The organism is Sphingomonas faeni (assembly GCF_023195535.1).
Classification (GTDB): domain Bacteria; phylum Pseudomonadota; class Alphaproteobacteria; order Sphingomonadales; family Sphingomonadaceae; genus Sphingomonas; species Sphingomonas faeni_B.
On sequence record NZ_JALPNF010000002.1, the window covers coordinates 1 to 113298 of the forward strand.

The 113298-nt window shown below is 65.9% G+C and carries 103 protein-coding genes and 5 tRNA genes (1 of these 108 only partly in view); 52 read left to right on the forward strand and 56 right to left on the reverse strand.

The features are described from left to right. Nucleotides 1-211: 211 nt before the first annotated feature. From SPHN_RS04410 to SPHN_RS04425, 4 genes are all read right to left on the reverse strand, one after another. Nucleotides 212-601, reverse strand: coding sequence for a reverse transcriptase-like protein (locus SPHN_RS04410; protein WP_248522365.1), 390 nt, complete (start codon nucleotides 599-601; stop codon nucleotides 212-214). Continuing rightward, the gene (locus tag SPHN_RS04415; RefSeq protein ID WP_248521517.1) at nucleotides 601-1719 is read right to left on the reverse strand and encodes a YihY/virulence factor BrkB family protein; all 1119 of its coding nucleotides are present in this window, start codon (nucleotides 1717-1719) and stop codon (nucleotides 601-603) included. Before SPHN_RS04415 ends, SPHN_RS04410 begins: the two co-directional genes overlap by 1 nt. A 111-nt stretch (nucleotides 1720-1830) precedes the next feature. Beyond that, nucleotides 1831-4326: an ABC transporter permease gene (locus tag SPHN_RS04420; protein WP_248521519.1), complete on the reverse strand. Its 2496-nt coding sequence runs from the start codon at nucleotides 4324-4326 to the stop codon at nucleotides 1831-1833. Further along, a complete protein-coding gene (locus SPHN_RS04425) occupies nucleotides 4323-5021 on the reverse strand; it encodes an ABC transporter ATP-binding protein (RefSeq protein ID WP_248521521.1) in 699 nt (232 codons plus the stop codon). The genes SPHN_RS04420 and SPHN_RS04425 overlap by 4 nt, the downstream gene beginning before the upstream one ends. A gap of 25 nt (nucleotides 5022-5046) precedes the next feature. On the opposite strand from SPHN_RS04425, the gene SPHN_RS04430 reads away from it, so the two are divergent. Both SPHN_RS04430 and SPHN_RS04435 read left to right on the forward strand, forming a co-directional pair. Continuing rightward, nucleotides 5047-5760, forward strand: a complete 714-nt coding sequence (locus SPHN_RS04430; RefSeq protein ID WP_248521523.1) for an arylesterase — start codon at nucleotides 5047-5049, stop codon at nucleotides 5758-5760. A 175-nt stretch (nucleotides 5761-5935) separates the two neighbouring features. Then, on the forward strand, nucleotides 5936-6670 hold the full coding sequence (locus tag SPHN_RS04435) for a Crp/Fnr family transcriptional regulator (protein ID WP_248521525.1): 735 nt from the start codon (nucleotides 5936-5938) through the stop codon (nucleotides 6668-6670). Between the two features lie 149 nt (nucleotides 6671-6819). On the opposite strand, the gene SPHN_RS04440 is transcribed toward SPHN_RS04435, so the two are convergent. From SPHN_RS04440 to SPHN_RS04450, 3 genes are all read right to left on the reverse strand, one after another. Next, on the reverse strand, nucleotides 6820-7155 hold the full coding sequence (locus SPHN_RS04440; RefSeq protein WP_128454646.1) for a hypothetical protein: 336 nt from the start codon (nucleotides 7153-7155) through the stop codon (nucleotides 6820-6822). Nucleotides 7156-7246: 91 nt separating this feature from the next. Continuing rightward, nucleotides 7247-8062 carry a transglutaminase-like domain-containing protein gene (locus SPHN_RS04445; protein WP_248521526.1) on the reverse strand — a complete coding sequence of 272 codons (816 nt, stop codon included), beginning with the start codon at nucleotides 8060-8062 and terminating at the stop codon, nucleotides 7247-7249. A gap of 25 nt (nucleotides 8063-8087) precedes the next feature. Further along, on the reverse strand, nucleotides 8088-9005 hold the full coding sequence (locus SPHN_RS04450) for a transglutaminase family protein (protein WP_248521527.1): 918 nt from the start codon (nucleotides 9003-9005) through the stop codon (nucleotides 8088-8090). Nucleotides 9006-9021: 16 nt separating this feature from the next. Between SPHN_RS04450 and SPHN_RS04455 the strand changes: the two genes are divergently transcribed. Together SPHN_RS04455 and SPHN_RS04460 are read left to right on the forward strand one after the other, a co-directional pair. Next, nucleotides 9022-9831 (forward strand): N-formylglutamate amidohydrolase, encoded by an 810-nt coding sequence (locus SPHN_RS04455; protein WP_248521528.1) that lies wholly within the window; start codon nucleotides 9022-9024, stop codon nucleotides 9829-9831. Nucleotides 9832-10137: 306 nt separating this feature from the next. Beyond that, on the forward strand, nucleotides 10138-12306 hold the full coding sequence (locus SPHN_RS04460) for a TonB-dependent receptor (protein ID WP_248521529.1): 2169 nt from the start codon (nucleotides 10138-10140) through the stop codon (nucleotides 12304-12306). A 31-nt stretch (nucleotides 12307-12337) separates the two neighbouring features. On the opposite strand, the gene SPHN_RS04465 is transcribed toward SPHN_RS04460, so the two are convergent. Both SPHN_RS04465 and SPHN_RS04470 read right to left on the reverse strand, forming a co-directional pair. Further along, on the reverse strand, nucleotides 12338-12865 hold the full coding sequence (locus SPHN_RS04465; RefSeq protein ID WP_248521530.1) for a gamma carbonic anhydrase family protein: 528 nt from the start codon (nucleotides 12863-12865) through the stop codon (nucleotides 12338-12340). Further along, the gene (locus SPHN_RS04470; protein ID WP_248521531.1) at nucleotides 12865-14985 is read right to left on the reverse strand and encodes a malate synthase G; all 2121 of its coding nucleotides are present in this window, start codon (nucleotides 14983-14985) and stop codon (nucleotides 12865-12867) included. The genes SPHN_RS04465 and SPHN_RS04470 overlap by 1 nt, the downstream gene beginning before the upstream one ends. A gap of 93 nt (nucleotides 14986-15078) precedes the next feature. Here SPHN_RS04470 and SPHN_RS04475 point away from each other — a divergent pair, with 93 nt between their 5' ends. Beyond that, on the forward strand, nucleotides 15079-15954 hold the full coding sequence (locus tag SPHN_RS04475) for a LysR family transcriptional regulator (RefSeq protein ID WP_248521532.1): 876 nt from the start codon (nucleotides 15079-15081) through the stop codon (nucleotides 15952-15954). Here the strand turns inward: SPHN_RS04475 and SPHN_RS04480 are convergent. Next, a complete protein-coding gene (locus tag SPHN_RS04480; protein ID WP_248521533.1) occupies nucleotides 15909-16397 on the reverse strand; it encodes a MarR family winged helix-turn-helix transcriptional regulator in 489 nt (162 codons plus the stop codon). The two genes, SPHN_RS04475 and SPHN_RS04480, sit on opposite strands and share 46 nt — an antisense overlap. 78 nt (nucleotides 16398-16475) lie before the next feature. Between SPHN_RS04480 and hppD the strand changes: the two genes are divergently transcribed. The 5 genes from hppD to SPHN_RS04505 all read left to right on the forward strand — a co-directional run bounded on the left by hppD (nucleotide 16476) and on the right by SPHN_RS04505 (nucleotide 21214). Beyond that, nucleotides 16476-17564: a 4-hydroxyphenylpyruvate dioxygenase gene (gene hppD / locus SPHN_RS04485; RefSeq protein ID WP_432715050.1), complete on the forward strand. Its 1089-nt coding sequence runs from the start codon at nucleotides 16476-16478 to the stop codon at nucleotides 17562-17564. A 265-nt stretch (nucleotides 17565-17829) separates the two neighbouring features. Beyond that, a complete protein-coding gene (gene hmgA / locus SPHN_RS04490) occupies nucleotides 17830-19167 on the forward strand; it encodes a homogentisate 1,2-dioxygenase (RefSeq protein ID WP_248521535.1) in 1338 nt (445 codons plus the stop codon). Continuing rightward, entirely contained in the window at nucleotides 19164-19808 is a 645-nt protein-coding gene (gene maiA / locus SPHN_RS04495; RefSeq protein WP_248521536.1) for a maleylacetoacetate isomerase, read from the forward strand. Before hmgA ends, maiA begins: the two co-directional genes overlap by 4 nt. After that, nucleotides 19805-20170, forward strand: a complete 366-nt coding sequence (locus SPHN_RS04500; RefSeq protein WP_248521537.1) for a Rieske (2Fe-2S) protein — start codon at nucleotides 19805-19807, stop codon at nucleotides 20168-20170. Before maiA ends, SPHN_RS04500 begins: the two co-directional genes overlap by 4 nt. Nucleotides 20171-20224: 54 nt before the next feature. After that, the gene (locus SPHN_RS04505) at nucleotides 20225-21214 is read left to right on the forward strand and encodes a rhodanese-related sulfurtransferase (protein ID WP_248521538.1); all 990 of its coding nucleotides are present in this window, start codon (nucleotides 20225-20227) and stop codon (nucleotides 21212-21214) included. Nucleotides 21215-21290: 76 nt separating this feature from the next. On the opposite strand, the gene SPHN_RS04510 is transcribed toward SPHN_RS04505, so the two are convergent. The 4 genes from SPHN_RS04510 to SPHN_RS04525 are packed head-to-tail and all read right to left on the reverse strand — an operon-like array spanning nucleotide 21291 to nucleotide 24194. Next, nucleotides 21291-21824, reverse strand: a complete 534-nt coding sequence (locus SPHN_RS04510; protein ID WP_248521539.1) for an ankyrin repeat domain-containing protein — start codon at nucleotides 21822-21824, stop codon at nucleotides 21291-21293. Next, nucleotides 21817-22986: a glutathionylspermidine synthase family protein gene (locus SPHN_RS04515; RefSeq protein ID WP_248521540.1), complete on the reverse strand. Its 1170-nt coding sequence runs from the start codon at nucleotides 22984-22986 to the stop codon at nucleotides 21817-21819. Before SPHN_RS04515 ends, SPHN_RS04510 begins: the two co-directional genes overlap by 8 nt. Continuing rightward, the gene (locus tag SPHN_RS04520) at nucleotides 22986-23735 is read right to left on the reverse strand and encodes a PspA/IM30 family protein (protein WP_248521541.1); all 750 of its coding nucleotides are present in this window, start codon (nucleotides 23733-23735) and stop codon (nucleotides 22986-22988) included. Before SPHN_RS04520 ends, SPHN_RS04515 begins: the two co-directional genes overlap by 1 nt. A 24-nt stretch (nucleotides 23736-23759) precedes the next feature. Then, nucleotides 23760-24194 carry a YjfI family protein gene (locus SPHN_RS04525; protein ID WP_248521543.1) on the reverse strand — a complete coding sequence of 145 codons (435 nt, stop codon included), beginning with the start codon at nucleotides 24192-24194 and terminating at the stop codon, nucleotides 23760-23762. Between the two features lie 244 nt (nucleotides 24195-24438). On the opposite strand from SPHN_RS04525, the gene SPHN_RS04530 reads away from it, so the two are divergent. The 3 genes from SPHN_RS04530 to SPHN_RS04540 are packed head-to-tail and all read left to right on the forward strand — an operon-like array spanning nucleotide 24439 to nucleotide 26106. Continuing rightward, complete coding sequence (locus SPHN_RS04530; protein ID WP_248521545.1) at nucleotides 24439-25080, forward strand: DUF2491 family protein; 642 nt, start codon at nucleotides 24439-24441, stop codon at nucleotides 25078-25080. A 32-nt stretch (nucleotides 25081-25112) separates the two neighbouring features. Next, nucleotides 25113-25526 (forward strand): DUF350 domain-containing protein, encoded by a 414-nt coding sequence (locus SPHN_RS04535; protein WP_128452645.1) that lies wholly within the window; start codon nucleotides 25113-25115, stop codon nucleotides 25524-25526. A 10-nt stretch (nucleotides 25527-25536) separates the two neighbouring features. Continuing rightward, on the forward strand, nucleotides 25537-26106 hold the full coding sequence (locus SPHN_RS04540) for a DUF1190 domain-containing protein (protein ID WP_248521547.1): 570 nt from the start codon (nucleotides 25537-25539) through the stop codon (nucleotides 26104-26106). Nucleotides 26107-26248: 142 nt separating this feature from the next. On the opposite strand, the gene SPHN_RS04545 is transcribed toward SPHN_RS04540, so the two are convergent. The 3 genes from SPHN_RS04545 to SPHN_RS04555 all read right to left on the reverse strand — a co-directional run bounded on the left by SPHN_RS04545 (nucleotide 26249) and on the right by SPHN_RS04555 (nucleotide 29651). Then, complete coding sequence (locus SPHN_RS04545; RefSeq protein ID WP_248521549.1) at nucleotides 26249-27736, reverse strand: MFS transporter; 1488 nt, start codon at nucleotides 27734-27736, stop codon at nucleotides 26249-26251. Then, nucleotides 27737-28816, reverse strand: a complete 1080-nt coding sequence (locus tag SPHN_RS04550) for a LacI family DNA-binding transcriptional regulator (protein WP_432715051.1) — start codon at nucleotides 28814-28816, stop codon at nucleotides 27737-27739. A 208-nt stretch (nucleotides 28817-29024) separates the two neighbouring features. Then, nucleotides 29025-29651: a glutathione S-transferase family protein gene (locus SPHN_RS04555; protein WP_248521550.1), complete on the reverse strand. Its 627-nt coding sequence runs from the start codon at nucleotides 29649-29651 to the stop codon at nucleotides 29025-29027. A gap of 102 nt (nucleotides 29652-29753) precedes the next feature. On the opposite strand from SPHN_RS04555, the gene SPHN_RS04560 reads away from it, so the two are divergent. Next, nucleotides 29754-31169, forward strand: a complete 1416-nt coding sequence (locus SPHN_RS04560; RefSeq protein WP_248521553.1) for a dihydrolipoyl dehydrogenase — start codon at nucleotides 29754-29756, stop codon at nucleotides 31167-31169. Between the two features lie 150 nt (nucleotides 31170-31319). Here SPHN_RS04560 and SPHN_RS04565 read toward each other — a convergent pair whose 3' ends face one another. Next, a complete protein-coding gene (locus SPHN_RS04565) occupies nucleotides 31320-31520 on the reverse strand; it encodes a hypothetical protein (RefSeq protein WP_248521554.1) in 201 nt (66 codons plus the stop codon). 99 nt (nucleotides 31521-31619) lie between these two features. Between SPHN_RS04565 and paoA the strand changes: the two genes are divergently transcribed. The 4 genes from paoA to SPHN_RS04585 all read left to right on the forward strand — a co-directional run bounded on the left by paoA (nucleotide 31620) and on the right by SPHN_RS04585 (nucleotide 36472). Continuing rightward, entirely contained in the window at nucleotides 31620-32276 is a 657-nt protein-coding gene (gene paoA / locus SPHN_RS04570; RefSeq protein ID WP_248521556.1) for an aldehyde dehydrogenase iron-sulfur subunit PaoA, read from the forward strand. Beyond that, on the forward strand, nucleotides 32273-33232 hold the full coding sequence (locus tag SPHN_RS04575) for an FAD binding domain-containing protein (RefSeq protein WP_248521558.1): 960 nt from the start codon (nucleotides 32273-32275) through the stop codon (nucleotides 33230-33232). Before paoA ends, SPHN_RS04575 begins: the two co-directional genes overlap by 4 nt. Next, the gene (gene paoC / locus SPHN_RS04580; protein WP_248521560.1) at nucleotides 33229-35421 is read left to right on the forward strand and encodes an aldehyde oxidoreductase molybdenum-binding subunit PaoC; all 2193 of its coding nucleotides are present in this window, start codon (nucleotides 33229-33231) and stop codon (nucleotides 35419-35421) included. The genes SPHN_RS04575 and paoC overlap by 4 nt, the downstream gene beginning before the upstream one ends. Nucleotides 35422-35512: 91 nt before the next feature. Beyond that, entirely contained in the window at nucleotides 35513-36472 is a 960-nt protein-coding gene (locus SPHN_RS04585) for an NAD(P)H-dependent flavin oxidoreductase (RefSeq protein WP_248521562.1), read from the forward strand. Between the two features lie 106 nt (nucleotides 36473-36578). Here the strand turns inward: SPHN_RS04585 and SPHN_RS04590 are convergent, their stop codons facing one another. Both SPHN_RS04590 and SPHN_RS04595 read right to left on the reverse strand, forming a co-directional pair. Further along, entirely contained in the window at nucleotides 36579-37034 is a 456-nt protein-coding gene (locus SPHN_RS04590; RefSeq protein WP_248521564.1) for a DUF1465 family protein, read from the reverse strand. 115 nt (nucleotides 37035-37149) lie between these two features. Then, nucleotides 37150-37347, reverse strand: a complete 198-nt coding sequence (locus tag SPHN_RS04595) for a YdcH family protein (protein WP_248521566.1) — start codon at nucleotides 37345-37347, stop codon at nucleotides 37150-37152. 315 nt (nucleotides 37348-37662) lie between these two features. Between SPHN_RS04595 and SPHN_RS04600 the strand changes: the two genes are divergently transcribed. Beyond that, a complete protein-coding gene (locus SPHN_RS04600; RefSeq protein WP_248521567.1) occupies nucleotides 37663-37818 on the forward strand; it encodes a YdcH family protein in 156 nt (51 codons plus the stop codon). 132 nt (nucleotides 37819-37950) lie between these two features. Here the strand turns inward: SPHN_RS04600 and SPHN_RS04605 are convergent, their stop codons facing one another. Together SPHN_RS04605 and dksA are read right to left on the reverse strand one after the other, a co-directional pair. Beyond that, the gene (locus SPHN_RS04605; protein WP_248521568.1) at nucleotides 37951-38328 is read right to left on the reverse strand and encodes a PilZ domain-containing protein; all 378 of its coding nucleotides are present in this window, start codon (nucleotides 38326-38328) and stop codon (nucleotides 37951-37953) included. Nucleotides 38329-38490: 162 nt separating this feature from the next. Then, the gene (gene dksA, locus SPHN_RS04610) at nucleotides 38491-38955 is read right to left on the reverse strand and encodes an RNA polymerase-binding protein DksA (protein WP_248521569.1); all 465 of its coding nucleotides are present in this window, start codon (nucleotides 38953-38955) and stop codon (nucleotides 38491-38493) included. 419 nt (nucleotides 38956-39374) lie between these two features. On the opposite strand from dksA, the gene SPHN_RS04615 reads away from it, so the two are divergent. After that, on the forward strand, nucleotides 39375-40331 hold the full coding sequence (locus SPHN_RS04615) for a hypothetical protein (RefSeq protein WP_248521571.1): 957 nt from the start codon (nucleotides 39375-39377) through the stop codon (nucleotides 40329-40331). Between the two features lie 71 nt (nucleotides 40332-40402). Here SPHN_RS04615 and SPHN_RS04620 read toward each other — a convergent pair whose 3' ends face one another. Further along, entirely contained in the window at nucleotides 40403-40843 is a 441-nt protein-coding gene (locus SPHN_RS04620; RefSeq protein WP_248521573.1) for a host attachment family protein, read from the reverse strand. A 284-nt stretch (nucleotides 40844-41127) separates the two neighbouring features. Between SPHN_RS04620 and serS the strand changes: the two genes are divergently transcribed. The 5 genes from serS to SPHN_RS04645 all read left to right on the forward strand — a co-directional run bounded on the left by serS (nucleotide 41128) and on the right by SPHN_RS04645 (nucleotide 46143). Continuing rightward, complete coding sequence (serS, locus tag SPHN_RS04625; protein WP_248521575.1) at nucleotides 41128-42405, forward strand: serine--tRNA ligase; 1278 nt, start codon at nucleotides 41128-41130, stop codon at nucleotides 42403-42405. After that, nucleotides 42405-43169 (forward strand): 5'/3'-nucleotidase SurE, encoded by a 765-nt coding sequence (gene surE / locus SPHN_RS04630; RefSeq protein WP_248521577.1) that lies wholly within the window; start codon nucleotides 42405-42407, stop codon nucleotides 43167-43169. The genes serS and surE overlap by 1 nt, the downstream gene beginning before the upstream one ends. Next, entirely contained in the window at nucleotides 43169-44323 is a 1155-nt protein-coding gene (locus SPHN_RS04635) for a M23 family metallopeptidase (protein ID WP_248521578.1), read from the forward strand. Before surE ends, SPHN_RS04635 begins: the two co-directional genes overlap by 1 nt. A 162-nt stretch (nucleotides 44324-44485) precedes the next feature. Then, on the forward strand, nucleotides 44486-45709 hold the full coding sequence (gene tyrS / locus SPHN_RS04640; protein ID WP_248521580.1) for a tyrosine--tRNA ligase: 1224 nt from the start codon (nucleotides 44486-44488) through the stop codon (nucleotides 45707-45709). 116 nt (nucleotides 45710-45825) lie between these two features. Continuing rightward, a complete protein-coding gene (locus tag SPHN_RS04645; protein ID WP_248521582.1) occupies nucleotides 45826-46143 on the forward strand; it encodes a PilZ domain-containing protein in 318 nt (105 codons plus the stop codon). Between the two features lie 2 nt (nucleotides 46144-46145). Here SPHN_RS04645 and recG read toward each other — a convergent pair whose 3' ends face one another. Beyond that, nucleotides 46146-48197 carry an ATP-dependent DNA helicase RecG gene (recG, locus tag SPHN_RS04650; protein WP_248521583.1) on the reverse strand — a complete coding sequence of 684 codons (2052 nt, stop codon included), beginning with the start codon at nucleotides 48195-48197 and terminating at the stop codon, nucleotides 46146-46148. Between the two features lie 72 nt (nucleotides 48198-48269). Between recG and SPHN_RS04655 the strand changes: the two genes are divergently transcribed. Together SPHN_RS04655 and mfd are read left to right on the forward strand one after the other, a co-directional pair. After that, entirely contained in the window at nucleotides 48270-48536 is a 267-nt protein-coding gene (locus SPHN_RS04655; RefSeq protein ID WP_132897932.1) for a succinate dehydrogenase assembly factor 2, read from the forward strand. A 126-nt stretch (nucleotides 48537-48662) separates the two neighbouring features. After that, complete coding sequence (gene mfd, locus SPHN_RS04660; protein ID WP_248521587.1) at nucleotides 48663-52133, forward strand: transcription-repair coupling factor; 3471 nt, start codon at nucleotides 48663-48665, stop codon at nucleotides 52131-52133. A gap of 168 nt (nucleotides 52134-52301) precedes the next feature. Here the strand turns inward: mfd and SPHN_RS04665 are convergent, their stop codons facing one another. From SPHN_RS04665 to SPHN_RS04680, 4 genes are all read right to left on the reverse strand, one after another. After that, nucleotides 52302-52922 carry a CC0125/CC1285 family lipoprotein gene (locus SPHN_RS04665; protein WP_248521589.1) on the reverse strand — a complete coding sequence of 207 codons (621 nt, stop codon included), beginning with the start codon at nucleotides 52920-52922 and terminating at the stop codon, nucleotides 52302-52304. Nucleotides 52923-53044: 122 nt separating this feature from the next. After that, nucleotides 53045-53461 (reverse strand): secondary thiamine-phosphate synthase enzyme YjbQ, encoded by a 417-nt coding sequence (locus SPHN_RS04670; RefSeq protein ID WP_248521591.1) that lies wholly within the window; start codon nucleotides 53459-53461, stop codon nucleotides 53045-53047. Nucleotides 53462-53573: 112 nt separating this feature from the next. Then, complete coding sequence (locus tag SPHN_RS04675) at nucleotides 53574-54431, reverse strand: serine hydrolase (RefSeq protein ID WP_248521593.1); 858 nt, start codon at nucleotides 54429-54431, stop codon at nucleotides 53574-53576. Nucleotides 54432-54623: 192 nt separating this feature from the next. Continuing rightward, on the reverse strand, nucleotides 54624-56081 hold the full coding sequence (locus tag SPHN_RS04680; RefSeq protein ID WP_248521595.1) for an amidohydrolase: 1458 nt from the start codon (nucleotides 56079-56081) through the stop codon (nucleotides 54624-54626). 841 nt (nucleotides 56082-56922) lie between these two features. Here SPHN_RS04680 and SPHN_RS04685 point away from each other — a divergent pair. Further along, nucleotides 56923-59973, forward strand: a complete 3051-nt coding sequence (locus SPHN_RS04685) for a TonB-dependent receptor domain-containing protein (protein WP_248521597.1) — start codon at nucleotides 56923-56925, stop codon at nucleotides 59971-59973. A 165-nt stretch (nucleotides 59974-60138) separates the two neighbouring features. Here the strand turns inward: SPHN_RS04685 and asd are convergent, their stop codons facing one another. From asd to SPHN_RS04705, 3 genes are all read right to left on the reverse strand, one after another. Next, nucleotides 60139-60990, reverse strand: coding sequence for an archaetidylserine decarboxylase (gene asd, locus SPHN_RS04690; RefSeq protein WP_248521598.1), 852 nt, complete (start codon nucleotides 60988-60990; stop codon nucleotides 60139-60141). A 499-nt stretch (nucleotides 60991-61489) separates the two neighbouring features. Then, a tRNA-Gln gene (locus tag SPHN_RS04700) sits at nucleotides 61490-61564 on the reverse strand. A 52-nt stretch (nucleotides 61565-61616) separates the two neighbouring features. Further along, complete coding sequence (locus SPHN_RS04705) at nucleotides 61617-62726, reverse strand: branched-chain amino acid aminotransferase (RefSeq protein ID WP_248521599.1); 1110 nt, start codon at nucleotides 62724-62726, stop codon at nucleotides 61617-61619. Nucleotides 62727-62767: 41 nt separating this feature from the next. On the opposite strand from SPHN_RS04705, the gene SPHN_RS04710 reads away from it, so the two are divergent. Then, nucleotides 62768-63274 (forward strand): MarR family transcriptional regulator, encoded by a 507-nt coding sequence (locus SPHN_RS04710; RefSeq protein WP_248521600.1) that lies wholly within the window; start codon nucleotides 62768-62770, stop codon nucleotides 63272-63274. A gap of 346 nt (nucleotides 63275-63620) precedes the next feature. Here SPHN_RS04710 and SPHN_RS04715 read toward each other — a convergent pair whose 3' ends face one another. The 5 genes from SPHN_RS04715 to SPHN_RS04735 form a co-directional block, all read right to left on the reverse strand. Beyond that, nucleotides 63621-64445: a pyrroline-5-carboxylate reductase family protein gene (locus SPHN_RS04715; protein ID WP_248521601.1), complete on the reverse strand. Its 825-nt coding sequence runs from the start codon at nucleotides 64443-64445 to the stop codon at nucleotides 63621-63623. After that, a complete protein-coding gene (locus tag SPHN_RS04720) occupies nucleotides 64442-64948 on the reverse strand; it encodes a YbjN domain-containing protein (RefSeq protein ID WP_432715052.1) in 507 nt (168 codons plus the stop codon). Before SPHN_RS04720 ends, SPHN_RS04715 begins: the two co-directional genes overlap by 4 nt. A 97-nt stretch (nucleotides 64949-65045) precedes the next feature. Next, the gene (locus SPHN_RS04725) at nucleotides 65046-65345 is read right to left on the reverse strand and encodes an accessory factor UbiK family protein (protein ID WP_248521603.1); all 300 of its coding nucleotides are present in this window, start codon (nucleotides 65343-65345) and stop codon (nucleotides 65046-65048) included. A gap of 51 nt (nucleotides 65346-65396) precedes the next feature. Next, the gene (locus SPHN_RS04730; protein ID WP_248521604.1) at nucleotides 65397-65954 is read right to left on the reverse strand and encodes a TspO/MBR family protein; all 558 of its coding nucleotides are present in this window, start codon (nucleotides 65952-65954) and stop codon (nucleotides 65397-65399) included. Nucleotides 65955-66168: 214 nt separating this feature from the next. Then, nucleotides 66169-66957, reverse strand: a complete 789-nt coding sequence (locus SPHN_RS04735) for a TlyA family RNA methyltransferase (RefSeq protein ID WP_248521605.1) — start codon at nucleotides 66955-66957, stop codon at nucleotides 66169-66171. Nucleotides 66958-67174: 217 nt separating this feature from the next. On the opposite strand from SPHN_RS04735, the gene SPHN_RS04740 reads away from it, so the two are divergent. After that, a complete protein-coding gene (locus SPHN_RS04740; RefSeq protein WP_248521607.1) occupies nucleotides 67175-67846 on the forward strand; it encodes an RBBP9/YdeN family alpha/beta hydrolase in 672 nt (223 codons plus the stop codon). A gap of 313 nt (nucleotides 67847-68159) precedes the next feature. On the opposite strand, the gene dxs is transcribed toward SPHN_RS04740, so the two are convergent. Beyond that, complete coding sequence (gene dxs / locus SPHN_RS04745) at nucleotides 68160-70088, reverse strand: 1-deoxy-D-xylulose-5-phosphate synthase (protein WP_248521609.1); 1929 nt, start codon at nucleotides 70086-70088, stop codon at nucleotides 68160-68162. 92 nt (nucleotides 70089-70180) lie between these two features. Between dxs and SPHN_RS04750 the strand changes: the two genes are divergently transcribed. Continuing rightward, nucleotides 70181-70714: a GNAT family N-acetyltransferase gene (locus SPHN_RS04750; RefSeq protein ID WP_248521611.1), complete on the forward strand. Its 534-nt coding sequence runs from the start codon at nucleotides 70181-70183 to the stop codon at nucleotides 70712-70714. Nucleotides 70715-70861: 147 nt separating this feature from the next. Here the strand turns inward: SPHN_RS04750 and SPHN_RS04755 are convergent, their stop codons facing one another. Both SPHN_RS04755 and SPHN_RS04760 read right to left on the reverse strand, forming a co-directional pair. Continuing rightward, nucleotides 70862-71329, reverse strand: coding sequence for a Fur family transcriptional regulator (locus tag SPHN_RS04755; RefSeq protein ID WP_248521613.1), 468 nt, complete (start codon nucleotides 71327-71329; stop codon nucleotides 70862-70864). Between the two features lie 41 nt (nucleotides 71330-71370). Further along, complete coding sequence (locus tag SPHN_RS04760; protein ID WP_248521615.1) at nucleotides 71371-71754, reverse strand: MerC domain-containing protein; 384 nt, start codon at nucleotides 71752-71754, stop codon at nucleotides 71371-71373. 286 nt (nucleotides 71755-72040) lie between these two features. Here SPHN_RS04760 and SPHN_RS04765 point away from each other — a divergent pair, with 286 nt between their 5' ends. The 3 genes from SPHN_RS04765 to rpsI all read left to right on the forward strand — a co-directional run bounded on the left by SPHN_RS04765 (nucleotide 72041) and on the right by rpsI (nucleotide 74269). Next, entirely contained in the window at nucleotides 72041-73108 is a 1068-nt protein-coding gene (locus SPHN_RS04765; RefSeq protein WP_248521617.1) for a COX15/CtaA family protein, read from the forward strand. 124 nt (nucleotides 73109-73232) lie between these two features. Beyond that, nucleotides 73233-73712, forward strand: coding sequence for a 50S ribosomal protein L13 (gene rplM / locus SPHN_RS04770; protein WP_082441436.1), 480 nt, complete (start codon nucleotides 73233-73235; stop codon nucleotides 73710-73712). Then, nucleotides 73712-74269: a 30S ribosomal protein S9 gene (gene rpsI, locus SPHN_RS04775; protein ID WP_082443995.1), complete on the forward strand. Its 558-nt coding sequence runs from the start codon at nucleotides 73712-73714 to the stop codon at nucleotides 74267-74269. Before rplM ends, rpsI begins: the two co-directional genes overlap by 1 nt. 272 nt (nucleotides 74270-74541) lie before the next feature. Here the strand turns inward: rpsI and SPHN_RS04780 are convergent, their stop codons facing one another. Both SPHN_RS04780 and SPHN_RS04785 read right to left on the reverse strand, forming a co-directional pair. After that, nucleotides 74542-75525, reverse strand: a complete 984-nt coding sequence (locus SPHN_RS04780) for a WalW protein (RefSeq protein WP_248521619.1) — start codon at nucleotides 75523-75525, stop codon at nucleotides 74542-74544. Then, complete coding sequence (locus tag SPHN_RS04785) at nucleotides 75522-77432, reverse strand: histidine kinase dimerization/phospho-acceptor domain-containing protein (RefSeq protein WP_248521621.1); 1911 nt, start codon at nucleotides 77430-77432, stop codon at nucleotides 75522-75524. Before SPHN_RS04785 ends, SPHN_RS04780 begins: the two co-directional genes overlap by 4 nt. A gap of 197 nt (nucleotides 77433-77629) precedes the next feature. Here SPHN_RS04785 and SPHN_RS04790 point away from each other — a divergent pair, with 197 nt between their 5' ends. Further along, nucleotides 77630-78097: an Lrp/AsnC family transcriptional regulator gene (locus SPHN_RS04790; protein ID WP_128453226.1), complete on the forward strand. Its 468-nt coding sequence runs from the start codon at nucleotides 77630-77632 to the stop codon at nucleotides 78095-78097. Between the two features lie 110 nt (nucleotides 78098-78207). Here SPHN_RS04790 and SPHN_RS04795 read toward each other — a convergent pair whose 3' ends face one another. Further along, nucleotides 78208-79503 carry a hypothetical protein gene (locus tag SPHN_RS04795; RefSeq protein WP_248521623.1) on the reverse strand — a complete coding sequence of 432 codons (1296 nt, stop codon included), beginning with the start codon at nucleotides 79501-79503 and terminating at the stop codon, nucleotides 78208-78210. 164 nt (nucleotides 79504-79667) lie between these two features. On the opposite strand from SPHN_RS04795, the gene yaaA reads away from it, so the two are divergent. The 5 genes from yaaA (at nucleotide 79668) to SPHN_RS04820 (ending at nucleotide 84888) form a co-directional block, all read left to right on the forward strand. Continuing rightward, the gene (yaaA, locus tag SPHN_RS04800) at nucleotides 79668-80417 is read left to right on the forward strand and encodes a peroxide stress protein YaaA (RefSeq protein WP_248521625.1); all 750 of its coding nucleotides are present in this window, start codon (nucleotides 79668-79670) and stop codon (nucleotides 80415-80417) included. Continuing rightward, a complete protein-coding gene (locus SPHN_RS04805) occupies nucleotides 80414-81100 on the forward strand; it encodes an SDR family NAD(P)-dependent oxidoreductase (RefSeq protein ID WP_248521626.1) in 687 nt (228 codons plus the stop codon). Before yaaA ends, SPHN_RS04805 begins: the two co-directional genes overlap by 4 nt. Before the next feature lie 287 nt (nucleotides 81101-81387). Next, nucleotides 81388-81666, forward strand: coding sequence for a hypothetical protein (locus tag SPHN_RS04810; protein WP_248521628.1), 279 nt, complete (start codon nucleotides 81388-81390; stop codon nucleotides 81664-81666). Nucleotides 81667-81775: 109 nt separating this feature from the next. After that, the gene (gene gyrA / locus SPHN_RS04815) at nucleotides 81776-84541 is read left to right on the forward strand and encodes a DNA gyrase subunit A (protein ID WP_248521631.1); all 2766 of its coding nucleotides are present in this window, start codon (nucleotides 81776-81778) and stop codon (nucleotides 84539-84541) included. Then, a complete protein-coding gene (locus tag SPHN_RS04820) occupies nucleotides 84538-84888 on the forward strand; it encodes a DUF952 domain-containing protein (RefSeq protein WP_248521633.1) in 351 nt (116 codons plus the stop codon). The genes gyrA and SPHN_RS04820 overlap by 4 nt, the downstream gene beginning before the upstream one ends. A 267-nt stretch (nucleotides 84889-85155) precedes the next feature. Here the strand turns inward: SPHN_RS04820 and SPHN_RS04825 are convergent, their stop codons facing one another. Further along, entirely contained in the window at nucleotides 85156-86106 is a 951-nt protein-coding gene (locus SPHN_RS04825; RefSeq protein ID WP_248521635.1) for an alpha/beta fold hydrolase, read from the reverse strand. A gap of 116 nt (nucleotides 86107-86222) precedes the next feature. Here SPHN_RS04825 and SPHN_RS04830 point away from each other — a divergent pair, with 116 nt between their 5' ends. Further along, a complete protein-coding gene (locus SPHN_RS04830) occupies nucleotides 86223-87152 on the forward strand; it encodes an alpha/beta hydrolase (protein ID WP_248521637.1) in 930 nt (309 codons plus the stop codon). Nucleotides 87153-87159: 7 nt separating this feature from the next. Here the strand turns inward: SPHN_RS04830 and SPHN_RS04835 are convergent. Continuing rightward, nucleotides 87160-87236, reverse strand: a tRNA-Arg gene (locus tag SPHN_RS04835). 50 nt (nucleotides 87237-87286) lie between these two features. Continuing rightward, a tRNA-Arg gene (locus SPHN_RS04840) sits at nucleotides 87287-87363 on the reverse strand. Between the two features lie 94 nt (nucleotides 87364-87457). Here SPHN_RS04840 and SPHN_RS04845 point away from each other — a divergent pair. Continuing rightward, the gene (locus tag SPHN_RS04845; protein ID WP_248521639.1) at nucleotides 87458-87967 is read left to right on the forward strand and encodes a hypothetical protein; all 510 of its coding nucleotides are present in this window, start codon (nucleotides 87458-87460) and stop codon (nucleotides 87965-87967) included. Between the two features lie 141 nt (nucleotides 87968-88108). Here the strand turns inward: SPHN_RS04845 and SPHN_RS04850 are convergent, their stop codons facing one another. From SPHN_RS04850 to hemB, 3 genes are read right to left on the reverse strand one after another with little or no spacing between them, the layout of a single operon-like run. Next, on the reverse strand, nucleotides 88109-90331 hold the full coding sequence (locus SPHN_RS04850; RefSeq protein ID WP_248521641.1) for a spermidine synthase: 2223 nt from the start codon (nucleotides 90329-90331) through the stop codon (nucleotides 88109-88111). Continuing rightward, complete coding sequence (locus tag SPHN_RS04855) at nucleotides 90324-90863, reverse strand: GNAT family N-acetyltransferase (RefSeq protein ID WP_248521642.1); 540 nt, start codon at nucleotides 90861-90863, stop codon at nucleotides 90324-90326. Before SPHN_RS04855 ends, SPHN_RS04850 begins: the two co-directional genes overlap by 8 nt. Then, on the reverse strand, nucleotides 90863-91852 hold the full coding sequence (gene hemB, locus SPHN_RS04860) for a porphobilinogen synthase (RefSeq protein WP_248521644.1): 990 nt from the start codon (nucleotides 91850-91852) through the stop codon (nucleotides 90863-90865). Before hemB ends, SPHN_RS04855 begins: the two co-directional genes overlap by 1 nt. A 90-nt stretch (nucleotides 91853-91942) precedes the next feature. Between hemB and SPHN_RS04865 the strand changes: the two genes are divergently transcribed. Beyond that, nucleotides 91943-92827: a diacylglycerol/lipid kinase family protein gene (locus tag SPHN_RS04865; protein ID WP_248521646.1), complete on the forward strand. Its 885-nt coding sequence runs from the start codon at nucleotides 91943-91945 to the stop codon at nucleotides 92825-92827. A 19-nt stretch (nucleotides 92828-92846) separates the two neighbouring features. Here the strand turns inward: SPHN_RS04865 and SPHN_RS04870 are convergent, their stop codons facing one another. Then, nucleotides 92847-94037 carry a sensor histidine kinase gene (locus SPHN_RS04870; protein ID WP_248521648.1) on the reverse strand — a complete coding sequence of 397 codons (1191 nt, stop codon included), beginning with the start codon at nucleotides 94035-94037 and terminating at the stop codon, nucleotides 92847-92849. 5 nt (nucleotides 94038-94042) lie between these two features. Continuing rightward, on the reverse strand, nucleotides 94043-95722 hold the full coding sequence (gene ettA, locus SPHN_RS04875; RefSeq protein WP_055880597.1) for an energy-dependent translational throttle protein EttA: 1680 nt from the start codon (nucleotides 95720-95722) through the stop codon (nucleotides 94043-94045). A 103-nt stretch (nucleotides 95723-95825) separates the two neighbouring features. Between ettA and SPHN_RS04880 the strand changes: the two genes are divergently transcribed. The 4 genes from SPHN_RS04880 to SPHN_RS04895 all read left to right on the forward strand — a co-directional run bounded on the left by SPHN_RS04880 (nucleotide 95826) and on the right by SPHN_RS04895 (nucleotide 98407). Then, a complete protein-coding gene (locus tag SPHN_RS04880; RefSeq protein ID WP_248521650.1) occupies nucleotides 95826-97229 on the forward strand; it encodes a M20/M25/M40 family metallo-hydrolase in 1404 nt (467 codons plus the stop codon). A gap of 154 nt (nucleotides 97230-97383) precedes the next feature. Next, nucleotides 97384-97650 carry a hypothetical protein gene (locus SPHN_RS04885; protein ID WP_031393308.1) on the forward strand — a complete coding sequence of 89 codons (267 nt, stop codon included), beginning with the start codon at nucleotides 97384-97386 and terminating at the stop codon, nucleotides 97648-97650. Between the two features lie 135 nt (nucleotides 97651-97785). Continuing rightward, nucleotides 97786-97861, forward strand: a tRNA-Ile gene (locus SPHN_RS04890). 288 nt (nucleotides 97862-98149) lie between these two features. Beyond that, nucleotides 98150-98407, forward strand: a complete 258-nt coding sequence (locus SPHN_RS04895) for a hypothetical protein (RefSeq protein WP_248521651.1) — start codon at nucleotides 98150-98152, stop codon at nucleotides 98405-98407. A 142-nt stretch (nucleotides 98408-98549) separates the two neighbouring features. Here SPHN_RS04895 and SPHN_RS04900 read toward each other — a convergent pair whose 3' ends face one another. The 3 genes from SPHN_RS04900 to SPHN_RS04910 all read right to left on the reverse strand — a co-directional run bounded on the left by SPHN_RS04900 (nucleotide 98550) and on the right by SPHN_RS04910 (nucleotide 103741). Then, the gene (locus SPHN_RS04900) at nucleotides 98550-99695 is read right to left on the reverse strand and encodes a CaiB/BaiF CoA transferase family protein (protein WP_248521652.1); all 1146 of its coding nucleotides are present in this window, start codon (nucleotides 99693-99695) and stop codon (nucleotides 98550-98552) included. Between the two features lie 114 nt (nucleotides 99696-99809). Continuing rightward, on the reverse strand, nucleotides 99810-101585 hold the full coding sequence (locus tag SPHN_RS04905) for a DUF885 domain-containing protein (RefSeq protein ID WP_248521653.1): 1776 nt from the start codon (nucleotides 101583-101585) through the stop codon (nucleotides 99810-99812). A gap of 17 nt (nucleotides 101586-101602) precedes the next feature. Next, nucleotides 101603-103741, reverse strand: coding sequence for a prolyl oligopeptidase family serine peptidase (locus tag SPHN_RS04910; RefSeq protein WP_248521654.1), 2139 nt, complete (start codon nucleotides 103739-103741; stop codon nucleotides 101603-101605). A gap of 181 nt (nucleotides 103742-103922) precedes the next feature. Between SPHN_RS04910 and SPHN_RS04915 the strand changes: the two genes are divergently transcribed. After that, nucleotides 103923-105110 carry an alpha-hydroxy-acid oxidizing protein gene (locus tag SPHN_RS04915; protein WP_248521657.1) on the forward strand — a complete coding sequence of 396 codons (1188 nt, stop codon included), beginning with the start codon at nucleotides 103923-103925 and terminating at the stop codon, nucleotides 105108-105110. A 27-nt stretch (nucleotides 105111-105137) separates the two neighbouring features. Here SPHN_RS04915 and SPHN_RS04920 read toward each other — a convergent pair whose 3' ends face one another. Together SPHN_RS04920 and SPHN_RS04925 are read right to left on the reverse strand one after the other, a co-directional pair. Then, nucleotides 105138-105560: a YybH family protein gene (locus SPHN_RS04920; RefSeq protein WP_248521659.1), complete on the reverse strand. Its 423-nt coding sequence runs from the start codon at nucleotides 105558-105560 to the stop codon at nucleotides 105138-105140. 7 nt (nucleotides 105561-105567) lie between these two features. Beyond that, entirely contained in the window at nucleotides 105568-107241 is a 1674-nt protein-coding gene (locus SPHN_RS04925; protein ID WP_349238464.1) for a putative bifunctional diguanylate cyclase/phosphodiesterase, read from the reverse strand. 136 nt (nucleotides 107242-107377) lie between these two features. Between SPHN_RS04925 and moaA the strand changes: the two genes are divergently transcribed. From moaA to SPHN_RS04940, 3 genes are all read left to right on the forward strand, one after another. After that, the gene (moaA, locus tag SPHN_RS04930) at nucleotides 107378-108391 is read left to right on the forward strand and encodes a GTP 3',8-cyclase MoaA (protein WP_248521661.1); all 1014 of its coding nucleotides are present in this window, start codon (nucleotides 107378-107380) and stop codon (nucleotides 108389-108391) included. Next, nucleotides 108388-109167 carry an NAD kinase gene (locus SPHN_RS04935; RefSeq protein WP_248521663.1) on the forward strand — a complete coding sequence of 260 codons (780 nt, stop codon included), beginning with the start codon at nucleotides 108388-108390 and terminating at the stop codon, nucleotides 109165-109167. Before moaA ends, SPHN_RS04935 begins: the two co-directional genes overlap by 4 nt. Before the next feature lie 88 nt (nucleotides 109168-109255). Then, a tRNA-Asn gene (locus SPHN_RS04940) sits at nucleotides 109256-109330 on the forward strand. A 235-nt stretch (nucleotides 109331-109565) separates the two neighbouring features. Here SPHN_RS04940 and SPHN_RS04945 read toward each other — a convergent pair. Then, on the reverse strand, nucleotides 109566-111527 hold the full coding sequence (locus SPHN_RS04945) for an NPCBM/NEW2 domain-containing protein (protein WP_432715053.1): 1962 nt from the start codon (nucleotides 111525-111527) through the stop codon (nucleotides 109566-109568). A gap of 507 nt (nucleotides 111528-112034) precedes the next feature. Between SPHN_RS04945 and SPHN_RS04950 the strand changes: the two genes are divergently transcribed. Then, nucleotides 112035-113298: the 5' portion of a sialate O-acetylesterase gene (locus SPHN_RS04950; protein ID WP_248521672.1), read on the forward strand. It continues 713 nt past the right edge of the window; 1264 of the gene's 1977 nt are visible here — the first part of the coding sequence; the start codon lies at nucleotides 112035-112037; its stop codon lies beyond the right edge, outside the window.

Here is a 113298-nt window from a genome sequence, read left to right on the forward strand (position 1 = left end):
TGTCAAAGAGCCGACAAAAATACCGACACTCGCATAACCTCCCTTGCGGAAGATTTGGAGCATCTGGTTTTTTGCGACCGCTGCGTCCAGACCGTGTGGCCGTTCGCTGCGGTGACACCCCTCTAGGGCCACCTCACAAACCCGTCAAATGCTTTTTTACAGTTTGAGGTCAGTTTTTCGGTTTCCAGACCAAAAGCGCCCTCCCGGCCTCCTAGCGTGGGTGGAGGCGCGTAAGCGCAATCCCGGCAAGGTTTTGCGCTCGGCCGATATGACGAATGCGAATGGAGTCGAAGCCGTGGGCAAGTTCTGCGAACCTCGCGCGATGGGCTTCGAGTGCCGCGGTGCGGCAGCGCGCCGTGCCGTTGGCCTGGGTTACGACGAGGGTCGAATCGCCCAGCAGGACAATGTCGCGTTCGCCGTTCTGCCGGGCGACTTCGAGGGCATGAATGGCTGCGAGCCACTCTGCATCGCTGTTCGTGCCGTGGCCGTAGTTGTGCTGGTAATATGGTACGCCCTTATGGACGACGGCACACTCGATCGCGCCCGGGTTCGGGCGACAGCCACCGTCGAAGAACAGCTTGGTGCGTCCGCGGTGCGGCATCACGGTTTGGCCGATGGCCGCTTGCGCGATGCCAGCGCCGCACTCGTCACGAGCAGACCGATGCCCGTGACCGTTGCCCCACGGCGTACGGCACGTAATCCGCCAAGTGCCAACAGCGACGCGGGGAGGCTTCCATCGGCGCCAGCTATATGCGCGAGTGCCAACCGCCCTGCCCCGCCGGATGATGGTGGAGGTGGCGGTGCAATTGGTGGGCCTTCGATGGCGACGGTATCTGCGACGGTGGCACCGCGATCGCCCAACGGTTGCGCTGCGCCGGTCGTCGTATCGTGCTTCGTCTGGTGCTCGAGTTCGGAATTGAGTTCGGCACCGAGCAGGAACACATAGGCCGACAACCAGAGCCACGTCAGCAACACGATGACGGCGCTGAGTGATCCATAGGTTGCGCCGTAATTGCCGAAGCGCGACACATATACGCCGAAGCCGATCGTCGCGGCCAGCCAGATCAGCGTCGCCGCGAGCGATCCCGGGGTAAGCCACGTCCATTTCGCCTTGTGGCGGTTGGGGCCGAACCGGTACAGGCACGCCGCCGCGGTCACGCCGAGGGCTGCGAGCACCGCATAGCTGACGAGCCGGATCGCGACGAGCAGGACGTGAGGCGCGTTCGGGATCAAGCCGTCGAGCAACGCGAACGCCGCCGTAGACAGCGCCGCGACCAAGGCCAGCACCACCGCGCCGCCGGTGATCGCGAAGGCGAGCAGGTTCAGCGTGATGAATCCGCGGGTTTCGCGTTGTTCATACGCGATATTCAGCGCGGTGACGATCGACGAGGCGCCCTTCGTGCCACCATATAGCGCGATGCCGAGCGCGATAACGAGACCGAAGCCCTTCTTGCCTTCGGACGTGCCGACCACGGTGGTGAGCTGATCGCCGATTACGCGTGCGGCATCGTCGGGCAGGACGTGGAACAGCGCGCGGATGTTGGCGACGACGGTCTCGGTATCGGCGACGAGACCGTAGATCAGCACGATCGACGCCAGCAAAGGCACGATCGCGGCGAACCCGTAAAACGCTGTACCTGCCGCGATGAGGCCGATATTGTCCTCGCCCGCCTCGGTCCAGGTCCGCTTCAGGACCTTCCACCATTCGCGGGCCGACATCGACCACGGGCTGGTGGCCTCATGCTCGGCTCGTAACTCACCTTTGCTCAGCGTCTTGCCCCTCGGTCCCGGTATCCTCCGACCTAACGCGGTGCGCGCGCAAACGTGCCGTCAGAGTTGCCGTAAGGCCTGTGCCGGGCGTGCGCCGAGGATCGGCCACGCGCCGATCAGCCCAATCGCCATCGTCAGCCCCGCCCCGCCAACCAGCGTCGCCGCGACCGCCGCATAATCCGGCAGCCACTGGAAGCTGAACAGCTGCGTGACGACATACCACGCCCCGCCGAGCCCGAGCGCGAGCGCCAAGAGCGATAGCACAATGCTCAGGAACGCGTATTCGAGCGCCTGGACCGCGAGCACCTGGCGTCGCGTCGCGCCGAGCGTGCGCAGGATCACGCCGTCATAGGTACGCGCCTCGCGTGCGGCGGCGATCGCACCGATCAGCACGGCGATACCGGCGAGAATCGCGACCGACGCCGCCGCCGTGATCGCGGTCGCCATCTGCGAGACGATCGCGCGGACCTGCCCCAACACGCCGCGCACCTCGATCACCGACACCGACGGGAAGCGGGGCAACAACGCGCGCATCACCATCGATTCCTCGCCCGGCGCGAGATCGATCGTTGCCGCCAGGTTATGCGGCGCATCCTCGATCGCATTGGGCGAGAACACCATGACGAAGTTGAAGCCGAGCGTATCCCAGCTGATCCGCCGGAACGACGCGATCCGCGCGGTCCGCTCGACGCCGAGCAGGGTATAGGTGAGCGGATCGCCGATCTTGAGATCGAGCACCTTTGCCAGCCGCTCGTCGATCGAGACCAACGGTGGGCCGCGATAATCCCGCGGCCACCAGCCGCCGGCGGTCAGTTCGCTCCCCTCGGGCAAGGTGGCGAAATAAGTCAGGCCGCGTTCGCCGCGAAGTGCCCAGGCCCCCTCGGGCAGCGTCTTAAGGTCGGCGACGCGGGTCGTCCCGTAGCCGGTGATCGTGCCACGCATCGCCGGGACGGTGCGGATCACCGGGTGGATCGCGATGCCTTCGACGGTGCGGCGAAAATCGGCTTCGCGATCGGGCGGGACGTCGAGCGCGAACAAGGACGGCGCGCGCTGCGGCACGGTCCGTTCGATATTGGCGTAGATGCTGGTGCGGATCGCCGCCAGCAAGACGAACAGCGTCAGTCCCAGGCCGAGCGCGACGACCAGCGTGCCGGTCCTAGCGCCGGGGCGATGAAGGCCTGCGATCGCCAACCGGAGCAGCGGGCGGCGCGACCGGGGCAACAGCGCGGCACACCGTCGGACGGCCCATCCGAACACGGCCAGGAGTGCCAGCACGCCGGCCACCGCCGCGAGGAACCCGGCGCTCAGCGCGGGCTGTTCGGCGGTGAGCAGCGCGAGCGCGACGATCGCAACGCCGGCGCCGACCACCCATGGCAGGGTCTTGCGAAGCGGCACGCGCCGTTCGCCCGGCACGCCGCGCAACAGTCCGGCGGCGGGAATGCGGCCGGCCTCGATCAGCGGGGGTGCGGTAAAGGCCAAGGCGATCAGCATGCCGTACGCGGCGGCAAGCGCCAACGGCGCGACCTGGAGCGTGAAGCGCGGCGCGACCGGCAGCACGTCCCCCGCCAGCCAGACGATCAGCGGCACGGTGAGGACGCCCGCTATCAGCCCGGCAGCAATCCCGATCGCCGCGACGACCGCCACCTGCAGCACGTAGATCCGCGAGATGATCCCCGACGTCGCGCCGAGTACTTTCAACGCGGCGATGCTCCCGCGGCGTGCGGCGAGATAGGAGGACACGCCGTTGCCGACGCCGATCCCGGCAATGACCAGCGCCGACAGCCCGACCAGCAGCAGGAACTGCCCCATGCGGTCGACGAAGCGCTCGGCACCGGGTGCGGCACGATCGCGCGTCTTGGTTTCCCAACCGGCGGTCGCGAACACCGCCTTGAAGCGGTCGACGGCGACTTTCGGCGAGACACCTTCGGGGAGGCGGACGCGATATTTGCTTTCGTACAGGCTGCCCGGCTGGACCAGCCCGGTCCGCGCGATGCCAGCTAGCGAGACGATCGCGACCGGCCCGAGCGTGAAGCCTTCGCCCAGCCGGTCCGGCTCGCCGGTAACGATGCCGCCGACCGTGAAGGTCGCGGTGCCGAGCTTCAATTGCGCGCGCCGCGCGATCCCGAGACGATCGGCCAGCGCCGGCACGATCAGGACGGTGTTCGCATCGAGCACCTTTGCCGCATCGCCGCGCAAGGCCAGCGTACCGTACAGCGGATAGGCGCGATCGACGCCCTTGAGTTCGATCGGGACGCTGTTGGTGCCGCGCACCGCCATCGCCTGCATGCGCACGGTTTCGGAGACTGTCCCGAGCCGCGCCATCGCACCGCGTTCGGCGGGGGTCGCGGCACGCTGCGAGGCGGCGAATTCGACGTCGCCGCCGAGGATCGCGCTACCGCGAGACGCCAGTTCGGTGTCGATCGCGCGCGTCAGGCTGCCGATCGCGGCCAGCGCACCGACGCCGAGGAACAGGCACGCCAGCAACAGCCGCAGCCCGCGAAACCGCAGGTCGAGTTCGCGCCGCGCAAGCCGCCACGCCAGCCGCCAGTCGTTCACCGTAACCGGTCCGCGACGATTTGGCCGTCGCCAAGTTCGACGATCCTGTCGCAACGTGCCGCGAGGATGGGGTCGTGCGTGATGACGATCAACGTCGCGCCGGTGGCGACGCGGCGGTCGAACAGCAGGTCCATGATCGCGGCGCCGGTCGTAGCATCGAGGTTGCCGGTCGGTTCGTCGGCGAAGACGATGTCCGGCCTGGGCCCGAGCGCACGGGCGATCGCCACGCGCTGTTGCTCGCCGCCCGACAATTGCGTCGGATAATGGCCGATCCGATGTGAAAGGCCGACCGCGCCCAGTTCGGCCTCGGCGCGCGCGAACGCGTCGGACATCCCCGCCAGCTCCATCGGCACCGCGACATTCTCGAGCGCGGTCATCGTCGGCAAAAGGTGGAAGGCCTGGAGGACGATCCCGATCCGCCCCCGCCGCGCCCTGGACAAAGCGTCCTCGTCGAGCGTGCCGAAATCGAGTCCGGCGACTTCTACACGCCCGCCGCTCGCCTGTTCGAGCCCGGACAGGATCGCCATCAGCGACGACTTGCCCGACCCTGACGGCCCGAGCAGCGCGACGCTGGTGCCGCGGGCGATATCGAGATCGATGCCCTTGAGGATCGTCGTCGCGGCGGTGGCGGCGCCGAGTGTCAGCGTGACATCGCGCGCCGAGATCACCATATCGGCGGAAGCAGGTTCGGACATGGAGACCAATATCTTGGAGAAACAGATGCGACGCTGGCCTCTTTATGGGGGCGGACTGGCGCTTCTCCAAGCTGCGCTGTTGAGCGCGTGCGACCGAGCGGCCGAGGCCCCTGCCCCGGCTCCCACCTCGAACGCGGTGTCACCGGTCGTGGAAGCGCCCGCCCCGAGCGGACCCGAGCGGCTGATCCTGGCTTTCGGCGATAGTCTGTACGCGGGCTATGGGCTCGACCGCGGCCAGAGCCTGCCGGACGCGGTGCAGGCGCGACTGCGGCGAGACGGCATCAACGCGACGATCGTCAACGCCGGCGTATCCGGCGACACGAGCGCGGCGGGGCGGCAACGGTTCGCGTTCGCGCTCGACAACATGGCGCGCAAGCCGGATCTGGTCCTGATCGGACTCGGTGGCAACGACGTGTTGCGGCAGATTTCGCCGGCTGAAACGCGCACGAACATGACCGCGATGCTCGACGAGGCGAAGCGCCGCGGCATCCCGGTCGTGCTGACGGGCATGATGGCACCGCCTAATCTCGGACCGGACTTTTCGTCACAGTTCAACACGATATGGCCCGATCTTGCAAAGCGCTATGATGCGACCCTGTACCCGTTCATTCTCGACGGTGTGATCGGCAATGCGCAGTTGATGCAGGCCGATCATGTCCATCCCAATCGAACCGGCGTGAATAAGATCGCGACCCGCGTCGCACCGGTCGTCGAGAGCGCGCTGAAAAAGGCCGAATGATCGGAAACACTTGGCGCACGGCTCTGGGTTCGAACCGCAGGCAACCGGCGGGCCCATCGTTGGCTCGTCCCGTTTCGCCGCATCCGGTGGCTCGCATTCCCCCTTTCGCGCGCCGCGCGGTTGGTGCAACGCCGACATGAGGGATACCGAGGGCTAGGACACACAGGGCGATGCAATGCAATTAAGCGGTTTGATCGCACGGCTTGGTCGACATCTCGACCTGACCGATGCGGAGCGCGAGGCGATCACGCGAGCCGAGCGCGGCGAGCGGCGGTTGAAGGCCGGCGACATCCTGATGGCGGAAGGCGGCGAGAGCCATGCGCTGTACGTCGTGCGCCAGGGGTGGCTGCATTCCTCGACCAAGTTGATCACCGGCGGCCGGCAGATCCTGCGGTTTCATTATGCCGGCGACCTGATCGGCACGTCGAGCATGGCCTGGTCGCAGGCGGCGGCAACGCTGACCGCGATCTCGGACTGCTGGGTCGTCGAACTGCCGAAGACCGAACTCGGGCTGCTGTTCCGCGCGCAACCGCGGATCGCCGGGCTGCTCTACGCCATCGCTGCCGCCGAGAATGTCGCGATGAGCGACCGGCTGACGACGATCGGGCGGATGGGCGCGAGCGAGCGGCTGTCGACGTTGCTGCTCGACATCATGGCGCGGCTGCGCGTGACGGCGGGGGGTATCGTCGACTCGTTCGACCTGCCGCTGACGCAGACCGACATCGGCGATGCGCTCGGGCTTACCAAGGTGCACGTCAACCGGACGATCAGGGCGCTGGAAAAGTCCGGCGTGATCGAGCGGACCGGGCGGCGGGTGCGGATCGTTGACGAGGCGGGGTTGGTCGCCGCGACCGGCTTTACCGATCGGTATGGCGAGATCGAGACAGCGTGGTTGCCGCCGGCGGCGTGAGAACGGTCGTTTCTTGATCCTCCCCCGCCAGGAGGAGGTGGCTGGCTCTTGCCAGTCGGAGGGGGAGGCAGGCGAAACTGCCGTTCCGTGTCCTCCCCCTCCGTCACCTTCGGCGACACCTCCCCTGGCGGGGGAGGATGGTATCAAGCTCAGGTGCGGTCGACTACGAACAAGGTTACGCGGTCGTACTTGATGTCGCCGGGGTTGAAGATCGCGTCGGGGACGAACGGGCGATCGATCACCTCGATGTCCTTCAGACCAGCGAGCTTGAACGTGCCGAGCTTGATCTCCTTGGGCGGCTGACCGTCGCGCTCCAGCGTGATCGCGTCGACGAACACGTCGTCATGCTTGGTGTAGAGGATGTGCGGCGCCAGCGTGCAGACCATCCGATTATAGGTCGCGGTGATGCACTGGCGCAGCGCGATCGCCTGCAGCAGCAGCGCATTTGCGTTGGACGGGGCGGACTGGTCTGGGGTCGAGGTCATGTTGTGCATCGCAGCATAAGTTGAGGGTGAGCGGTGCCGTTAGGCCGAACGCGACACGCGCGACAAGGCTTAACTTGACCCCGTAGCCGGTTTACCTGACGGCTTCGACCTCGTCGGTATGAACGTCGAAGCCGACCAGACGCGCCGGACCGAAGCTGGTGGTGAGCGCGGTATCGGTCGCGTCGCGTCCGCGCGCCATCAGAATCCGGCCGATCCGCGGGCGATTGTGGCGCGCATCGAGCGTGTGCCACGTGCCGCTGAGATACACGTCGAACCACGCGGAAAAATCCATCGGTGCGTCGACCGGCGGGATGCCGATATCGCCGAGATAGCCGGTGCAGTAGCGCGCCGGGATGTTCATGCAGCGGCACAGCGTGATGGCGAGGTGCGCAAAGTCGCGGCACACGCCCTGGCGCTCCTGATAGACGTCCCACGCGGTCTTGGTCGACCGCGCGAAATGATAGCCGAACTCGACATGCTCGTGCGCGAAGTCGACGATCGCCTGGACGCGCTGCCAGCCGGCGGGGACGTGGCCGAACAGTGACCACGCGGTTTCGGAAAGGCGGTCGGTCTCGCAATAGCGGCTGCCGAGCAGGTAGATTAGGATCTCGTCGGGCAGATCCTCGACCGCATGCTGGACCGCGTTGGGGAAGACGGGGTCCGGCAGGCCGCTGTCCTCGATCGTGAAGTCGCACGACAGCGTCAGGCCACCCTTGGGAACGGTGAACCGCGAGCAGACATTGCCGAACGCATCGAGATAATCATAGGTCGGCACATCGGGATCGGCGGCGAGCCGATGCGGCGTCACCAGATCCTTGTTGCGCGACGGATGCAGGCTGAGCATCGCCATCATCGGCGTTGCGACGTCGGTTTCGAAACGAATGTCATAGCCGGCTCGGATCAGCATCGATGTCCCCCTTAGATGCCTGGTGTCACGCAGTTCGCGATGATTGATGGTCGTTGGCAGTGCCCTCGGCATCCTCGTCGACGGTGATGTCGACCGACACGCTCATGTCGAGGAAGCTGCCGGGAAAGCCGCTCCAGGTGCCGGAGACCGGCACCGCCTGGTAGATATCGCGCGCGACGGCGACGCGGACGAGGCCGCGATTGCCGACGATGCCGTTGGTCGGATCGAACTCGACCCAGCCCGAGCCGGGCAGATACACGCGCACCCAGGCATGCGTGTTGCCGCCGCCGGTCCGATGCTCCCGACGAGTAGGATTGTAGACATAGCCCGAGACGAACCGTGCCGCGAAACCGAGCGCGCGGACCGCCTCGATCATCAGCATTGCATAGTCGCGGCAGGTGCCCTTGCGCTTAGCGAGCGTCTCGATCGGCGTCTGCGTACCCTTTTCGGGACGCTGGACATAGGTGAACTCGCGCTTGATCGCGGCGGTCATCTCCGACAGCATCGCCAGCGTATCGGTCTTCGCGCCGACCCCGACGAAGCGGCGCGCCCAACTGTCGATCTCGCGCTGCGGATCATGATGCTGGCGCTCGATCGAGCGCAGCAGGTCGGGCATTTCCTCCGACGAGTAGGTGAAAGGATATTGCCGCGCATACCGCTCGATATCGACCCGCTGCAATTCCCCCGGCGTGTGATCGAGGTGGACGGTGCTGTCGATCACGAGGTCCTTCGCCCGCTTGGCGAAGGTGGCGATCGCTACCGAATTGCCGAACACGTCGTGCAGCCAACGCACGTCGGAAGGTTCGGGGCTGATCGTCAGCGTGGCGTCGATCAGGCGCTGGTCGTAGCTTTCGCGCGGCCGGACCATGATCCGATGCTCGCCGAACGCAACCGGTTGGCGATACGAGTATTTGGTTACATGAGAGAGCGTTAGAGATGGCATCGAGGATCCACGTCGCATGAACAGCACTGCCAGCCAAACGCTGCTTGGGACCGAAGATGCCGCACCGGTCACGGTGGTCAACCCCAAAGGCGCGTCATCGTTCCTGCTGATCGGCGATCATGCCGGAAATGCGGTGCCGAAGCGGTTGAAGTCGCTGGGATTGAGCGACGCCGACCTGTCGCGGCACATCGGCTGGGACATCGGCATCGGCGAACTGGGCGCGATGCTGGCGGAGCGGCTCGACGCGGTGTTCGTCCGCCAGACCTATTCGCGGCTGGTGATCGACTGCAACCGGAGCCCAAGCCAGCCGGATCTGATCGCCGAGGTCACCGACGGGACCGTGGTGCCGGGCAATGCCGGGCTCGGGGAGGCCGATCGTGCGGCGCGGTTCGCGGAGATTCATACCCCGTATCAAGGGACCATCGCTGCGGAGATCGCGCGGCGCGATGCGGCGGGGATGACGACGGTGCTGGTCGCGCTGCACAGCTTCACGCCTGCGATGAAAGGCGCGTTGCGCGATCAGGCGCGGCCTTGGCACATCGGCATTCTGCACGACGGCGGCGATACCGCGTTCGCCGATGCGCTACTCGACGTCTTGCGCGACGAGGCCGACCTGGTTGTCGGCGACAACGAACCCTACCGCATGGACCTGATCGACTACACCATCCCGCGCCATGCGTATCCGCAGCAGCGGCCCTATGCGGAGATCGAGGTTCGACAGGACCTGCTTGCCGACCGTGCCGGCTGCGCGGCGTGGGCGGACCGCCTTGCGCGAATATTGCCGGCGGCGGCGGCAGAGACCAGCGCGAGCCGTCGCAATACCTGAAGGCGCGACTAGGGTTCGACGGACAAACCCGCGACGATCGATAGATCAAGCCCCCTCGTACCTGACGAAGGTCAGGACCCAGAGCCAGGCAGCGCTCCGCCCGTAACTCTGGGTCCTGACTTTCGTCAGGATGACGGTCGCAACCGTGGCCATCGGAGCCGACGCCCCGCCCATCCATGTTGCATTGCGGTCACACTGCCTGCGCCATCGTCGCACATGGCAAGATTGTCACTTGATATGATGTATCATCAAATCTACCCGACGAGTCGTACAGGGACGACACCCCGACGACGATAGGGAAATTTCATGAAGACGATGCTGTTCGGCGCCACCGCCCTGGCTGCCCTCCTCGCCTCTCAGGCTCACGCCCAGACGAATGCTGCCGATCCTGCAAAACCCACTCCTGCACCTGCGCCAGTATCGGTCGGCTCGACCAACCAGCGCGACATCATCGTGACCGCACCGCTCCAGACCAGCGAGCGCGACGTGTTGCAGGGTACCACCGTCCTCACCGGCCAGGAACTCACGCGCCAGCTGCGCCCGTCGATCGGCGAGACGCTTGCGCGCCAGCCCGGCGTGTCGGCGTCGTCGTTCGGGCCGAGCGCCTCGCGTCCGATCCTTCGCGGCTTCCAGGGTGATCGCATCCGCGTGCTGACCGACGGGATCGGCTCGATCGACGTGTCTAACACCTCAGTCGACCACGCGGTCATCATCGATCCGCTGCTCGCCGAGCGCATCGAGATCCTCCGCGGACCCAGCGCGCTTCTATATGGCACGTCGGCGGTCGGCGGCGTCGTCAACGTCATCGACACGCGCATCCCGCGGTCGGTGCCCGAGAACGGCTACCGGTTGAACGGGATCGCCAATTATGGCTCGGCAGCGAACGAACGCTCGGGCGGCATGGCCGGCGACGTTGCGGTCGGCCAGCACCTCGTGCTGCATGCGGACGGCTCGTATCTGAAGTCGGGCGACCTGCGGACCGGCGGCTACATCCTGTCGCGCGACGCCCGCGCACAGGCGCTGGCGACCGCCGCACAGCCTATCGATCCGAACGAGGCCGATCCGATCGACTATGCCGCATCGGCGCAGTTGAAGGGCAAGCTCCCTAACACCCAGTCGGAGACCTGGACGGCGGGTGCCGGCGCGTCGATCATCACCGACAATGGCAGCCTCGGCGTGTCGTACAGCCATTACGACAGCCTGTACGGCGTGCCGATCCGCTACGCCACGCAAGCCGGTCAGGAGCAGGAAGCACCGCGTCTCAACGTGGTCCAGAACCGCGTCGACCTGCGCGGCGAGATCGATACCGGCGGCGACGTGCTGAGCAAGATCCGCGTCCGCGTCGGCCAGGCGAGCTATCGCCACTTCGAGCTGGAGGAAGACAATTCGGTCGGCACCGCCTTCTACAACAAGGGCCTCGAAGGGCGGTTAGAGGTCGTCCAGGCGAACCGCGGCGGCTGGCAGGGCGCATCGGGCGTGCAGTTCTACAACCGGATCTTCAACGTGGCTGGCGACGAGGCCTTCCTGCCGAAGAACGAAACCAACCAGACCGGCCTCTTCACGCTCCAGCAATACGAGTCGGGCAAGTTCCGCGCCGAGGGTGGCGTGCGCTACGAGATCACCGATCTCGCCGCCCGGACGCCCGAGGACGATCTGCGCTTCTTCCGCGGCAGCCAGAGCTATCATTCGGTGTCGGGGTCGCTCGGTGCGTCCTACGCACTGACCGACAGCATCCGTGTCGGGTTGAACGGCTCGCGGACCGAGCGTGCGCCGTCGGCCGAGGAATTGTTCGCGAACGGCGCGCATGCCGGCACGCAGGCGTATGAACTCGGCAATCAGGACTTCAAGCTGGAGAAGTCCTGGGGGCTCGAGGGCACGCTGCACGCGCATGGCGACGGCTTCAGCTTCGACGCGTCGGCCTATTACAACTGGTTCTCCAACTACATCTCGGAAAACCAGGTCGCGTCGTCGGTCTGCCAGGCGGCCGCCGATCCCTCGGGTCGCACCGTCGACCTGCCCTGCTTCCAGTATCAGCAAGCCGATGCCCGCTATTACGGGTTTGAGGCGGACGCATCGGTGAAGGTCGCGCAGATCGGCGGCTATGCGGTCAATGCCGACGTGCTGGGTGATTACGTCCACGCGAACATCGTCGACCAGGGCCCGGTCCCGCGCATCCCGCCGATGCGCGTGCTCGGCGGGATCGAGGCGCAGGGCGACCGGCTGAACGGCCGCGTTGAGGTCGAGCACGTATTCGACCAGAACCGCATCGCCGCGTTCGAGACGAAGACAAACGACTATACGATGGTCAACGCGTCGATCGGGTTCAGCCCGTTCGGCAAGGATTCGAAGACGACGCTGTTACTGAGCGCGAACAACCTGTTCGACGTGAATGCGCGGCGCGCGACCAGCTTCCTCAAGGACTTCGCCCCGCTCGCCGGCCGCGACTTCCGCGCGACGCTGCGCTTCGGGCTTTGAGGTGACGGGCGCCGGCGCGATGCGCTGGCCCCTAGTCGTCGATCCGTTCGAGCCCGTTTGCGTAGACGCGCTGCTTGGCCGCGTAGGCTGCAGCCGACATCTTCAGGCCGGCGATCGCTTCCGCGGACAACGCCCGTACCGCTTTCGCCGGTGAACCGACGATCAGGCTGCCGGCCGGAAACACCTTGCCCTCGGTCACCAGAGCATTCGCGCCGATCAGGCAATCGTCACCGATCACAGCGTTGTTGAGGACCGTCGCCCCCATCCCGACCAGCACGTTGCTGCCGATCGTGCAGCCATGGAGGATCGCGTGGTGGCCGATCGTGCAGCCCTCCCCGACGGTCAACGGCGCGCCGGGATCGGAATGCAGCATCGCACCCTCCTGGATATTGGTCCGCGCACCGACGAGGATCGGCGTGTTGTCCGCGCGGATCACCGCCCCGAACCAGACGCCGGCCCCCTCCCCCAGTCGTGCGTCACCGATCACGTCGGCGGACGGCGCTACCCAGACATCGTTGGCTAGCGTTGGTCGTTTACCCTCGATCGCGTAGAGCGGCATCAGGCGGCGTCCCTCTCCTTTGCCCGCGCGCGGAAAGCGTGGAGCAGCGGTTCGGTATAGCCGCTCGGCTGAGCGAGGCCATCGAACACGAGCGCGCGGGCGGCCTGGAATGCGAGGCTCTCGTCCTCATGCCCCGCCATCGGCCGATACAGCGGATCGCCCGCATTCTGCGCATCGACCTTGGCCGCCATCCGCCGCAGCGCCGCGTCCGCATCGTTGGGCGTGGCGATGCCGTGGAGCAGCCAGTTCGCCATGTGCTGCGAACTGATCCGCAGCGTCGCGCGGTCCTCCATCAGGCCGATGTCGTGGATGTCGGGCACCTTCGAACAGCCGACGCCCTGGTCTACCCAGCGCACGACATAGCCGAGAATCCCCTGCGCGTTGTTCTCCAGCTCCTCGCGAACCGCGTCCGGCTGCCAGTTGTGCCCGGTCGCGACCGGGATCGTCAGCAGCACATCGAGCGACACGATCGGCTCGGCCTTACGCTCCGCCTGTCGCGCGAACACGTCGACGCGGTGGTAGTGCGTCGCGTGCAGCGTCGCGGCGGTCGGCGACGGCACCCACGCCGTGTTCGCCCCGGTCATCGGATGCGCGATCTTCTGCTCGAGCATGTCCGCCATCCGGTCCGGCGCGGCCCACATGCCCTTGCCGATCTGCGCCTTGCCGCTCAGCCCGCAGGCGAGCCCGATCTGCACGTTGCGATCCTCATATGCCTTGATCCACGACGAGGCCTTCATGTCGCCCTTGCGGATCATCGGGCCGGCGCGCATCGAGGTGTGCATCTCGTCGCCGGTGCGGTCGAGGAAGCCGGTGTTGATGAATACGACCCGGTCCTTCACCGCGGCAATGCAGGCGGCGAGATTGGCGGAGGTGCGGCGTTCCTCGTCCATCACGCCGACCTTGATCGTGTGGCGCGCGAGGCCGAGCAGGTCCTCGATCGCGTCGAACAGCCCGTTGGTGAAGGCGGCTTCGTCGGGGCCGTGCATCTTCGGCTTGACGATGTAGATCGAGCCCGCGCGACTGTTGCGGATAGGGCCGGTGCCGTTCAGGTCGTGCAAGCCGATCAGCGAGGTGACGATACCGTCGAGGATGCCCTCCGGCGCTTGGCTGCCGTCGGCGAGCAGGATCGCGGGCGTTGTCATCAGGTGACCGACGTTGCGGACGAACATCAGGCTGCGGCCGGGGAGCGTGAACCCGCTGCCATCGGGGGCGGTATACTGCCGGTCGGATTCGAGCGAGCGCGTGACCGTGCGGCCACCCTTGTCGAAGCTGGCGGTCAGGTCGCCCTTCATCAGGCCGAGCCAGTTGGTGTACGCAGCGACCTTGTCGTCGGCATCGACCGCGGCGATCGAGTCCTCCAGATCGGCGATCGTGCTGAGCGCGGATTCGAGCACGACGTCGGCGAGGTTCGCGGGGTCGTCGCGGCCGATCGGATGCTGAGAATCGATCACCAGTTCGATGTGCAGGCCGTTGTGACGCAACAGGATATTATCGCCAGCATGTCCGACAAGCTGGCTAGGATCGGCAAGCTCGGGCGTACCACCGGTCCAGACGCTCCACGATCCGTTAGCCAAAGGCACGGCATCGTCGAGGAACGCCTTCGCCCAGTCAATCACCTGCGCACCTCGGGCGGCGTCATACCCCCTGCCCGACGCTGCGGCCGGAATCGCATCGGTGCCGTAGAGCGCGTCGTACAGGCTCCCCCACCGAGCGTTCGCGGCGTTCAGCAGGAAGCGGGCGTTGAGGATCGGCACCACCAACTGCGCACCGGCGAGCGAGGCGACCTCCGGGTCGACATTGGTCGGGGCGACCGCGAACGGCGCTGGTTCGTCGACCAGATAGCCGATCTGGCGTAGGAACGCCTGATACTCGGGCTGGTCGATCGGTTTACCGGCACGGGCTTCGTGCCACGCATCGATCTTTGCCTGGAGGTCGTCGCGAACCGCCAGCAGTGCGGCATTCTCAGGCGCGAACCTGGCATAGATATCGGACACCCCTTGCCAGAACGCCGCAGCATCGAGCCCCGTACCCGGCAGCGCCTGCGTCTCGATGAAGTCCGCCAGCGATGCGGCGACCTTTAGACCCGCCCGATTCCGATAGGTGTCGATCATCTCGGCCATGCTGCTCTCCTATGCTCTGGCAGCACGATAGACGGCCGCCACCTTCGCCACTAGACACCATAAACCGAAAGCTGTTGATCGCCTGGAGAACGAATGGATCCCGACATCGTCCTCTTCGCCGAAGTCGTCCGCACCACCAGCCTGAGTGCGGCGGGGCGGTCGCTGGGCATCTCGCCGGCGATGGTGTCGAAACGGATCGCGCGACTGGAGGCACGGCTCGGCGTGCGGTTGCTCAACCGGACGACGCGGCGGCTAGAGCTGACCGCTCGCGGCGCGGCGTATCACCGAGACATGGTGGAGATCCTCGCCGCGATCCGCGATGCCGAGGCGCGCGTGTCCGACCGCGCCGAGACGCCCGCCGGACCGCTCCGGGTCAGCGCTCCCACCTCCTTCGGCCGGCTGCACATCGCGCCGCACCTGAAGCCGTTCCTCGATGCGCACCCTGCGATCGAACTCGACCTCGATCTGTCGGATGGTTTCTCGGATGTGATCGGCGACCGGCTCGACCTCGCGATCCGGATCGCGCCTGCCGTGCCGCCGAGCCTGACCGGCTATCGTCTCGCCGACAGCCGCCGCGTTCTCTGCGCAGCGCCGAGCTACATCGCGCCAAACGACGCGGCCAACCTCACGAAACACCGTCTCCTCGCGGCGAAAGGCCAGATGCCGTGGCGACTGGCCGGGCCGAACGGCGACGTCACGATCGACCGCCCGAGCTACGTCGCGACCAATTCCAGTGAGGTCGTCCGCGAACTGACGCTGGCGGGTGTCGGCATGGCACTGCGCTCGCTTTGGGATGTGAGCGCGGACCTGGCGAGCGGTCGGCTCGTACGGGTCTTGCCGGAGTTGGCCGGGTCTGCGGACGTCGGCATTTATGCGGTGCACGCACGCGGGCCGGTGTCGTCCGGCACCGCCGCGTTGCTCGATTACCTGCGCGGCCTCTGGTCGCCGACACCGCCGTGGGACTCCTGAACGAGGTCGATCGTCACCGCGTCGATCCGTCGCAGCATCGCCACGAACTGCTCGACTTCCTTGGCTGAGAACCCGGCGAAGATCCGCCGCTCCAGATCGAGCGCTTTCGGCGCTACCGATGCGTAGAGCGTGTGGCCGTCTTCGGTCAGCTTCAACAGATGCGAGCGGCGATCCTCGGGGTTGGCATGCCGCTGCATCAACCCGCGCTCGACCAGAGCGATCGCCGCGCGGCTGACGGTCACCTTGTCCATGCGCGTCTGCTGGCCGATCTGCTGCTGTGTGATCCCGCCCGCTTCGGCCACCACTGTGACCAGCCGCCACTCGGGGATCGTCAGTCCGAACAACGCCTCGTAGGTGTCGGCCACCGCCTCGCTGACGAGGTTGGAGGTGATTGACAGACGATACGGTATAAAATCGTCCAGGACGAGTGCGCGGTCAGTCATGGCGAGATCGTAACGATTGACACCAGTTGTTCAAGGCGCCAGATTGGTAACAACAGATACCAATTTGAGGATCGAGTCATGGACCATATGCCCCAGTCTGATCATATGGACGTAAACCCGATGGGTCTCGACGGGTTCGAGTTCGCCGAGTTCACTTCGCCCGATCCCGACCGGATGGCCGCGCAGTTCGAGCAGTTCGGCTTCGTCGCCGCCTCGACCCACCCGACCAAGGCCGTCACGCGCTACAAGCAGGGCCGCATCAACCTGCTGCTCAACCGCGAGGAAAGCGGCCATGCGGCGGAGTTCCGTGCGGCGCATGGTCCGTCGGCGAGCGGCATGGCGTTCCGCGTTCACGACGCCAAGGAAGCGTTCGACGCGGCCCTCGCACGTGGCGCCAAAGCGGCGGATGCCAGCATGGGCGCGCTCGGCGAGGGCAGCTATGTGCTCGAAGGGATCGGCGGATCGCTGCTGTATCTGGTCGACAAGCACGGCGCGGCCGGCAGCCTGTACGACGACTGGAACCAGGTCCCGGGTGCGGCCGAGGCCGAAGCCGAGAACAATGTCGGGCTCGATCTGCTCGATCACCTCACGCACAATGTGAAGCGTGGGCAGATGCGGACCTGGGCCGAGTTCTACGGCCAGATCTTCGGCTTCGAGGAGCAGAAGTATTTCGACATCAAGGGCAAGGCGACCGGGCTGTTCAGCCAGGCGATGATCGCCCCCGACCGCGCGATCCGCATCCCGCTCAACGAGAGCCAGGACGACAAGAGCCAGATCGAGGAATTCATCAAGGATTACAACGGCGAGGGCATCCAGCATCTCGCGCTGACGACCGACGATATCTTCGAGACGGTCGAGAAGCTGCGCGCGCGCGGCGTCAAGCTGCAGGACACCATCGAGACCTATTACGAGCTGGTCGACAAGCGCGTGCCGAACCACGGCCACGACCTCGAACGCCTGCGCCGCAACCGCATCCTGATCGACGGCAATGTCGGCGAGGAGGGGTTGCTGCTGCAGATCTTTACCGAGAACATGTTCGGGCCGATCTTCTTCGAGATCATCCAGCGCAAGGGGAATGAGGGCTTCGGCAACGGCAATTTCCAGGCGTTGTATGAGTCGATCGAGCTCGACCAGATCCGCCGCGGCGTGATCACTGTCGACGCTTGAGCCAAACTGAAAAGGCGGCTGTCGAAAGCGAGTTTATCCGTCATGCCGGGCGTGGTCCGGCATCCACGGTTTCGCATAACCTGAAGCAGTTGGTTTGCGGCACGGTGGACCCCGGAACAGGTCCGGGGTGACGAAGTATTTGCGGCATCGTCGTTCACCATACGGCAGATGGTCGATGGAATTACCTCATCCTTTTGGGTGAGAATCAGAGTTTGAACGGCCGGCGGTTCGGGCGTTGATCGGAACAGGTGACGGAGAGGAAGCCATGACAATTCACCAGCCAATCGACGCCGCAGGCGAAACCGCCGGCCAGACCGAAGACCGTGCGGCGTACCAGCCCGGTTTCGGCAACCACGTATCGACCGAGGCAATCCCCGGCGCGTTGCCGATCGGGCGCAATTCGCCGCAGCGCCCCGCGTTCGGGCTCTATACCGAGCAGCTGTCCGGCACCGCGTTTACCGCGCCGCGTCACGAGAACCGCCGTAGCTGGCTCTACCGGATGCGCCCGACCGCCGAGCATCCGCCGTTCGAGCGCTACACCGGCGCCGAGCGGTTCGCGCCCGGCACCACCGACGCGCCGCTCGCGCCCAACCGCCTGCGCTGGGATCCGATCGCGTCCCCCGCGCCGAATACCGACCTGATCGACGGCATGACGACGATGCTCGCCAACCGTGATCCCGCCGACCTCGAAGGCGTCGCGCTCCACGTCTATGCCGCAAACACCGACATGACCGACCGCATGTTTATGGATGCGGACGGCGAACTGCTGTTCGTGCCGCAGTCCGGACGGCTGCGGTTGCTGACCGAACTTGGCCGGATCGATATCGCGCCCGGCCAGATCGCGCTTGTGCCCCGCGGCGTCCGCTTCCGCGCCGAACTCCCCGATGGCGAAGCACGCGGCTATGTCGCGGAGAACCACGGCGCGCTGTTTCGGCTGCCCGATCTCGGCCCGATCGGCGCCAATGGTCTTGCCAACCCGCGCGATTTCGAGACGCCGGTCGCGTGGTTCGAGGACCGCGATGAACCGGTCGAGGTTGTCCAAAAGTTCATGGGATCGCTGTGGACTACGACGCTTGATCACTCGCCGCTCGACGTCGTGGCGTGGCACGGCAACCTCGCCCCGTGGCGGTATGACTTGTCGCGGTTCAACACGATCAACACGGTCAGTTTCGATCATCCCGATCCGTCGATCTTCACGCTGCTGACCTCGCCGAGCGACGTGCCCGGCCGCGCGAACGCCGATTTCGTGATCTTCCCGCCGCGCTGGATGGTCGCCGAGGGGACGTTCCGCCCGCCGTGGTTCCACCGCAACGTCATGTCCGAGGCGATGGGGCTGATCACCGGCGCCTACGATGCGAAGGCCGAGGGGTTCGCGCCGGGCGGGATCTCGTTGCACAATCTCATGTCCGGCCACGGCCCTGATTTGGCGAGCTGGCAAGGTGCGAGCGCAGCTGATCTGAAGCCGCACAAGATCGACGGGACGATGGCGTTCATGCTGGAGAGCTGCTGGCCGTACAAGCCGACCGCCTATGCGCTAGAGCATTCGCAGCTCGATTACGATGCGGTCTGGTCGGACTTCCCGAAGGCGGTCCTGCCGAAGTGAGCCTTACGCTGCACGGCTATTGGCGCTCGACCGCCGCTTACCGCGTCCGCATCGCGCTGGCGCTGAAGGGTGTGGCTTACGAACAGGTCACGCACGACCTTCGCACCGGCGCGCAACGCGAGGCCGAGTATCGGACGCTCAATCCTCAAGGGCTCGTTCCGGCGCTGAAGACGGACGATGCAGTCCTGACGCAGAGCCCAGCGATCCTCGAATGGATTGACGAGGTGTATCCTGATCCGCCGCTGCTCCCCGTCGGTGCAAACGACCGGGCGATCGTCCGCGCGATGGCGGCGACGATCGCGTGCGATATCCATCCAGTGAACAATCTTCGTATCCTGAATGCCTTGCGGACCGAGTTCGGGGCCGAGGAGGCGGCGGTGAACCGCTGGATCGCACGCTGGATCGGCGACGGGTTCGCTGCGCTGGAGACGCTGATCGGACGGTATGGCGACGGCTTTGCGTTCGGTGCGACGCCGACGATCGCCGACTGTCATCTGGTGCCGCAGGTCTATTCGGCCGAGCGATTCGCGGTCGATCTCTCGCCCTATCCGCACCTCAAGGGCGCTGCTGACAAGGCCCGCGCCCTCCCCGCTTTCGCCGCCGCGCATTCAGACCGGCAGCCGGACGCCGACCGCGCGTGAGCGACGGCGAACGGCTGACCGCAACACCGGGCGGGATCAAACTCGCACCATTCGATGCGATCGCCGAGGGCAAGACGCGAAATTTCGTGCTCCAGATGCGTGCCGGGCGTTTCCACGGCTTCGTCGTGCGCAAGGAGGGTGCGGTGTTCGGCTATGTCGATCGCTGCCCGCACATGGGCCTGCCACTCGCGCAGGTGCTCGACGATTATCTCACGCCGCGCGGCGACCTGATCGCGTGCAGCTGGCACTCAGCGCTGTTCGAGATCGAGAGCGGCGCCTGCGTCGGTGGACCTTGCGGAGGAACGCGGCTGACGCCTTGGCCGGTCGCGGTCGTCGATGGGATGATCGTCACCGCAGGCTGACGCGGGGGGCGACTTACGCTAAGGGACTGCGCCTCACCCCAGCATGATAGACCGATGACCGAAATTCTCCCCATCCGCGTCGTGGCGCTGTACCGCTTCACGCCGTTCGCCGACATCACCGCGATCCAGCCGCCGCTTGCGCTCGTGTGCTGTTCCAACGGGGTGAAGGGGACTCTGCTGCTCGCCGCCGAGGGGATCAACGGGACGATCGCCGGCTCCGAAGAGAGCATCGACGCGGTGCTCACGCATATTCGCGCGCTGCCGGGGTGTGCCGATCTCGACGTTAAGGAGTCGCGCGCCGAGACGATGCCGTTCCACCGGATGAAGGTGCGGCTGAAGCGCGAGATCGTGACGATGGGCGAGCCTGCGATCGATCCGCTGGAAGGCGTCGGTCATTATGTCGAGCCGGCGGACTGGAACGCGCTGATCGCCGAGCCGGGGACGATCGTGATCGATACGCGCAACGATTACGAGGTCGCGGTCGGCACGTTCGCGGGCGCGGTCGATCCGCAGACGCGGACGTTCCGGGACTTTCCGGCGTGGTTTCGCGAGCATCGTGACGAACTGGTCGGGGACGGCCCGCCGCCGAAGATTGCGATGTTCTGCACCGGGGGGATACGGTGCGAGAAGTCGACCGCGTTCCTGAAGGCCGAGGGGCTGGACGAGGTGTATCACCTCAAGGGCGGCATTTTGAAGTATCTGGAGACCGTGCCCGCGGCGGAGAGCCTATGGGAGGGAGAATGTTTCGTGTTCGATCAGCGGGTTGCGGTTCGACATGGGCTGGCGTTGGGAAGTCATGTCCTATGCCATGCGTGCCGGATGCCGGTTAGCGTCGCGGATCGGTCGTCGCCGCTGTATGTCGAGGGGGTGAGTTGTCCGGCATGTCATGATGCGCGGGACGAGGTTCAGCGGGCTGGGTATGCGGAGCGTGAGCGGCAGGTTCGGTTAGCTGAAGCGCGAGGTGAGGCGCATGTCGGAGCGGTGTTGCCGAAGACGCATGGGGCGGATGACCGCGACGGCACCTCCTTCTCGACGTCATCCTGACGAAAGTCAGGACCCAGAATTACGAGCAGTTGCCCTTGCGGCCCTGGGTCCTGACTTTCGTCAGGATGACGGTGGGTTAGGTTGCGGATCCGTCCAGCGATTTGGCAAAACGTGCCGCCAACGCCGTGTTCCCTTGCGACACTGCCAGTGAATGCACGCTGTTCCCGGCCGCATCGACGATCGCCGGGTCCGCGCCGTGCTCCAGCAACAGGTCGATGATCGCGGTCTTGTTCACCAGCGCGGCCATCATCAACGCCGTTTGTCCGACGCCGTTGCGCCGGTTCACGTCGGCGCCCGCGTCGAGCAGGATCTGCGCGATCTCGGTATAGCCTTTGAAGCAGACGCCCATCATCGCGGTGTTGCCGCGTGCGTCCGCGGCGCCGTCGACCTGGGCGCCGGCGGCGAGCAGAGCCGCGGTGGCTTCGGCCTGGCCGTTGTAGCTGGCGATCACGAGCGGCGTGTAGCCCTTGGCATCCGTCACCTCGATATCGACGCCCGCCTGCAGCAGCGCCGGGATCATCTCGTCGCGCCCGGTCCGCGCCGCGTCGAACATCAGCTCGACCAGCCGCTCCATCGGCGGCAGTGGCGGCAATTCACGCGAGTCAGTCATCATTCGCCTCGATGATATGCGGCACGAACCGCGCGAGATTGCGCGTCACGACCGTTTCATCTTCCCGAACGCCGATCCCGGCGGCTTCGTTGCCGACCATCCACGCGCCGATCACCGGATGCCGGCCGTCGAACACCGGCGGCGGTGCATAGGCCTGCCGGATCGCGCCCTCGGCACCATAGCCCTGATCGAGCACCGCGTGGCCGCTCTCCCCGATCACCTCGACGTTCGCACCCTCGCGCGAGAACAGCGGTTTTCGGACATATTTCGGCCCGAGGATCTTCGCCGCAGGATCGTCGTCGAAGAACGCGGGGAGCAGGTTCGGATGCTCGGGATGCCGCTCCCACAGCAGCGGCAGGATGCCCTTGTTCGACAGGATCGACTTCCACGCCGGCTCGATCCAGCGCACGTCGGCGCGCGACAGGTTGGGCGCATAAGGCTCGCGGAGCATGAACTCCCACGGGTAGAGCTTGAACGCCGCCTGCACCTCGAAACCGTCGGTGTCGATGAAGCGGCCATCGGCGGCGAGGCCGATGTCCTTCATCTCGACGAACTTCGGCTCGATCCCGACCTGCGAGGCGAGATCCTCGAAGAACCGCACCGTCTGCCGGTCCTCGATCGCCGACGCATCCGCCGCGAAATGGACGAAACCGCCGCTCGGGAACAGCGCACGGAACCGCTCGCGCAGCTTGTCGAACAGGCTGTTGAACTGGTCCGTCCCCGCCGGCAGCGCACCGCTGGCGAGCAGATCCTCCAGCCACATCCACTGGAACGTCGCGCATTCGAACACCGACGTCGGCGTGTCGGCATTATACTCGTAGAGCTTGGCCGGCCCCGTCCCGTCATAGGCGAAGTCGAACCGGCCGTAGAGCGATGGCTGGCGCGTCCGCCACGTCTCGGCGACGTAGTTCCACTGCTCGCGCGGGATCGCGAGGCGTTCCATCAGTTGCTGGTCGCGAACCACCTCGTCGACCAGATCGAGGCACATCGCGTGCAATTGTTCCGCGGCGGGTTCGAGGTCGTCCTCGATCTCCGCCAGCGTGAAGGCGTAGGCCGCGCCTTCGTCCCAATACGGCTCGCCGTCCGTGTCGTGATAGACGAACCCGATCGCGTCGGCCCGTTCGCGCCAGTCGCCGCGCGGGTCGACCGCGATCCGGCGCATCAGGAGTCCGACGTCTTGGAGTCGTCGCGCTGCTCGATCTGCAGCGTCTGGCCGACTTGCGGGGTCTTGGGTGCGGTCAGGCGCGCGAGCACATCGTCGGCGGACGACTGGCCGGGGCCGATGCCTGCCAGCCGCAGCTTCTCGTCGAGATCGGCACCGGTGCGACGGTCTTCCAACTCACCCGCCGCCTTGATCCGCTCGCCACGGATCGCCTGACGCTCGCGGATACGCGCGAGGCTGTCCGCCGCCGAGCCGAGCTTGTTGCCTGCGCCCATGCTGCCCGACGCTACCGAAGCCTGCGCCTTCTGTACCGACTCGTTGACCTTCACGACCTCGACCTCGCGGCGGAGCTGTTCGATCTTGCGGTCGGTCTGCGCGACGGCGGTGTGGATCTGCTCCTCGGCGGCGCGCATGTCCTCGACCTGCGGGGTCTTCAGCGCGATGTCCTGTTCGAGATCGGCAATCCGCTGCGCCACCTGGCGCGCGAGGTCCATGTTACCCTTCTCGACCGCGATGCGTGCCGAAGCCTCGTACTTCGTGGCCTGCGCGCGGAAGCTTTCGACTTCGGTTTCGAGAATGCGGCGGCGCGCGACCAACCCCGCGAGATCGTCGCGCGCCTTGCCCTGCGCCTTATCGGCATCGCGAATTTCCTGGTCGAGGATGCGCAGGGCGTTCGCGTCGACGACCGCCGACCCCGCTTCGTGCGCGCCGGCACGACCGAGGGTGAAAAGCTTGCTCCAGATGGCCATGCCAGTCTCTCCGTTTGTATCAGTTCAGGCGGCAGGAACCTGCGCGTGGCGCAGGTCGGTGGCCGCATCGATCGCATTTTCGGCAAGCGTGCGCAGTTCGATGATCACGGTATCGAGCCGGCTCGACGTCGCGAGTTCGCCGAACAGCTCGTAATAGTCGCGGCCGTCGACCGTGCCGATCCCGAAGTTCGACAGCGGCACCAGCTTCTGCGATTTCAGCAGGAAGGTGTTGAACGCCAGCTGATCCTCCTGCTCGTCGCAAGGCCATAGCAGCGTCGAGCACGCGATCTGCGCCTCGCTGACGTTGACGAACAGTTCGAGGTCGCCGTGGTGGTGCATCGTTACCAGCAGGACGGGGTCGGCGCTTTCCAGGATCCGCGCGGAAAATTCGCCGGCTTTCGCAGGCTCGGACGTGTCGAGCGCCGCCTTCAGGCTGCGGACGGTCCAGATATCGGTCAATGCAAGAACTCCCGTACTTGTCGCTCGACCGCACACATAGGCGTTTCGCAAGCGCCTGCCACCCTCCCCACTTCCGTCATTCTGCTCTTCCTTCCGTCATCCTGACGAAATTCAGGACCCAGGGTAACCAACCGCAGCGTTTATGCCTCTGGGTCCTGACTTTCGTCAGGATGACGGTGTTGCGCTTTGCGAGCCTGCGCGCTTTCGCCTAAGAGGCACGCAACCACAGAGACGCGAGGATTGCATGTTCGATCGCCTGTTCGGCCGCAAGCCAGCGCTTGACGGCAACGCCCTACCCGTCGTCCGGAACGTGACGCTGGGGCGCACGGTGACGGTCGATCCGCTGGCCTGGCGCCGGTTCGGGTCGGAGCTCCTGTTCCCGTTCGATCGCGATACGCTGGTGATCGTCGCGCAGGGGCTGATCGACCTCAACGAGGGCGGCTTCGTCCACCGGTTCTACACCGACGACGACATCATGTTCCAGGCGGTGTCGAACGATCGCGCCGGGCAGGACGTCACGGATGTCACGCTGTTCGCGCCATGGGACAGCAGCTATCCGTCGTCCGCCGCCGAGCGCCCCGCGTGGAAGAGCCGCCTCAAGGCGCGCACGTTCACCGCCGAAGGGCTGCCAGACTACAGCCGTTCGTGGTTCGGGCCCGAAGCGAGCGAGCAGGACCCGGTAACGTTCTGGGAGGAACTCCACGACGACCGCGACGGGATCGTCGATCGCCGGATCTTCCAGACCTGCATGCTGTTCGCGCGCGACCTGCCGGGCGACGACGGGCGCGAACTGCTGCTCGCGATCGACATGGAGAACGAGGCGGGCGAGGTCTCGTTCGAGATCATGCTGGGCGTGGCACTGGAACTCGGCGAGTTCAGGGCCTAGCATCCGCCACGAACGGCTCCGGGGGAAATGCCATGATCGACCAATATAGCTTCGGCGCCAGCGCGCTCGCCTTCCTGATCGCGTTCGTGGCCGCGGGGGCGTTCACGATCGTGTTCAAGATCATCTTCCAGGCGACGACGCCGTATCACGAGAAATCGCTGATCCGCGAAGGCAATACCGCCGCCGCGATCACGTTGGGCGCGGCGCTGCTCGGGTACGTCCTGCCGTTGGCGTCGGCACTCACGCATACCGTGACGCTGCTCGAATTCGCGATCTGGGCATTGCTGGCGGGCGTGATCCAGATCGTCGCCGCGCTCGTCGTGCGGCGGCTGGTGATGCGCGACATCCACGACCGAATCGTCCGTGGCGACATCGCCGCGGCGACCTATATGGGGAGCATCTCGCTGTGCGTCGGCATCCTCAACGCCGCCTGCATGACGAATTGAGGAAGCATCGATGAAGCGTTCGAGAACGATCGTCCTGACCAGTCTGATCGCAGGCTCTGGTGTCTCGCTGACCGCGTGCGATGGCGACGTCGGCGGCAAACCGGTCGAAGCGCAGAGCTATGCGTCGGTGCAGGAATGCCGTGCGGCGGGTGCCTTGTCGGCGGTGCAATGCGACACCGCGTTCGAGCAGGCCAAGGCCGATGCCGCAAAGACCGCGCCGCGGTTCGAAGACAAGCAGACCTGCGAGGAGCAATATGGCGCCGCACAGTGCGAGCCGCGCAACAACGGTAGCGGTGGAAGTTTCTTCACGCCGCTGCTGACCGGGTTCCTGGTCGGGCAGGCGCTCAACGGCGGCTTCGGCAACCGCGGCGCGCCGATGTACCGGGATCGTGACGGCAATTATTACGGCGGCGCAGGCGGCCGGATCAACCGGGACTATGTCACCGGACGCACCCGCGTGGGCTCCGACGCCTTCACGCCGACGACGGCGAGAGCCCCTGCCCGCGTCCAGTCGCGCAGTTCGGTGATCTCGCGTGGCGGCTTCGGTGGCGGCTTCGGCGGCCGCAGCTTCGGCGGCTAGCTTCTGATCCTCCCCCGCAAGGGGGAGGTGGCTGGCCCTTGCCAAACGGAGTGGGCGGACACGGAACAGCGGTTTACGCCGTCCTCCCCCTCCGTCGCCTTCGGCGCCACCTCCCCCTGGCGGGGGAGGATTGAAATTGGCTTCAGGCGTTCCGCTCCACCCGCAGCATCGCCAGTGCCGCAACCCCCATCACGCCCGCAGCGATCAACATCGCCCAGACCGCGTCGCCGGGGAAGAACGTCCGCACGACCTGCCCCATCACCGACGACACGATCAGCTGCGGCAGGACGATGAAGATGTTGAACAGGCCCATATACACGCCGAGCTTCGCCTGGGGCAGCGCGTTGGACAGGATCGCATAGGGCATCGTCAGGATCGACGACCAGGCTATCCCGATCAGTACCATCGATCCGATCAGCAGATACTGGTCGCGCACGACCAGGAACGACGCGAACCCCGCCGCGCCGCAGAGCAACCCGAGGATATGCGCATCGCGGCGGCCGATCCGCGCCGCGAGCGATGGCATCACGAACGCCCACAAGGTTGCGACACCGTTGTAGACCGCGAATAGCACGCCGACCCAGTTCGCGCCTTCATTGTACGCGGCACTGGCCGTGTCGGTCGTCCCGAACACGTGCTGGGTGACGATCGGTGTGGTGTAGATCCACATGATGAACAGCGCGGACCAGGTGAAAAACTGGACGAGTGCTAGCTGCTTCATTGTTTGCGGCATGGTGCCAAGATCGCCGACGATCTGACTGAGAACGTTGGACCCCCTTCCCGACCGGACCAGCGCCGCGCTGGCCAGCAACGCCGCCCCGAACGCGATGAGCCCGCCGCCGAGCAGGTAGACCGGTTTGTCGAGCCCAAACCGCGCCACCGCAGCGATGACGATGGCTCCGAGCGCGATCCAGACCGGCGCAAGCCTGGCGTTCGACCGTACGACCGTGTCGCCCGGTGCAACCTCACCCTCGTCCTCGAACGCCGCCATCTCCGCCGGTGAATATTCGCTGGTCGTCAGCACGGTCCACAGCACCGCGAAGAACAGGGCTAATGCACCGATGTAGAAGCCGTATTGCACCGAGGGCGGGATACCGCCCGCGGGCGCGGTGTTGGTGACCTGAAACACGTCGGTGAGGATGATCGGCGCGAGGCTCCCGATCACCGCACCCGCGCCGATAAAGCCGGTCTGAAACGCGAACCCCGCGGTCCGCTGGCGGCTGCCGAGCATGTCGCCGACGAACGCGCGGAACGGCTCCATCGCGACGTTTAGCGATCCGTCGAGCATCCACAGCAGCACCGCCGCCACCCACAACACCGGCGCATTCGGCATCGCCAGCAGCGCGATCGTGGCCAGCATCGCGCCGGCGAGGAAATACGGCCGCCGGCGCCCGAGCTTGCCCCAGGTCCGGTCGCTGTAATGCCCGATGACCGGCTGGACGAGCAGCCCGGTCAGCGGCGCGGCGATCCACAGGAACGCAAGATCGTCGACGCTCGTCCCCAGCGACTGGAAGATCCGGCTGACGTTCGCATTCTGGAGCGCGAAGCCGATCTGTATCCCGAAAAATCCGAACGAAATATTCCACAGCCCCCAGAACCCCTGGCGCGGCTTTTCCCTACGTGACAGCATTCAGCGTCCTTCGCCCGACGAGCGCCGGATCACGAGTTGGGTGGGGAGCATCATGCTCTCGACCGGGCGATTGCCGATCCGCGCGAGCAGCATCTCGACGAGCCGCCGCCCGGCGAGACCGCTATCCTGCGCGATCGTCGTAAGTGGTGGGTTGGCGAGGCTGGCCGCGGGGATGTCGTCGAACCCGACGATCGCGACATCATACGGCACGGCGATCCCCGCGCCCGCCAGCACGCGCATCGCCGCGAGTGCGATCAGATCGCTGGCCGCGACGATCGCGTCGAACTGGACGCCGCGCTGGAGCAGCTCGTGCGTGGCCCTGGTCGCGTCCTCCTCGGTCGAGATCGATTCGACCTGAAGTCGCGGATCGACCGTCTGGCCGTGCTCGCCGAGCGCCGCGACATAGCCGCGATACCGGTCGTGGAACTCGGGATAATGATCGGTCGCACTACCGAGAAACGCGATCCGCTTACGCCCCCGTTCGAGCAGATGCCGCGCCGCCGCCGTCCCACCTGCGATATTGTCGCAGCCGATCGTCAGACCGGGCTGGCCCGGCTGGACCGAGCCCCAGCGAATGAAGTGCGTCCCCTGCGCGACCAGCATCTCGAGCCGCGCGCGATAATCGGCATAGTCGCCATAACCGAGCAGGATCAGCCCGTCGGCGCGGTGGCTGTCCTCGTAATCGGTGTGCCAGTCGCTGGAGAATTGCTGGAACGACACGAGCAGGTCGTAACCGTGCGACGCGCACGCCGCCATCATCGCGCCGAGCATGCCGAGGAAGAACGGATTGACCACGGTCTCGTCGGGCGTCGGATCGCGGAACAGCAGCAGCGCGATCGTCTTTGTCGTGCCGTTGCGGAGGTTGGAGGCGCTACGATCGACGGTGTAGTTGAGCTGTCGCGCGATCGCCTCGATCCGTTGCCGCGTCGCAAGATTGACCGTCGGGCTGCCGCGCAACGCTCGCGAAACCGTCGGTTGCGACACACCCGCAAGTTGCGCGATGTCGAACGAGGTCGGCTTTCCCGTGAGCTTGCCCATGGGCTTGGCGGCGGCAGTCACGACGATCGGGTCCTCCAGCATCCTCACGGTTCCACACGCGCCTTGCCGGCGAGGTGACCGTGATCGAGCATCACTCCAGAATGCGGGGCGCGTCAACGAACGGCACGGCGCCACCGTGACAATCGTGCCACAGAATCAAGCCGCTACCGCTACCATGCCACTGAATACGTATGCGCAGGCCATGCGGGGCCCGCCACCCCGGTCAAACGTCGGGATGGCGGTCATACGGTCAGCGACGCGGCGCCATCAACGGTCCGCCGATCTCGGTGGCGGCGATGAACGCCGGGCGCGCGCGGAGCCGGTCGAGATAGGCGGCGACCTCGGTGTGCTCCTTCAGCAAGCCTGTGCTTTCGGCGATCGCCAGCATGTAGCACATCTGGATATCGGCCAGCATGAGCTGGTCGCCCATCAGGTACGGGCCATCGCCGACGCCTGCAGCGATATAGTCGAGCGTCTTGGTCACCTCGGGGCCGGTGAACTTGGTCAGGCCTTCGGGGAGCCCGCCCATTCGCTTGCCGAACATCGTCATCATGATCGGCAGCGCGGCCGAGCTTTCGACATATTGCAGCCACTCGTCATGGATCGCGGCGGCGGCGCTGTCGATCGGTGGCGAGAAGCGGCGGTCGCCGTACCGCGCATCGATATAGGACAGGATCGGCGCGCTTTCGGCGAGCGTCAGGTCGCCGTCGACCAGCACCGGCGCCTTGCCGAGTGGATGGATCGCCTTCAGCGTGGACGGGGCGCGGAAATTCGCGTCGCGCTCGTATTTGACGAGGTCGTATTCGATGCCGAGCTCCTCGAGCAGCCACAGCACACGGATCGAGCGCGAATAGTTCAGGTGGTGGAGAGTTAACATAAACGTCCTTCGTCAGGGAATGTGCTGCACCGCGGAACGGCTGGGCGGCATCGAAGGTTTCGTCGACCGTGGCTCCGGAATTCTCCGGCGACGGAGAGACGTATGACGAAGCTGACCTGCGACGTGGCTATCATCGGCGCGGGTACCGCGGGCCTTGCCGCCGAGCGCAGCGCGCGTCGCAACGGGGCGAAGACGCTGCTGATCGACGAAGGCTTTGGCGGCACGACCTGCGCGAGCGTAGGGTGTATGCCCTCCAAGCTGCTGATCGCCGCGGGAAACGCAATGCATGCCGTGAAGCACGCTGGGGTCTTCGGCGTCGAGGCGTCGGGCAAGGTCGACGGCGTCGCGGTGATGACGCGGGTTCGCAAGGAACGCGACGCGTTCGTCGCCGGCGTCGAGGCCTCGATCGACAAACTGCCCGACGACGTGAAGATCGGGGCACGGGCGAAATTCGCCCGCGCGACGGTCCTTTCGCTCGGCGATGGTCGCGAGGTTCATGCCAAGGCGGTGGTGATCGCGACGGGATCGAGCCCGATGATCCCCGCAATGTTCGACCCGGTGCGCGACCGGGTTCTGACCAACGAGAGCATCTTCGAGCTCAAGGATCTGCCCAAGTCGCTCGGTGTGGTCGGCGCGGGCGCGCTGGGGCTCGAACTGGCGCAGGCGATGGCACGGCTCGGCGTCGATACGATGGTGTTCGATACGGGCGAGACGATCGGCGGCTTAAAGGATCTCCACGTGGCCGAGGCGTATCACGCGATCCTGGCGCGTGAAATGCCGATCCTGCTGGGTGTCGAACTCGAGGTGAAGCCCGAGGGTGATGGCGTCATGCTGTCGTGGAGCGGGGCCGCGTCGGGTGAACGTACCTTCGACTATCTGCTCGTCGCGACCGGGCGGCCGCCGCGGATTAAGGATATCGCGTTGGAGACGACCGGGCTTGTGCTCGATGAGCACGGGATGCCTGACTATGACTGCGAGACGATGCAGTGCGGCACCGCGCCGATCTTCATCGCGGGCGACGCGGATCATGATCGTGCGGTGCTGCACGAGGCGTCATCGGAGGGGACGATTGCAGGGCGCAATGCGGCGAGCTATCCCGAGGTCACGCCGGGCAAGCGGACGGTGCCGTTCGCGATCACCTTCACGCATCCCAACGTCGCGGTGATCGGCAAGATCGCCAAGGACGACGACGCGGACAGCGTGATCGGTACGGCCTCGTATGACGATCAGGGCCGTGCGAAGGTCGAGGCGTGTAATGCCGGGCTGGTGCGGTTCTATGCGGATCGGCGTGATGGGCGGCTGACCGGCGCGACGATGGCGGGACCTGCGGTCGAGCACAGCGCGCATCTGATCGCGTGGGCGATCCAGAGCGGCTGGACCGCGACCGAGGTTTTGGACCTGCCCTTCTATCATCCGACGTTCGAGGAGGGGATGAAGGGTGCGTTGCGCTCGATCTGCAGCGAAGTGCACGCACCGACGCCGCCGGACCGCGACGACGGGTTTACGCCGGGGACTTGAGTTTCAATTCTGATCCTCCCCCGCCAGGGGGAGGTGGCTGGCACTTGCCAGACGGAGGGGGCGGAAAAGGGAAACCGCTGCTCCGTATCCTCCCCCTCCGTCACCTTCGGTGCCACCTCCCCCTTGCGGGCGAGGATCGAGGGGGTGGCGCTATTCCTCAAGATCCAGATACGCGACGACGTCGTTCTCGGTGGCCAGATACAGACCCGCCTGCACGTCTTCTTCCTGTTGCGCGGCGATCGCCAGCGCCTCCTCCAACGGCCCGTAGAACAGCGTCGTCGCCGCCCCGCCCTCGCCGCTGTCGTCGAGATGGTAGAGCCGAACCGACACGCTGGAGGAGATCGTACGCATTCCAATACCTTGCTCAAAGATTTTGCGGAACAAAACCGACACGGCACGGCGCAACTTTGCCGCGCTTCGTCCGTTCGGTTAACAGATACAGGGGTTTATATGCATCACGATGAAACTTTTCCGGTGTCGCGCCGTGGCGTGATCGCCGGCGGCGTCGCGTCGGCTACCTTAGCAGCCGCACCCGTCGCGCAGGCCCAGACGCAGGATCAGGTCCAGGGGACGACGCAACCAGCCCCGCCGACCATGCCGGTCACGCTCAAGGTCAACGGCCGTACGACCAAGCTAAACGTCGACACCCGAACGACGTTGCTCGACGCGCTGCGTGAGAATTTGAAGCTCACCGGCACCAAGAAGGGCTGCGACCACGGCCAGTGCGGTGCGTGTACGGTGATCGTCGAGGGTCGCCGGATCAACAGCTGCCTGACGCTCGCGGTCATGCATGAAGGCGAAGAGATCACCACGATCGAAGGCCTCGGCACGCCCGAGAAGCTGCACGCGATGCAGGCGGCGTTCGTCAAGCATGACGGCTATCAGTGCGGATACTGCACCCCCGGCCAGATCTGCTCGGCCGTCGCTACGCTCGGCGAGATCAAGGCGGGCATCCCCAGCCACGTCACCGGCGATATCGCTGCTCAGCCGACCGTCAGCACCGACGAGCTTCGCGAGCGGATGAGCGGCAATATCTGCCGCTGCGGCGCCTATTCGAACATCATCGACGCGATCCACGACGTCGCCGGTACGGAGCGCACGGCATGAAGGCCTTCACCTACGAGCGCGCGACGTCGGCGAAGGAAGCCGCCAGCGCCGCGGTCCGCACGCCGGGCGCGAAGTTCATCGCGGGCGGGACCAACCTGCTCGACCTGATGAAGCTCCAGATCGAAACGCCGCAGCACCTGATCGACGTCAACGACCTGGGCCTCGACAAGATCACGCACACCTCTGAGGGCGGTCTCCGCGTCGGCGCGCTGGTCCGCAACACCGATCTCGCCGCCGATGCGCGCGTCCGGAAGGATTACGGCGTGCTCAGCCGCGCGCTGGTCTCCGGCGCATCGGGCCAGCTTCGCAACAAGGCGACGACCGCGGGCAATCTGCTTCAGCGGACGCGGTGCCCGTATTTCTACGACACCACCAAGCCCTGCAACAAGCGCCAGCCCGGCAGCGGCTGCGCGGCGATTGGCGGTTTTAATCGTAATCTCGCGATCATGGGCACGAGCGAGGCGTGCATCGCCACGCATCCGAGCGACATGGCCGTGGCGATGCGCGTGGTCGATGCGACCGTCGAGACGGTGAACGCGGCAGGCGAGACGCGGGCAATTCCGATTGCCGACTTCCACCGCCTCCCAGGCGCGACGCCGAACATCGAGACGTCGTTGGCGCCGGGTGAGTTGATCACTGCCGTCACGCTGCCGAAGCCGATCGGCGGCACGCACATCTATCAGAAGGTGCGTGACCGGGCCTCCTATGCGTTCGCGCTGATCTCGGTTGCCGCGGTGATACAACCCGGCGGTCGCGGCCGGCTCGCCTTCGGCGGCCTCGCGCACAAGCCGTGGCGCGTCGAAGCGGCCGAGGCGCAAATGCCCAATGGCGCCAAGGCGACCGCGTCCGCCGTCCTCGCCGGCGCCCGCACCACATCACAGAACGCGTTCAAGCTGCCGTTGGTCGAACGCACCATCGGCGCCGTGTTCGAAGAAGCGAAGGCCTTACGCCCATGAAGTTCGATACCCCAGCCACGGCGAACCCGACCGACCGCATGAAGGTCCTCGGCCAGCCGATCGACCGCGTCGACGGCAAGCTGAAGACCACCGGCACCGCGCACTATGCCTATGAGCGTAGCGACGTCGCGCCCGATGCGGCCTATGGCTATATCCTGGGTTCGGCGATCGCCAAGGGCCGGATCGAGAGCATCGACGACGCCGACGCGAAGGCCGCACCCGGCGTGCTCGCGATCGTCACCTACAAGAATGCCGGCACGGTCGCGAAGGCCAAGGCGCATACCGCACGGATGCTCGCCGGCCCCGACGTCCAGCATTACGATCAGGCCGTCGCAGTGGTCGTCGCCGAGACGTTCGAACAGGCCCGCGCCGCTGCCAAGCTGTTGCGCGTGACCTATGCACGGACCGCCGGCAGCTTCGATCTGGAAGCGGTCAAGGCATCGGCCACGAAGCCCAAGGACGGTACTCCCGACACCGCCGTCGGCAATTTTGCAGGGGCCTTCGCCAAGGCAGCCGTCAAGGTCGACGAGCGCTATACCACGCCCGACCAGAGCCATCAGATGATGGAGCCGCATTCGACCACGGCCGCCTGGAAGGGCGACAAGCTGACGCTGTGGACGTCGAACCAGATGATCAACTGGGCGGTCCGCGACATGAGCGAGACTCTGGGCGTGGCGAAAGAGAATATCCACATCATGTCGCCTTATGTCGGCGGCGGCTTCGGCTCGAAGCTGTGGATCCGCAGCGATGCGGTGATGGCGGCGCTCGGGTCGCGGGCGATCGGCGGTCGTCCGGTGAAGCTCGCGCTCGCGCGTCCGCAGGTGATGAACAACACCACGCATCGCCCTGCGACGATCCAGCGCCTCCGCATCGGTGCGCAGAAGGACGGCAAGATCACCGCGATCGCGCATGAGAGCTGGTCGGGCGATCTGCCCGGTGGTGGTCCCGAGACCGCGCCGAACGCGACGCGGCTCCTGTACGCGGGCGCTAACCGGATGACCGCGACGCGCCTTGCGGTGCTCGATCTCCCCGAGGGCAACGCGATGCGTGCGCCAGGCGAGGCCGTCGGCCTGCTCGCGCTCGAAGCGGCGATGGACGAGCTGGCCGAGAAGCTGAAGATGGACCCGGTCCAGCTGCGCATCATCAACGATACGCAGGTCGATCCGGAAAAGCCGTCGCGCCAGTTCTCGCAGCGCGATCTGGTCGGCTGTCTGAAGACGGGCGCCGAACGCTTCGGCTGGAACAAGCGCAATCCCGTCCCCGGCCAGATCCGCGACGGGCGTTGGCTGGTCGGCATGGGCATGGCGTCCGCGTTCCGCGACAACGTGACGATGAAGTCGGGCGCACGCGTCGGGATCGACAAGAAGGGCGTTGTGACCGTCGCCACCGACATGACCGACATCGGCACCGGCAGCTACACGATCATCGCGCAGACCGCCGCGGAGCTGATGGGAGTCCCCGTCGACAAGGTCATCGTCCTGCTCGGCGACAGCAGCTTCCCGGCCTCGTCGGGCTCCGGCGGCCAGTGGGGCGGCAACAGCTCGACGGCGGGTGTCTATGCGGCATGCATGGCGCTGCGGGACTCGGTTGCGCGGAAACTCGGGTTCAACTCGACTGACGTCGTGTTCGAGGACGGCAAGGTGAAGTCGGGCAACCGCAGCGTCTCGCTGTCGGAGGCCGCCGGCGATGCAGGCCTGTCCGCGGAGGACTCGATCGAGTTCGGCGACCTGACCAAGACCTACGCGCAGGCGACGTTTGGCGCACACTTCGTCGAGGTCGGCGTCGACTCGGCGACCGGTGAGATCCGCGTCCGCCGGATGAGCGGCGCGTTCGCCGCGGGTCGTATCCTCAACCCGAAATCGGCGCGCAGCCAGGTGATCGGGGCGATGACGATGGGCGTCGGCGCGGCGCTGATGGAGGACGCGGTCGTCGACAAGCGCTTCGGCTATTTCGTCAACCACGACCTCGCCGAATACCACGTCCCCGCCCATGCCGATATTCCGATGCAGGACGTGTTCTTCATGGACGAGCTCGACGAGAAATCCTCGCCGATGAAGGCCAAGGGCATCGGCGAACTCGGCCTGTGCGGGGTCGGCGCGGCGATCGCCAACGCGGTCTACAACGCGTGCGGCGTCCGCATCCGCGAATACCCGCTGACGCTCGACAAGGTCATCGGCAAGATGGCCTGATACCCTGCCCTCCATCCCGCCACATCAGCGGTCGGGGTGGAGGGCAAAACCGGCTCTGGCGCGCGCGAATAGGTTGCGCTAGAAAACCCACATGACCGTACCCGCCATTCTAAAAAACCTGCGCCTGCCCGTCATCGGCTCGCCGCTGTTCATCATTTCCGGACCCGATCTGGTGATCGCGCAGTGCAAGGCCGGCATCGTCGGCTCGTTCCCCGCGCTCAACGCGCGGCCGCAGGCGATGCTCGACGAGTGGCTTCACCGGATCACCGAGGAGTTGAGCGCGCACAACCGCGCAAACCCCGATCGCCCGGCGGCGCCGTTCGCGGTCAACCAGATCGTGCACAAATCGAACGACCGGCTCGAAAGCGACCTGGAGACCTGCGCCAAGTGGCAGGTGCCGATCGTCATCACCTCGCTCGGCGCGCGCGAGGACCTGAACACCGCGGTACACGGCTGGGGCGGCATCACGCTGCACGACGTGATCGACGATCGGTTCGCGCGCAAGGCGATCGAAAAGGGTGCGGACGGCCTGATCGCGGTCGCGGCGGGTGCCGGCGGCCATGCCGGCCGGCTGTCGCCGTTCGCGATCATCCAGGAAATCCGCCAATGGTTCGACGGTCCGCTCGCACTGTCGGGCTCGATCGCGACCGGTGATGCGGTGCTGGCGGCGCAGGCGATGGGCGCGGACTTCGGCTATATCGGCTCGCCGTTCATCGCCACGACCGAGGCGAACGCGGACCAGGCGTACAAGGACGGCATCGTCGCCGGCAAAGCCGCCGATATCGTCTATTCCAACCTGTTCACCGGCGTGCACGGCAATTATCTGCGCTCGTCGATCGCGGCGGCGGGCATGGACCCCGACAATCTGCCCGAGGGCGACCTGAAGACGATGGACTTCGGCGGCGGCAACGGATCGAAGCCCAAGGCGTGGAAGGACATCTGGGGCTCGGGCCAAGGCATCGGCGCGGTCGGCAAGGTCGAAAGCGTTGCCGACCGGGTCGACCGACTGGAACGCGAATACCGCGCGGCACGGGCACGATTGGCGCTTTGATCGTCTACGCCTGACGGAAGCCCGCCTGATCGGCGACGACAGGGCTTGGTGAAATACCATCATCCCGCCCGGTAAAGATGCGCCGCGTGGTGAAGGTCTCTGCCGCTCAGAACGCGCGCGCGAGCATGCGTTGCATCGACAGCGCAGGACTGCCGGTCTCGACGTCGTCCAAGCCCATGTCCAGCCGCCCGACGCGCCGATGAAGGTCGGTGCTGGCGTCGATCAGGGTCCGCGCACGAGTCGGCAAGACATCGAGCAAACTCTGGTCGGTGGTCGGGGCATCGCCGAGGCGTCGTGACGGATCGAGCGCATCGCGTGGCAGCAATTCGCCCGCCTGCACGGCGCGCTGCGTCAATAGCCAGGCGATTACGTGCATCAACCGCGTCGTCACTTTCAGCGATTCACAACTGAAGCTGACGCGGATCAACGGATCGAGTGCCTCACGTTCGGCCCGTCCAGCCTCGTCGAAATAGGTCCGTGCTTCGCCGGCGAGCGCCATGGCTTCGCTATACAACGCATCGACCAATCGACGATGCAAAGGCAATTCGGGCAGACTGCTCATGCGACCGCGTTGCCATAGCGATCCCGTGCCGCCCAGCCCGATGGCACATCCAACGCGGTCTAACGGGCGATAAGCGTCTCAAAATGAAGCATGTTGCTTCACAAACGATGGCGGCTCACGCGATGATGTCCGGAATCAGCATATCCTCGCACGCGGCGATCTCGTCGCGCAGCCGCAACTTGCGCTTTTTGAGACGCGCAATCTGCAACTGATCCGGGACCGGTAACGACCGTAGCGCACCAATCGCGTCGTCGAGATCGCGATGCTCGGTTCGCATGCCATCGAGCCGAGTCCGGATCTGAGCCTCGTCCACGCTTTCTCTCAGATACATGCCGATCCTCCGTCGCCGTGTCCTTAGCAAATGCAGAGACGCTGGCGAGCGCAAAAGCATCGCGGCATGGCACCTGCTGCCGATCGCAGCCAGCCGCCGGCAAATAGCGACAGCGACAGCGCTGGGAAGACGCGGTCGCGCTCGAGCGGTTCACGTCTTCCGCCTTGAGGGTGGCGGGATCAACGGGTCGTCTTGGCAAATCGTTCGCCTAAACGATTTGATCCATTTCCGATGAAGACATTTTCGTGACGGAGTGGTTTACTCACTCCCCAACCCGAATGCAGGAGGTACTTCATCGTGCAGACGACGCATCAGACAGCCCTGGAAACCAAGCACGCGGTGCTCGATCAGCGGATCGCGGTCGAAGCCCATCGTCCTTTGCCGGACGCAGCGGTTCTGGCGAGCCTCAAGAAGCAGAAACTGCGCCTGAAGGAAGAGATCGTCAGCCTTTGACGATATAGACGCCGGCGATCACTCCCCGCTATCGTTGGGGGGTGATCGGGTCACAGGGTTATCGATGATAGACGCCCGGAGATCATCGATAGCCGGAGATCATCGATAGCCGGCCATCATCGATAGACGGCGTCAGGCCGCCTCGGACTTGGTCGATCGCGTGCTCGGTTTGCGCACCTTTTTCGGGTCGATCGGCGTTTCCAGCGCTATCCCCATCCGCCCCGCGGCGCACCACGCGACTCGCCCGACGATTTCGCCGATCCCGCGCAGGTTCAACCAGACACGGGTTCCCACCTCCGCAGGCCTGTCCAGTTCGATCATCAGACCGCCCTCGGACAGGTTGCGCACGCGTACTTCATGCACGTTGCGCTCGACGCCCAATTGGCATTGCGCCATCAGCAACAGGCTGTCGCGGGTCTTCGCACGCTTGCCCGTACCCGAGGCAATCTCGCCGGCCTGGCTGATCTCCGCGGACGAGTCCTCGGCGGTCGCGCGATCGAAGTTGTCCATCATCATCCAGCAGAATCCAGAGCCATGAAATTCGGGCTACAACGACGTATAGTCCGACCATGCCCCGAATACCTTAACGCCCGCATAAGTTAACACCCAAATCACCCGACTAGGGCGTGATCCGGCACTGACCCCACGGTGGCGGGCGCCTTGAGCAAGTGATCAATCCTCGCGCGAGACCTTCTCGTTACGCTCATGACGCTCCTGCGCCTCCACGGTCATCGTCGCGATCGGACGCGCCTCGAGCCGAGCCAGGCTGATCGGTTCGCCCGTGACTTCGCAATACCCGTATTCGCCCTCGTCGATCCGGCGGATCGCAGCCTCGATCTTCGACACCAGCTTGCGCTGGCGATCACGCGTTCGCAGCTCGATCGACCAGTCCGTCTCGCTCGACGCACGATCGGTAAGATCGGCCTCGCGGAGTGAATCTACCTGCAACTGCGACAAAGTCTCCTGCGACTCCCGGAGGATCGCCTCTTTCCAAGCCTGCAGCTTACGGCGGAAATAAGCCTGTTGCCCAAGGCTCATGAACGGCTCGTCCGCTTCGGGCCGATACCCCTCGTCGCCGCTGTCATTGGCGGCGTCTCGACTGGAATTCTCGTTCGTACGATTCATAACGGTCGCCATACCACTCTCCCTCTCGCCCTGTCGGATCAACCGCGCTGATCTCCGAGAGGCGCCCCCAAATGGTAAAGGCGCCTATAGTCGCGCACGCAGGCGACCACAAGCGATGCGACTTGCGCAGATTTGTCGAAATCCGACATTTTATAACGTGGCGACTATGATCCGTTTCGCCGCGTCGTATACGATCCGGCGATCGACGATCGCGCCGGCCCGAACGAATACAGGTCTCGACGTGTCCCAACCCGGCACGTTAAGCCTGTGCATCTGCAAAGACCCGAACGAACGGTCCTTTTAACTGCACCCGGATTGCTTAATGCTATTGCGCTTAACGGTTTCTTTTGCAGTTAGTCGGATAGCAGTCACGGAAACCTGCGCACGGGGAACCGGCAACACGAGGGTGCCGGCAACGAAAGAGTGACGATATGTCGGTTAGGATGGCTTTGGCCAAATTGTGCGCCTGCGCATGTGGTGGTGCCCTGATCGGCGGCGGCGCCGTGCATGTCGCGGAAAGCTCCAATCGAACCGCCAACACCAAGCGGGTGCTCGTCAAGCGAGTCGCGCGACCACAGGTCGCCGCCGTGCATCGCCCGCGCGCGCGGCGCGTTGTCACGACGACGCGAACGACCTGTGCACCGACAGTCGTGACGGTCGCCAACGCAGCGCCGGTGCCGATTCCCGCCCCGGTCGGTGACGGATACGTCGGCGGTGGTGGTGGCGCCGTTCCGGTCGTGGTCGGCGGAAGCGGCGGCTTTTTCGGTGGCGGTCTGGGCGGCGGATTCGGGGGTGGCTTCGGCGGCGGGCTCGGCGGAAGCGGCGGTTCGAGCGGCAGCATCGTCATCTCGTCGACGTCGAGCGGTGGGTCGACGTCGACCGGCGGCTCGTCGAGCAGCACCGGCGGCGCCAACGTGTCCAGCACCTCCTCCACCGGCGGCTCGAGCGGCAACGTGTCCTCAGCCTCGGGCGGATCGAGTGGGGACGTATCGTCATCCTCCAGCGGCAACGTGTCGACCTCGGCGAGCAGCGCTTCGTCGGCCTCGTCCGCATCCTCGGCCAGCAGCGCCAGTTCGTCCGGCTATGGCTCGAGCAGCAAGGGCTGGGGATCGAGCCACGGGTGGAACTCGACCGGTGGCTGGAGTTCCAACGGATCGTCGGCCAGCTCGGCCTCGTCCGCCAGTTCGGCATCGTCGTCCAGCAGCGCATCGTCGGCATCGAGCGCCAGCAGCGCGAGTTCGAGCGGCAGCACCGGATCGAGCGGCGGACCGCCGGCGCCGGTACCTGCGCCGCCGATGGTGCTGTTGTTCGGCGCTGCGGCGGCTGCATTGGTCGCCCGCAAGCGATTTGCCAAGACCGCATCCAAGCCTTCGGCAGTCAGCGCATAACCCGTTTGCAGACTGCATGAAAAAGGCCCCGCCGGATGATCCGACGGGGCCTTTTTTTGTCTGGCGTTGGATCAGGCGTTCTTGAGCGCCTTCTCGATATCCGCGATCGGATGCCCCGTCAGGTCCTTGTCGAGCTCCCCCTTCAACCGGCTGCTGACCTCCTTGTGGTAATGCTTGCGCATCTCCCCAAGCGTTTTCGGCGGCGCGACGATGATCAACGACTCGTAATCGTTCTTCAGTGCGCGCACCTTGAGGAAATCCGCGGCTTCGGCGGCGAAGCGATCCTCTTCAAGCTGATGGAAGTCGGTCGGCTCGACCGAGCTCTGCACGCCGCCACGGGGCGACGACGCGCGCCCGGCGGCATCCGTCGCCTGGTCGCGCGTCGCAGGATTGATCTGCTCCTGCGCCTTCTCGACGACCAGATTGGGGGCAACATTGTCGCCCTCGTTGCGCAGGAACAGCATTTTCCGGCCGTCTGCCACCAGGACGACGGACTTGTGGGGAAGCTGCATGCGGTATCTCCTTTTCGCTATGCGTGTGGCAGAAGAACGCGCCGCGAACGCGAGAGGTTGCGGACGCCTTTTGATCCTTCTACCCCGCCGGGCTCTTCTGGTCCTCCCCCGCAAGGGGGAGGTGGCTGGCCCTTGCCAGACGGAGGGTGAGGCAGGCGCTCACCTAGGCTCCGTGTCCGCCCCCTCCGTCAGCTCAAGAGAGCTGCCACCTCCCCCTGGCGGGGGAGGATCGTGAGGGTGACACTGCCTTGCGCGCACGCACCCGTCTCGGCATAGCCTCGGCCATGCACGACATCCGCCTGATCCGAGACGATCCCGCCGCCTTCGACGCCGCCCTCGCCAAGCGGGGCGTAGCGCCGCACGCCGCCTCGCTGGTGTCGCTCGACGAGCAGCGCCGCGCGACCATCGCGGAGTCGCAAAGCGCGCAGACGCGGCGCAACGAATTGTCGAAGGCGATCGGCCAGGCCAAGGCGCAGAAGGACGAGGCCAAGGCGTCGGGGCTGATGGCCGAAGTCGCGCGCCTGAAGGAGGCGCTTCCCGAACTCGAAGCGACCGTCACGCGGCTCGATGGCGAGCTGGAATCCGCGATCGCGGCGATTCCCAACCTTCCAGCGACAGACGTGCCTCAGGGCGGCGGCGAGGACGACAACGCGCTCGTCCACACCCGCGGTACGCCGACGAGCTTTGCCTTCGCGGCGCGTGAGCACGACGCGATCGGCCCTGCGCTCGGTCTAGATTTCGAAACCGGCGCGGCGATGTCCGGCGCGCGGTTCACGCTGGTTCGCGGGCCTGCCGCCAAGCTGCAACGCGCACTCGGCCAGTTCATGCTCGATCACGTCGCGGAGGCCGGCTTCGAGCAGGTATCGCCACCGCTGCTGGTCCGCGACGAGGCGGTATTCGGCACCGGCCAGCTGCCGAAATTCTCGGAGGATCTGTTCCGTACCACCGATGGTCGCTGGCTGATCCCGACTGCCGAGGTGAGCCTCACCAACATCGTCCGCGAGCAGATCCTGTCCGAGGCCGAACTGCCGTTGCGCTTCACCGCGCTGACGCCGTGCTTCCGCTCCGAGGCGGGCGCGGCGGGACGCGATACGCGCGGCTACATTCGCCAGCATCAGTTCGACAAGGTCGAGATGGTCTCGATCGTCACCCCCGACATGTCCGAGGCCGAGCACGAACGGATGACGGCGTGCGCCGAGGGCGTGCTCGATGCGTTGCAGCTACCGTTCAGGCGAATGCTCCTATGCACCGGGGATATGGGCTTCACCGCGGCACGCACCTACGATCTCGAAGTCTGGCTGCCGGGCCAGGCGCGTTATCGTGAGATCAGCAGCGTCTCGACCTGCACCGACTTCCAGGCGCGCCGGATGAACGCGCGCTATCGGCCCGAGGGCGAGAAGGGAACGCGGTTCGTCCACACGCTCAACGGCTCGGCGCTCGCGGTCGGCCGGACGCTCGTCGCGGTGCTGGAGAACTATCAGCAGGAAGACGGCTCGGTCGCGGTGCCAGCGGTGCTCCAGCCGTATCTCGGCGGGCTGACCGTGTTGGAGCCAAAGCGCTGATGCGTATCCTGCTGACCAACGACGACGGTTATCATGCGCCCGGCCTGAAGGTGCTGGAGACGATCGCGCGGACGCTGTCCGACGATATCTGGGTAGTCGCGCCTGCGGAAGAACAGTCGGGCGCGGGGCACTCGCTGACCCTGTCGCGGCCGATCCGCGTAAGGAAGCATGGCGAGAAACGCTATGCGGTGGCGGGCACCCCGACCGACGCCGTCATGATGGCGCTTGCCAAGATCATGAAGGATTGCCCGCCCGACCTGATCCTGTCGGGCGTCAACCGCGGCGCCAACCTCGCCGAGGACGTGACCTATTCGGGCACGGTATCGGCGGCGATGGAGGGCGCGCTGGGCGGTATTCGGTCGATCGCGCTGAGCCAGATCTACAGCCGCGAGGGCATGGGCGACAGCGTGCCGTTCGAGGCTGCGGCGGCGTGGGGCGAGCGCGTGCTGCGGCCGCTGGTCGACGCACCGCTGGCACCCCGAACGCTGGTCAACGTCAACTTCCCCGCCGGTCCCGCCGACGCGGTGAAGGGCGTCCGCGTCGTCAGCCAGGGCCTGCGCGATTACGGGCGATTGCAGATCGTCAGCAACACCGACCCGCGCGGCTATGAATATCACTGGTTCGCGCTTGGCCGGACCGTCGAGACACCCGCAAACGCGACCGATCTCGAGGCGACCGCGGACGGATTCGTGTCGGTGACGCCGCTTCATCTCGACCTGACACATACCGAATCGCTGGACATGCTCGCCCGGGCCTATCGGTGATGGGGCGTGTGCGGGTCCTGGCGGCGGTAGCGGTGCTGCCGTTGCTCGGGCTTGCCGCGTGCATTCCGCAGGTCGAACGCCCCGCCGGCTACGGACAGCCTGCTCCGGAGAGTCGTCCTCAGCGCCCGTACCGAAACCCGCCTGCCCAGCGCGATACTCAGCCGCTGCGACGGGATGAGCCGATACCGCAGGACAGGTCCTATGATCGCCCCGCCCGCGATACCGGCGAAGTGACCACCCTGCCCGCGCCGCGTCCCGCATGGGAGGCACGCCAGGTCCGCGCGGATGCCAAGACGATCCCCGATGCGACCTATGTCGTCCAGTCCGGCGATACGCTGAGCCGGGTCGCCGATCGCAGCGGCGCGAGCCTCGAAGCCATCGCGCGCGCCAACGATCTCGAATCACCCTACACGATCGAGACCGGCGAGCGGCTGCGGATCCCGAGCGGTCGCTATCACCAGGTCCGGCGCGGCGAGACCGGCATCGCGATCGCCCGCGCCTACGGCGTCGAATGGTCGCGGATCGTCACGGCGAACGCGTTGGTCGAGCCCTATGTGCTGCGCGCCGACCAGCGTGTCCTGATCCCCGATGCGCCCGGCGGCGGCAGGCCCAGCGCCTCGGAGCGCGCGCAAGCCTTCACGCTCGACATCGACGACATCCTCACCGGCGGCGAGCCCGCACTGGCGAGCAACCAGGCGCCGGCCAAGCCGATCGCGACGCCGCGCCGCGTGCTGCCGTCGAACGCCGTCGTCACCGGGCCGGCACGGTTGGCGAGTGGCGGGTTTCTATGGCCGGTCGACGGCAAGGTCGTGAAGCGGTTCGGCCCCGGCGCGAGCGGCGAACGCAACGACGGCATCAAGATCGCGGTGGCGATGTCGTCGCCGATCCACGCCGCGGCGGACGGCGTCGTCGCCTATGTCGGCGACGGCATCGCCGCGCTCGGCGGACTGGTGATCATCAAGCACGGCGGCGGCTGGACCAGCGTCTACGGCCACGCGTCGAAACTGCTCGTCCAGCGCGGCCAGAGCGTGAAGCGCGGCCAGACGGTCGCGTTGTCGGGCGACACCGGGTTCGCGGATCGCCCGGAACTGCACTTCGAACTGCGCAAGGGACGCACCCCCGTCGACCCGACGTCGCAACTGCCACGAAGCTGATTCCCCCCAGCACCGTACCCAAGCCCCTCATCGTCATCCCAGCGAAAGCTGGGATATCCCCGTTCGAGCCCCGGCACTCGCCCCACAAAGATCCCAGCTTTCGCTGGGATGACGGTTGTGGCCGGGATGACGGCCGTCGGACCGCATGCTAGTCGCGCTCGCATGACCTACCAGTCCGACCTGCTCACCACGCTGACCTCGCGCGGCTATGTCCACCAGATGACCGACGCCGCCGCGCTCGATGCGCTCGCCGGCAAGCAGGTCGTGCCCGGCTATATCGGCTTCGATCCGACCGCGCCGTCGCTCCACGTCGGCAGCTTGGTCCAGATCATGCTGCTCCGCCGGCTCCAGCAGACCGGGCACAAGCCGATCGTCCTGATGGGCGGCGGCACCGGCAAGATCGGCGACCCGAGCTTCAAGGACGAAGCGCGCAAACTGCTCGGCGAGGACGGCATCAAGGCCAACGTCGCCTCGATCCGCCGTATCTTCGAACGCTTCCTGACGTTCGGGGACGGCCCAACCGACGCGGTGATGCTCGACAATGCCGAATGGCTCGACGCGCTCGAATACATCCCGTTCCTGCGCGACGTCGGCCAGCATTTCTCGGTCAACCGGATGCTCGCGTTCGATTCGGTCAAGCTCCGCCTCGACCGCGAACAGTCGCTGAGCTTCCTCGAATTCAACTACATGATCCTCCAGGCCTACGACTTCCTCGAACTGTCGCGCCGCGCCGAATGCCGCCTGCAGATGGGCGGCTCGGATCAATGGGGCAACATCGTCAACGGCATCGAGCTGTCGCGCCGGATGGACGGTACCGAGGTGTACGGCGTCACCACGCCGCTGATCACCACGGCCGACGGCGGCAAGATGGGCAAGACCATGTCGGGTGCGGTCTGGCTGCACGAGGATCAATTGCCGACCTTCGATTACTGGCAGTTCTGGCGCAACACCGACGACCGCGACGTCGGCCGCTTCCTGCGGTTGTTCACCGACCTGCCGCTCGACGAAATCGCGCGGCTCGAGGCGCTCGAAGGTGCGGAGATCAACGCCGCCAAGATCGTTCTTGCCAACGAAGCGACGGCGATGTGCCGCGGCCGCGCCGCCGCCGAACAGGCCGCGGAAACGGCGCGCAAAACCTTCGACGAAGGCGCTTCGGGCGACTCGCTACCGAGCTACCGGGTCGCGAGCGGCTCGATCGGCATCGTCGAAGCATTGGTCGGGCTGGGGTTCGTTGCCTCCAACGGAGAAGCGCGACGGAAAATCGCCGAGGGTGCGGTGCGGGTCGATGGTGCCGTCGAGAAGGAGCCGACCGCCACGATCGACGTCGCGGCACCTGTACGCCTGAGCCTCGGGAAAAAGCGGCACGGAATGCTAACCCCCTCGTAACGGGCGCATTGTGGTTATGGCAAACACGCTGTTAGGGATTTCCGTTCGCCCGGGGTTCACTGCGAAGCCGTTAAGCCCTTAGCCCTAGAACACCCTAGAAGACCGGGGAACATCCGATGCGAAACTATGCCACGGCTGTTCGAGACCATCGCGGTGAGCCGCGCGACGATGTGATGCACCGTACGCATGCGATCGACGGCGACGGTCGGAGCATGAAACTGGTGCTGGTCAACATGTCCGCAAACGGCCTGATGGCGCGATGCGAGGGTTCGCCCGAGGCTGGCGATCGGCTGCGGATTACCTTGCCAATTCTGGGCGGCGTCGATGCGATCGTACGCTGGTCGCTCGGTGGACGGATCGGCTGCGAACTCGAACAGACGATTCCGCTGTCGGACTATTATGGCATGCTGACGGTGATGGTCCGCAACATCTGACGTCAGCCGGAGCGGAGCAAGGCAACGCCTGCGTCGCGATCGAACAGATACAGGGCCGTGCGCGCCGCCTGTCCTCGCGGTCCCTCGAGTCCCCCATCGCGGTCGATCAGCAGGCGCGCGTCGTCGTGCGCGCATTGCAGCAGGTCGGCCATCATGTCCGGCGTCGCCAGCCGGAATGCCATCTCACCCGATTGTTTGGTGCCGAGCAGTTCACCGGCACCGCGGAGCCGGAGATCCTCCTCGGCGATGCGGAACCCGTCGTTGGTCTCGCGCATCAATGCGAGCCGTGCACGCGACGTCTCGCTGAGCGACGCCCCGCGCATCAACAAGCAGATCGACCGGCCGGTGCCGCGCCCTACCCGTCCGCGGAGCTGGTGAAGCTGGGCTAGGCCGAAGCGGTCGGCGTGCTCGATCACGATCAGCGTCGCGTTGGGAACATCGACGCCAACCTCGATCACGGTAGTGGCGACGAGGACGGACGTGCGCGCGGCGGAGAACTCGGCCATCACCGCGTCCTTTTCCGCGGGTTTCATCCGGCCGTGGACGAGCGCGACCTTCTCGCCGAAGCGGGCACGAAGCGTTTCCGCGCGCATTTCGGCGGCGGCGAGGTCGCTCTTCTCGCTTTCCTCGACCAGCGGGCACACCCAGTATGCCTGCCCGCCATCCGCCAGATGCCGGCCGAGCGCGTTGACCACGTCGTCGAGGCGGTCTTCCGAGATCACGCGCGTCTCGATGGGCTGGCGACCGGGCGGCATCTCGTCCAAGCGGCTGACGTCCATTTCACCATACTGGGCCAGCGTCAGCGTGCGCGGGATCGGCGTCGCGGTCATCGCGAGCAGATGCGGCGGCGCGACGCCCTTGGCCTGCAACGTCATCCGTTGCGCGACGCCGAAGCGGTGTTGTTCGTCGACCACCACCAGCGCCAGGTCCTTGTAGCCGACCGCATCCTGGAAGATCGCGTGCGTGCCGACGAGGATGTCGATCTCGCCACTCGCCAGCGCCATCAGCGTGGCTTCCCGCACGCGACCCTTGTCTCGGCCGGTGAGCACGCCGACGTTGATCGGCAGGCCGGCGAGCGTTTTCCGCAGCGTCTCGTAATGCTGGCGCGCGAGGATTTCGGTCGGTGCGAGCATCGCTGCCTGCGCGCCAGCCTCGACCGCGATCAGCATCGCCATCGCCGCGACCAAAGTCTTGCCCGAGCCGACATCGCCTTGCAGCAGCCGCAACATCGGTGCGGTCTGCGCCAGATCGCCCTCGATCTCGCCGACCGTCCGCGATTGCGCGCCGGTCAGCGTGTAGGGGAGCTTGAGCAGGTCGCGCAGCCGCCCGTCGCCGTGCAGCGCCCGCCCCCTCCGTTTCCGCGTGTCGGCGCGGACCAGCGTCATCGCGAGCTGGTTCGCGAAGACCTCGTCATACGCCAGCCGCTCGCGCGCCTTCGCGTCCGACGGGTCAGCGTGAATGCGTTCCAGCGACTCGTGCCAGCCCGGCCATTCGCGTTTCGCCTTCAAGCCCGGCTCGATCCACTCAGGCAGGTCCGGCGCGCGCGCGACCGCCTGCGTGGTCAGTGCCGCCAGCCGGCGCGACGTGAGGCCTTCCGACAGCGGATAGATCGGCTCCCGCTCGCGCAGTTCCTCGTCCGGTTCGACGATGTCGGGATGCACGATCTGCAATTCCTGGCCGTATTCGTCGAGCCGGCCGGAGATCCGCTTGGCCTCCCCGATCGGGAGGAGCTTCTTCGCCCAGCCCGAGCTTCCGCCGAAGAAGACGAGGCTGACGTAGTTGCCGTGCTCGTCGGTCGCCTGCACGCGCGTTGGCCCCCGGCCCGAACTCACGCGGTGCTCGCGCGCGGTCAGCGTGATCACGATGATCCGCCCGGCATCGCTCGCCATCAGCTCGGTGCGGGGCAGGCGATCGACATAGCCGGTGGGCAGATGGAAGGCGACGTCGACGACGCGCGCAAGCCCGAGCCGGTCGAGCGGCTTGGCGAGCGCAGGCCCCACCCCTTTCAGGACGAGGGTTTCGGCGAACAGCGGATTGAGGATTTCGGGTCGCATGACTATCTGCTCCCTATAGCCCAGCCGACGCCCGCCGCCAGCGGTCGCCGGTCAATCGGCGTTGGAGATATCATGGACCACGAAACCCGCCTCAAGCGCCTCGGCTTCCGCAGCTCGCACCGCGGCACGCGCGAAGCCGATATGATGATCGGCGGCTTCTTCGAAACCTATGGCCGGACCTGGACGCCCGAACAGCTCGACTGGTTCGAGGCGCTGCTGGAGGAACAGGACGTCGACATCATGGGCTGGGCGATCGGCTCGATCGTATGCCCGCCCGAATGGGATGGGCCGATGATGCAGGCGATGCGCGACATCGATTACGTGACGGTCGTGAAGTAATTTTCGGAACTGTTCCCCGGCGAAGGCCGGGGCCCAGGTGGGGGACGTCGGTGATTGACGTTCGAGCCTAATTACCATTGCCTTCCCAACTGGGCCCCGGCCTCCGCCGGGGAACGAGAAGCGAATATGCCAGACCTCAAGACGATCCTCTCCGCGACCACCCCGCTGACGCTGTCGGGCGTGCCGTCCGGCTTCCAGCCGTCGCTGCTCGCCGACCTCGCGCGCGCTGCGAAGACCCGCGCGGTGTTCATCGCGCCGGACGATGCGGCGATGCGCGCGATCGCCTCGACCGCTGCGTATTTCGCACCCGATCTCGAAGTGCTGAGCTTCCCCGCTTGGGACTGCCTCCCCTACGACCGCGCCTCGCCGACGCTGCGTATCATGGCCGAGCGCGTCGCCGCGCTCCAACGCCTGCAAGGCAAGCCGAAGGGCCCGCAGCTCCTCCTCACCACCGCGAACGCCGCGACCCAGCGCGTCCTCACCCCGTTCCGCATCCGCCAACTCGTCGCGCGCCTGGCCCCCGGCGAACGGATCGGCCGCGACAAGCTCGCCATGCTGCTCCAGGCGAACGGCTATGTCCGCACCGACACCGTCCACGATCAGGGCGAATACGCGGTGCGCGGCGGCATCGTCGACCTCTACCCATCGGGCGAAGACCACGCACTCCGCCTCGATTTCTTCGGCGACGAGATCGAGAGCGTCCGCACCTTCGACGCGGCGGACCAGCGCACCACCGGGCGGATCGACGGCTTCGTCCTGCTCCCCGCCTCCGAAGCGCTGCTCGACGAGGATTCGATCAAGCGTTTCCGCACGCGCTACCGCGACGCGTTCGGCGCGACCGCGACCGGCGATCCGATGTACCAGGCGATCTCCGAAGGCCGCCGCATCGCCGGCATGGAGCATTGGCTGCCGCTGTTCGAGGAGAAGATGGCGACGTTGTTCGACCATCTCGGCGCCGACGACGTCGTGGTGCGCGACAACGGGGTCGCTGCGGCGGTGGAGAGCCGGCTCGAATCGATCGCCGACTATTACGAGAACCGCAAGCGCGCCGAGGCCGCCCAGCCCGGTAGCTATCGCCCGATGCCTGCCAAGGCGCTGTACCTCGATGCGCAGGAATGGTCCGGCGGCGTCGAGGCGTTCGCCGCGCATATCACCTCGCCGTTCCACGAACCGCCGAGCGACACCGTGCTCGACTTCGACGTCGACGGCCCCCGCGATTTCGGCCCCGAGCGTGCGGCGCAAGCGAACATCTACGAAGCCGTCGCCGATCACGTCGAAAAGCTCAGGAAGCAGGGGCGGAAGCCGATCCTCGCCAGCTACTCGATCGGCGCGCGCGAACGCCTGGGGAGCCTGCTCGCCGACCACGGGATGAAGGGCGGCAAGCACGCCGAAACTTGGCAAGAGGCGCTCGGCATCGCCGATACCGCGCGCAGCTTCGGCGTCGCGCTGATCGTCCTGCCGCTCGATCACGGCTTCACCGCGCCCGGCATCGCGGTTCTCACCGAGCAGGACATGCTCGGCGACCGCCTGGTCCACCGCAAGAAGCGCAAGAAATCCGCCGACGCGTTCCTCGCCGAATTGGCGACGCTGACGCCGGGCGATCTCGTCGTCCACACCGAGCACGGGATCGGCCGCTACGAGGGCCTGACCTCGATTCCCGTCGGCGAGAGCCCGCACGATTGCGTCGCGCTGAGCTATGCCGGTGGCGACAAGCTCTACGTGCCGGTCGAAAACATCGACGTCCTCTCGCGCTACGGCTCGTCCGAGGAAGGCGCGACGCTCGACCGTCTCGGCGGCGAAGGCTGGCAACGCCGCAGGTCGAAGATGAAGGAGCGGATCCGCGAGATCGCCGGCGAACTCATCGCGACCGCCGCCGAACGCGCGCTGCATCCGGGCGACGTGCTCGAACCCGATGCGAGCGGCTATCCGAGCTTCGTCGACCGCTTCCCGTACGAGGAAACCGAGGACCAGGACCGCGCGATCGAGGAGGTTCTCGCCGATCTGTCCGCGGGCAAGCCGATGGACCGGCTCGTCGTCGGCGATGTCGGCTTCGGCAAGACCGAGGTCGCGCTGCGCGCCGCGTTCGTCGCGGCGATGGGCGGCAAGCAGGTCGCGATCGTCTGCCCGACGACATTGCTCGCGCGCCAGCACTACAACAACTTCGTCGCGCGCTTCGAAGGCTTCCCGATGAACATGGGCCGCCTGTCGCGGCTCGTGACTGCGAGCGAGGCGAAGGCGACCAAGGAGGGGCTGGCGAACGGCACGATCGACGTCGTCATCGGCACGCATGCGCTGCTCGCGAAGAACATTGACTTCAAGCGGTTGGGGCTGGTGGTGGTCGACGAGGAACAGCGCTTCGGCGTCACGCATAAGGAGCGGCTGAAGGCACTGCGGGCGGACGTCCACATGCTGACGCTGACCGCGACGCCGATCCCGCGCACGTTGCAGATGGCGATGTCGGGCATCCGCGAGCTGTCGGTGATCCAGACCCCGCCGGTCGATCGCCTCGCGGTGCGGACGTACATCATGCCGTTCGATCCGGTCGTTCTGCGCGAGGCGTTGCTACGCGAGCATTACCGCGGCGGCCAGAGCTTCGTCGTCACCCCTCGGGTGGCAGACCTCCCCGAGATCGAGGACTTCCTGCGCGAACAGGTGCCCGAGATCCGCTTCGTCGTCGCGCACGGCCAGATGTCGCCGACCGAGGTCGAGGAGCGCATGTCGGCGTTCTACGACAAGAAGTTCGAGGTGCTCGTCTCGACCACGATCATCGAGAGCGGGATCGACATCGCCTCCGCCAACACGATGATCGTCCACCGCGCCGACCGCTTCGGCCTAGCCCAGCTGTACCAGCTGCGTGGGCGCGTCGGCCGTTCGAAGACGCGGGCGTACGCGTATCTGGTGACGCCGCCCGAACGCCAGATGACGGTGACGGCGGAAAAGCGCCTGAAGGTGCTGTCCGATCTCGACTCGCTCGGGGCCGGGTTCCAGCTCGCCAGCCACGATCTCGATATCCGCGGCGCGGGCAACATGCTTGGCGACGAGCAGACCGGGCATATCAAGGAGGTCGGGTTCGAACTCTACCAGGCGATGCTGGAAGAGGCGATCATGGACGCCAAGGCGGGCGGCATGACCTCCGGACGCCCGCGCGACTTCTCGCCACAGATCACGGTCGACGCGCCGATCCTCATCCCCGAGGATTACGTGCCCGATCTCGACCTGCGGATGGGGCTGTATCGCCGCCTCAACGATCTCGACGAGAGCCAGGAGATCGAGGCGTTCGCGGCCGAGATGATCGACCGCTTCGGGCCGCTGCCGGATGCGACCGAGAACCTCATCAAGGTCATCGAGATCAAGCTGAACGCGAAGCGCGCGTGTGTGTCGAAGATCGACGTCGGGCCGAAAGGCGTGCTGGTGTCGTTCCACGACGACAAGCCGCCGAACATCGACAAACTGCTGGCGTATGTCGAACGGCTGAACGGGGTCGCGCGGTTGCGGCCGGACAGCAAGCTGGTGCTGCAGCGCGCCTGGGGTGACCCGAAGGCGCGGCTACATGGCGCGCTGCAGCTGTCGAAGGGGCTGGCCAAGGCGGCGGGGTAAGCGCCTGGTTCAAGAGTGTGCGGTTCTCCTGCGAAAGCAGGAGCCCAGGGTTACGAGCGCCACCGTCTGCAATCCTGGATTCCTGCGTTCGCAGGAATACGGCACATGAAAAAGGCCGGGCCATCCGCGAGAATAGCCCGGCCTTTTTACCGTCTCGAAAGCCGCAGCTTACTTCGGCAGCACGACGCTCGGCCCGATGCTGTCCACGACCTTCCGCGCATCGAAAGCGCGGATGTTGTCGCGCGGGATCGGGCCCTTGCGCATCACGATCTCTGCCGTCGCTTCGTAGCGATCGATCGTGCGGACGTCGAAGTCGTTGCCCCATGGCCCGCCGCCGAAGCCGCCGCCAAAGCCACCGAACCCGCCGCCGAAGCCCGGGCTCCAGTTACGCCAGCCGAAACCGCGGCCATAATAGCGCCACGACGGACCCCAATAGCCGCCGAAGCCGCCATAACCGAATCCGCCGCCGAGACCCGGCGTCGAGTAGGTGCGCGACTGGAGGTTGGTGTCGCGGTCGGCCATCAGATAATAGTCATAGCCGTTCTGCAACGTCAGTTCGGCGGCGCGGAAGAACAGATACCGCTCGACGGTATCGCGCGACGTGACGCTGTTGCCGGCGAAGCTGACGAGGAAGCGGCCCGGCTCGACCATCCGGTCGCTATAGCCGGTGCGGCTGAACCCCTGCCCCGTCGCGGGTCGATAGGTGGTCTCGGTCGCGCATCCGGCCAGCAGCAGCGCGCCCGTTGCGAGCGCTGCGAGTGCGACCTTGCGACCCGGTGTCTTGAACATGGTGTCGTCTCCGTTCGCGGCGAATGCGGCGAAACGCCGCTTATTAGCCGTCAGTGGTGGAACGGTTGATGAACGGGATCGCTCCAAAGCGCCATCCAGCTGACGTTTTTTTCGCAGTTCGCCTATAATCCGATCACGTGCAGCGCCAACTGGCGACGATGCGGCCGGCGGCGATGTTCGAACAGGTAGATGCCCTGCCACGTCCCCAGCGCAAGTTGCCCGTCCATCACCGGAATCGAAAGTTGGACCTGGGTCAGCGCGGTTCGGAGATGCGCCGGCATGTCGTCCGGTCCCTCGTCGTCGTGCGCGTATTCCCGCGATTCGGGTGCGATCCGCGCGAAATACGCTTCCAGGTCGCTACGCACTTCGGGCGCCGCATTTTCCTGGATCAGCAACGAGGCGGACGTGTGCCGACAGAACACCGTGAGCAGCCCCTCGCCGAGTCTCAGGTCTTCCAACCATGACCGTATTTCGTCGGTGACATCGACGAGCCCCTGACGGCGGGTGTCGATCGTGAGCAATGTCGTGGCTTGGTGCATATCGATCAAACGATCGAATCGGGAGGTTGCTCCGGCACGTCGTACCGATGGCTCCGGCATCGCTTCGTCGTCGCAACCGGGATCGCGGCGAGCGAGATCCCTTGAATTCGGGTCAGCGCATGCGCATGAAAATGGCGAGGGCGTCGCGGGCGCCATCCGCGAAATAGTCGTAAATTGCCCGGGACACCGCGGCGATGACCGGCTGGCGGTCCCGCCCCCCGCGTGCGAACACCGCGACGGCCACGCGGCGCCCATCCGGCATGGTGATGAATCCGACATCATTTGTGATACCGTCCAGCGTGCCGGTCTTGTCCTCGACCCGAGTCCCCGCGGGAAGCAGCGCGCGGATACGCCGGGTACCCGTCTGGCATCGGCTCATCAGTTCCAGCAAAAAGGTGCGGCTTTGGGTCGTCAGAACGGTCCCGTCATCGAGCTTATTCAGCAGGGTGACCATGGCGATCGGCGTCGCGACATCCTCGCTGTCGGCGAGGTGGCCGCGCTCCCGAAGCAGCTGGGCGATGGTACGGTCTATCCGCATGCCGGTTATCTTGTGCGACCACAGCCATGCCTGGATGGCGACCGGCCCGCCCAGCGCGGCAAGCAGCTGATCGGTTGCCTGGTTGTCGCTGCGGACCAGCATCAGCTCCATGACCCTGGCGGCGGGACGGCCAGCGATCATGTCGCCGAGGCTGCGTCGACCTTGATCGACCTCCGCGAGATAGGCGGCTGCGATGGCCACCTTGACCGTGCTCGCCATCGGAAACGGTACGTCGCCCCTGAGCGAGACGATCGAGCCGTCGCGAAGGTCGATTGCAGCAATGCCATAGTCACCGGTGCGCTCCGCGACGAGCGAACTCAGCACGCGCTCGAGGTCGGTGGATCCGGGGGAGCGCGCGGTTGCTGGTGCCGGGACGAGGAGGCTTGCAGCGATACTGGAGAGAAGCAGGCGGGAAAGCCGGTTTACGCGCATCGATCGTCCTTGCCCTGTTGTCCTTCGGCGGTTTGCGCATGCTACGCCGAAAAATCTGAACATCTGGTGTTGCACGCCGGCGAAGCGCGGACAACGGCTGATCGCGGACGATGCGTGGCGAACCGCCGCGGACACGCAAAGGACGGTCCTGCGAGAGGGGCGCTCGGTGCCCATCCCGTAGGACCACCCGGATCATTCGGCCGGGTTCTTGCGGTAATCCAGCGGCGGTTTGCGGTTGCCCAGCATCGCCGTGTACGCGAAGTTCGGGCCCCGGCGTTTCTCGAACTCGGCCTTGGCAGCGGCGATCTCGGCCGGGTTGCGGAACAGTTCGGCAGCCGTCAGCGCCAGCGCCTTGGTGGCGACGATCGCGCCCTTTACGCCGATGCTGGAGCCGGCCGCGGCGACGTTCTGCCAGCTATGCCCCGCGGATCCCGGTACGAACGTGGCGGTCGACAGCCCCACGGTCGGCGTTACCCAGCTGACGTCGGACACGTCGGTCGATCCGCCCATCGCCTTGGTCTCGAGGCGCGCGAGCTCGATCTCGGCGACGCTGGTCAGCGCGGGCGCGCCCGCCGGCATCGACTTTTGCAACTGCGTAGCGAACGCGGTTTCCTGCGGCGTCCAGGTGATCCCGCCAGCGGCGCGGAGACCGCGGTCCATCGCCTTCATCAGCACTTCGTTCGACAACAGGCTGTAGACGCCCCCGGTCTGTTCGAAATCGACCGTCGTCTCGGTCCCCATCGCAGCGCCCTGCGCGGCCTTCTTGACGCGCTCCATCACCGACTTGACGATCTCGGGGTCCTGGTCGCGGACATAATAATAGACCTCCGCCTCGTCGGGGACGACATTGGGTGCCTTGCCACCGTTGGTGATGACGTAGTGGATCCGCGTATGGTCGGGAACGTGCTCGCGCATCATGTTGACCATGGCGTCCATCGCCTCGACCCCGTCGAGCGCGGACCGTCCCTTGTCCGGGGCGCCCGCTGCGTGCGACGATCGGCCGTGGAAGCGGAACTTGCCGGAAATATTGGCGAGCGACGGTGCCTGCGACGCCGAGTTGGCGTTGCCGGGATGCCAGTGCAGCACGGTGTCGACGTCGTTGAACAGGCCGTCGCGGACCATGTAGACCTTGCCCGACCCGCCTTCCTCGGCCGGCGTGCCATAGACGCGGATCTCGCCCTGCACCTTGTTCTTTACCATCCAGTCCTTGACCGCGATCGCGGCATAGGTCGACGCGGTACCGAACAGATTATGTCCGCAGCCATGGCCGGCATCCCCGCCCAGCGGGGTCCGCACCGGCAAGGCGGCCTGCGACAGCCCGGGGAGCGCGTCATATTCGGCCAGCACGCCGATGACTGGCCCTGCCCCGGTCTTGAAGCTCGCGACGAAGGCGGTCGGCTCGCCCGCCACCCCCGCCTTCACGGTGAAACCCGCGGTCTTCAACCGGGTTTGCAGCAGCGCCGAGCTCTTCGTCTCGAGATAGCCCATCTCGGCATAGTTCCAGATCTGCAGCGCGGTATCCGAGATCGGCGAAGCATTGGCATCGACCGCGCCGATCAGCGCGGTACGATCCGTCGGCGCCAGGTCCTCCGCCATCGCGGGCGTTGCGGCGGTCGTCATCAGGGCCGCCCAGAGCATCATCGTCTTCATCGTCCATCTCCTCGAGTCAGCGCGGATCGGAACTTCTAGGTGATTCCCGTGAATAAGTAGCGACCGATCGCATCGCCGGGGCGCAGGATTCACCCACGCTCGGCGCGCGGATCGCGCGGTTGTGGCCAGCGCGTTACCGCAGCGCGTCGAAAACCCGCCAGCTTGCATCGGCCTGGTAGGCGCGAGCGCCGCCGTTTCAGCACTCGCAACGCTGCTCCACATAGGTGGACTTGATAGGTGGACTTGGCGATCCCCCAGAATGCCGGCTCGGCAAGGTCTCGCTCGGCGCAGACTATCTACCGGGGAGACCATGTGCTGGAACGTCTGGCCGTCGACCGCGAGGCAGGTTTGCGCGCCTAGCGCGCAGCAACTTTCGTCGACGGCCGCATCGTCGCGCAGGCGCCGACGTTCGCGCCGCGCGCTTGGCCGACCGACGGGAAGGTCTTTGATCCTGTGGCGAAGCGCCCCCCAATCGACGTCGTCGGTCTGACCAATCGTGCAACGGGGCCGCACCTTCGCGGGCGATGCGCTGGCAGGACGCGAAACTCGACCCGATGCTCGGCGCCGCGAAGGACGACACATCGAATGTCCGTTTATAGCGGCGGATTGCTTGTGAGGCAGGCGGGCAACTTAACGCAACTCTTGCCCGAAAATACGTCAGTAATTGTGTCATATTAGTCACGTTGAATTGTAAAATTACGAATGCCGCGGCGTCGATCTTTACAGCCGAAAACCGGTGCTCCATCGGGCGACCATGTCCTCGACCGGCGAAACACGGCGGCAGGGGTATCTTCCGCAGCCGGTCGTCAGGGCGATCGCTGCGCCGCGAAAGGGTATCTAAGTGGCTGCTACGTTTCATTTCACCTCCAAGGCGATGCTCCTCGCGGCCGCAATGCCACTGGCATTCGTCGTATCGACCGGGTCGAGCTTCGCGCAGGATGTCGCCGGCGCGACCGGTCCGCAGACCGCGACGCCAGCCACGGATACCCCGCCTGCTTCCGCGCCTGCCCCCGCACCTGCAGAGGCCGCAGCGCCCGGCGATGAAATCGTCGTCACCGGATCGCTGTTTCGCCAGACCGACAACGCGACGCCATCGCCTGTCACGACACTGACGGCAGCCAATCTCGACGCGCGTGGCATCAATACGGTGCAGGGCGCAATCCAGTCGCTCGCGTCGAACAACGGCCCGGCGCTCACCAATTCGTTCACCGCGAACGGTGCCTTCGCCGGCGGCGCATCGGCCGTGTCGCTGCGCGGCCTGTCGACCAACTCGACGCTGGTGCTGTTCGACGGCCTGCGCGCGGCATATTACCCGCTAGCAGACGATGCGACGCGCAACTTCGTCGATCTCAACACGATCCCGGACGACATCGTCGAGCGCGTCGAGGTGCTGCGCGACGGCGCCTCGTCCAGCTATGGTGCGGATGCGATCGCGGGCGTCGTCAACGTCATCACCAAGCGCTCGTTCAACGGCATCAGCGGTCGCGCCGAGGCCGGCATCAGCCAGCGCGGTGTCGCCGCCAATCAGCGCCTGACGCTGACGGCCGGCACCGGCGATCTCGATGCGAAGGGCTATAACGCGTATATCAGCGGCTTCTACTTCCGCAGCGAAGCGGTCTACAACCGCGACCTGCCGGCGCCGTTCAACTCCGCCGACCAGCGCGGCGTCGGTACGGGTGGGCCGAACAACATCGCCAACGGCCTGGGTGCCGATGGGCTGCTGCCGAACAACGGCCCGGTTGCCGGTGCCAACTTCTTCGTGCGGCCAGCCAACGGCACCACCGCCGTCGACGGATCGCAGTTCCAGCTGCGGACGCCGGGTTGCCTGAATGGCACTCCGTACACGACCACGGCCGCCGATCGCGCCCAGCCCAACAATGGCGCCATCGCGAACGTCGTCTGCCAGCAGGATCTGATCAACCAGTACGGCGTCGTCGCACCGAACATCGAGCGCTTCGGCGGTTCGGCCCGGTTCACCGCGAAGGTTGGCGACGCTGCCGAGGCGTATCTGGAGGTCAATTTCCAGCAATCGTCGTCCAGCTACAGCGGCGATCCTTCGGTGATCCGCGGCAACGCACCGGCGGGCATTCTCTTCCCGCAATATTCGACCTCGTCGGATGGCGCGCAATACGCCGCAGGCTCGGCCCCGCTGTCGTTGCCGGTGTATGTCTGTCCCCGCGGTACCGTGAACTGCACGGTCGCCAACGGCACGCTGAACCCCAACAATCCATTCGCCGCAGCCGGCCAGAACGCGCTGCTGATCGGTACGCTGCCCGATACGGTAACGTCCAATGCCACCCGTAACCGGGTCTATCGCGCAGCGGCAGGCGTCCAGGGTACGATCGCAGGCGACTATAACTACCGGGTCGATGCGACTGCGATGCACAGCGACCTGCGTCGTACGCAGCGTGGCTATGTCTACGTCCAGCATCTGCTCGACGTGATCAACGACGGCAGCTACAACTTCGCCAACCCGTCGCTCAATTCCCAAGCGACGCGCGATTACCTGACGCCGGACAACATCACCGACTCCAGTTCCGATCTGTATCAGTTGCAGGCGTCGGTCACCAAGGAGCTGTTCACGCTGCCAGGCGGCCCGGCACAGCTCGCAGTCGGCGGGTCGATCTTCTACGAAGCGATCGACGCGCCGTCGGCCAATCCCGACATCAACGGGCCGACCCAGCGGTATTTCTCGATCAACGCGTTCGGCACCAGCGGTAACCGCACCGTCACATCGGCATTCAGTGAGCTGCAGCTGCCGATCGTCGATCAGTTCCTCGTCAACGCGTCGGGTCGCTACGATCACTATTCGTCGGGCCAGAGCAACTTCTCGCCCAAGGTCGGCGCCAAGTTCACGCCGATCCGCCAGCTCGCGATCCGCGGCACGTGGTCGCGCGGGTTCCGTATCCCGAGCTTCGGCGAGGCGAATGCGCTGCCGACCACCGGCTATGTCACCAACAACGCGACGTTGTTCAGCGACGGCTATCTTGCGCAATATGGTTGCACGGTCGCAACCTTCTCGGCGTGCCCCACCTATATCCGCCAGGGCAGCTATGGGTCGACGACGCTGGCCAGCCAGAACCTGAAGCCTGAAAAGTCGCGGAGCTTCACGGCGGGCATCGTGTTCGAGCCGATCCGCAACGTGTCGTTCACGGTCGACTTCTTCGACATCAAGAAGACCGGTGCGATCACGTCGTTGACGGCAGGCGATGCGCTTGCCGCCTATTATTCGGGCCAGCCGATCCCCGAGGGCTTCACGGTAACCCCGGATGCCGTCGGCGTCGGCTTCGAGACCGCCACGCCGCGTGTCGGCCTGGTCGCGTCGCAGTTGGTCAACGCCAACACGATCCACTCGCAGGGCGTCGACTTCGGCGGCAGCGCGCGGTTCGATCTGAACGACAATGTCCGCTACACCATCTCGGGCGAGGGCAGCCTGTTGCTCGACCTCAGCACCACCTTCCCGGGTGGCCGCAAAGAAAAGTATGTCGGCACCCTCGGCAACTACAACCTGACCGCGGGTTCGGGTACGCCGCGCTGGCGCGCCAACGTTACGAACACGATCGACATCCGTGACGCGTTCAGCCTGAGCGGCACGGTCAACTATGTCGCGGGTTACAACCTGTCGGCAGAGGATCAGGGCGGCGTGCGCGGCGATGGTGGCCTCGCGGTCGATTACCTGCCCGCCGACGTCGATGGCTACATCACCGTCGACATGGTCGGTACGGTCAAGGTCACCGACAAGTTCAGCTTCTACGTCAACGTGCTGAACATCCTCAACGACATGCCGCCGATCGATCCGGCGACCTATGGCGCCTATCTGTACAACCCCGTGCAGGCCGCCGACGGCATCTATGGCCGTCAGTTCCGTGCCGGTGTGAAGTTCGGCTTCTGACCCCCGCGATAGTGCGAAGAAAAAAGGGCGGCGTCGCGAGACGTCGCCCTTTTTCGTATCAGGCTGAAGCGAACGTCGGCTTTCGACCACCTTGGCCCCACCGGCAATTATTACGGTGATACCGCGATCGCGTCTTCCACACCCTCAAGGCGTGATCTCAGACGATTAAACCGGGCGATCGCCCATGCGTTGGCCGAGCCGCACGGGCCGCGCCGGGAGCCAGCTTTCGTCAAACGCGATCGTTCCTTGCCGGAACAGCATCACGACCGTCGAGCCGAGCAGGAAGCGCCCCATTTCCTCGCCCTGTTCGAGAACGATCTCCTGATCGTCATAGCGCCATTCCGTCAGCGTGCCGGTCCGCTTCGAATTGACGACGCCGTGCCATGCGGTCGCTATGCTTCCGACGATGGTGGCGCCGACCAGCACCATCACGAATGAACCGTGCTCCGAACTCTCGAATATGCATACCAGGCGTTCATTGCGCGCGAACAAATTGGGCACGCCGCGCGCCGTGACGGGGTTCACCGAAAACAGGCTGCCTGGAATGTAGCGCATTCCGGTCAATCTGCCGGCGCACGGCATATGCAGACGATGATAGTCACGCGGCGACAAATAGAGGTTTGCGAAACTGCCATGACGGAACTCCGCTGCCAGCGTGCCGTCGCCGCCGATCAGTTCGGTCGTCGTGAACCGGTGTCCCTTGGCCTGGACGATGTGATGGTCGTCGATCGCCCCGACCTGGCTGATCGCGCCATCCACCGGGCAGATGAAGTCGGCATCCGCGAGTGGGCGAACGCCCTTCTTAAGCGGCCGCGAGAAGAAATCGTTGAAGCTGGCGTAGCTGGCGATGTCCGAATTTTCGGCTTCGCTCATATCGACCCCGTATCTGGCGACGAACCAGCGGATCAGTCGGGTCGTCATCGCCCCACCCCGCGCCCGGGCGATCCGACCAGCCAGACGGGTCAGGCGCTGTTTTGGCAGCGCGTATTGAAGCAGGATGGTAAAGCGATCGGACATCTGGGACCCTCGAGTATCGGCCAGCGGATGTAACGACCAATTGCTCCGCCATGCGAGCGTCTTTTCAACCACATCCAGGCCAACGCCCCAAGCCGACGCGTTCGACAGGTCGGTGGCGACGATGCCGACTGGCTCAGGGATGGCTTGCCGGCGAACGGTATCCAGCGCTGCATCCCAGGTCGGAAATCTCGGCTGGAACCCGTCGATTACGACCAGCGTCGCGACGGGCGCCGCAGCCGCGTCGAGATCATGGTTCCCGCCTGAAAAATTAGCGTCCCGCGCACGCCATGCGGCGAGCCATCGACTGGTCCGGCGTTCGAACGCTAGCTCGTAGCGTTAAGGACTTTCCATCCGAAAACGCAGCGTCCTGGCCACTGATAGACGACACCGCGACGTTCGGGATGGCCGGCATGGCAAACTCGTCACGGATTCATCACACCCGCTGGCCCGATCCGGCAGATCTAAAATTTATCTGGTGCCATCGAAACATTAGCGATGATGGCTGGGGCGGCAGGGTTCGAACCTGCGCATGGCGGCATCAAAAGCCGCTGCCTTACCACTTGGCGACGCCCCAATAGAGGCGGCCTTATAGCGGTGCCGCGCCGCGTGAAAAGCCCTTGCGGACGTCAATCTGCGAGATGGTGCAGCCAGGTGTTCTCGTCGGGGGCGGTGCCGCGCTGGATCGAAACGAGCGCGTCGCGCATCCGCATCGTCAATTCGCCCGGACCACCCGTCCCGATCGTGAAGCGTCCTTCGGGGCTCGCCACCGTGCCGATCGGCGTCACCACCGCCGCGGTGCCGCATGCGAACGCCTCGACCAGTCGTCCGCTGGCCGCATCGGCGCGCCACTGGTCGATGGTGTAGCCCTCTTCGCGCACCTCGATGCCCTGCGCGCGTGCGAGCGTCAGGATCGAGTCCCTCGTAATGCCGGGCAGGATCGTGCCGGTCAGCGCCGGCGTCGCCATGCTGCCGTCGTCGAACACGAAGAAGATGTTCATGCCACCGAGTTCCTCGACCCAGCGGCGCTCGGCCGCGTCGAGAAAGACGACCTGGTCGCAGCCGTTGCGGATCGCCTCGGACTGCGCGAGCAGGCTGGCCGCGTAGTTGCCGCCGCACTTCGCCGCACCGGTGCCGCCCTGCGCGGCGCGGGTGTATTGCTGGCTGACCCAGATCGACACGGTCGGCGCGCCGCCCTTGAAATACGCCCCAACCGACGAGGCAAGCACCATGTAGAGATATTCCGACGACGGCTTCACGCCGAGGAACACTTCGGACGCGAACATGAACGGCCGCAGGTACAGCGCGCCGCCGTCGCGGTCGGGGATCCAGTCGGCATCGGTCTTCACCAGCCGCTCGACCGATTCGATGAACAGGTCCTCGGGGAGTTCGGGCATCGCCAGACGCCGCGCCGAATCCTGGAAGCGGCGCGCGTTGGCCTCGGGACGGAACAGCGCGGTGCCCCCGTCGGCGAGTCGATACGCCTTCATCCCTTCGAAGATCTCCTGCGCATAATGCAGCACCGACGATGCCGGATCGATCGTCAGCGGCGCGCGCGCGGTGATCCGCGCGTCGTGCCAGCCCTTCGCGTCGCTGTAGCGGATCATCGCCATGTGATCGGTGAAGACGCGCCCGAAACCGGGATCGATCAGCCGCTTCGCCCGCTCGTTCGCCTCGACCGGCATCGCGTTCGGTTCATGCCGAAAGGCGGAAGGCGAGGTAAAAGCTGGAGCGGACATCGAATTTCTCTCTCAAGGCGGGTTGCCGACGACTACGGGCGATGTCTAAACCGGTCAACATGTCTGCCCCAGCGTCGTCCGCTTCACCCCTGTTCCTTCGTGAACCCGAACTCCGCCGCGGCATGGAGTTGCTGTACTTCGGCTACAGCCACCTGACTCGGTCGATCGACGAAGGTCTTGCGCAGGAAGGGCTTGGGCGCGCGCATCACCGGGCGCTGTATTTCATCGCCCGGAAACCCGACATGACGGTCAGCGAACTCCTGTCTCTGCTGGCGATCACCAAGCAGTCGCTCGGCCGCGTGCTGAACGAACTGGCGGACCGCAAGCTGGTCGAGACGCGGCCTGGCGAACGCGATCGTCGGCAACGCTTGCTGCGGCTGACCGCGGAAGGGTCGAAGATGGAACGCGAGCTGTTCGAGGCGGCGCGGATCCAGATGGCGGCGGCATATGCGAGCGCGGGACAGAGCGCGGTTTCTGGATTCTGGGCGGTGCTTGAGGGCCTCGTGCCGGAAAGCGAGCGGTCGCAGGTTATCGGGCTACGGGGGTAGGCGCACGGGCGGCGCTGTCTGCCTGCTGGCTCTCGCCCCGCCTACCCATGTGCCGTTCCTGCTCGCCCCCCAACCGTCACCCTTGCCCCCTCACCGTCAGCTACACTCCCTCCACCGTCATCCCAGCGAAAGCTGGGATCTCATGGTTGGCAGATGTCGTGAGCCACACCGGGATACCCCAGCTTCCGCTGGGGTGACGGAATAGGGGGCGGCGTTACGGAATAGGGGGCGGGGTGACGGGGTAAGGTCGGCGTGACGGATAAGGTTGGCGTGACGGGGCAAGGTTGGGCGGTTGGGTAACAGGTCCGGATAACGGCCGAAGCTATAGTGACACCACGCCCCCGGCCTAACGCGCGGCGGCCGCCATTTCGGCATTGCGACGTTCTGAGGCGGCGAGCGTTTCGGTGAGCAACATCACCAACGCGTCGTTCCGATCAAGCACGTTCATACCCTCGCGCGTCGATCCGCCGGGGCTCGCGACACGGTCGGCCAGCACGGCGGGAGAAACATCCGCATCGGCTGCCATGATCGCCGAGCCTTCCAGCGTAGCCATGGCAAGGCGAGCTGCTTGGTCAGCCGGCAGCCCCAACGCAGCGCCAGCCTTGGCGAGCGCGTCGGCAAAGCGGAACACGAACCCGGGGCCACAACCCGCGAGCGCGGTCACCGCGTCGAAATGCGCCTCGTCGGCGATCCATTCGTAATGGCCGAGGGGGGCCGCGAACGCTTCAGCCCCCGCGATCGCCGCATCCGACGCGCCGACCGTGTAAAGCGACGTCACGCCCTTACCGATCGCCACCGGCAAGTTCGGCATCGCGCGGACGATCGCCTCGGCCGCGAACCGCTGCGACAGGGCAGTGTGGTCGACACCGGCGAGGATCGACAGCAACAGCTTCGGTGCGCCCCGCATCGGCGCGAGCAGAGCCTGCGCGGCGTCGATCTGCTGTGGTTTCAGCGCGAGCATCAGCGTTGCGGGCGCATCCTCGTCAGGCAGCGCGGTGAGCGAGCGGACACCGGCGGGCGCCCCCTTCCCGTTCCGCGTGATCACCGTTACTGTCGCGGGATCGAGCCCCGCTTTGAGCCAGCGGTTCACCATCGCGCCGCCCATGTTGCCACAGCCGATCAGCCACAGCGAGCCGGTCGGAAAGACCATGGACTTGCAGCCGAAGCTCATGCCTCGCCGTGCGTTTCGATCAGTGCGGCCGCCAGCGCGTCCTTGGGGGTCTTGCCGCCCCACAGAACGAACTGGAACACGGGGTAGAAGCGCTCGCACTCCTCGATCGACGATTCGACCAGCAGTTCCGCGGCCTCCAGGGACATCGTCCCGTCGTCACCGCCATCGACCATCGCCGCATGCCGGAACAACAGGATGCCGCTCGTCGACCAGAGTTCGAAATGGCCGATCCAGAGCTGTTCGTTGACCAGTCCGATCGTCTCATACACCGCCTGGCGCCGTTCGTCGGGCACCTTGATATCCGGAAAAGCGAGGAATTGCAGGACGCTATCGTCTTCGCGCCACAGGGCACGCAGCTCGTACGTCGTCCAGCTGCCCTTTACGGTCGCGACGATTTCATCCTCGTGACGCTCATGCTCCCAGCCATGCGCAGCGTAATAGCTTTCGAGCATATCGATCGGGGCAGCGTCTTCGTGATCGTGGTCTACTTGGTCGAGCATCATTAGGTCCTGGCGGTCCTTATCGCACGACAAAGGGTGCCGAGGCAAAAACGCCACGGCAACCCCATCGAACCCGTTTCTGCGGAAAACTGTGGAAAAGTCAGTCGACAGACGCCCCGGCCGGCGCATTGACTGTCGATTGTGCGGCGGATTGTGCGGCAAACTTGGCGTCGAGCGCATCGAGACGCGCCTTCAGAACGTCGTTCTCGTCGCGCGCCGCTGCGGCCATCGCCTTGACCGCGTCGAACTCTTCGCGGCTGACGAAATCGAGGCCGCCGAGCCATTCGCGCGCGCGCTCCCGCGCGCCCGAACCGGCCTCGCGACCGACGCCCGCAAGCGTACCGGCCGCACCGTTCAAGACCTTGACGATATCGTCGAACACGCGGTTTTCGGACTGCATTGCTTCAAAATCCCAGAGACTGTCGCAGAGACTGTTGCAGCGACTGCTGCGTCACAGCATTTGGGACGTATGGGCCGTCGGTGCAAGTGTTTCGGCGTCCGGGTTCAACTGCCCGATGCTGAACGCGAGCACGCCGGCAAAACTGATCCACACCATATACGGCACCATCAGCCACGCCGCGGCGGGCCGGATCCGTGCGAATACGAAGGTCGCCGCGATCGACAGCGCGAGCATCGCGACGATCACCAATACCGACAACCCGATCTTGTGCGCGCCGAAGAATGTCGGTGTCCAGGCAAGGTTCAACGCGAACTGAGCCACGAACAGCGCAACCGCAATTCGCCGCAACCGCGCACCGCGTGCGTTCAAGATCATCGCGAGCGCGAGCCCGATCAGGATGTAGAGCGTCGTCCAGACGACCGGGAAAACCCAGCCCGGAGGGTTCAGCGCAGGCTTGGCGAGCGCCGTGTACCAGGCATTCTCGTTGCCGACGCTGACCGATTGTCCGGCCGCAAAGCCCAGCAACAGGATCAGGGGCACGGTCACGACCGCCCAGCGGAGGAACGACATCCTCAACTGGCCCTTCGAAGCGATACCGCCCACACACATCCTTCCGTCTCTACGCGGGCACGTCCTGCCGCGCGTTTGGCGATCCGTAAACCGTGTGTGCGAAGGAATCGTTCCGCTAGTGGTTCATTCCGGCACGATGGGGCTGTGCGGCGGGCGTTTCGAAACACCTCCACCCCCTCGGTTCGTCATCCTGACGAAAGTCAGGACCCAGGGTACAGTGCGCAGCCCGCTTGGCTCTGGGTCCTGACTTTCGTCAGGATGACGGGAATGCTTGAGAATCCTTCGACGTTTCCGATGCTGGCCCATCGCTCCCAACCCTCGCAGCAATCAGGAATTCGACGTTACCCTCAGGCCCCGTGATCGGACTCTCGACCACGCCCTCGACGTGCCAGCCCTGCCCGGTCAGCCACGCCGCGACCTCGTCGCAGACCCGCTGGTGGATGGCGGGATCACGGACGACGCCGCCCTTCCCCACCTCCTCGCGGCCCGCCTCAAACTGCGGCTTCACCAGTGCCATCAGCCGCGCGTCGGGCGCGGCGAACGACATCGGCCGTTCGAGCACTTTGGCCAAGCCGATGAAGCTCGCATCGCACACGATCAGGTCGATGGGTTCGGGGATATGCGCGGGCGTCAGGATCCGCGCGCTGGTCTGTTCGTGAACGATGACGCGCTCGTCCTGGCGAAGCGACCAGGCGAGCTGGTTGGTGCCGCTGTCGACCGCGTACACCTTGGTCACGCCGTTCTTCAGCAGCACGTCGGTGAAGCCACCGGTCGACGAGCCGACGTCGATCGCCACCGCGCCGCTCACGTCCCAGCCGAAATGCGTCAGGCCATGCGCCAGCTTGATCCCGCCGCGCGAGACCCAGGGATGATCGCGCCCGCGCACGTCGAGCACGACGTCGTCGGGCAGCGTCTGGCCGGGCTTGTCGACCTTCTTCGTGCCCGCGAACACCAGGCCCGCCATGATCAGCGCCTGCGCACGCGTCCGCGACTCAACGAGGCCCCTGTCGACCAGCATCTGGTCCGCCCGTATTTTCACCATGCGCGCATCCTTGTCATGCCCGCCTATCGCCGCCCCGTCCGGCCACCGCAAGCTGCCTTCCTTTCGCCGCAATCCCATTGCCCATCAATTAAGTAGGATTAGCGTTGATATCGGAGAGCGTGGCGTGACCGGCGTCCCCTAGAGCGCCGATCACCCATGCTTTCCACCCTCTATCCAGAGGGCCCGGAAATCGAGATTTTGGAAAAGGAGAAGCGCTGTGGGTAGTTTCGCACCGTATGAATCCGTCCAGCCGACCATCCTGACCGTGCCGGGTCTCGGCGGTTCCGGCCCCTCGCATTGGCAGACACTGTGGGAAGACGCGCGACCCGACACGGTCCGCGTCGAACTCGGCATGTGGAACACGCCGCACCGCAACGCCTGGGTCACCCGGCTCGACGAGGCGATCCGCCGCGCGGACGCACCGGTGATTCTCGCCGCGCACAGCCTGGGGTGCCTGGCGGTGGCGTGGTGGGCCGAACTCAGTCCGCAACCTTATGGCTGGCCGGTCGCCGGCGCGTTGCTGGTGGCGCCGGCGGATGTCGATCGCGGCGGCGCGCAGGCCGAGCTGAAGGGTTTCTCGCCGACGCCGCGCACGCCGTTGCCCTTCCCCTCGATCGTGGTGGCAAGCAGCGACGACCCCTGGGTCACGCCCGACCGCGCGCACAGCATGGCGGTGGACTGGGGTAGCCATTTCGTCGAGGCCGGGCCGCAGGGGCATCTCAATGCCGCGAGCGGGATCGGCTGGTGGCGCGAGGGGCAGGATCTGCTGGAGCGAGTGATCGCGGCGAGTGGCGATGGCCGTGGGCAGGCTCTGCCGCCGAGTACTGCGCGGTCGATCCTGGCGGTGAGTGCGACCGATGCGGCGCAGGCGCATTATCTGGGTGGGTGACGCCGCCCCTTTAACTGAAGCTGCACCACCCCGGCGGAGGCCGGGGCCCAATTGGTGAGGTCGCAGTAACAACGGACTGCGCTTCGTTACCAACGTTCCCCAATTGGGCCCCGGCCTTCGCCGGGGTGGTGCTCAGTTACGAAAATCCGCTCAGGAAATCCGCGACCCGTCCTCATCGAACAGCTCGGGACTAGCCGCCTGCTCGGCCTTGCCGCCGCCAAGCCACCCCGCATCCGTCGCCACATCGCGATATTCAGCGACACCGTCACGATCACCGCGAGCGCGATGATCGTGATGGCCTTGGTCGGCCCGGTCATGCGCGTGCTTCGGCGACCCCGCCCGAATTGTGACGAAGCGCCTTGAGTACCGTATCCACCAGCGCGGTCGCGTCGAGACCGGCCTCGGCATATTGGACCTCGGGCTTGTCCTGGTCCTGGTACACATCCGGCAGGCGCAGCGTGCGGAGCTTGAGCCCGCCGTCGATCAGCCCCTCGTCCGACGCCATCGTCAGCACGTGCGCGCCGAAGCCACCAACCGAATTCTCCTCGATCGTCACCGCGACTTCGTGCGTGGTGAGCAGTTTGCGGATCAGGTCGACATCGAGCGGCTTGGCGAAGCGAAGATCGGCGACCGTGGTCGACAATCCCTTGGCTTCGAGCACCTCAGCGGCCTTGAGCGCCTCCTCCAGCCTAGTCCCGAGCGACAGGATCGCCACGGTCTTGCCCTTGCCCTCGCGAACGATGCGCCCTTTGCCGATTTCGAGCAGTTCGGGAACCGCGGGCAGCGCGACGCCGGTGCCGTTGCCGCGCGGATAGCGGACCGCGATCGGGCCGGTGTCGTACTGCGCCGCGGTATGCGTCATGTGGACGAGTTCGGCCTCGTCCGCCGCCGCCATCACGACGAAGTTCGGCAGCGTCGCGAGGTACGTAACGTCGAACGATCCGGCATGAGTCGCGCCGTCCGCACCGACCAGCCCGGCGCGATCGATCGCGAAACGGACCGGCAGGTTCTGGATCGCCACGTCATGCACGACCTGATCGTAGGCGCGCTGCAGGAACGTTGAGTAGATAGCGCAGAACGGGCGCATGCCTTGTGCGGCGAGGCCGGCGGCAAAGGTCACGCCGTGTTGCTCGGCGATGCCGACGTCGAAGAACCGGTCGGGATACGCCTTGGCGAATGCGTCGAGCCCGGTGCCCGAGGGCATCGCCGCGGTGATCGCGCAGATCCGCGGGTCCTTGGCGGCCTCGGCGACGAGCTGCGCGCCGAACACGTTCTGGTATTGCGGCGGCCCCGGCGGTGCCTTGGTCTGCACGCCGGAGATCACGTCGAACTTCTGCACGCCGTGATATTTGTCCGCGGCAGCCTCGGCGGGCGCATAGCCCTTGCCCTTCTTGGTGACGACATGGACGAGGATCGGGCCCTCTTCCGCATCGCGCACATTTTCGAGCACCGGAATCAGGTGCTCCAAGTTGTGGCCGTCGATCGGGCCGACATAATAAAAGCCGAGTTCCTCGAACAGCGTGCCGCCCATCGTCATGCCGCGCGCGAACTCGTCGGTCTTCCGTGCCGCGTTCTGGAACGGGCGCGGCAAACGGCGGGCGAACTTCTTGGCGAATTCGCGGAAGCCCAGGAATTCGCGGCTCGACACGATCCGCGACAGATACGCCGACAGCCCACCGACCGGCGGGGCGATCGACATGTCGTTGTCGTTGAGGATCACGACCAGGCGGTTGCCGGCCTGCTCGGCGTTGTTCATCGCCTCATACGCCATGCCCGCGGACATCGCGCCGTCGCCGATCACGGCGATGCCCTTGCCGGGCGTGCCCGCGATCTTGTTGGCGACCGCAAAGCCCAAAGCGGCCGAGATCGAGGTCGACGAATGCGCCGCGCCGAACGGGTCGTATTCGCTTTCGCTACGCTTGGTGAAACCGCTAAGCCCGCCGCCCTGACGGAGCGTACGGATCCGATCGCGGCGGCCTGTGAGAATCTTGTGCGGATAGCATTGGTGGCCGACGTCCCACACGAGCCGGTCGCGCGGCGTGTCGAAGACATAGTGGATCGCGGTTGTCAGCTCGACCACGCCCAGCCCCGAGCCGAGATGGCCGCCGGTGGTGCCGACCGCCGAAATCGTCTCGGTCCGCAGTTCGTCGGCGAGTTGGCGGAGTTGCTCCGGCTTTAGCTTGCGGAGGTCGTCGGGCGTCGAAACGGTGTCGAGCAGCGGGGTCGCGGGAAGATCGGCCATCGCACCGGCTTAATGCAGCGCGCGGATCGTGTCGATTGTTACCGTCGCATGGCGGTAGTATTCATACGGAAATTGCTCTGGATCTGCTTTTGATGGACTTCACGCACCGCGCCGCAACCGGGACCGACATTCCCGCGATCACAGCCCTCATGGCTCGGGCGATCGGGGAGTTGCAGGCGGAGTTCCTGACGCCGGCGCAGATCGTCGCAAGCCGCGCGGTGATGGGGCTGGACACGCAGTTGATCGCGGACGGCACGTATATGCTGGTGACAAGCGTGGACGGCCGGCTCGCCGGATGCGGCGGCTGGAGCCGGCGCGCGACGCTGTACGGCGGCGATCACAGCACGGCGTTGCGCGATTCGGCGATGCTCGATCCCGCGCGCGATGCGGCGCGGATCAGAGCGATGTATACCGATCCGGATTTCACGCGCCGCGGTGTCGGTCGCCTGGTACTGTCGGTCTGCGAGGCGGCAGCGCGGAATGCGGGGTTCGCACGAGCGGAAATGATGGCGACGTTGGCCGGGGAACCGCTGTACCGAGCCTGCGGGTACCTACCGATCGAGCGAATCGAGACGCCGGGAGAGGTACCGGTACCGATGATGCGGATGGGGAAGTATCTGGCCTAAGTCCGATCCTCCCCCGCCAAGGGGGGGGGGTGGCGCCATAGGCGACGGAGGGGGAGGACTCGGAACAGATTTTGCCCTTCCCTCCCCCTCCATCTGGCAAGAGCCAGCCACCTCCCCCTGGCGGGGTAGGATCGAGTGGTGCCGAGGCTACTTCGCCTCGCACTCCGCGCAACGGCCACGGACCTCGATAACCGGGCGTACCGGCGAGAAGCCCGCTGCCTCCGCCGCGTTACGAACACCTTTAGTAATCGTATCGTTATCAAGATGCGTCGTCTGGCCGCACGAGTCGCAGACCAGGAAGATGCAGTCGTGGAGGCAATCCGGATGCGCGTTGGCGACATAGGCGTTGGCACTCTCGACCCGCCGCGCGAGGTTCGCGCCGACGAACAGGTCGAGGATGCGGTACACGCTGTTGGCGGCGATCCGACGACCCTCGGCCTTCGAAACCGCCTCGGCAATGTCGTAGGCGGAGGCCGGCTTGTCGAACGCGGCCAGCGCCGCGAACACACTCGCACGCATCGTCGTCCACTGCTCGCCGGCCTTTTCGAGTGTCGTCTGCGCCGCGACGGTCAGATCGGCGCCCTGCGGTTCGGTGTGGATGTGAGCATGCGCCATGGCGAATGAAGTAGGATGCCGGAGGGGTTCCAGCAACCCGCTCAGCTATCCGCTCTGCGGTTGAGATCATGCCCAAACGCAAGCAAGCCGACTCCGACGATCGTCCACAAGGTCTCGCCACCGCCGCTGTCGTGCGGCAACGTCATCGCGCCTGCCATGATGCCGAGCCCCAGCGCACCCATCGCGGCGGGCATCATATAGCCGTGATTGAGCACCCCGCGGCCGAGCGCCAGCGCACCGAGGCCGATCGCGATCGTCAGGCCGACCTCGTGGAAGATCGGATCGAGTAGGAACCCGCTCGCGGTCGACATCAGCGCGACCAGCACCGACGTCGCCAGGCAATGCACCATGCACAGGCCGGATAGCCCGATCGCATAGCGATCGAGACCGGCGAAGCGGTGGGTATGCGTGGCCGAGGGCGTCATCGTCCTCCGGATATAGACGGGCGATTGAAAGGATACAACATTACATTGCCGATTTTCTCGTGGAATTTTATCGGTTTTGGTCGATCATCCTCCGCCTTGCTGCCGTCATCCTGACGAAAGTCAGGACCCAGAGCCTCAAGCGGCAGCGTTTGGTACCCGGGGTCCTGACTTTTCGTCAGGATGACGGAGAAGTAGTCAAGACGCCGTGCCCCGCCTGCGACAACATGAAGCAATGCCTCATCACGAAGCGATGGCGCCAAGCAGCGCAAAGCACTATCTTCTCACCATGCTTCAACCCAGTGCCGCCTTTCTCACCAAAGCCCGTCCTCGTGCGGTCGCCCTGTGGCTGTATACGGTGGCGGCGCTGATCGTCGCGATGGTGGTCATCGGCGGCATCACCCGGCTGACCGAGTCGGGGCTGTCGATCACGCAGTGGAAGCCGATCAGCGGGATCATCCCACCGCTCAACGACGCGCAGTGGCAGGCCGAGTTCGACGCCTACAAGCGCATCCCCGAATATGCCGCGTTCAACGCGGACATGACGCTGGGCGGGTTCAAGGCGATCTTCTTCTGGGAATATCTGCACAGGCTCTGGGGCCGACTGATCGGGCTCGCCTTCGCGGCGCCGCTGATCTGGTTCGCGGTGCGCAAGCGGATCTCGGTCGGCTATGGCTGGCGCTTGTCGGCGTTGCTCGCGCTCGGGGCGTTCCAGGGTGCGATCGGCTGGTGGATGGTCGCGTCGGGCTTGTCGGTCCGCACCGATGTCAGCCACATCCGCCTCGCCGTCCATCTATTGACGGCACTGACGATCCTGGCCGGGATCGTCTGGACCGCGCTCGACCTGATGGCACTGCACCGTAATCCGCTGTCCGCCCCCTCCAGCCTGAAGCCGGTCGCGATCCTCGCGCTGGCGCTGCTGTTCGTACAGCTTGTCTATGGCGCGTTCACCGCCGGCCTCGACGCCGGCTATGCGTTCGCCAGCTGGCCGCTGATGGGCGACGGGCTGTTCCCGGCCGACGTGCCGATGGTGAACCCCGCCTGGAGCAACGCGGTCGACAACCCGATCGTCGTGCAGTTCATCCACCGCTGGTTCGCCTTCGCCGCCGCCGCCGGGCTGATCTGGCTGGCGATCAAGGCGACCAAAACCGGCAGCAGCGCGGGGTTCTATGTGGTCGGCCTCGTCACGCTGCAGATCATGCTCGGGATCGCGACACTGATGACCGGCGTGCAGATCGACGTCGCGGTCGCCCACCAGGGCAATTCCGCATTGCTGCTGATCGCCGCAATGTTTGCCGCGCACGCGATCGGCAGCGCACCCCGCCTGAATCAACGGGACCTGAAGCAGCGGGTATAATAATACCCGTCAGGAAACCGGCGGAAAGCTTGACTTGAAGCCCCCCTTTCAGCATTAGGCCGGCATTCGCACTGCGGGGCCTCCCCTTGGTGCGCTTGCATTCAATCTGGAAGGTCTAACGCCCATGAAGGCGCTCATGAAGACCACCAAGTCGGCAAAGCCGGCTGAGGTGGACAAGCAGTGGCATATCGTCGACGCGGAAGGTCTCGTCGTCGGTCGTGCCGCGTCGATCATCGCCAACGTCCTGCGCGGCAAGCACAAGGTGTCGTTCACCCCGCATGTCGATTGCGGTGACAACGTCGTCGTGATCAACGCCGACAAGATCCGCTTCACCGGCAACAAGGCCGCGAAGAAGATCTATTACAAGCACACCGGTTATGCCGGCGGCATCAAGGGCATCACGGCCGCCAAGGTCCTCGACGGCCGCTTCCCGGAGCGCGTTCTCGAAAAGGCTGTCGAGCGCATGATCCCGCGCGGCCCGCTGGGTCGTGAGCAGATGCGCAACCTGCGCATCTTCAAGGGCACCGAGCATCCGCACGAGGCACAGAACCCTGCCGTGCTCGACATCGGCAGCATGAACCGCAAGAACAAGGTGGGCGCATAATGTCCGACAACCGCCAGTCGCTCGCCGATCTTGCGAGCCTGACCAACCAGCCCGCGCCGGCTGCCCCCGCCGAGCAGGCTCTGCCGACCAGCGAAGGCGATCTCGCCGCACCGGTCTCCAACGAGCCCGTCCGCGAGCCGATGCCGCTGCGCGAGCAGATCCTCGACAAGCAGGGCCGCGCCTATGCGACCGGCCGTCGTAAGGACGCCGTCGCTCGCGTCTGGGTCAAGCCCGGCACCGGCAAGATCACGATCAACGGTCGTGACCAGGAAGTGTATTTCGCACGTCCGACGCTGCGCCTCGTCATCAACCAGGTGTTCGGCATCACCGAGCGCGAAGGTCAGTATGACGTCGTCTGCACCGTCAAGGGCGGTGGTCTTTCGGGCCAGGCCGGCGCGGTCAAGCACGGCATCAGCCAGGCCCTGACCCGCTTCGAGCCGGTGCTGCGCGCCTCGGTGAAGGCAGCAGGCTTCCTGACCCGCGACAGCCGCGTCGTCGAGCGCAAGAAGTACGGCAAGGCGAAGGCCCGTCGTAGCTTCCAGTTCTCGAAGCGCTAATCTCGCTTTCAGTATTGCGTATCAGAAGGGCGGTCCGGCAACGGGCCGCCCTTTCTCGTTTTGGGCATTGGTGCAGGACGACATCGTTCACCCGCGCACAGGAGCCCAAGATAGAAAGCGGCGTCTGCGGCGATCCTCCCCCGCTAGGGGGAGGTGGCTGGCTCTTGCCAGACGGAGGGGGAGGCAAGGGAGAACTGCTGTTCCGTGTCCTCCCCCTCCGACGCTTCGCGCCGCCTCCCCCTTGCGATCGAGGATCGTTCCGACATGCCAGCTCATCCCAGCGCGGCGATAATCTCGCCGAGCGACGCATTGCGGATACCGCGACGCTCGAACTCGTCGAGCATCGTCGTCCACCATGCATGAAAGCGCTTCAGGTCGGCGGCATCGCGCACATAGGGGGTGTTACCCGGCGCCAGCGACGGCGAGTGGAACGACAAATTGAGCAGCCGCAACCCCTCGCCCGCCGCAACCGCAACCGCCTCCAGCGCAGCCTCTATCGGCATGTCCTCGGGCGTCAACGCTATCCGCGACAACAGGCGCGCGCGGGCGAACACGCCCCTGCCCTTCGGCACATGTCCGAGCACGCGGTACAGCCTGCCGCCGCCCCATCGCGCGCGACCGGTGAAAACGGTGGTCAGCGGCAGTTCGACGATGCCGCGCTCGCGATACGCACCCGCATCAGCCATCGAGAAGTCCGGGCCGCCGTCGCCGCCATAATCGTAACCGGGACGAACCGAACTATCGATCCGGTAGCCGAGCGCCGCCAGCAGGTCGAAGCTATGCGGCCCGATGCCGTAACGACCGGCGCGATACGCACGAGGGGCCGTGCCGAATGCGGTCGTGATCGCCGACGTGAGCGTTTCGAGCTTGGCCGCCTCCAACGCCCGCGGCAGATTGCCCGCATAGCTCGCCGCCGATGTCGCCGCCCCCTCGAACGGCGGATTGACCCAGGCGTGCAACTGCGTGCCGATCTCCGACCGCCCATCCTCGACGACGTGAGACAGGATCGCGACCGAAGCGGGATCGGTGGCGATCGGGTGGTCGACCATGCAGTTGAGCGCGACGCCGCGCTCGGCGAATCGGCGGCGCGCGTCGGGGAATGCCGCCATCGCGGTCGTCGCGCGGTTGCGGCGATCGAGCGGCGCGCGCCAATCGAACTCCTCTTCGACGTCCACAAAGACGGTGAAGCGGGTGCCGAAATTCTCAGGCCAGACTATCCGCTGCGCATCGGGCGGCCGCGGCGGGCGGTAGCTCACCGCTGATCGTCGGCGATGCGCTCCGCTTCCGCGACATCGACGACCGGGCGCTCCGCGTCCACGACATCCGCGGCCGGGAGTTGCAGCGTCAGGCGTTCCGCACCGATCGTGAGGACGCCGCCGAGTTCGACCGCGAGATTCTGCGCAAGACGCAGCGCGAAGCCGGTGCCGAGAAGCGGTGCGCCGTCAGCCTCCTGCTCGGCATCGATGCTGAGCAGCACATCGGTCGCATGCGCGGCGAGCGCGGCGGGGCGGTCGAACTCAGTCATGATCGTCTCGGCGACGGGCCGCACGACGATCCCGAGCCGTTCGCCCTGCCGCCCGGCCGATACCAGTGCGGCAAGCAGGCGGCCCACCAGCCGTTCGACCGCGCGATCGTCGCCGCGGATAGCGCAGTCGCCTGCTGGCATCGCCACGCACAGGCTCGCCCCGCGCAAGATGGCGAGCGGCTGCAAATCCTTCGTGACGCGGTCGAGCAACGCACGAACCGGCACGGTCGTCGGTCGCAGGTCGAGTGCATGGCCTTCGATCCGCGCGGCGGTATCGAGGTCGTCGATCGCGGCGAGCAGATCGCCCGCCTGCGTGCGGATCGCCGAGGCACGGTCGCGATAGGTCGGCGAGACCGGCCCCAGCAACTGCGTCTCGATCAGCTCGGCGAACCCGGCGATCGCGTTGGTCGGCGTGCGCAGTTCATGGACGAGCTGGCGGAGTGAATCGGCGACCGGCGACGACTGGAGCACCGGCGCACGCGCCAGGTGCGCGGTCTCGTCGCGACGCGGCCGGCGCGCGGTGCCGCGGAAACCGATGAAGCGACCCGACGCATGCTCGAACGCGGGCACGCCCGACAGCCGCCACGATCCGAACGCGTCGGACAGTCCGCCGACTTCGAGCCGCGCATCGTTGAACCGCGAGCGGCGGCGGAATGCGCCGGCCGCGACGCCATCGAGATGCGCCTCGCCCTGCTGCGCGGCATAGGCAAGCGACACGCCGACCAGCGCAGAGCGGGCGACGCCGTCGACCATGCGGATGATGCCTTGGGCATCGGTTTCGAAGCGGAAGCTCTCGATTTCAGCCGCCGGCGGCGTCGGCGTGGCGGCGTCGGCGGTGCGATCGCGGTTGAACGCTTCGATCCGCGCGACGAGGTCGGAAATCTCGAACCGGTCTGCAGATGTCGGTCCGCTCGGCTCGACGACGGGAGGCTCGCTCTCTGCCAGCTTGGCATGGCGAAACGCCTCGGCAACGAACGGCAGGCCGCGCGCGACCGCGCCGAGCGCCATGAACGGGGTCTCGCTAAGGGGGGCTGTGTAGAGCGGCGGTTCGGGAACTGCGGCGGGGGACACGTCGACCGGGGTCGTGTGCAGCACCTCGACAACCGACTCTTGAGAAACCCGCGGCTGAACGACGGACGGCTCTTCGGCCAGCACCGGCTCCGCAGCGATCGGTTCGGCAACGACGGACTCAGCCTCGATCGGGACGTCGGGGTGCGGCAATACGAAGTCGACCGCACCGAAGCTCTGCAAGCCACGCTGCACCGACGCCGGCAGGTCGCGGCGATGGCGTAGCACCGAGCGGCTAGCCGGCGTCAGGCGCGGCAGGATCGCCAGCCAATCGTCGGACTCGAGCGTCGCGGTCCGCAGCACCGGCGCGGCGATCGCCAACGCATCCTCGGCGAAGAACCCGACCAGCTTGGCATCGGGCCGGGCGAAGGCGAGCGCGCGGGCGCTGGCCGCGCGGACCTCGACCGGCACCGCCGCCCGCAACACCCGCAACCGGTCGATAGCCGGTTCGTCGACCGTCGTCCGACCGCGACCCATCAGATCCACCAATTGCCGCCACGCGGATTGCGCGCCGAAATCGGTGGCCATGTCGGCAGCGAGGATCGTCTTCAGGCTATCGTCGAACCGCACATCGCTCCCCGGTTGCCATGGGCCTACCATGCTCTCCGTACCGATTCCTTAACGCCGCCGACCTGGTGACGGAACAGCGCATTTCGGCAGGACGGAAGGTTCGTCGCATAGTGGGACAATTGCGTTTCGCCGCAACAATCTTATCGCTATGAGGAATGAATCGCTCGGTTTGCGATGCCTATCGGGAGTTGCGTGAAATGAGTTTTGACCGGATCGATCGTCAGATCCTGTCGCTGTTGCAGGCCGACGGTCGGATGACCAATGTCGACCTGGCCGACCAGGTGGGCCTTACCGCGCCGCCTTGCCTGCGCCGCGTCCGCGCGCTCGAAGAGGCAGGCGCGATCCGCGGCTATCATGCCGATCTCGATGCGGGCCGGCTGGGCTTCCCGATCACGGTGTTTGCGATGGTGTCGCTGCGCAGCCAGGCCGAGCACGACCTGGCGGCATTCGAACATCATATCGCGGATATTCCGGAAATCCGGGAATGCCACATGCTCAACGGCGAGATCGACTTCATCCTGAAGATCGTCGCAGCGGATCTGAAGAGTTTCCAGGAGATCCTGACGACGCACCTGACGCCGGCACCCAACGTTGCGAGCGTGAAGACGTCGCTGACGATCCGGACCGCGAAGGCATTGTCGGGAATACCGGTGGTGGTGGACTAGGGGATACTTCGATCCTCCCCCGCAAGGGGAGGATAATAGGGAAAGCCCCGAAACGAAAACGGGGCGGCATCGCTGCCGCCCCGTGTCCTCAAAGCCGGGAGCCCGGTCGCTTACGCGGCCGGTGCGCCGAGCCACGTGTTCCACAGGCCGGCGATATCCGACTTGGGTGCGCCCTTTACCGCAGCGAACGCGGTTGCGGCGCCGGCCTTGTCACCCGAGCGGGCGAGCGCAATGCCGAGATGCAGATTGACCTCATCGGCGTCGACGCCGCCCTTGGTCAGTGCCAGACGATATAGCTCGATCGACTTGGCGTAGTTGTTCTGACCCAGATAGGCATCCGCGGTACCGGCAGCGAGCTTCCCGTTGGGCGCCGTCGCGGCGCGCTTTTCGAGACCGGACAAGGGACCGTCCGCAGCGATGTTCTTGGTGGCATCCGCCATCAAGCCCTTTGCCATGGTGTTAGACGCAGGGATCTTGCCCGAGGCCATACCTTCCTTGAGCACGGCCTGCGCCTCGCTCGGGAGACCACGACGGTTCACGCTGTCTGCATATTGCAGATAGTCGGTCTGGTCAGCGAGCGAGTTCGTCGCGCGCATCAGGCGGAAGATGTCGACCTTCTGTGGTTCGTCGAGCGTGATCAACGCGTCCTTCTGGATACCGGAAAGGATCAGCACGTCGCGCCAGTTCTTGGCGGTCGGGTATGCCGTGATCCATTTCTTCAGCCACGCCATCGTTTCGGGCTTGCGCTTGGCCGCATACGATTTGGCGACGGCATAACGATAATATTCTTCCGGCGCCTTTTGACCCGATGCACTCATCTGGGTGATGGAGGCATCCAGATCGGCAGTAGCACCAGCGACATCGCCGCTATCCATCTTCGCCTTGATGATCTGCAACGGCAGGTTCGGATCGTTGTAACCCAGTTCCTTGGCCTTGGAGAAATACTGCAGCGCGATCGGGTACTGCTTGCCGTTGAACGCGAGTGCACCGCGACGATAGGCATAACGACCACGATCAGCGGCCGGCGTGGCCGGGTTGGCGATCAGCGCGTCGAGCGGGGTTGCCAGGGTCGTCTCGTTGATCGGTGCGTTCGGGTTCGCGGTCTGCGCAGCGACCAGCTTCTCCGACTCAAGCTGATATCGCAGCGCTGCGCCGATATACTTCTCATAGTCGGTCTTGGCCGCCGCATCGACCTGATCGATCGCGGTCTGTGCCGTCGGGTAATCCTTCGCAGCCAAAGCGGTCTGAGCAGCGAGGCCCGGCTTCTGGACTTCGGGGCTCAACTTGACGGCCGCGTCGGCCGCATCGGCCTTCTTGTCCTTGGCGAACGCAGGCGCAGACAGCGCAAGGCCGCTCGTGCCGGTGGCGAACGCCGCAACCAGTGCAAGCTTAGAAATGGTCTTCATGCGGAAACTCTCCCTCTGCGTCGGCCCACCTCGGTTTGGCGGCGCGCGACGACGCTATATGGTCCGCCATGCATACGTTCAAGCGAGCGGCTTGGATCCCGCTGATGTGCGATTGCGCGTGAACGGCGATTGAACGCGCCTCGTGCCATAGCTAAATCGCGACGATGATCGCTGTCCTATCGCCCGCCAAGACGCTCGATTACGAGAGCGCACTACCCAAGCTCGAGCCCACCACGCCACGGTTTGCTGACGAGGCGAAAACGCTGGCGCATGCCGCTGCACACCTGACGCAGAAGAAGCTGTCGGAACTGATGCACATCTCGCCCGCGCTCGCCAAGCTGAACGCCGACCGGTATCGCGATTTCGACACGCTACCCGAGCGGCCGGCGATGTTCGCGTTTGCCGGTGACGTCTATACCGGGCTGGAGGCCAAGACGCTCGACGAGGCGGCGGTGGATTACGCGCAGGATCACGTGCGAATGCTGTCGGGGCTGTACGGCCTGCTACGCCCGCTCGACCTGATGCGGCCCTATCGGCTGGAGATGGGCACGCGATGGGCGCCGCGGAAGACGAAACTGACCGACTGGTGGGGGGACAGGATCGCCAAGCTGCTCGCGGACGATGTCGACGCGGAGGGATCGGGGACGATCGTGAACCTCGCGAGCCAGGAATATTGGGCGGCGGCGGACGGCAAGCTGCCCTCCTCCATACGCGTCGTCGCGATCGACTTCCGCGAGGGCGAGGCGCAGAAGTTCGTCAGCTTCCACGCGAAGAAGGCGCGCGGCATGGTCGCGCGGTGGCTGGTCGAGCACCGCGTCGACGACATCGACGGCATCAAGGGGTTCGACAGCGACGGGTATGCCTATGACGCGGCGGGCAGCAGCGACGCGCAGTTCCGGTTCGTGCGCAAGTGAGCAGCGCGGTCGTCATCGGCGCCTCGGGCGGGATCGGCAAAGCGCTGGAAGAGGCACTGATCGAGGAAGGCGCGTTCGATCAGGTTTTCGGCTTTTCGCGGTCGGAGAGCGGCGATCGCCATCTCGACCTCGAGGACGAAGCGAGCATCGCCGCGGCGGCTGCGCGTGTCGGATCGCCGATCCTGGTGATCGTCGCGACGGGGTTGCTGCACGACGGCAGCAAGGGCCCGGAAAAGGCGATGCGCGAACTCGATCCGGTATGGATGGCACGCAACTTCGCGATCAACGCGATCGGGCCGGCGCTGGTGGCAAAGCATTTCCTGCCGGTGACACCAAAGGCGGGGCGGATCGTGTTCGCGGTGCTGTCTGCTCGCGTGGGAAGTATCGGCGATAACAAGCTCGGCGGCTGGTACGGCTATCGTGCGTCGAAGGCCGCACTGAACCAGCTGGTGAAGACGATTTCGATCGAGGACAAACGGCGCAACTCCAGCGGGATCGTCGTGGGGCTGCATCCGGGGACCGTCGATACCGGGCTGTCGAAGCCGTTCCAGGGGAATGTGACGCCGGGCAATCTGTTCAAGGCCGATCGCGCGGCGGTGCAGTTGCTCGACGTGATCGACGGCCTGCGCGCCCCGGACAGCGGGAAACTGTTCGCGTGGGACGGCGTCGAGGTAACGCCGTAGCGCGGACAATATCGCTTCCGCCCCCCGCCCCAACTCGTCATCCCAGCGAAAGCTGGGATATGATCGTGTGATAAGTGCCGCCCGCCAAACGGGGATACCCCAGCTTTCGCTGGGGTGACGGATTTGGGGTGACGTTGCGAATAGCGTCATATGATCCGCCGACGCCCACGTCCGGCGCTCATCAACCTCCATGACGCGGATTTCACCCGCCTGCCATCACGCAGTCAGGTCCCCCGGCGCACTCTCCGCTCATCGTCCACCAAGGCCGAAACAGAGAGGATACCCCCATGACGAAGTCTCTCCCCCTCGCGATCCTCGCCGGCGGCGCGCTCTTGTCCGGCACCGCCGCGATCGCCGCGACGCAGGCCAAGACCGTCCAGCCGAAGACCGTCGTGACCCACACGGCCACCACCAGGACGACCACACCGATGGGCAACACCAGGGTCGCCAAGCGCACTACGACCGTCAGGAAAGGTCGCATGGTCACCGCCAAGCTCTCGAACGGCAAGACCGTTACGTATGATTGCGCGCTCGCCGGCAACAAGACCAAGACCGCCTGCAAATAGCCCCGAAACATACCACCCCCTCGTGCGTACGCGTGCGCGGGGGTGGTAACGTGTCGCCCCCTCGGCTAAGGTATCCGATCATACCGACACAAGCCGAAAGCGTTCAGATTTGACCGACGAGACCACACTCGCCGAACCCACCGGCGGCGAGCCCGCCGGCATCGCCACGATCTCGATCGTCGACGAGATGAAGTCGAGCTATCTCGACTATGCGATGAGCGTCATCGTCGCGCGCGCGCTGCCCGACGTCCGCGACGGCCTGAAGCCCGTCCACCGCCGCATCCTGTACGGCGCACACGAAAGCGGCTTCGTCGCCGGCAAGCCCTACCGCAAGTCCGCACGCATCGTCGGTGACGTGATGGGTAAATACCATCCGCACGGCGACAGCTCGATCTACGACGCCTTGGCCCGCATGACCCAGGACTGGTCGATGCGCGTGCCACTGATCGACGGCCAGGGCAACTTCGGCTCGATGGACCCCGATCCGCCCGCGGCGATGCGCTACACCGAGGCGCGTCTCGGCAAGGTGGCGAACGCGCTACTCGGCGATCTCGACAAGGATACGGTCGATTTCACGCCCAACTATGACGGCTCGGAGCGCGAGCCTTCGGTGCTGCCGGCGCGCTTCCCGAACCTGCTGGTCAACGGCGCGGGCGGCATCGCGGTCGGCATGGCGACCAACATCCCGCCGCACAATCTGGGCGAAGTCATCGCCGCGTGCCTCGCGTACATGGACAATGGCGCGATCACGACCGAGGAACTGTTCGAGATCGTCCCCGGTCCCGACTTCCCGACCGGCGCGATCATCCTCGGCCGCGCGGGCGCCAAGTCCGCCTACGAGACCGGCCGCGGGTCGATCATCGTTCGCTCGCGCCACATCGTCGAGGAGGGCAAGGGCGACCGTCGCTCGATCGTCCTCACCGAGATCCCGTTCCAGACCGGCAAGAACGGTCTGGTCGAGAAGATCGCCGAAGCCGCCAAGGACAAGCGGATCGAGGGCGTCAGCGACATCCGCGACGAATCGAGCCGCATGGGCGTGCGCATCGTCATCGACCTGAAGCGCGACGCGACCGTCGACGTGGTGCTCAACCAGCTCTGGCGGCACACGCCGGCGCAGTCGAGCTTCCCCGCCAACATGCTCGCGATCCGCGGCGGCCGTCCCGAACTGCTCAACCTGCGCGACATCATCGGCGCGTTCATCACCTTCCGCGAGCAGGTCATCACCCGCCGCTCGAAGTTCGAACTCGCCAAGGCTAGAGAGCGCGCGCACCTTTTGCTCGGCCTCGTCATCGCGGTCACCAACCTCGACGAAGTCGTCAAGATCATCCGCGGTTCGTCGAGCCCCGCCGAAGCCCGCGGCAAGCTGCTCGCACGCGAATGGCCGGTCGAGGAAATCGCGCCGTACATCGCGCTGGTCGAGGCGGTCGAGGACAAGCAGGCCGACGGCATCTACAAGCTGTCCGAGCCGCAGGTCCGCGCGATCCTCGATCTCCGCCTGCACCGTCTGACGCTGCTCGGCCGTGACGAGATCGGCGACGAGCTGAAGGCACTTGCCGCGACGATCGGCGAGCTGCTCCACATCCTCGGCGACCGTGCGAAGCTGTACGAAGTCATGCGCGGCGAGCTGATCGCGATCCGCGACGAATTCGCCACGCCGCGCCGCTCCGAGATCGCCGCTGCCGCCAACGGCATCGACGACGAGGACCTGATCGAGCGCGAGGACATGGTCGTCACGGTGACCATGCAGGGCTATATCAAGCGCACCAGCCTCGATACGTTCCGCGCACAGGCGCGTGGCGGCAAGGGGCGCGCGGGGATGTCGACGAAGGACGAGGACGTCGTCACCGAGCTGTTCGTCACCTCGACGCACACCCCGGTGCTGTTCTTCTCGAACCTCGGCAAGGTCTATCGCTACAAGGTCTGGCGCCTGCCCGAGGGTGGCCCTGCCACGCGCGGTCGGCCGATGATCAACCTGCTGCCGCTGGCGCCGGGCGAGACGATCTCGACCGTACTTCCGCTGCCGGAGGATCTCAGCGAGTGGAGCCGTCTGCACGTGATGTTCGCGACGCAGCGCGGGCTCGTGCGCCGCAACGCGATGGATGCGTTCACCAACGTGCCGTCGAACGGCAAGATCGCGATGCGCTTCGAAGAGGACTCCGAGGACAAGCTGATCGGCGTCGCTTTGCTCAGCGAGCATGACGACGTGCTGCTCGCGACCAAGCTTGGCAAGGCGATCCGCTTTGCCGGCGACGACGTCCGCGAGTTCCAGAGCCGGACCTCGACCGGCGTGCGCGGCGTGACGCTCAAGGGCGACGACGAGGTCATCTCGCTGTCGGTCCTGCACCGTGTCGGCGCTACGCCCGACGAGCGCGAGACGTACCTCAAATTCGCCCCCTGGAAGGGCGAGCGCGAAGGTGAGCATGATCTGGGTGCCGAACGGTACAATGATCTGAAGGACCGCGAGCAGTTCATCCTGACCGTTTGCGAGAACGGCTACGGCAAGCTGTCGAGCGCGTACGACTATCGCCAGACCGGTCGCGGTGGCCAGGGCATCACCAACATCGACAATATCGCGCGCAACGGCCCGGTGGTGGCGAGCTTCGCGGCGGCGAAGGGGCATCAGTTGATGCTGGTCACCAACCAGGCGAAACTGATCCGCACGACGCTGGCGTCGCTCCGCGTGATCAGCCGCAACTCGGCCGGCGTGAAGCTGTTCGACGTGGCGAAGGGCGAGCATGTCGTCTCGGCCGCACGGATCGAGGAAACCGAGGAAGACGCCGAGATCAACCTGGCCGACGCGGTGCCAGAGATCGCACCGGATACCGGCGCGACGATCGGCGAAGATACCGCCGCGGGCCCGGAGGACGGCGAATGAGCCGCGATCCGATCGCCTATAAGGTGCTGACGGGGGAGCAGTTGGCGACCCTGGAAAGCGGGAGCTTCGCGGGGGCACCGGTGGATCTGGCCGACGGCTATATCCACCTCTCGACCGCCGAACAGCTGACGGATACGGTCGACAAGCACTTCGCTGGGCAGTCCGACCTGCACATCGCGGCGATTGATCTCGAAGCGCTCGGCGACGACGTGAAGTGGGAGGAGTCGCGCGGGGGGCAGCTGTTCCCGCACATTTATGGCGGACCGTTGTTGCTGGAAGTCGTGTTGTCCTACGGTCCGCTGGAGCGCGATGACGAGGGCAAGGTAAAGCTCCCCGTCGCGGGTTGAACGCAACCTAAAGCGTGTTCTCCCGCGAAGGCGGGAGCCCAGACTGGGCTCCCGCCTTCGCGGGAGAACAAGGACCGGGAGCTGGTGTGCGATCAGCGCACGTCAGTCCCAACTACGCGGCCACCACCCCGGCGAAGGCCGGGGCCCAATTGGAGAACGTCGCTAACGGAGCGCCGTCCTTAGTTACATCGACCTTTCCAATTGGGCCCCGGCCTTCGCCGGGGTGGTGTTCCGTTGGTCGGGCAGGTTCAAATCCGAAGCCCCAACTCACCCAGCCGCGAACGCAGCTCTCACAAACCGCGCACACGCCTCAGGCGCAGTGATCGGAATCATGTGGCCGCCCTCGATCGTGTCGATCTTGGCCACCGGGATCACCGCCGCCGTCCGATGACCGTTCCACGCCGGATCGAGGATCGCATCCTGCCGCCCGAACAAAATCCGCGTCGGCACGCCGATCTCCGAATACCGCCCCGTCATCGCCGTCACGTCGTCGTTCGCGCCAGCCAGATCCGCCGCCGCCGCCGCAATCGCGATCGGCCGCGCCGATAGCGCACCGCCGCCGCGCGTCACGAAATCCTCGGGCACCGCTTCCGGCGCGAACACACCCTCGAGCGTCTTCTTAGCGGTCAGGCGGCTCAGCGGCGTGCCCAGCACCTGCGCGAACGCCAGCCGCGCACCCGACGGAATCCGCGCCAGTCCGCGAAAACTCTCGGGCACCTGTTCCAGCGGCTGCGTCAGCGGCGCGATCAGCGCGAGTGCGCGGACCAGATGCGGATGGTCGAGGCCCACTGCCAGCCCGATCGCGCCACCCAGCGAATGGCCGACGAACAGCGGCCGATCGAGCCCGAGCTTCTGGATGAAGTCGGCGATGATCGCCCCCTGCGCGATGATCCCCGGCGTCGTGTTGCCGGTCGCGACCGAATAGCCCGAGCCCGGCCGGTCGACGACGATCACGCGATATTCGTCCTTCAGCTGGTCGACGAGCGCATAGCTGAAATTGCGCAATTGCCCGCCAAGACCGTGGACCATGACGATCGTCGGACCGGAGCCGACGTCTAAATAGTGCAGCCGTGCACCCGCCACGTCGAGGAAGCGGCCTTCCGCGGGCACCAGTTCCTCGGCCTTGCGCGCGACCCGACTCGAATAGAGCGACAGCCCGATCCCCGACACCGCCGCCAGCACCGCACCACCAATCAATCCCTTGCCCGTCCGCTTCATCACGATCTCCTTCAAATCCGTTACGGGCCAAACGCGCGGCCATGTCCAAAGTCGCAACACGCGCGTCCGGGAACCCGTGGCAACCGCCAAACGTCCCATGCCCGAAGGAGATGCAGGTGGATCCACAGGCCCAGACGATACTCGACTCGATCGCGACGCTGGCGCCGGACGTTGACCCCGCTGCGGACGATGCACAGTGGCTGGCGGATTTCCGTTATCAAACCGCCCTGCTCAAGACGTTCTCGGGCGAACCCGAACCGGTGCACGCGATCACGCACCTGCTGCTGCCATCCGAGGCGGGGCCGCTGGTCGTGCGCCTGTATCGGCCGAAACCGGGCCCCTTGCCGCTGCTGTTCTACATCCACGGCGGCGGGGCGATTGCGGGGTCGATCGAGGGTCACGACCCGGTGTTGCGCGCGCTGGCCAACCGGACCGGCTGGCTGGTCGCCGCCCCCGCCTATCGCTTGGCGCCCGAACACCGCTTTCCCGCGCAGCTGGACGATAGCTGGACGGCCTTGACGGGCCTCGTCGCGCAAGCCGCAGCGCTCGATATCGACGCGACGCGGATCGTCGTGTCGGGCGACAGCATCGGGGGCACGCTCGCAACCGCCCTCGCCGCACGCTCCGTTGCGGAAAACGCCCCGGCGCTGAGCGGCCAGATCCTGCTCTACCCGAACACCGACCTGCGCAGCGAAACCGAGTATGAGTCGCGCAAAAGCGAGGATGGCAACGTCATCGACGCCGCCTCGCTGGAGCGGCAGATCGACCTGTACCTCGCATCGCCGGATGCGCGGACCGATCCGCGGGCCTCGCCGATCCTGGCGGAGAACCTGAGCGCCCTGCCCCCGACCCTGCTCGTAACATGCGAGAATGACCCGCTGCGTGACGAAGGCGAAGCGTACGGCCAACGACTGCGCGAGGCCGGCGTCGCGGTCGATCACCGCCGATACGACGGCATGATCCACGCGTTCCTGCAATTCGGCGGACGCGTCGATGCGACGTCACGATTGCTCGATCGCATCGCCGCATGGCTGAAGACCCGATGATGAAAAATGGTGCACCCAGAGCGATTCGAACGCCCGACCCTCAGATTCGTAGTCTGATGCTCTATCCAGCTGAGCTATGGGTGCATCGCCGTCCCGTGTCCGGTTCGACAAGCCCGCTATGAAGCGGAAAATCCTGGTGCACCCAGAGCGATTCGAACGCCCGACCCTCAGATTCGTAGTCTGATGCTCTATCCAGCTGAGCTATGGGTGCACTGGAGGGGCGCTGATAGCAGGCATTTTCGGGGGCGCAAGGGTTTGCCGCGAGAAAGTTGTGCACGGGCGCCGGCCGGCATAGAGCGGCGGACATGAAACACGCCTTTTCGCTCCGCTTCGCATCGTTCGCGCTGGTCCTTGCAACCGGCGCGTGCAGCAAGGATCCGAACACCTATCCGTCGCTCGGTCTGCGCCCGGTCGAGAAGCTCGGGTTCGCCGAGCCCGAGGTGAAGACGACGGTCGCGGCACCCGATCCGGCGCTCGACAGGGAGATCACGGCGATCTCGGGCAAGCTCGATGCGATCACGTCGGGCTTCACGCGCGATGCTGCAAAGGCGGAGGCGCTGGCACGGTCGGCACGCGGCGCGGCGGTCGGCAGCGATGCGTGGATCACCGCGCAGACCGCGCTCGCCGGGCTCGACGACTGGCGCGCGCAGGGTTCGTCGCTGGTGACCGATATCGAGGCGCTCGCGACCGACCGCGCGGCGAAGCTGCAGCCGGATTACCCTGCACTCGCGACGATCCGAGCGAAGGCGCAGGCGGAGTCCGATCGCCAGAGCGAAACGATCGACCGCATCCAGGCGAGCATGCCAGCGGCTTAACGCGCTCCTCTAATCCTCCCCCGCCAGGGGGAGGTGGCTGGCACTTGCCAGACGGAGGGGGCGGTAAGCGCAACGCTCGTTCCGTGCCCTCCCCCTCCGTCGCTTCGCGCCACCTCCCCCTGGCGGGGGAGGACAAGAGGTTCAGAACCCCTTCAACAACGGCAAAATCGTCGAGTAATCGTCGGTCCACGCCGCAAAGCCCTCGCGCGGCGTCAGCGCAGTCCAATCCAGATCCTTCGCCCGCAACGCCGCGATCCCGCGCGGGTCGCGCGACAGCGCCACCCAGTCCGACGCCGAGGCGCGGTCGACCAGCAGGCTCGACGGGCGATATTTCATCTCGACCGCGATCCAGCCGCCCTCCCGCGCGGCCGCCGCGATCACCGGTTCGAGATCGATGAACCGGTTCGAGATATGCACCAGCAGCAATCCGTCGCGCGCCAGCACGCGGCCATAGGTCGCGAACGCCTCGCGCGTCATCAGGTGCATCGGCACCGAATCCGACGAGAACGCATCGAGCGCGAGCAGATCGAGGCTGTTCGACGCATCGTGCGCAAGCGCCACGCGCGCGTCGCCCATCCGGATCTCCGGGTTCGGCAGGCACCGCGACAGATAGGTGAACTGGCCGGTATCGCGCGCGATCCGCACCACCGCCGGGTCGATGTCGTAGAACCGCCACCGCTGGCCCGGTCGTGCGTAACACGACAGCGTGCCCGTCCCGAGCCCGACGACGCCGATCCGCGCGCGCGGGCCGTACAGCGCGGGGGCGGCCTGCATCGCCTGCCCGACGCCGGAGCCCGCCGCATAATAGGTGGTCGGCGTCCGCTCGCGCTCCGGCGAACCCCGCAACTGGATGCCGTGCACGGTCGTACCGTGATCGAGCTCGCGCAGGCCGCCATGGGGTCCGGGCTCGTCGCGGACGGTATAGACGCCGAAATAGCTCCGTACCCGAGCGCCCGGATCGATCGAGAGTTCGAGCGCGCGATAGCCGCCGAACAGGACCAGCGAGCCGGCCAGCACGATCATATACGGCAGGCGCGCCCCGATCACGGCAAAGCCCAGCGCGGCGATGACGAGGAAATCGAGCCCCTGCCGGCTCTCGCCGAAGACCCCGCTGGGATCGGTGATCCGCAGCCCGGCGACGACCGCCACCACGGCGGTGATCGCCGCGAGCGCGATCCACTGGGTCCGCCCCTTCGCCATCCAGATGCTCCGGAACTGGCCGAACAGATACATCTGCGGCACCAGCGCCCCGGCAGCCAGGATCAACAGCGGATACTCGTACGTCCAGTCGAACACCACCGGCGCGACCAGCGCGGCGAACACGCCGCCCAGCGCGCCGCCCGCCGACATCGCGAGGTAGAAGCCGGTCAGCCGATCGGGCGCGGGCCGCTTGCGGTACAGCGCGGTGTGCAGCGCAACCGAGATCATGAACAGCAGGACCAGCGCGATGGCTGCGCTGAAGAACGGGCGCTCGTTCATCCCGCCCATGATGATGCCGCCGAACAGCAATATCGTGATCGGCGCGATCCGCGTCAGCAGGTCGGCGAGCCAGCGGTCGTTCGCGAACGCCACGCTGAAGCTCAGCAGGTACAGCCCGAGGGGGATCACCCACAGCAACGGCATCGCGACGATATCGGTCGAGATATAGGTCGACGTCGCCAGCATCATCCCCGACGGCACGAGCGCCAGCGCGATCCAGTGCGCGATCCGCTTAGCGCCCGGCGGCGGGCTGGTCGCGGCGACGTGGTCGACCGCCGCGGTCCTGGGCAGGCGGGTGGCACAGGCGAGCACCAGCACGATCAGCAGCAGATAGCCGCCGCTCCACAGCAAGCTCTGCCCGTGCACCGCCATCAGCGGCTCGACCAGCAGCGGGTACGCGATCAGCCCTGCGAAACTGCCGAGATTGGAGGCGGCGTACAGCGCATAGGGATCGCCGCCGCCGCTCGCCGCACTGAACCAGCGCTGGACCAGCGGCGCCTGCGCGGAGACCGCGAAGAACAACGGTCCGATCGACAGCCCGAGCAGCCACGGCACCCAGAGCGCCGGCTGCGCCTCCGCCGACGGCGCCATCGCGACCAGCCCGATCGGCAGCCACAAAGCCGCGAAGATCAGCACGCCGAGGTGGATCGCCGCCTGCGCGCGGGGCCGCACCCGCCCGAGCCAATGCGCGTACGCATAGCCCGCGAGCAGCAGCGCCTGGTACACCAGCATCGCCGAGTTCCACACCGCGGGCGCGCCGCCCAGCCGCGGCAGCGCCATCCGCGCGACCATTGGCTGGACGAGGAACAGCAGGAACGATCCGGTCAGGATCGTCGCCACGAACATCGTCCGGCACCAGCGCGCCATCAACGGGGTCTCAGACATAAGCGGGACGGTCGATCCGGTAGAGGATGTGGCGGCGGAGGGCGTCGTTTTCGGCAAGTTTGGGGTGATCGAAATCGCCATCGATTACGCGGCCCATACCGAGCCGTTCCATGAGTGCACGGCTCGACTGGTTCGCTGGCACGGTAATCGCCCAGACCGTCGGCAAACTCAGCTCCCGCCAGCCCCAGGCGAGCGCCGCCTCAGCCGCTTCCCGCGCGTAACCCTGCCCCCAATGCTCGCGCACGAGGCTCCAGCCGATCTCCGGCTCGCCCTCGATCGGCGTACCGATCGGGCCGGGCTTGATCCCGCACCAGCCGATGAACGCGCCGGTATCCCCCCGTTCGAGCGCCCAGAAACACGCGCCATAGTCGGCGAGGGTCGCGTTCTGGCGCGCTACCACCGCAGCGGAATCGGCCAACGATGGTGCCGGCCCGAGATACGCCATCACCGCCGGATCGCTGCACATCGCGTGATGCGCCGCGGCATCGTCGCCGCGCCAGCCGCGCAAGATCAGCCGCTCCGTCTCGATCATCACCCGAGCAATTTGGCCGCATGCGCCGCGTGGTACGTCAGCACGCCCGAGCATCCGGCGCGCTTGAACGACATCAGCGTCTCCAGCACCATCACGTCGCGCTCCACCGCGCCCGCAGCGACCGCGTGCTCGATCATCGCGTATTCGCCCGACACCTGGTACGCGAACACCGGCACCTCGAACGCCTGACGGACGCGGACGATGATGTCGAGATACGGCAGGCCGGGCTTGACCATCACCGTGTCGGCGCCCTCCGCCAGGTCCATCGCGACCTCGCGCAGCGCTTCCTCGGCGTTGGCGTTGTCCATCTGGTACGTCTTCTTGTCGCCCTTCAGCAGCCCGCGCGATCCGACCGCATCGCGGAACGGTCCGTAGCACGCGCTCGCGTACTTGGCGGCGTAGGACATGATCTGGACGTTATGATGCGACTCCGCCTCGAGCGCGCTGCGGATCATGCCGATCCGGCCGTCCATCATATCCGATGGCGCGATGATGTCCGCGCCCGCGTTGGCCTGGTTGAGCGCCTGCGCAACCAGCATCTCGGCGGTCGTGTCGTTGACGACATAGCCCGCCGCATCGACCAGCCCGTCATGGCCGTGACTCGTGTACGGATCGAGCGCGACGTCGGTCAGCACGCCGACCTCGGGCACCGCATCCTTCAGCGCGCGGATCGCCTGGCACATCAGATTGTCGGGGTTCAGCGCCTCGCGGCCGTCCTCGGTCCGGCGCTCGACCTGCGTGTACGGGAACAGCGCGATGCACGGGATGCCGAGGTCGCGCGCCTCGCGGCCTCGCGCAACGATCCCGTCGACCGACCAGCGCGACACGCCTGGCAGGCTGGCGATCGGTTGCTCGACACCCTCTCCTTCGGCAACGAACAGCGGCCAGATCAGGTCGGCGGGGGTCAGCACGGTCTCGGCATGGAGGCGGCGGCTCCAGGCGGAGGCGCGGGTGCGACGGAGGCGAAGCGCGGGATAGCTTGCGGTCATGCCCGGGCTTTGCGGGATGACCGCGGGCGGATCAAGCTTTACCCATGAGCGTTACGGGTGCGAAACCGCATCCGGTGCGTTGAGGGCCCCATGTCGAACGAAACGATCACCTCCGCCGCGCTCGTCGTCAACGCCAAGTCGCGTAAAGGACAGAAGCTGTTCAAGCGCGCCTGCGCCGCAATGTCGGGACTGCCCTACGAGGTCGACGCGCACGCGGTCGAGGATCCGAAGGACCTTGAAGCGACCGTCCTGCGCGCGCTGGCGAAGAAGCCCGACCTGCTCATTCTCGGCGGCGGCGACGGCACGGTCAGCGGGCTGGTCGACCTGATGGTCGGCCATGACGTGATCCTTGGCGTACTGCCGCTCGGGACCGCCAACAGCTTTGCCCGGACGCTCGGCATTCCTTTGAACATCGAGGGCGCGGTCGAGGTGATCCGGACCGGCAAGCCGCGCCGTATCGATCTCGGCATGATCGACGGCGATTATTTCGCGAACTGCGCGGCGATGGGCATCAGCCCGAAAATCGCCGCCACCGTACCGCACGGTTTGAAGAAGGTCTTCGGCAAGGTCGGCTATCTCACCTGGGCGGCCTACCAATATCTCCGGTTCCGCCCGTTCACGCTGATCGTCGGCGAAGGGTCGACCGCGGTGAAGATTCGTGTCGTCGAGGTCCGCATATCGAACGGGCCCTATCATGGCGGCACCGAACTGGTGGATGCGGCCGCCGTCGACTCGGGCGAGATCGTGGTCCAGGCGGTGATGGGCCACGTGAAGCGCCGGCTCGTGCAGAACTGGGTCTCGAGCGTCTTCCGGCTCGAATCGCGGCACGAAAAGGTTCGCGATTTCCGGGGGCAGAGCCTGAAGATCAACACGATCCCGCCGCTGCCTATTTCGATCGACGGCGAGGTGCTGGCACGGACACCGGTGACGGCTAAGGTCGCGGCGGGGATCATCCGGGTGATGGCGCCGGTTTGAACCGGCCGCCCCGCGGGATTTAAGTCTCGGTTACCCGCGGATCGGGCACCTCCAGCGTCGCGCAGGTCCCGATCGCGGCGTTCTCGATTGTCACGGTCCCGCGCAACTGCCGCGCGAGGCTGCCGATCATCCGCATCCCGAGACTTTTGCGTGACGCCGCCTTGAGGTCGAAGTCCGCCGGCAATCCACCGCCCTTGTCGGACACCGTCAACACGATCCGCCCGTCCGCGCTGCGTACCGAGACCAAAATCACGCCGCCCGCGTCGCCATAGGCATATTTGATCGCGTTAGTGACGAGTTCGGTGACCAGCAACCCGACCGGGATCGCGACATCCGCGCTGATCAGGATCGGTTCGATATCGCAGTCGATTCGGTGGTTGAGAGATTGCTCGCCCAGCCCCGTCGCGATCCCGCAGACCAGATCGTTGAGCGCGACGATGCCAACCTGATCGCCACGCCACAGCTGGTCGTGGGTCTGCGCGATCGCCGTGATCCGCGCCTGCGCGTCGCCGAGCAGCCGCCGGATCCGCGGATCGTCGTCCTCCTGCATCTGCAGGTTGAGCATCGCCGAGACCAAAGCGAGGCTGTTCTTCACGCGGTGGCTGGCCTCCCGCGTGAGCAGCTCCTGATGCTCCATCGCCTCGCTCAGCCGCTGCTCCGCCTGCTGCCGCTCGATCGCCACGCCGATGAGGTTCGCAAACCCCTGCATGAACGCGAAGTCGGCAGGCTCGAACTGGCCCTCATCGGGGCTGTCGACCTCGAGCACGCCAAAGCGCTTGCCCGACGTCTCGACCAGCACGTTGATCGCCCGCCGGATCTTGTGGCGCGCCATGAACTCGGGCGTGCGAAACCGCTGCTCGTTCTCGAGATGGTTCGAGATCACCGGCTCGCCCGTCTCCAGTGCGAACCCGGCGGGCGAGCCGAGATCGGTCCGCATCTCGGTCGACCCGACCACCCCCGGCTCCCAGCCGATCCCCGCACGCACCAGCAGGCTGTCCTGTTCGGGGCGATATTCAAGGAACTTGCAGTATTTCGAGCGCATGCCCTCGCCGCACAGCTCGGTCGCGCGCTGCAGCATGGGATCCAGATCCCGCGCGCGCAGTGCCTCGATCCCGAAATCGGCCAGGATCGACTGCTGGCGAAGACGATATTCGAGTTCGCCAGCAGCGGGAGCGTTGGTACCGCCCGGGGGGTGTTCGACGACCGGCATCGTCCTCAGCGGGTCAGCTTCTTGTACGCCAGACGCGTAGGCCGATCGGCGGCGTCGCCCATGCGGCGGCGCTTGTCCTCCTCGTACGACGCGTAATTGCCCTCGAACCACTCGACATGGCTGTCGCCCTCGAACGCGAGGATGTGCGTCGCGAGGCGATCGAGGAAGAAGCGGTCATGGCTGATCACCACGGCGCAGCCGGCAAAGGTTTCGAGCGCCTCCTCGAGAGCACGCAGCGTTTCGACGTCGAGATCGTTGGTGGGCTCGTCGAGCAGGAGGACGTTGCCACCCTCCTTGAGCATCTTGGCCATGTGGACGCGGTTGCGCTCACCGCCCGACAGCTGGCCGACCTTCTTCTGCTGGTCCGGCCCGCGGAAGTTGAACGCGCCGACGTATGCGCGCGTGCCCATCTCCTGCTTGCCGAAGCGGAAGATCTCCAGCTCGTCGGAGATTTCCTGCCAGACGTTCTTGTTCGGATCGAGATCGTCGCGGCTCTGGTCGACGTAACCGAGCTTGACGGTCGAGCCGACCTCGATCGTGCCCTCGTCGGGCGTTTCCTGCCCGGTGATGAGCTTGAACAGCGTCGACTTGCCCGCGCCGTTGGGACCGATCACGCCGACGATGCCGCCCGGCGGCAGCGTGAAGTCGAGACCGTCGAACAGCAGCTTGTCGCCGTACGACTTGGTCAGGCCCTTTGCCTCGATCACCTTGCCGCCAAGACGCGCCGGCAGCTGGATCAGAATCGCGGCCTTGCCGGCGACGCGGTTCTCCTGCTTCTCCATCAGCTCGTCGAACGCGCGGATACGCGCCTTGGACTTGGTCTGGCGCGCCTTCGGGGTCTGGCGCATCCACGCCAGTTCGTCGGCGATCGCCTTCTGCTTGCCGGCCTCTTCGCGCTCCTCCTGGCTGAGGCGCTGCGCCTTCTTCTCCAGATAGCCCGAATAGTTGCTCTCATAGGTGTAGTAGCGCCCGCGATCGAGCTCGAGCACCCAGTTGACGACGTTGTCGAGGAAGTAGCGGTCATGCGTCACGAGGATGACGTTGCCGGTATATTCCTTGAGGTAGTTCTCCAGCCACGACACGCTTTCGGCGTCGAGATGGTTGGTCGGCTCATCGAGCAGCAGGATCTGCGGCTTCTCCAGCAACAGCTTGCAGAGCGCGACGCGACGCTTCTCGCCGCCCGACAGGTTAACTACCGACGCATCGCCCGGCGGGCAGCGCAGCGCTTCCATCGCCTGCTCGAGCTGGCTGTCGAGCGCCCAGCCGTCGACGGCGTCGATCTTGGCCTGAAGCTCGCCCATCTCTTCCATCAGCGCATCGAAGTCGGTGTCGTCCTGCGGATCGCCCATCTCGGCCGAGATCGCGTTGAACCGGTCGACCAGATCCGCGACCGGACGGACGCCATCCTTGACGTTGCCCATGACGTCCTTGGTCGGATCGAGCTGGGGCTCCTGCGCGAGATAGCCGACGTTGACGCCTTCGGCTGCCCAGGCCTCGCCGGTAAAATCGGGATCCATGCCGGCCATGATCTTCATCAAGGTCGACTTGCCCGAGCCGTTCGGGCCGATGATCGCGATCTTGGCCGACGGAATGAACTGCAGGTGTATGTTGTTGAGAACGGGCTTGTTGGCACCGGGGAAGGTCTTCGACAGACCCTTCATGACGTAGGTATACTGGACGGCCATGTGGGTGCCGAGCTCCGTTCTGAATAAGGGCGGGATTTGACGTGCGCAGATAGCGATGCGGCGAGCCGTTGGCAAACGGGGAGCGCCGACATACGCTGCCCCCATGATGAAACGCACCCTGCTCGCGGCGCTGGCCGCCTCCGCCCTCACCTCCCCCCTGTCGGCGCAGCGCACCGCCGCCCCGCCGACTGCGGCGGATGCGAAGGTCGCTGCACTCCGCGACAAGGCGCTGACCGACGACACTGCCTACAAGATCGTCGAGGGGATCACGACCGAGGTCGGCCCGCGGATGACCGGTACCGAGGCGGCACCGCGGGCGCGCGCCTGGTCGGTGGCGAAGCTGAAGGCGCTCGGGTTCAAGAACGTTCGGATCGAGCCATACCAGCTGCCGGTCTGGTCGCGCGGCACGGAGAGTGGCGAGCTGGTCGCGCCCTATGCACAGAAGCTGCATCTGGTCGGCCTCGGCAATTCGGGCGCGACGCCGCCGGGCGGGCTGACCCTGCCGATCGTGTATTTTCCCACGTACAACGACCTGGCGCTCGCCGCCGACGGCAGCCTGAAGGGCAAGATCGCGTTCGTCTCCAACGCGATGCAGCCGACCCAGGACGGGTCGAGCTATGGATCGCAGGGCACCGCGCGCTTCGTCGGACCGAACGTCGCCGCCAAGAAGGGCGCGGCGGCGATCGTGATCCGGTCGATCGGCACCGATCACGGCCGCGGGCCGCACGCGGGCAACACCAATTTCGAGGCGGGCGTGACGCCGATCCCCGCCGCGGCGCTGTCGGTCGCGGACGCCGAACATGTCGAGCGGCTGGTGAAGCTCGGCAAGCCGGTGACGCTGAAGCTGGTGCTCGAAGACAAGCAGGCCGGGATGCAGGAATCGGGTAACGTCGTCGCCGAGGTTCCCGGCACGGACCCCAAGGCGGGCATCGTGCTGATCGGTGGCCATCTCGACAGCTGGGATCTCGGCACTGGCGCGATCGACGACGGCGCGGGCATCGCGATCACCGCGGCCGCCGCCAAGATCGTCATGGACAGCGGCCAGCGCCCACGTCGCACAATCCGCGTCGTCTGGTTCGGCGACGAAGAGAGCGGCGGCTTCGGGGGCCAAGCCTACGCCAAGGCGCATGCCGGCGAGCGTCACGCGACCGCCGCCGAATCGGATTTCGGTGCCGACCGCGTCTGGCGGTTCGAGAGCAGCCTGCCCGCCGCTGCCAAGCCCATCGAGGACCGCCTGGCGGTCGCGCTTGCCCCGCTCGGGATCATCCGCGGGGCCGATACGCCGCACGGCGGCACCGACGTCGGCCCGGTGATTGCGACGGGCGTCGCTGGAATCGACCTCAACCAGTCGGGTCTGCGCTACTTCGACTACCACCACACGCCCGAGGATACGCTGGATCTGATCGACCCCGAACAGCTTCGCCAGAACGTCGCGGCGTGGACCGCGATGATCGCGACGGTCGCCAATGCGCCCGAGGAAATCGGCCCGATCGTGCCCCATAAGTGACGAGTTGCAGCAACCGAAACGTCATCGTTCTGCCGCAAACCTTGCGGACAGATGAATTTAGCGGATTGACCGCCCGCCGGGGTCCGCTATTTGACGTGACTTCGCGACGGCAATCGGGTCGGCCGCGAGTGAAACTATGCTTGGGAGCATTCGAATGAAGAAGATCGTTCTGATCGCTGCTGCCGCCGGCCTGATGTCCGTCGCAGCCTGCAGCAAGTCGCCAGAAGCCGCCGCCGTTGAGAACAACGCGGACATGCTGGCTGACAACATGGAAATGCAGGCTGACAACATGGACGCAATGGCGGACAACACCTCGAACGCAGTCGCTACCGACGTGCTCGAGAACGCTGCCGACAACATGAACGCAGCTGCCGACAACGTCCGTGACGCTGCCGACGAGAAGACCGACAACATGAACTAAAATCTGTCGGGCGTTTCTACGCTCGATAGGATTTAGTGTCGGAAAGGGCGTTCCTTCGGGGGCGCCCTTTTTCTTTGCGCATTTGCTGTGCGGCCTTTTGCCGGATGATCGCTTGCGCTAACGCAGGCGGCGGTGGGGCCTGTAGCTCAACGGTTAGAGCTGGCCGCTCATAACGGCTAGGTTGCGGGTTCGATTCCTGCCGGGCCCACCAATTTTTTCGCCGGTCTGTTCGTCGGTCGATAGCGACGCTCTCCGCGCTGAACCGGATGCCGGGAATCGATCGATTCTGGCGCTATCGCTTTCGTTTCAGGCGAAACAATCATCCGGCGGCCAATCACCAGACGTAAGCAGACATGCGAAGGCCCAGGTCGAACGGACCGTCTAATTTCAATTTTGGAAGAAACAGGGCGTCGATCTTTAAACTTTGTGAACAATCTACCGTGCAGGAACGTTTTTGTAGGCCGCGGTGGTGTTCGCCGTGCTTTCGGGAGACTTTGTAATGTTTATCAAATCCTTGGCCATGGCGTCGGCCGGCCTCGCACTCGTTGCTGCACCTGTCGCCGCCAGCGCTGCACCGACCAGCCCCGCTGGCAGCCTGTCGGTGAGCAAGTCCGTTCGCTCGGGCTCGGCAACCGGCGACAAGAGCAAGATCGCCGGCGACGGCGGCCTGATCATCGTCGCACTCGCCGCTGTCGCGGTTGGCGGCGGTCTGTACCTCGCAATCGATGGCGATAGCGACGATTCGGATAGCAACTAATCTACCGGGCCGGTGTGAAAGCACCGGCCCACACCAGCATACCGGATCATACCCGCAGGCCGATCGATCGAAACCGCTGCGAACGCGCGACCATCGATCCTAGGCACCGCCATGCCGGACAGGACCGGAACCGCGTCCTGCTTCAGGCGATAACCTTCTCCGCCGTCAACGCTGCTATAGATGCTGGCGAATATCCGATTTCCGCGAGAACACGCGCCGTGTCGGCTTGCCCATCGGCCATGCGTGGCGCGACCGTCGGTGTAACGGAATAGCGCGGTGCAGGCGTCGGCTGGATCACCCCCCCCGCCTCGATGAACGTGCCGCGCGCGACATTGTGCGGATGCGCGGGCGCCTCGGCTAGCGACAAGACCGGCGCGAAACAGGCGTCGCTATGCTCCAGCAGCGCGCACCATTCGTCGCGAGTCCGGCTTGCGAATATCGCCGCCACCCTTTCCTTGAGCGCCGGCCATCCGCGTGGGTCCATCTGCCGGTCGAACGCGGGATCGGCCGCCAGTCCCGCCTTCTCGCGCAGCACGGCGTAGAATTGCGGCTCGATCGCGCCGATCGACACGTATGTCCCGTCGGCACAGGCATAGGTATCGTAGAAATGGGCGCCGCTATCGAGCAGGTTTACGCCGCGGGCGTCGCGCCACAGGCCCTGCCCGTGAAAGCTCCAGATCATGCTCATCAGCAACGCCGCGCCATCGGTCATCGCGCAGTCTATCACCTGCCCCTGCCCGGTCGTCCGCGCATGGAGCAACGCGCTGACCATGCCGAATGCGAGCATCATCGCACCCCCGCCGAAATCGCCGACCATGTTGATCGGCGGCGTCGGCTTCTCGCCCGCACGCCCGAACGCGTGCAGTGCGCCCGCCAGCGCGATATAGTTGATGTCGTGCCCTGCAGCCTGCGCGTACGGCCCATCCTGCCCCCAGCCTGTCATACGACCATAGACGAGCCGCGGCCTGAGCCCGAGTAGCACCTCCGGCCCGAGCCCCAGTCGTTCGGTCACGCCCGGCCGGAACCCCTCGACGAAACCATCCGCCGACGCGACCAGATCGCGGACGACGCCGATCCCCGCGGCGGACTTGAGATCGACCGCAATCGTTTTCCGCGATCGCAGGAGGATGTCCTTGGCAGGATCGCCGCCCGGCCCGCCGCTTTTTGCGTCCGGGCGCTCGATCCGGATCACTTCCGCCCCGTGATCGGCGAGCATCATGCAGGCGAACGGCGCGGGCCCGATCCCGGCAAGCTCGACGATCCGGATGCCGGCGAGCGGGCCGGTCAACGCCGGAACTCTGTACGGCGCCCACGAAATGCTGCGGCCATGACCCCCCTCCGATGACTTCTTTTTATCGGAGCAGGGTCACAGCATTCGCAGATCGGGTCAAGCGACCGGCGCTTACCCGATCGGCAGGTCGAGCAGCAGTTCGCGGACGTAGCGGACCGGCGGCGAACCATGCGCCAGCAGCGCGTCGTTGTAGCGCTTCAGGTCGAACTTCGCGCCCTCACGCTTCTTCGCCTCGTCCCGCAGCGCCATGTGCTCCGAATAGCCGGTGAAATAGCTCAGCAGCTGCGTCGAGCCGAGCGACGCGCGGACCCATTTGCCGGCCGCCTCGCGCTCCTGCTGGAACGCGGTGTGCGTCATCAGCTGCATCGCCTGCTCGCGCGTCATGCCCTCGGTATGGATGCCGATGTCGAGCAGCGAGTTCGAGATCGAGCGCAGCCGCATTTTCAGCACGGTCAGCTTGAAGAGCGGATCGCCGTTCAGATAGCCCTCGTCCGCCATCATCCCCTCGGCATACACCGCCCAGCCCTCGATGAACGGCCCGGAGCCGAGCACCGCGCGCAGCGTCGACTGCGTCGCATTGGCGTGCGCGAGCTGAAGGAAATGCCCCGGCATCGCCTCATGCACCGCCAGATCGTGGATCATGTAGTCGTTATATTCGCTGAGGAACGACGTCGCCTGCGTCTCGGTCCAATCGTCGGGGATCGGCGACACGGCGAAGAACGTGCCGAGGTTTTTCTCCAGCGGACCCGGTGAGTCACAATAGGCGACCGCGACACCCTGCTGGAACTTGGGCATCGTGATGATCTTCACCGGACCGTCGGGCATCCCGACTAGCCCCTTTTCGCGGACGAACGCGGTCGCCTGCGCCAACGCCTTGGTCGAGGCGTCGATCATGCCGTCGCGTGCCGGACGCTTGGCGTAGGTGAGTTCGAGCGCGGCCTGGATCGCCGCCTGTTGCTGCGCGTCGGACGACTTGTCGGGGAGCAGCAGCGCGCCCGGCTTTGCGCCGAATATCTGCCGCGCGATCGCGTACATCTGCGCGCGCGTATCGACGATCGCAGCTTGTGCGCGCCGCTTGATTTCGGTCCGGGTGAGATCGGATTGCAGCGCGAAGCCGAGCTTCTTGTCGTACAGCGCCGCGCCGAGGCGGAAGTCGCCCTTCGCGCCCGGCACGAGCGTCTTGTCGAGCCAGACCTGATGCTCGGCCACTGCCGCCTTCAGCGTCACGAGGGCCGCGTCGAAGCGCTTGGCGTCCGCAGCCGACAACTCCGTCTTGTGCGGCGCGAGCATGCTTTCGGCGATGTCGACGATACCGCTGTTCTGCTTCGCCACCGTCGTCGCGTAGATCGAGAGCACACGCGCAACCACGATGTTCGCGCGCGCCTGCGCCAGCAGTGCGGGAAGCGCCTCCATCCGTGCCGTCGCTGCATTCAGACGCTGCGGCCACGGCGCGAAATCGCGCGCGGCGAGCGAGTAGAGCGAGCTGCCGGCGATGTCGTTATAGACCTGCGGATCCCACGCCCAGCCGCGTAGCGTCTCCGCATCCCAGATGTCGTAGCGCAGCGCATTGTCGAGCAACGCCGCGTCGACCTGCTCCTCGCGCGACAAGGCTTTCCGATCGATCCGCTGGAGATCGGCGAGCATCGCCTTCGAGAACGCCTCGCGCTTGGCACGCCCGGACGCCGACATATCGGTGACCTGCGCGTCGAACCGATGATCGCCAAGCCCAGTCGCCGACGACGGGTTCAGCCGGGCCAGCCCATCGACATAGCGCTTCGACAGCGACGCGAACGTCGCGTTCTCCGCAGCGTGCACGGCTGCGGTCGGGATCGAGGAAACGGGCAGCGTCAGGATCGCGGCGCCGAGTAGCAGACGGAAGTTACGCATGGTCTAGTTCCTGACGATCAGCGCTGTGGAGCGGTGCCGAGTTGGGTGTTGAGATAGACGGTGACGAGCGCCGCGCGCTTGGCGTCCTCGATCTTGTCGGCGCCGGCCGCGTGGCCGCCTTCAGGGTTCTCATAGTAGAAGAACGGGTCGCCATAGTCCTCTAGCCGCGCGGCGAACTTGCGGGCATGGCCGGGGTGGACGCGGTCGTCCTCGGTCGAGGTGTAGATGAACGGCACCGGGTATTTCACGCCGCGCTTCAGATTTTGATACGGCGAATATTGCGAGATGAACGCCCAGTCCGCCGGCTTGTCGGGATCGCCATATTCGCCGATCCACGACGCGCCCGCCGACAGATGCGAATAGCGCTGCATGTCGAGCAGCGGCGAGCCCATCACGATCGCGCCGTACAGGTCCGGCCGCTGCTCCATCGCGACGCCGACCAGCAGGCCGCCGTTCGACCGCCCCGACACCGCGATCTTGCGCTTGGCGCTAACGCCCGTCCGCACGAGGTCGTCACCGACCGCGTGAAGATCGTCATACGCCTTTTGCCGGTTCTCGCGCAGCGGCATCTGGTGCCAGCGCGGCCCGTATTCGCCGCCGCCACGAATGTTGGCGAGCACGAACGCATTGCCCTCCTCGACCCAGAACAGCCCGGCCGGGCCCGAGCGATAGGGCTGGTCGACGAGGTAGGTCGGCGTCTGCGCATTGCGAAACCCGCCATAGGCATGGACCAGCGCCGGCACGGGTCCGCTCGTGCCCTTTTTCCGCACGAGGAAATACGGGATCTTGGTCCCGTCCTTCGACGTCGCGAACCGCTGTTCGACCTGCATTCTGGAGGCATCGAACCGCCCAGGCAGCGTATCGACCGTCGCGGGCTGGGCGTTCGGACGGACGGCATAGAGCGTTGGCGGACTGAGGAAACTCTCGACCATCGCGAAGGCGAGATCGTCCTTGCCCGCAGTCGCATCGAGGTGGATCGTCGAAGCGGTCGGCAAAGCCGCGACCGCCTGCGTCCAGCGACCGTCCGCACGGCGCGTCAGCGACACGAGCCGCCCCGATACGTCGTCGAGCATCTTCACCCATAGCACCGACTTGCTCGAATCGACCTGTTCCACCGCCTGCGTCGCGGTCGGCACGAGCACCCGCTCGATCGCCGGCGCGCGGCCGGCCAACACGTCGGCGATGCTGTAGGCGACCACTGCCCCCGCCGGCACACCGCGCCAGTCGGACGCCAGCGTCGCGATCAGCCGGCCGTCCAGCACGGTGTTGATCACCGCGTCGTCGGGCAGCGGCGACGGCACGAGCCGGCCGTCCTGCGCGACATGGCTCCGCTTCGAATGGAAGAAATCGGTGTCGCGGACGACCAGCGGATAGCGCTGCTCGCCATCCGGAAAGACGCTGACGTTGATCCCGACGTCTTCCTGCGTGGCGCTGGCGATCTCGGTCGCAGCGGTCAGTGGCGTACCGCGGCGCCACAGTTTGGCGATGCGCGGATATCCCGACTTGGTCAGGCTGTCGGCACCGTAATCGGTCGCGACATACAGCGCGTCGGGGCTGGCCCAGCTCAACCGCGTCTTGAAGATCGGCACGACGAAGCCATCGGCGACGAACTTGCCCGACGGAATATCGAACTCGCGCTCCTCGACCGCGTCGCCGCCGCCGTTCGACAATGCGACCATGCAGCGATCATAGGACGGCGAGCGACAGGTCGCACCCTTCCACACCCAGCTCTTGCCTTCCGCCTTGCCGAGCGCATCGACGTCGATCAGCGTCCGCCAGACCGGCTTGCCGCTGCTGAACGACGCCAGCGACGCGACCCGCCACAGGCCCCGCACGTTGCTCTTGTCCTGCCAGAGGTTGAGCACCTGATCGCCGATGATCTGGTCGGGGTTGGCGATCTGGCGGTCGGCTTGCAACAGGTCCAGTGCGCGCTGGCGGTACGCCGCATAGCCAGGCTTCGCTTCGAGTGCCGCCAGCGACCGCGTATTCCAGCGCTTCACGGTGTCGAGTGCCCGCGCACCGTGAATATCCTCCAGATACGCGTTCGGATCGGCCGGATCGGCAGCAGGGGCCTGGGCGGGAGTCTGGACAGGAATCTGGGCGATCGCACTCGCAGATAGCGACAACAGGGCAATGACGGGAAGGCGAAGATGCATGGTTACGCTTTCTTGCATGGATGGCGCGATCTTAAGGACTACGGCCCGATCCGCCACTCCCTTCCTGGTTTCGATCCGTCGCCGCCGACCAAAGGCGCAGGTTCGCAAACCTCGCATGCGAAAATCTATCCGACTTCGCTGGCGCCCGGTATAGTGTCCGGCAAAACATAGGAGAGGCACCATGGCCGCTGCACCCAAGAGTGCGCCGCATTTTGGCGATTACCAGAACGCGATCTACTTCGCGGGGCTGAACGGCGTGCTGCCGAGCGTCCCGGTCGACTTCGCGACGCTCGAAGCGCGAGCGTCCGCCGCACTGCCCCCCGCGACGCTCGCCTATCTCCAGGGCGGGTGCGGCGACGAGCAGACCCAGCGCCACAACGCCGACGCTTTCGCGCATTGGGGGATGACGCCGCGGATGATGATAGATTGTTCTCGCCGCGACCTGTCGATCGAGCTGTTCGGCATGCGCCTTCCGACGCCGCTGTTCATGGCGCCGGTCGGAATCAACGGCATTTGCACCCAGGACGGTCACGGCGATCTCGCAGCGGCAAAGGCCGCCGCCGCCACCGGCGTGCCGCTTTGCCAGTCGACGCTGTCGAACGATCCCCTCGAAGACGTCGCTGCACAATTCGGAGACACGCCGGGCTTCTTTCAGCTCTACACCCCGAAGAACGACGCCCTGACCGAAAGCCTCGTCCGCCGTGCCGAGGCCGCCGGGTACAAGGCGATCGTCGTGACGCTGGACACCTGGGTCACGGGCTGGCGGCCGCGCGACCTGAACACGGCGAACTTCCCGCAACTGCGCGGGCATGTGCTGGCGAATTATTTCAGTGATCCGGTGTTCCGGGCGATGCTCGACCGTCCGCCCGAAGAAGACCCCGCGGCGGCGGTGCGGCAATGGGCGGGCGTGTTCGGCAAGGTGCTGACCTGTGCCGACATGCCGTGGCTGCGTTCGTTGACCTCATTGCCGCTGGTGCTGAAAGGCATCTGCCATCCCGACGATGCACGGCGCGCGATCGATGCCGGCGCCGACGCGATCTATTGCTCCAATCATGGCGGACGGCAGGCGAATGGCGGCATCGCGGCGATCGACATGCTGCCGGACGTCGTGGCAGCCTCGGGAGAAACCCCCGTATTGTTCGATTCCGGGGTGCGCTCGGGCACCGACGTAGTGAAGGCGCTCGCGCTCGGTGCCGCTGCGGTGGGCGTCGGCCGCCCTTATGCATATGGCCTCGCGCTGGGCGGCGCAGCGGGCGCGGCGCACGTGCTCAAATGCCTGCTGGCGGAGGCGGACCTGCTGATGGCGGTCAACGGCTATCCGACGATCACCGATATCCGGTCCGCTGGCGCGTTGCGTCAGCAGCCGTAGCGGCACTGTGCCGTCAACCGCTGGGGGTCAACTGCTGTGGTCCGCGATGATCTGCCACGCCGTACCACGCCGCGCGAAGACCAGTGTCGTCATCCCGCTTTCGGTCGTCGACGGTCCGCTCAGGGTCCAGCGCGCGACGAGCAGCGCATGGCGTGGATCGATCCCCCGCATCTCCAGGAACGCGAACGACAGCGTGCCGCGTGCGTTGCCGGCACCGCGAAAGCTCGGCTGGTATTTGGCGGCAATCGCCGGCTTGCCGCGCAACACGCCCTTCGGGGTCACGAACACCGCATCGTCCGCGTAGATCGCCATGAACCGCGCGAGGTCGCCGGCATTCCAGCCGGCGGCGCTCGCCTCCATCGCCTGGCGGATCGCCGTTTCCGCCGGCGCTTGTGCGGCCGCCGGTATGGCAACGAACATCGCCACCGGCAGGATCGAAGCACGCATCATTTTCGCATCACTCCCGCATCATCAGTTCGAGCAATGCCGGCTCGGTGACCGCCTCGGATACCAGGAACCCCTGGTACAGGCTGCATCCCGCGGCGGCCAGCAGTTCAAGTTGCGCCGGCGTCTCGACCCCCTCGGCCACCACGACCATCCCGAGCGATCGTGCCATCGTGATCGCGCCCGCCACCACCACGCGGTCGCGCGCGCCGCCGTCGATATCGCGGACCAGCGACTTGTCGATCTTGACGTAATCGAGCGGCAGCGATTTCAGATAGGCAAGGCTCGAATAGCCGGTGCCAAAGTCGTCGATCGCCACCCGACACCCCGCCCCGCGCAACTCCGCAAGCAAGGCCGACGCCGAGGCCAGATCCTCGATCAGCCCGGTCTCGGTGATCTCGACGGTCAATCGACCACGGGGAAACCCGCTCTCGTCGACGCGCGCCAGGAACAACGCCGCGAAGCCCGGCCGGGTGATATCCGCCGCGGTCAGGTTCAGCGACACCCGCAACGTGCCGAGTGCTTCCGGCCATGCCACCGCCCGCGCCAACACCAGGCGCTGGATATGATCGGACAGCGCAATTCCCAGATCGGCACGGTCGGCGGCATCGAACAGCGTGTCCGCGCCAAGCGGCCCGAGCGTCCTGTGGCTCCAGCGCGCGAGCGCTTCGACGCCGGTGATCTTGCCGCTTGCGACCTCGATCTGCGGCTGCCAGCGCAGCTCGATCTCGTCGCGTTCGATCGCGTGGTGCAGATCGATCGCCAGCGCATCGATTGGGGCGACCCCGTCGGGCAACGCGACGTGCAGCACCGATCCGTCGCTCGCCTTCGCCTCGGCCAGCGCTTCACTCGCGCGGCGAAGCAGTGCGGCGGCATCGTCGCCCGGCTGGCGCTGTGCCACGCCGAACCGGCAGCCGAGTACGGCGCGCGCATACGCGACCGTGAACGGGCGCGCGAGCGCCGCATCCAGCGCGGTGATCGCCGCCGTGACCGCCGCCCCCGACGCTTCGATAACCAGCACGAACTCGGACCCGCCCAGCCGCGCGACCATCGCCTCGACGCCGATGGCTTCGCGCGCGACCGTTTCGGTACGACGGACAGCCGCTTCGATCAGTCCGTCGACCGCTGGCCGACCATGCGCGGCGTTGACGATGTCGAGCCGCGACAGGGCTACCAGTACGACGGCGACGGGGCGGTCCTCTGCGATCCGCCCGACGATCCAGCGCCGCGCTTCGCCCGTTTCCCGATCATATCGCGACGCGCCGGGTATACCACGTCGGTCGATCGTCCCGCCCGAAGCACGCGCCGCATGGCGCCCGGCAAACCGCAAGGCCTGCACCAGTTCGCCTTCGCTCGCGGGGCTGACGAGAAACTGCGTCGCGCCGGCATCGAAGAATTCGCGGATCGCCTCGACGTCCCCGCGCGAGACCAGCACCAGCAACGCGGCCCCGTTGGTCGCCACCGGCGCGCCGAGCGCGCGCACCGCGGCCAGTCCCTCGTCGAGCGCGCCACGTGCGTCGATCAGGGCGACCGCGGCATGGCTTGCGAGAAACCGGCTACCGATCGCTTCCGCGTCGCCGAAGACCGCGGCACGCCAACCCGCACCAGCCCCCGTGGATGCCAGAATCTCTTCAATCTCATCGCGTTGACGGAACGATACTGCAAACAGTGTCGTTGCTGTCTGCATGTCTTCCATATCCATCGCACCCGATCCCATCGGTGCGAGCTTAGCTGGCGCATCGCGCCCCGCCAATCCATTTGCCCGTCCATTACCGGCCGATTCGGCCTTGTTACCGGAACAGCCACGTCCTAGCTCTGAAGGGATGACGTCAGCGCCCGCCCTTAAGCAGAAGCCCTTGCAGGACACGCACGGCCGCACGATCAAGTATCTGCGGATTTCGGTGACGGATCGCTGCGACCTGCGCTGCCGCTATTGCATGGCCGAGCAGATGACGTTCCTGCCCCGCGCCAAGCTGTTGAGTCTCGAAGAGATCGCGATCATTGCCGAGCGCTTCATCGCGCGCGGCGTCACCAAGATCCGTTTGTCGGGTGGCGAACCTCTCGTGCGTCGCGACGTCGCGGAACTCGTCCAGCGTCTTGGTCACAACATCGGATCGGGGCTCGAAGAGCTGACGATGACCACCAACGGCACGCGCCTCGCGCAGCATGCCGAGGCGATGGTCGATGCCGGCATCCGTCGCGTCAACGTCAGCATGGACAGCCGCGACCCGGAGCGTTTCCGCTACATCACCCGCCACGGCGATGTCGCGCAGGTCATCGGTGGCATCTACGCCGCACGTGACGCCGGGCTCGCGATCAAGATCAACATGGTCGCGCTGAAGGGCTTCAACGAGGACGAGATCGCGCCGATGCTCGCCTGGTGTCGCGACGAAGGCTTCGACCTGTCGCTGATCGAGACGATGCCGCTCGGTGCGATCGACGAGGACCGTACCGATCGTTTCCTGCCGCTGACCAAGGTGTTCGACGAACTCGGCCAGCAGTTCACGCTCGCGCGTGATGCCCACAAGACCGGGGGCCCGGCGCGCTACTGGAACGTCGACGGCACGCGCACGCGTCTCGGGCTGATCTCGCCGCTGACCGCCAATTTCTGCGACGGCTGCAACCGCGTCCGCCTGACCACCGAAGGCAAGCTCTACATGTGCCTCGGTCATGACGATCAGGTCGACCTGAAGGCGGCGCTGCGCGAAGGCGGTACCGCCGGGCTCGACGCAGCGATTGACGCCGGCCTGTTCGCCAAGCCGAAGGCGCACGACTTCCGCATCGGCCAAGGCGAAGGCCCGGCCGTCGCGCGCCACATGAGCGTCACCGGCGGATGAGCCGGTACGAGCGGCGGGCGCTGGTTGCGTCCAACACCCCGCCCGCTCGTGCCGCAGAGGCCCAGCTCGCCGACATGGGCGAGTGGGTGTCGGTCGAGGACGCCGACGTGATCATCGCGCTCGGCGGCGACGGGTTCATGCTCCAGACGCTCCACGCCATGCTGGAACGCCGCAAGCCGCCGGTCCCCGTGTTCGGGATGAACCTCGGCACGGTCGGTTTCCTGATGAACGAATGGCGGCATCACGGGCTCGGCGACCGCCTGGAGCGCGCAAAGCCGTTCAAGGTCGTCCCGCTCAGCATGACCGCGCTCGGCGTCGACGGGCGCACGCACACGCTACCCGCGATCAACGAGGTGTCGTTCCTGCGCGAGACCCGCCAGACCGCCAATCTCGAAGTGACGGTAAACGACCGCATCGTCCTGGCCGAGCTCGCCTGCGACGGTATTCTCGTCGCGACGCCGGCCGGCTCGACCGCTTACAACCTGTCGGCACAGGGCCCGATTCTGCCGCTCGGCTCCGGCATGATCGCGCTGACCCCGATCAGCCCGTTCCGCCCGCGGCGCTGGCGCGGCGCGATCCTGCCGGACAAGGCCCGCATCGGTATCCGCGTGCTTGATCCCGGCAAACGCCCCGTCTCAGCGGTCGCAGACCAGCGCGAGATTCGCGATGTCGCACAGGTCGACATCTGCATGGACCGCGCGCGCGAACTGACGCTGTTGTTCGATCCCGAGCACGCGCTCGACGACCGGATCACGATGGAACAGTTCGTCTCCTGAGCGCGGTTTATCGCGGACTTTGCATTTTTGCGGCGAAACCTGCTTGCATCGTCCGACTGGCCGTTTATAGAGCCGCCTCCGGCAACGTTCCCTGATAGCTCAGCGGTAGAGCTCTCGACTGTTAATCGAGTGGCCGTAGGTTCGAATCCTACTCAGGGAGCCATTTTCCGACAGGGCTGATACAGTCCTCTGCGGCTCAGACAGCCCGCACCCCCAGCTAAATTACGACCCAGCCGACCATCGCTATTATGGCGTGTCTGCACGCGTAGGTGCCGGCTAATTGGCCTTGGACGCCCCCCCGATGCGCAGCATGCGATCGTCACGATCAGCAGACCCGGTCGACCACGATAGAATGGAACTGCGGGTCGAGATCAGCATCGACGTCGCTTCTCTCGCCGTCATCGCGTGAGCCTCGCATTCGCCCACACCGCAGGGCGCGGCGGCAGCGCGGCGCCCTGCCCGGTCGATCGCGTTACGAGTTCGACGATCTTCACGCCGGTCACGTCGGCCTCCAACGACGCCGCAGGATCGCCGAAACCGATCGGTGGCGAGGTCGCAAGCAGCTTGCCGTCGCCATAAATCGCGAACCGCAGCGGACTGCCGGCCGCCGGACCTGCGTCGTCGATACCGACCTCGGCCGCAAACCGGGTGAACCCGGCGTTACGAACCTCCAGCCGCGAACCGGCCAGCACGCCCAAGCCTGTGTCATAATCCTTGCCGGCAATCCGCAGCACCTGACCATATACCGCGCGATCCGCCCGCGCGCCGCCCCAGCCGCCATATTGAACATGCTCGCCCGGCCCCTTGGTGCCCGACCATGCGGTGACCGAATGATGGATCGTCGGGTCGGCGCGCGCCGTGTCGACGCCGTCGACCGCGGGGTTAACGCGGCCCGGTTGTTCGGACAGATACAGCCCGTCGCTCAACCGTCGCGTACCCTGCGCCCGGAACACCAGCGTCTGATGGGCCGCCAGCGTAAAGCGCGTCTCGCCGGTAAACCGCGTCGTCTTCTTGCTCCACAGGTCGACCAGCGTCACCGGCGCATCGTCGCGAAACTTCATCTGTCCGGCCTGCAACACGACATCCACCGGGGCCGCATCGCGGTTGAACAGCGCTACGCCCTTGCTGCCGTCGGCGAGCGTCTTGACGAAGAATTGCACGTCGTCGCTGTGATAGGCGATCACCGCCTGGTTGCCCGCGGGATCCTGGTTCAGCGCGATGATATCGCGGTTGCCAAACACCGACAGCAGTGCCGGCGTCAGCTTGCGAAGGTCGTACCCGATCACGAGCGGCGAATTGATCATCGCCCACAGCGCAAAATGCGACTTCGCTTCGGTCATGTGCTGCGCATCGAACTCCGCGGTGCCGACAAACAGCATGTCGGCATCGTTCCACGACCCCGGATGCGCATAGAGCGCACGCTGCGCGGCGGTGTCGAAATTGGTCAGCATCCGCGTCCAGTGCGGCGTGATATCGTCGCTGGTGCGCGAGATGTTGCCGAGATCCTTGCCCCAGGCGCGAACGTCAGCCGATCCCCAGAGGCACAGCGACAACAGATAGTCGCCGCGCGGGCGTTCGCGGTGCAGCGCCGCGCCGACAGAACCGTATAGCGCGCGAACCGCCGCGACGTCCGTCCGGCCCAGCGACTGCATGTCGATGATCGGCGGGAACGCACGGTACAGCCCCGATCGCACCCGCGGGTGATCCGCCGGCAACCCGCGCACCCCGCAGCCATCGACCTTGATCAGATCGAAGCCCCATTCGGTGAAGAACAGCCGGATATCCTGATCGACGTGCCCATAAAGCCCCACCTCGCGCTCGGCAACGCTGCCGACGGGCTGGTTGTCGAACTGCGCCGTGTAGATCTGCCCGCAACTGTTACGCCCGATATCCGAATAGATTCCGGCCTTCAGTCCCATTGCGTGCAACCGGTTCGTGAGCGGCCGGAAGCTGGTATAATCGGCACCCTGGCTGCTCGCGGCTCCCGTTCTCGCCAACCTGCGTGCCGACGGAAATTGCGCGGCGCGGATGACCATGCGTCCGTCCGAGGTCCGGCGTTTCAGCCACCAGCCATCGTCGATATTGACGTAGCGATACCCCATCCCCGACAGCCCCGTATCGACGAGCGCCTGCGCGGACGCGAGGATCTTTTCCTCGTCGATACCGCTGTTGAACGCGTTCCAGCTGTTCCAGCCCATCGGCGGAACGGCGGCCTGGCCCTGTTGATTCGCACTCCAGCGGCCGGTCGGATCGAGCGGATCGGCCGTCACGGCGCCCGGCATCAGAGTGGACGCGAGCAATGCGGCGAGCGCGTACCTCCAGCGGCGGGATGCGGTATCGAGCGAGGAAGCGATCGGCATTACTGGTCTCCCGAAGAAACGGTCGTGAAGGCGGGCGGCGCGAGACACCCGATACGCTCCAGATGATACCGATATCACGGACAGTTGCGCTCGAATATTGCATCGACGCCTTCTCTGTCACGATGCAGGGCCGAACGCAGACCCCGCAACGCACGCACCGGTCGAATTGACCAATTCACGGCGGCCAGAAAAGAGTTGCTGGCGGTCTTTGTCGGCGTATAAATTGAAGTGTGAGCGATACCAACGCTGCCAAGAATGGCGAGGTACGACACGATGTTGATGGGAGACGGACCGCGCAAAACCCTATGCCGAATGCGGTCGTCGCCGGACAAGCAATCCGGAAGAGCGGCGTGGAGAGGCAGCGCCTGATTGCGGGCTCGCCGCGCTACCGGATCCGGCTGCGCGAGATCGCCGCGCGGGGGATGCTGACGCCATGATTCTCCCCGTTGCTCCTATGCCCGCCTTACCTCCTCCCTCCCCCTTTCCTCCTATCGAAGCGGCAAACGCATGAAGATCCGTCCGTCGAACGCCCTGTCAGTTGCCATGGTCGGAATCGCCGTATCGCTCGGCTCGGCAGTATCTGGCTCGGCGGCAGCGGCCGATCCGAATATCGCCCCACGCCTTGACGGGATCATCGGGGATCACGCGGTCCTGCAGCGTGGCCAGCCAGTCGTGCTGCGCGGCCAAAGCCTTCCGGGCAGGCCGGTTACGGTCCGCCTGGCGGGCCGTACCTCGACGGTGAAGGCGGATCGCGATGGTCGATTCGAGCTGCGCCTGAAACCGCTTTCCGCAGGCGGGCCCTACGACCTGACGGTTACCGGTAGCGACGGCGTGACGACGATCCACGACCTGCTGATCGGCGACGTGTTCCTGTGTTCGGGACAGAGCAACATGGAACTGGCGGTGAATTCGGCACAGGACCTGATACCCGACGCGCATCCGCCGCTCGACGATCAACTCCGCCTCGTCACGATCGCCAAGGCGACCAGCGAAACGCCGCTTGCCCGGTTCGCGGCCAAACCGCAGTGGGCGGCGGCAGATCCCGATACCGTCCCGGGGTTCTCGGCGGCCTGTTTCTACATGGTGCAGGCGCTGCGGCGGAGCGAGCGCGTGCCGATCGGCGCGATCCACGCAAGCTGGGGCGGATCGCGGATCAGCGCCTGGATGAGCGACACTGCGCTGCGGTCTGCCGGGATGGCGCGCGAGGCCGACCTGCTCGCGGTGCACGCAAAGGACGCGGTCGCCGCAGAGCGAGGCGCGTCGACGATCTGGGAAGAATGGTGGCGAGGCGGCACGGGCGACGCCAAAGGGCGCGAACCCTGGCAGCCGGACGTCGTGCTCGACTGGAAACCCGTGCCGAAGATCGGCAATTTCGAAAATTGGGGCGTGCCCGCCCTCGCCGACTATAACGGCATGGTCTGGTATCAGCGCGTCGTCACGCTGACCGCCGCGCAGGCGCGCGGCGCGGCGACGCTGGCGATCGGCATTGTCGACGACGCGGATCGGACATGGTTCAACGGGATCGGCGTCGGCGGGAACAGCAATGCCGGCCGGCCCCGCACCTATACGCTGCCCGCTGGCGCGCTGAAGGCGGGGCCCAACGTCATCACCGTCAACGACGATGACGTCTATGCCTATGGCGGGATGACCGGGCCGGCGGATACGATGACGCTGACGCTGGCCGATGGCAGCGTGGTGCCTATCGGTGACGGCTGGCGCTACGCGATCGCCAAGCGCGTGCCGGGCAACGCGCCGCGCTCGCCCTGGGACG

Bases quoted from the DNA above. Each gene is read 5' to 3' on its own strand.
- mfd (WP_248521587.1), top strand. From the start codon at position 48,663: ATGCCAGACCTCAAGACGATCCTCTCCGCGACCACCCCGCTGACGCTG.
- SPHN_RS04855 (WP_248521642.1), bottom strand. From the start codon at position 90,863: ATGATCGAGACGGAGCGGCTGATCTTGCGCGGCTGGCGCGGCGACGAT.
- SPHN_RS04915 (WP_248521657.1), top strand. From the start codon at position 103,923: ATGGCCGCTGCACCCAAGAGTGCGCCGCATTTTGGCGATTACCAGAAC.
- SPHN_RS04925 (WP_349238464.1), bottom strand. From the start codon at position 107,241: ATGCAGACAGCAACGACACTGTTTGCAGTATCGTTCCGTCAACGCGAT.
- SPHN_RS04760 (WP_248521615.1), bottom strand. From the start codon at position 71,754: ATGACGCCCTCGGCCACGCATACCCACCGCTTCGCCGGTCTCGATCGC.
- SPHN_RS04430 (WP_248521523.1), top strand. From the start codon at position 5,047: ATGCGACGCTGGCCTCTTTATGGGGGCGGACTGGCGCTTCTCCAAGCT.
- SPHN_RS04680 (WP_248521595.1), bottom strand. From the start codon at position 56,081: ATGAAGACGATGATGCTCTGGGCGGCCCTGATGACGACCGCCGCAACG.
- SPHN_RS04810 (WP_248521628.1), top strand. From the start codon at position 81,388: ATGACGAAGTCTCTCCCCCTCGCGATCCTCGCCGGCGGCGCGCTCTTG.
- SPHN_RS04645 (WP_248521582.1), top strand. From the start codon at position 45,826: ATGCGAAACTATGCCACGGCTGTTCGAGACCATCGCGGTGAGCCGCGC.
- SPHN_RS04450 (WP_248521527.1), bottom strand. From the start codon at position 9,005: ATGCCATCTCTAACGCTCTCTCATGTAACCAAATACTCGTATCGCCAA.
- SPHN_RS04540 (WP_248521547.1), top strand. From the start codon at position 25,537: ATGAAGCGTTCGAGAACGATCGTCCTGACCAGTCTGATCGCAGGCTCT.
- SPHN_RS04895 (WP_248521651.1), top strand. From the start codon at position 98,150: ATGTTTATCAAATCCTTGGCCATGGCGTCGGCCGGCCTCGCACTCGTT.
- tyrS (WP_248521580.1), top strand. From the start codon at position 44,486: ATGACCTACCAGTCCGACCTGCTCACCACGCTGACCTCGCGCGGCTAT.
- SPHN_RS04735 (WP_248521605.1), bottom strand. From the start codon at position 66,957: ATGGTGAAAATACGGGCGGACCAGATGCTGGTCGACAGGGGCCTCGTT.
- SPHN_RS04515 (WP_248521540.1), bottom strand. From the start codon at position 22,986: ATGCGCCGGATCGCGGTCGACCCGCGCGGCGACTGGCGCGAACGGGCC.
- SPHN_RS04615 (WP_248521571.1), top strand. From the start codon at position 39,375: ATGTCGGTTAGGATGGCTTTGGCCAAATTGTGCGCCTGCGCATGTGGT.
- SPHN_RS04620 (WP_248521573.1), bottom strand. From the start codon at position 40,843: ATGCAGCTTCCCCACAAGTCCGTCGTCCTGGTGGCAGACGGCCGGAAA.
- SPHN_RS04590 (WP_248521564.1), bottom strand. From the start codon at position 37,034: ATGAGCAGTCTGCCCGAATTGCCTTTGCATCGTCGATTGGTCGATGCG.
- SPHN_RS04675 (WP_248521593.1), bottom strand. From the start codon at position 54,431: ATGCGCGTAAACCGGCTTTCCCGCCTGCTTCTCTCCAGTATCGCTGCA.
- SPHN_RS04880 (WP_248521650.1), top strand. From the start codon at position 95,826: ATGATGAAACGCACCCTGCTCGCGGCGCTGGCCGCCTCCGCCCTCACC.
- SPHN_RS04465 (WP_248521530.1), bottom strand. From the start codon at position 12,865: ATGCCGCTCTACGCGATCGAGGGTAAACGACCAACGCTAGCCAACGAT.
- SPHN_RS04865 (WP_248521646.1), top strand. From the start codon at position 91,943: ATGTCGAACGAAACGATCACCTCCGCCGCGCTCGTCGTCAACGCCAAG.
- SPHN_RS04505 (WP_248521538.1), top strand. From the start codon at position 20,225: ATGACCGAAATTCTCCCCATCCGCGTCGTGGCGCTGTACCGCTTCACG.
- SPHN_RS04635 (WP_248521578.1), top strand. From the start codon at position 43,169: ATGGGGCGTGTGCGGGTCCTGGCGGCGGTAGCGGTGCTGCCGTTGCTC.
- SPHN_RS04655 (WP_132897932.1), top strand. From the start codon at position 48,270: ATGGACCACGAAACCCGCCTCAAGCGCCTCGGCTTCCGCAGCTCGCAC.
- SPHN_RS04885 (WP_031393308.1), top strand. From the start codon at position 97,384: ATGAAGAAGATCGTTCTGATCGCTGCTGCCGCCGGCCTGATGTCCGTC.
- SPHN_RS04435 (WP_248521525.1), top strand. From the start codon at position 5,936: ATGCAATTAAGCGGTTTGATCGCACGGCTTGGTCGACATCTCGACCTG.
- rpsI (WP_082443995.1), top strand. From the start codon at position 73,712: ATGTCCGACAACCGCCAGTCGCTCGCCGATCTTGCGAGCCTGACCAAC.
- dxs (WP_248521609.1), bottom strand. From the start codon at position 70,088: ATGGCCGATCTTCCCGCGACCCCGCTGCTCGACACCGTTTCGACGCCC.
- SPHN_RS04725 (WP_248521603.1), bottom strand. From the start codon at position 65,345: ATGCAGTCCGAAAACCGCGTGTTCGACGATATCGTCAAGGTCTTGAAC.
- SPHN_RS04550 (WP_432715051.1), bottom strand. From the start codon at position 28,816: ATGCTGGAGGACCCGATCGTCGTGACTGCCGCCGCCAAGCCCATGGGC.
- SPHN_RS04825 (WP_248521635.1), bottom strand. From the start codon at position 86,106: ATGAAGCGGACGGGCAAGGGATTGATTGGTGGTGCGGTGCTGGCGGCG.
- SPHN_RS04670 (WP_248521591.1), bottom strand. From the start codon at position 53,461: ATGCACCAAGCCACGACATTGCTCACGATCGACACCCGCCGTCAGGGG.
- ettA (WP_055880597.1), bottom strand. From the start codon at position 95,722: ATGGCCGTCCAGTATACCTACGTCATGAAGGGTCTGTCGAAGACCTTC.
- SPHN_RS04410 (WP_248522365.1), bottom strand. From the start codon at position 601: ATGCCGCACCGCGGACGCACCAAGCTGTTCTTCGACGGTGGCTGTCGC.
- SPHN_RS04755 (WP_248521613.1), bottom strand. From the start codon at position 71,329: ATGGCGCATGCTCACATCCACACCGAACCGCAGGGCGCCGATCTGACC.
- SPHN_RS04585 (WP_248521562.1), top strand. From the start codon at position 35,513: ATGACCGTACCCGCCATTCTAAAAAACCTGCGCCTGCCCGTCATCGGC.
- SPHN_RS04845 (WP_248521639.1), top strand. From the start codon at position 87,458: ATGAAACACGCCTTTTCGCTCCGCTTCGCATCGTTCGCGCTGGTCCTT.
- SPHN_RS04415 (WP_248521517.1), bottom strand. From the start codon at position 1,719: ATGTCGGCCCGCGAATGGTGGAAGGTCCTGAAGCGGACCTGGACCGAG.
- SPHN_RS04575 (WP_248521558.1), top strand. From the start codon at position 32,273: ATGAAGGCCTTCACCTACGAGCGCGCGACGTCGGCGAAGGAAGCCGCC.
- SPHN_RS04560 (WP_248521553.1), top strand. From the start codon at position 29,754: ATGACGAAGCTGACCTGCGACGTGGCTATCATCGGCGCGGGTACCGCG.
- dksA (WP_248521569.1), bottom strand. From the start codon at position 38,955: ATGGCGACCGTTATGAATCGTACGAACGAGAATTCCAGTCGAGACGCC.
- SPHN_RS04710 (WP_248521600.1), top strand. From the start codon at position 62,768: ATGTCTAAACCGGTCAACATGTCTGCCCCAGCGTCGTCCGCTTCACCC.
- hmgA (WP_248521535.1), top strand. From the start codon at position 17,830: ATGACAATTCACCAGCCAATCGACGCCGCAGGCGAAACCGCCGGCCAG.
- SPHN_RS04555 (WP_248521550.1), bottom strand. From the start codon at position 29,651: ATGTTAACTCTCCACCACCTGAACTATTCGCGCTCGATCCGTGTGCTG.
- SPHN_RS04530 (WP_248521545.1), top strand. From the start codon at position 24,439: ATGTTCGATCGCCTGTTCGGCCGCAAGCCAGCGCTTGACGGCAACGCC.
- asd (WP_248521598.1), bottom strand. From the start codon at position 60,990: ATGTCCGATCGCTTTACCATCCTGCTTCAATACGCGCTGCCAAAACAG.
- SPHN_RS04820 (WP_248521633.1), top strand. From the start codon at position 84,538: ATGAGCCGCGATCCGATCGCCTATAAGGTGCTGACGGGGGAGCAGTTG.
- hemB (WP_248521644.1), bottom strand. From the start codon at position 91,852: ATGACCGCAAGCTATCCCGCGCTTCGCCTCCGTCGCACCCGCGCCTCC.
- SPHN_RS04850 (WP_248521641.1), bottom strand. From the start codon at position 90,331: ATGTCTGAGACCCCGTTGATGGCGCGCTGGTGCCGGACGATGTTCGTG.
- SPHN_RS04475 (WP_248521532.1), top strand. From the start codon at position 15,079: ATGGATCCCGACATCGTCCTCTTCGCCGAAGTCGTCCGCACCACCAGC.
- SPHN_RS04510 (WP_248521539.1), bottom strand. From the start codon at position 21,824: ATGACTGACTCGCGTGAATTGCCGCCACTGCCGCCGATGGAGCGGCTG.
- SPHN_RS04470 (WP_248521531.1), bottom strand. From the start codon at position 14,985: ATGGCCGAGATGATCGACACCTATCGGAATCGGGCGGGTCTAAAGGTC.
- SPHN_RS04945 (WP_432715053.1), bottom strand. From the start codon at position 111,527: ATGCCGATCGCTTCCTCGCTCGATACCGCATCCCGCCGCTGGAGGTAC.
- moaA (WP_248521661.1), top strand. From the start codon at position 107,378: ATGACGTCAGCGCCCGCCCTTAAGCAGAAGCCCTTGCAGGACACGCAC.
- SPHN_RS04720 (WP_432715052.1), bottom strand. From the start codon at position 64,948: ATGATGCTCGACCAAGTAGACCACGATCACGAAGACGCTGCCCCGATC.
- rplM (WP_082441436.1), top strand. From the start codon at position 73,233: ATGAAGGCGCTCATGAAGACCACCAAGTCGGCAAAGCCGGCTGAGGTG.
- SPHN_RS04795 (WP_248521623.1), bottom strand. From the start codon at position 79,503: ATGAAGACCATTTCTAAGCTTGCACTGGTTGCGGCGTTCGCCACCGGC.
- SPHN_RS04920 (WP_248521659.1), bottom strand. From the start codon at position 105,560: ATGATGCGTGCTTCGATCCTGCCGGTGGCGATGTTCGTTGCCATACCG.
- surE (WP_248521577.1), top strand. From the start codon at position 42,405: ATGCGTATCCTGCTGACCAACGACGACGGTTATCATGCGCCCGGCCTG.
- SPHN_RS04705 (WP_248521599.1), bottom strand. From the start codon at position 62,726: ATGTCCGCTCCAGCTTTTACCTCGCCTTCCGCCTTTCGGCATGAACCG.
- paoA (WP_248521556.1), top strand. From the start codon at position 31,620: ATGCATCACGATGAAACTTTTCCGGTGTCGCGCCGTGGCGTGATCGCC.
- SPHN_RS04520 (WP_248521541.1), bottom strand. From the start codon at position 23,735: ATGGCCATCTGGAGCAAGCTTTTCACCCTCGGTCGTGCCGGCGCGCAC.
- SPHN_RS04905 (WP_248521653.1), bottom strand. From the start codon at position 101,585: ATGCGTAACTTCCGTCTGCTACTCGGCGCCGCGATCCTGACGCTGCCC.
- SPHN_RS04790 (WP_128453226.1), top strand. From the start codon at position 77,630: ATGAGTTTTGACCGGATCGATCGTCAGATCCTGTCGCTGTTGCAGGCC.
- SPHN_RS04445 (WP_248521526.1), bottom strand. From the start codon at position 8,062: ATGCTGATCCGAGCCGGCTATGACATTCGTTTCGAAACCGACGTCGCA.
- serS (WP_248521575.1), top strand. From the start codon at position 41,128: ATGCACGACATCCGCCTGATCCGAGACGATCCCGCCGCCTTCGACGCC.
- recG (WP_248521583.1), bottom strand. From the start codon at position 48,197: ATGCGACCCGAAATCCTCAATCCGCTGTTCGCCGAAACCCTCGTCCTG.
- SPHN_RS04935 (WP_248521663.1), top strand. From the start codon at position 108,388: ATGAGCCGGTACGAGCGGCGGGCGCTGGTTGCGTCCAACACCCCGCCC.
- SPHN_RS04605 (WP_248521568.1), bottom strand. From the start codon at position 38,328: ATGGACAACTTCGATCGCGCGACCGCCGAGGACTCGTCCGCGGAGATC.
- SPHN_RS04715 (WP_248521601.1), bottom strand. From the start codon at position 64,445: ATGAGCTTCGGCTGCAAGTCCATGGTCTTTCCGACCGGCTCGCTGTGG.
- SPHN_RS04910 (WP_248521654.1), bottom strand. From the start codon at position 103,741: ATGCATCTTCGCCTTCCCGTCATTGCCCTGTTGTCGCTATCTGCGAGT.
- SPHN_RS04480 (WP_248521533.1), bottom strand. From the start codon at position 16,397: ATGACTGACCGCGCACTCGTCCTGGACGATTTTATACCGTATCGTCTG.
- SPHN_RS04665 (WP_248521589.1), bottom strand. From the start codon at position 52,922: ATGTTCAAGACACCGGGTCGCAAGGTCGCACTCGCAGCGCTCGCAACG.
- SPHN_RS04545 (WP_248521549.1), bottom strand. From the start codon at position 27,736: ATGCTGTCACGTAGGGAAAAGCCGCGCCAGGGGTTCTGGGGGCTGTGG.
- SPHN_RS04870 (WP_248521648.1), bottom strand. From the start codon at position 94,037: ATGCCGGTCGTCGAACACCCCCCGGGCGGTACCAACGCTCCCGCTGCT.
- hppD (WP_432715050.1), top strand. From the start codon at position 16,476: ATGGACCATATGCCCCAGTCTGATCATATGGACGTAAACCCGATGGGT.
- SPHN_RS04535 (WP_128452645.1), top strand. From the start codon at position 25,113: ATGATCGACCAATATAGCTTCGGCGCCAGCGCGCTCGCCTTCCTGATC.
- SPHN_RS04440 (WP_128454646.1), bottom strand. From the start codon at position 7,155: ATGACCTCGACCCCAGACCAGTCCGCCCCGTCCAACGCAAATGCGCTG.
- SPHN_RS04565 (WP_248521554.1), bottom strand. From the start codon at position 31,520: ATGCGTACGATCTCCTCCAGCGTGTCGGTTCGGCTCTACCATCTCGAC.
- SPHN_RS04730 (WP_248521604.1), bottom strand. From the start codon at position 65,954: ATGTGTGTGGGCGGTATCGCTTCGAAGGGCCAGTTGAGGATGTCGTTC.
- paoC (WP_248521560.1), top strand. From the start codon at position 33,229: ATGAAGTTCGATACCCCAGCCACGGCGAACCCGACCGACCGCATGAAG.
- yaaA (WP_248521625.1), top strand. From the start codon at position 79,668: ATGATCGCTGTCCTATCGCCCGCCAAGACGCTCGATTACGAGAGCGCA.
- SPHN_RS04460 (WP_248521529.1), top strand. From the start codon at position 10,138: ATGAAGACGATGCTGTTCGGCGCCACCGCCCTGGCTGCCCTCCTCGCC.
- SPHN_RS04455 (WP_248521528.1), top strand. From the start codon at position 9,022: ATGAACAGCACTGCCAGCCAAACGCTGCTTGGGACCGAAGATGCCGCA.
- SPHN_RS04765 (WP_248521617.1), top strand. From the start codon at position 72,041: ATGCTTCAACCCAGTGCCGCCTTTCTCACCAAAGCCCGTCCTCGTGCG.
- SPHN_RS04425 (WP_248521521.1), bottom strand. From the start codon at position 5,021: ATGTCCGAACCTGCTTCCGCCGATATGGTGATCTCGGCGCGCGATGTC.
- SPHN_RS04750 (WP_248521611.1), top strand. From the start codon at position 70,181: ATGGACTTCACGCACCGCGCCGCAACCGGGACCGACATTCCCGCGATC.